Below are 100,601 nucleotides of genomic sequence, written 5' to 3' on the forward strand. Positions count from 1 at the left end.
GATGCCGGCCGAGTCGAGCCAGCGGACCTGTCCGTCGTCCTTCCAGTGGGCGGCGACGGCGTCGCGGCGGGTGAGGACGGCGGGGGCGTCCAGGGGGCCGCCGGCGGCGTCCTGGAGGCCGGGTACGCGGCGGGCCTCGGAGCGGGCGGTGACCGGGCGGAGCAGGGCCTTGCTGGGCATGCAGGCCCAGTACGAGCATTCGCCGCCGACCAGTTCGCTCTCGACGATGACGGCGCTCAGGCCGGCGGCGTGGGCGCGGTCGGCGAGGTTCTCGCCGGTGGGTCCGGCGCCGAGCACGATGACGTCGTAGGCCTCGTCGGCGGCTGGGGTCGCTGGGGTCGCTGCCATCGGCTCTCGCTCCCTGTGGTGGGCGGGGCGGCCCGGCGGGACCGCGGGAAGGGCCGCGGGGCCCGCGTCCCTTCTGGCCATCCTCTGCCCACGGGGGCTTCCCCGCATCCGCCCACGGGACGGCCCGTATGCGTCCGCGGAGAGGCGTCGCCCGCTCACGTGCTGCGGCGACGTGCCCGGGTACGCGCCCCGGGGAGCGCGCGCCCGGCCACGTCCGCCGGACGGTCACAGCCTCCCGCCCGCCCGCCCGCCGGCCGGCCGTCACCGCGCCCGGAGTTCGACCGCTTCCTTGGCCTCGGCGAGTCCGGAGCCGGTCAGCTCGCGGTGGAGCTTGATCGCCTGGATCTTCTTGCCCTGCGCCAGCAGCTCGTCGATCTCGGCCAGCCGGGGGTGCGGCGGCTCCTCGATGCCGGCGTGGGTGAGGAGCAGGTCCACCTTGTGTTCCAGCCGGGCGAGCCGCCGTTCCAGCGATTTGGAGCGGCGGTCGGTGGAGGAGGAGACGATGGCGAGAGCGAGGACGACGAGGGCGATGCCGGGGAGCAGGTTTTCCATGGCGGGAACTCTACGGGCGGGGGCGGCATGGGCACGACAGGGGTGCAACCCCCTTGCCGGTCAGAACAGTTTGCCGGGGTTGAGAATGCCCTGGGGGTCGAAGACCTGCTTGATGTCGCGGTGCAACTCCATTGCCACGGGGCCGAGTTCGCGGGCGAGCCAGTCCTTCTTCAGCAGGCCGACGCCGTGTTCGCCGGTGATGGTGCCGCCCAGGCGCAGGCCGAGCGCCATGATCTCGTCGAAGGAGGCGTGGGCGCGCCGTTCCTCGTCGGGGTCGGCCGGGTCGAAGCAGACCAGGGGGTGGGTGTTGCCGTCGCCGGCGTGTGCGCAGACGCCGATGGTCAGGCCGTAGGTGTCGGCGATGGCGGTGGTGCCCTCCAGCATGGCGGCGAGCTGGGAGCGGGGGACGCACACGTCGTCGATGAGCATGGCGGGCTTGAGGCGTTCCAGGGCGGTGAAGGCGAGCCGGCGGGCCTGCAGCAGCAGGTCGGACTCGGCGGCGTCCTCGGCGGGGACGACCTGGGTGGCGCCGGCCTCCTCGCACAGCGCGCCGACGGCGGCGAGGTCGGCGGACGGGTCGGGGGTGTCGAAGGCGGCCAGCAGCATCACCTCGGTGGACTCGGGCAGGCCCATCTGTGCCAGGTCGTTGACGGCGCGGATGCTGGTGCGGTCCATCAGTTCCAGCAGGGAGGGGGCGTGGCCGCGGGCCATGATCTCGCAGACGGCCCGTCCGGCGGCCGCCACGGAACCGAACTCGGCGACCAGGGCGAGCTGTTGGGGCGGGTTGGGCTTGAGGGCGAGGGTGGCGCGGACGACGACGCCGAGGCTGCCCTCGGAGCCGACGAAGAGCCGGGTGAGGTCGTAGCCGGCGACGCCCTTGGCGGTGCGGCGGCCGGTGGTCAGGAGGCGGCCGTCGGCGAGGACGACGTCGAGGCCGAGGACGTACTCGGCGGTGACGCCGTACTTGACGCAGCACAGGCCGCCGGCGGCGGTGCCGATGTTGCCGCCGATCGTGCACATCTCCCAACTGGAGGGGTCGGGCGGGTAGTAGAGGCCGTGTTCGTTCACGGCGCGGGAGAGGACGGCGTTGATGACGCCGGGTTCGACCACGGCGAGCCGGTCGGTGGGGTTGATCTCCAGGATGCGGTCCATCTTCACCAGGGACAGCACGATGCAGCCGTCGGTGGCGTTGGCGGCGCCGGACACCCCGGTGCGGGCGCCCTGGGGGACGACGGGGACGCCGAGGGCGGTGGCCGTCCGCAGGACGTGCTGGACCTGCTCGACGGTGCGCGGCAGGACGACGGCGGCGGGCTTGCCCGCCGCGCAGAAGTTGGCCATGTCGCGGGCGTAGGAGCCGGTGACATCGGGGTCGATGAGGAGGGCTTCGGCGGGGAGCCCGGCGCGCAGCTGTCCGATGAGGTCCATGCGGCAAGCCTCGCACCGGTGGGCCGTACACGGAAGATCGTGTACGGCCCGTGGGTCGGGTGGCGGGCGGGCCCGCCGCGCCGGTCAGAGGTTGCCGCGCTTGGCCTGTTCGCGCTCGATGGCCTCGAAGAGGGCCTTGAAGTTGCCCTTGCCGAAGCCGAGGGAGCCGTGCCGTTCGATCATCTCGAAGAAGACGGTCGGGCGGTCCTGGACGGGCTTGGTGAAGATCTGCAGCAGGTAGCCGTCCTCGTCGCGGTCGGCGAGGATCTTCAGTTCGCGCAGTTCGTCGAGGGGGACGCGGGTGTCGCCGACCCATTCGCCGAGGGTGTCGTAGTAGGAGTCGGGCACGTCGAGGAATTCGACGCCGGCGGCGCGCATCCGCCGGACGGTGTGGACGATGTCGTTCGTGGCCAGCGCGATGTGCTGGACGCCGGGGCCGCCGTAGAACTCCAGGTACTCGTCGATCTGGGACTTCTTCTTGGCGATGGCCGGTTCGTTGATCGGGAACTTGACCTTCTTGGTGCCGTCGGCGACGACCTTGGACATCAGGGCGGAGTATTCGGTGGCGATGTCGTCGCCGACGAACTCCTTCATGTTGGTGAAGCCCATGACCTTGTTGTAGAAGGCGACCCACTCGTTCATCCGGCCGAGTTCGACGTTGCCGACGCAGTGGTCGATCGCCTGGAAGAACCGTTTCTGCGGGGGCTCGACGACCGGGCCGGCGGCGACGTACCCGGGCAGGTAGGGACCGTCGTAGCCGGTGCGCTCGACGAGGGTGTGCCGGGTCTCGCCGTAGGTGGCGACGGCCGCGAGGACGACGATGCCGTGCTCGTCCTTGAGCTCGTAGGGCTCTTCGAGGCCCTTGGCGCCGTGCGCGACGGCGTACTCGTAGGCGGCGCGGGCGTCGGGGACCTCGATGGCGAGGTCGACGACGCCGTCGCCGTGCGCGGCGACGTGGTCGGCGAGGAAGCGGCCCCGTTCCGTGACGGGCCGGACGACGGAGGTGAACACGAACCGGGCGCCGCCGGATTCGAGCACGTAACTCGCGGTCTCGCGGCTGCCGTTCTCCGGTCCGGAGTAGGCGACGCGCTTCATGCCGAAGGCGGTGGAGTAGTAGTGCGCGGCCTGCTTGGCGTTCCCTACGGCGAAGACGACCGCGTCCATCCCCTTGACCGGGAAGGGGTCCGCCTGCCGAGCCGTGTCGGGGGTGATGGGCTGGGTGTGCATCGTGGTGTCTGCCATGGCCGCAGAGTCCCTCCGATCCACAAGATGCGCAATAGTTTGTGGAACCGCTGGGCAGTATGTACAGCAGCCGTCGAGTGACGCCGGGCTATCTGTACATGATGACCATAGAAATCGAGGGAGCGGACATTGGCGATCGATCATCTTGACGGGGCACTGCTGGAGCTGCTCGCCGAGGAGCCGCGGATCGGGGTGCTGGAGGCGTCCCGGCGGCTGGGGGTGGCGCGCGGGACGGTGCAGGCCCGGCTCGACCGGCTTCAGTCGAATGGAGTGATCCGCGGCTTCGGGCCGGAGGTGGACCCGGCGGCGCTCGGCTATCCGGTGACCGCGTTCGCCACCCTGGAGATCAAACAGGGCCAGGGAAATGACGTACGGGCCCACTTGACCACCGTTCCCGAGGTGCTGGAGCTGCATACAACGACGGGACACGGGGACATGCTCTGCAGGCTCGTCGCTCGCTCCAACGCCGATCTCCAGCGGGTGATCGACCTGGTTGTGGGCTTTGATGGCATTGTGCGGGCCTCGACGGCGATCGTGATGGAAAATCCGGTTCCGTTGCGGATCATCCCGCTGGTGAAACAGGCATCGGGAGACTGACCGAGCGAGGAGAGCGACGGTGAGCTTCTGGGAGTACGTCAGCACCCGGCACGCCCAGCTGCTGACGGATGCGTACCAACACGCCAGCGCGGTGTTCCAGTGCATGGTGATCGCCACCCTGGTGGGCGTGTTCCTCGGGGTGGTGACCTACCACAGCGACTGGGCGGGCTCGCTCGCCACGACCACCACCGCCACCGTCCTGACCATCCCCTCGCTGGCCCTGATCGGTCTGCTGATCCCGATCGTCGGCCTGGGCGTCGCCCCGACGGTGATCGCACTGACCCTGTACGGGCTGCTGCCGGTGGTCCGCAACGCCATCGTGGGGCTGCGCGGGGTGGATCCGGCGCTGGTGGACGCGGCCAAGGGCATCGGGATGTCGCGGGCCGCCCGGCTGTTCCGGGTCGAACTACCGCTGGCCTGGCCGCCGATCCTCACCGGCATCCGGGTCGCCACGCAGATGCTGATGGGCATCGCCGCGATCGCCGCGTTCGCCTCCGGGCCGGGCCTGGGCAACGAGATCTTCCGCGGGATCGCGTCACTGGGCAGCGCCAACTCGCTCAACCAGGTACTGGCCGGCACGGCCGGGATCGCCGTGCTCGCGCTCCTCTTCGACGCCGTGTACGTCCTGATCGGACGCCTGACCATCTCCAGGGGGATCCGTGCCTGAGACGACCGACCAGCCGGCGGCACCCGCCGCCGGCGCCAACATCCGGCTGGAGAACCTCACCAAGATCTACCCGGGCAACCCCACCCCGGCGGTGGAGGACGTCTCCATGGAGATCAAGGCCGGCGAGACGGTGATCTTCGTGGGGCCCTCCGGCTGCGGCAAGTCCACCACCCTGAAGATGATCAACCGGCTGATCGAGCCGACCTCCGGCCGGATCCGGATCGGCGACGAGGACGTCACCGACATCGACCCGGTCAGGCTGCGCCGCAAGGTCGGCTACGCCATCCAGGCGTCCGGGCTGTTCCCGCACATGACCGTCGCCCAGAACATCGCCCTGGTCCCGAAGATGATCGGCTGGTCGAAGAGCCGGACCAGGAACCGGGTCGAGGAGATGCTCGACCTGGTCGGGCTGGATCCCGGCGAGTTCCACCACCGCTATCCGCGCCAGCTCTCCGGCGGGCAGCAGCAGCGGGTCGGGGTGGCCCGGGCGCTGGCCGCCGACCCGCCCGTGCTGCTGATGGACGAGCCGTTCGGCGCGGTCGACCCGATCACCCGCGACCACCTCCAGGACGAGCTGATCCGGCTCCAGCACGAGCTGCACAAGACCATCTGCTTCGTCACCCACGACTTCGACGAGGCCATCAAGCTCGGCGACCGCATCGCGGTGCTCCGGGACCGCTCGCACATCGCGCAGTTCGACACCCCGGAGGCGATCCTCACCAACCCGGCGGACGACTTCGTGTCCGGATTCGTGGGCGCCGGGGCCGCCTTGAAACGCCTCAACCTCACCCGCGTACGGGACGTGGGCGTGGTCGACTTCCCCACCGCCGGGATCGACGACCCGCTGGAGTCGATCTTCGACCAGCTGCGGTCCGGGACGCACAACGAACTGCTGCTGCTGGACCGCAACCGCCGCCCGTACAAATGGCTGCGGCGCAGCGACCTCGCCCGCGCCAAGGAGACCCTGGCGCGGGCCGGCACCCTGGTCACCGACACCGTCACCCGGGACGCGACGCTGCGGGACGCCCTGGAGGCGGTGCTCACCGACAACGCGGGCCGGGTGGCGGTCACCGGGCGGCGCGGCGAGTACATCGGCGTGGTCGACATGGAGACGCTGATGAACAACGTCCACGAACTGCTGGAGGCCGACCGCCTGGACGCCGTCGAGCACCAGCACGAGCTCGAGGAGCAGCGCACCCGCCTCACCCGGCGCGAGCAGGAGGGACTGGAGGGCCCGGGCGGACCGGGTGGCCCGGAGGGCGGGGGGAGCGGGGCATGAGCACACCCGACGGCTCCGGCGGCCCTAGCGGCCCTAGCGGCCCCGGCGGCCCCGGAGGGTTCCGGGACGGCAGCCGGCCGCGGCGCGCGGGCAGCCGCCCGGGGCCCGGCGAGCTCGGGGCGAGCGACCACGAGGGCTTCGCGTTCCGCGACAACGTCGAGATGGAGCAGCGGGAGCTGGCGGCCGGTGAGGCGCCCACCCCGTCGGCGGCCCGGGGCGGGCGGCGGATCAGCTGGCAGAAGTGGACGTTCATGCCGGCGTTCCTGCTCTTCGCGCTGCTGGCCACCTGGCTGTGGTTCCGCGGCGCGCAGCTGGACTCGATCGCCCATCAGGCGCTGGACGGCGGCAAGGTGTGGCTGGCGCTGCGGCAGCACATCGTGCTCACCGCCGTCTCCACGTTCTTCGTGCTGATCATCGCGATCCCGCTGGGCATCGCGCTGACCCGGTCGCGGCTGCGCCGGGCCACCCCGTTCGCGATGGCGGTCGCCAACCTCGGGCAGGCCGTCCCGGCGCTGGGTCTGCTGATCCTGCTGGTCATCTGGCTGGGCATCGGCGCCCGTTCGGCGATCGTCGGCATGGTGCTCTACGCGGTGCTGCCGGTGCTGGCCAACACCATCGCCGGGCTGCGCGGTATCGACCCGACACTGACCGAGGCGGCCCGCGGGATCGGCATGTCCCCCGCCGGCGTGCTGACGAGGGTCGAACTGCCGCTGGCCGTACCGCTGATCCTGGCCGGGGTGCGGACCGCGCTGGTGCTGAACGTGGGCACCGCGACACTGGCCACGTTCGGCGGGGGCGGTGGCCTGGGCGACCTGATCTCGGCGGGCATCGTCACCCAGCGGATGCCGGTGCTGGTGCTCGGCTCGGTGCTGACGGTGGCGCTGGCGCTGCTCGTCGAATGGCTGGCGTCGCTCGCCGAACTCCTGCTGCGACCACGCGGCCTGGAGGTGGCCACATGAGGCACACACTCCTCCCCCACCGACCGGCACTCCGCCGCCGCCGATCGACACTCCTCCGTCCGGCGCTCGGCCGTCCGGCACTCCTCCGTCCGGTACACGGCCGTCCGGCACTTCGCTCCCGCCGTCCGGCACTCCTCCCTCTCCGACCGGCACTCCACCGCCCGGGGCTCGGCCGTCCGGCGCTCCGCCCCCGCCGACCGGTTCTCCGCCGGGCCGTCGCCGCCGCGGTGCTGGCCGGGCTGCTCGCCGGCGGCTGCGGTCTGGTCAGCGGCAGCGCGATGACCGACACCGTCCGCCCGGGCCCGAACGCCGGCTACCCCGACCGGCCGCTGACCGGGGCGCAACTGACGGTGACGTCGAAGGAGTTCACCGAGCAGATCGTGCTCGGCCAGATCATGGGCCTGGTCTTCGAGGCGGCCGGCGCCAAGGTCATCGACAAGACCAGCATCCAGGGGTCCATCGGTGCGCGGGAGGCCGTGAAGTCCGGCACCGCGGACGCCGCGTACGAGTACACCGGCACCGGCTGGATCACCTACCTCGGCCACACCAAGCCGATCGTCGACCCGCAGGAGCAGTGGCGGGTGGTCCGCGACGAGGACCGGAAGAACGGGCTGGTCTGGCTGCCGCCGTCGAAGCTGAACAACACCTACGCGCTGGCGCTGAACCCCGCCAACCAGAAGAAGCTGGGCGTGCACACCCTCTCGGACGTGGCCGCGCTGTCCCGCAAGAACCCCGGCGCGGTGACCCTGTGCGTGGAGAACGAGTTCGCCACCCGCAACGACGGCCTGCCGGGCATGGCACGCGCGTACGGCATGCAGGTGCCGTCCGGCAACATCCGCAAGATGACCGGCGGCGTCGTCTACACCGAGACGAAGAAGGGCACCTGTGCCCTGGGCGAGGTCTTCACCACCGACGGCCGGATCAAGGCGATGAACCTGCAGGTGCTCGCCGACGACAAGCACTTCTTCCCGAACTACAACGTCGCGCCGGAGATCAACGCGGCGTCCCTGAAGAAGTACCCGGCGATGGCCCAGGTCCTCGCCCCGGTCACCCGGGCCCTGAACAACACCGTCGCCCAGGAACTGAACCGCAAGGTCGACGTCGACGGCGAGGACCCCCACCAGGTCGCGAAGAACTGGCTGCTGAAGGAGGGGTTCATCAGGGAGGGCTAACCGTTCGGGACCCATCAGGGAGTCGATGCCACTCGGGACCCATCAGGGAGTCGATACCGCTCGGGACCCATCAGGGAGGCGATACCGCTCGGGACTCCCGCCCGGGAATCGAATCCCCTCCTCGCCCTATTCCCCTCCTTGCCCCCCCGGGAATACCCTTCCCCACCGTCCCGTTGTGGGCCCCGAGGGGGCGCTTCCATCCCCTACGGGATGTGTTCGGCTTCCCCCTAGGTGGCCGCCGTCACCCGCCGGTCGCCCTCGCCCTCCGCCCCAGGTCTCAACAGCTCCCCGGCCTCAGCAGCTCGGCACCCGGCCGCCGTTATCGAGGGCCTTGAGGGCCTTGACCGCGCTGTCGAGGGTGGTGACGGAGACCAGCCGCATGCCCCGGGGGAGCTCGGCGCGGGCGTCCGCGCACTCCTTGCGGGGCACCAGGAAGACCGTGGCCCCGTCGCGGCGCGCGGCCTGGGTCTTCAGTGCCACCCCGCCGACCGCCCCGACCTCGCCGTCCGCGCTGATCGTGCCGGTACCGGCGATGGTCCGGCCGCCGGTCAGGTCGCGGCCCGTGCCGTCGCCGGCCAGCTTGTCGACGATGCCGAGCGCGAACATCAGCCCGGCGCTGGGCCCGCCGACGTCCGCGAGGCTCAGTTTGACCTTGACGTCCTTCGGGGACCTGCCGAGTTGCCCGAGCGCCGCCTCGGTGGCGCTGTCCTGCGATTCCTTCATCTGCCGGGCGTTGTGCTCGGCGATCTCCTCGGTGTTGTTGCCCACCGGGTAGACCGCCTCCCGGGGCATCACCGCCTCGTCGGAGCGGAACCAGCCCTTGAGGATGTCCGCCAGATGGACGGAGGCCTCCGGGCCGGTGGCGACGATCGAGGTCATCCGCAACTGCCCGCTGGTCTTCCGGGTCCCCGCCCCGCTGATCGTGATCACCGGTTTGCCCTTGTCGTCGCCGAGGACGTTCGCCGTCATGCCCGGATACGCCACCGAGTACGGCAGCGGAGCGAGGGCCGCGGTGACGAGGAGGGCGAGGACGAGGGCGGTGCAGACCGCCAGGGCGCGGGCGCGGGAAGACACCCCGCCACCCTAATTGACCCCCGCCCCACCAGGCCCGTAAGCCGCTGCGGGCTCACCACACGACCACCGCCCCTTCACACTCGGAGCCGGGCGGCACCCACCAGCGGTACTGCGCTGGGCCGTGTACTGCGCAGTACACGGCACAGCGCGATACACGGCCCAGCGCGATACACGGCCCAGCACGGTGCACGGCTCAGCGCAGTGCCTCGGAGACCTCGCGGGCGGCGTCGATCACCCGTGGCCCGACCCGTTCGGAGACGGTGTCGGAGAGCATCACCACGCCCACGCTGCCCTCGATGCCGCTCACCCCGAGCAGCGGCGCCGCCGCACCGCTGGCGCCGGCCTCCAACTCCCCGTGCGTCAGGGCGAGTCCGGCGTCCTGGAGGCGTCCCTGGCGGGCCTTGAGGATCGCCCGGCCGGCGGCCCCGCGGTCCAGCGGATGCCGGAAGCCGGCCCGGTAGGCCACGTGGTAGTCGGTCCAGGTCGGCTCCACCACGGCGACGGCCAGCGCTTCGGTGCCGTCGACGAGGGTGAGGTGCGCGGTGGCGCCCACGTCCTCGGCCAGTGACCGGAGCGCGGGCAGCGCGGCCTCTCTGACCAGCGGATGGACCTGCCGGCCCAGGCGTAGGACGCCCAGGCCGACGCGGGCCCGGCCGCCGATGTCGCGGCGCACCAGGGCGTGCTGCTCCAGGGTGGCCAGCAGTCGGTAGACGACGGTGCGGTTGACGCCGAGCTTGTTGGACAGCTCGGTGACGGTCAGCCCGTGGTCGGTGTCGGCGAGGAGTTTGAGGACGCGCAGTCCTCGGTCGAGCGTCTGGGAGGTCTCTGCGGTCACGACGCCCTCCTGGTGTGAGTGGCGGCGCTCGACACGGCGTGCTGCGAGTCCCGGAGCAGCGCGCTCAAGAGGCCGCCGGCCGCATGGCACCGGCTGCGCTCCGCGGCGGCGCTGCCACGGGGCGTGTGCGTGACCGGGACAGTAGCGAGCCAGTCCGGTCAGCGGAAGGGTGCGTCCAGAATCCGGTCTTTCACGCCCGGAATATCCCGTTTGGTCCACCCCGAAGGGCTCCGGAAGGGTTTCAGCAGGGCTTCTGCGGGACGTCCGGTGTTTCAGCGAGGGCTACGAGATGACCCCGCCCGTAACCGCGGCGCACCACTACGGGACGGCCGCGGGCGAACAGGGAAGGACGACGAACGAGGAAGGACGACGAACGGGCCCCGGTACGGCACACGGCCGCACCGGGGCCCGGCCCGGGAGGCTCACCGCATCCGCGTGGCCCACTCCCGGACCTTCTTGATCCGCTCGTTCAGCTGCCCGGCGGTGGCCTCCGCGCTCGGCGGCCCGCCGCACACCCGCCGCAGCTCGGTGTGGATCACCCCGTGCGGTTTGCCGCTCTGGTGGACGTACGCGCCCACCAGCGTGTTCAGCTGCTTGCGGAGTTCCAGCAGTTCCTTGTGCGTGACCACCGGCCGCCGCTCGGCCGGGATCTCCAGCAGGTCCGCCTCCGCGTCCGGCTTCTTCCGGCTGTGCGCGATCTGCCGGGCCTGCCGCTTCTGCAGCAGCAGTTGCACCTGGTCGGGCTCCAGCAGCCCGGGGATGCCGAGGTAGTCCTGCTCCTCCTCGCTGCCCGCGTGCGCCTGCATGCCGAACTCGGCGCCGTCGTAGAGCACCCGGTCGAAGACCGCCTCCGACTCCAGCGCCTCGAACGAGAACTGCTCCTGCTCCCCGGTGTCCTCGTCCTGCTCCTTGTTCGCCTCCTCCATCTCCTTCTCGGATTCGGCGTACGGGTCCTCCTCGCCGTCCTTCTTCGGCTTGTCGAGCACGTGGTCGCGCTCGACCTCCATCTCGTTGGCGAAGCCGAGCAGCATCGGGACGGTCGGCAGGAACACCGAGGCGGTCTCGCCGCGCTTGCGGGACCGTACGAAGCGGCCCACGGCCTGTGCGAAGAACAGCGGTGTGGAGATCGTCGTGGCGTACACGCCCACCGCCAGCCGCGGCACGTCGACGCCCTCCGACACCATCCGCACCGCCACCATCCAGCGGTCCTGCGAAGCCGAGAAGTCGTCGATCCGCTGCGAGGCTCCGGAGTCGTCGGACAGCACCAGGGTGGCGCCGTGCCCGGTGATCTCCCGGATCAGCTTGGCGTACGCCCGGGCCTGTTCCTGGTCCGAGGCGATCACCAGCGCGCCGGCGTCCGGGATGGACTTGCGGACCTCGGTCAGCCGCTGGTCGGCGGCGCGCAGCACGTTCGGCATCCAGTCGCCGCGCGGGTCCAGCGCGGTCCGCCACGCCTGCGAGACCGCGTCCTTGGTCATCGGCTCCCCGAGCCGGGCCGCGATCTCGTCGCCCGCTTTGGTGCGCCAGCGCATGTTGCCGCTGTAGGAGAGGAAGATGACCGGCCGCACGACGCCGTCGGCGAGCGCGTTGCCGTAGCCGTACGTGTAGTCCGCGGACGACCGCCGGATCCCGTCGTTCCCCTCCTCGTACGTCACGAACGGGATCGGGTTGGTGTCGGACCGGAACGGCGTACCGGTCAGCGCGAGGCGCCGGGTGGCCGGCTCGAACGCCTCCAGGCATGCCTCGCCCCACGACTTCGAGTCGCCGGCGTGGTGGATCTCGTCGAGGATCACCAGGGTCTTGCGCTGCTCGATGCGGTTGCGGTGCAGCATGGGGCGGACACCGACGCCCGCGTAGGTCAGCGCGACGCCGTGGTACTCGCGGCCCAGCGGGCCGGCGCTGTACTCCGGGTCGAGCTTGATCCCTATCCGGGCCGCCGCCTCCGCCCACTGCTTCTTCAGGTGCTCGGTCGGCGCGACGACGGTCACCTGCTGCACGACGTGGTGGTGCAGCAGCCACGACGCGAGGGTGAGCGCGAAGGTCGTCTTACCGGCCCCCGGCGTCGCGACGGCGAGGAAGTCCCTCGGCTGCGTCTGGATGTACCGGTCCATGGCCGCCTGCTGCCAGGCACGCAGCTTGTTCGCGGTACCCCAGGGGGCCCGCCCCGGGAAGGCCGGGGACAGGTGATGGCTGTTGGTGGCGCTGGTGGTGGTAGTCACGGTCTCCGTCGGCTGAACTCGGCTCTCGGCAACCGCGCCAGCGTACCGGGGGCGGCGTTTGCGGTTCCTCCCACGTACCTGGCCGTCCCGCCGCGGGTGTTGCTCGCCGTTGCGCTGTGCGGCGCCTCCCACGTACCTGGCTGTCCCGCCGTTGGGCTTGCTCACCGTTACGCCTGGCGGCGGGCGTGGTGTTTTCAGGTGCGGTGACAGCCCTACAGACTTCGTCCTCCGGTCTGTCCCCTCCCGTTGGTGGGTGGAAAAGGTGAGTGGGGGCGGGCCTACTCTCTCCGGAGCCTGTGACCTTTCCCACACGCAGTCACCTCACCGCCGGCACCCACCCCCACCCAACGTTTTTTCACCCACTCACGGGAGGGGACGGGCCGGAGGGGCCTTGTTCGTGGGCTTCGCTTCCAGGGGCTCAATTAAGGAGCGAAGGCGGAGCGTAAAGCGAAGCAGTCCACGAACAAGGCCCCGGAGGACCGTCACCGCACCCAACAATCACCCAGCCCGCCGCCGGGGGTACCTCCCACGCCCTTTAGGCAGTGGGGGAGCAACGGCGAGAGGCCCCGCGGCGCCGCAGACAGGTACGTGGGAGGCGCCGCGCAGCGATTTGTTGCGCCGTGTTGCAGCCTCGTGGCAGCCCGCCCCGCACCCTTGCCGGGCCCCCTGCCGCACGGCCTAGAGTCGGCAGCACACCGCAACCCGGCCGTGTGCCCGAGTGGTTCAGGGGCTCGCCTGCAAAGCGAGTTACGTGGGTTCGAATCCCGCCACGGCCTCTGTCTGCCTGACCAGGCAAAACGAAAGGGCGGCACCTCCGCAGAGGTGCCGCCCTTTCGTCGTCCGTCTCAGTTCCCGTCTCAGTTACCCCGGCGACCCAGCGCATCATGCGCCTTACGGCACCTGTGACTGCGCAGCTGCGCTCGTGGCTCGCTTTGCGGCGTCCGCGACAGCCTTCATCGCTTCATTATCGTGGCGCCGCAAGATGATGATCGCGGCCATGGAGATCAAGCTCGGTCCGCAAAGCAGCGATGCGAGCCACCATGCGTCCTTGGCAACGTAGACGCCTGCTGCAAGCATCGCAATGCTCAGCACCGACCCGACGATCAAGCTGGCCATACGGAACCGGTGCTGCCGTATCTCGCGAGCCTCACGCGTCTGCCGTTCGGCTTTCTTTGTCTGCATATCCAGTTGCTTGATGCGAATCTGGTGCTCACGTTTCAGTTGCGGTTCCAGAGCTGCTAACGCTACTTGCAGTTGTTCCGGCCCGCCGAACGCCTGTCCCCACTTCATAGCAATCTCTAGCCCAGCAGATACCAGAGGGTCGTCGTCCCGTGGAGCTGGCGCGGTACTGCTGTTCTCGATGCTCACTGCTGCGCGCCTCCGCCACCACGGCCTGCTGGGGTGTAATCAACATCTGTCGACTCGGGCGGTGGACCAAGCCGCAGAAGAAGGCGCGCGAGGGTATGTTCGACAGTCTCCTCGGCTGCAAGAGCTGCTGCTTTCACGTCTTCCGGGTGGTGCGGTTGACGGGAGTCGGGCTCAACTGAAGAGGCCCAAGGCTGTCGCGAGAGAACCTCGCGGATCTGCTCGCTTAGTAGCTTAACCTCCCGACGTTGGTCAATATCGAGGGCCAGCAGGTTAAGTCTTTCGGTGAAAAGGACAGCGACATCAGCCACATCTCTGTCGCTGTCAGGCATGACGTCATCACGAATAATGTGAAGCTCGACAAGGAGGCGCCAAAGGCTATCTGGGTTGCAAATGCGGTGCGAACCAACCCTTACCAGGTGGTCTCGGAGCACTTCGGCAGCCACCAAAAGCCCCTGCAGGTGCGCCCGGTAGTCAGGATCATCCCACCACACGCGGGAGTTCAGAGCTGCGGCCTCAGAAAATACGCGCTTGGCCAGCCATGCGCGGCGAGTAGCACGCACTTTCGCATCTGAGGCGTACGGCGTAGGTCGCTCGTCGGTCTCTACTGCCTTGCGGAGATGCAGCCTTCTCGTCCTTCGCCACTGGCGTCCAGCTCCACCTAAGAACTCCATGCGCCCCCCAACCTAACCTCCCGATAGCGTAGCGAGCGCGCGCCTCGAAGGGGACAGTAGCGGCTTAAATGGTGGGAAGTATTTTTCGGGTCATCGGATGGTGGGGTGGCCACGAGGAACCGACCTGGTGCGCGCGGCCACCTCCACCCTCAGATCAGTGGCCGGTCAGTTTCTCGGCATCCACCACATCAAGGGACCTGTTCTTTTCCCAGATCAGTGTGTCAACTTGCGCGGCGATGCCACTCCGGACGCTGTCCACCATGTGCTGATACCGAGCAGCCATGGCGGTGGTCGACCACCCCATGAGGCCCATGACGGCGCGCTCGGGAACACCAAGGATCAGCAGCACCGTCGCGGCCGTGTGGCGGGCGTCGTGCAGCCGGCCGTCCCGCACCTTGGCCTCTGCCAGAAGTCCCTTCCACTCAGACCAGTCCCGGCGGTGGGAGGGGCTACGGCCGTGCTCGTCCGGGAACACCAGGCCGTTCTCCTCCCATCGCTTCCCGGCTGCCTGCCGCTCCGCTTCCTGCGCCTTGAGGTGGGCACGGAGTAGGTCAACGAGCTGTTCAGGGAGGCCGACCGCGCGGCGGCCAGCACACGACTTGGTGGCAGAGATCTCCGGGTTGGTGCGTCGCCTTTGCGGGCAGTACCCAGCCGCCTTGCGGCCGCAGGGCTCCACGCACCCGTGGGCGTACTGCGGCCGGTGGCGACTACGGCGGACCACGATGAACCCACCGCCAAGGTCCACGTCCTCCCACTTCAGCGCCAGTACTTCCCCTTGGCGCAACCCGAGGGCGAGGGCGACGGCCCAGCGTGCGGAGTTGCGGTGCCGGTCAGCGGCCTTCAGCAACCGTTGCACCTCTTGCACGCTGTAGGGCTCCACCTCGTGCTCCCCCGTCTTCGGCGCCTTGGCCAACTGAACGGGGTTCCTGCCGAGATGGCCGCGCCGTACGGCCTCATTGAGAGCAGTGCGGAAGGTTCGGTGCACCTGGTGAGCAGTCGCGGCCTTGCTGCCGTTGGCCTGCATCTTGGCGTAGAACGCCTCGATATGCTCGGGCTTGAGCCTGTCGAGACGGTGGGCGCCCAAGCCGGGGATGAGGTGCTTCCGCACGGCAACGCCGTACCCCACCATCGTGTTGTCGTTGACGGAGAGGGGAGCGACGTTCTCAATCCAGTGCGTCAGCCACGCCTGAACCGTCCAGGGCTTGCCCGGCTTGCGCACGGTCTTGGCATCGCGCTGCTTCTCCAGCTCCCGTACGGCTTCGGTGACCTCCGCGCGGGTCTTGCGTTCGACGTGGCGGCGATCCGGCTTGCCGTCGTCTCGCACGCCTACGGTCACCCGGCCGTGCCATTTTCCGTCCTTGCCGAGGTAGATGGACGATCGGCCATTCGGCTGGCGGGTGCGCTTCTTGTTCTCCTCTGCCATGTGCGACTCCTCAAACAGCGGGGGCGGTGGTCGAACGGCAGGACTGACGGAGCCGCGTGACGTACTCAGTCACGGCTTCCGGGGGGACGCGTCGCAGGCGCCCGACGGGAACGGATTCCAGCTCGCCGGAGCGGATGAGGTTGAAGCACGTCGTGCGACCGATACGGAGACGACGGGCCGCTTCTTCGACGGTCAGAAGTGCCAGCGTGGGGTCAAAGTCCGGCCTGCCCATCTCGGTCGCCTCGCTCACGGCGTCTTCCTTCCTCTGAGCTATGACATGTGACAGTGCGACAGGTGTGACACTCATGCCGCACCCCCGTAGTCCGGAGTGCGGTAGCCGCCATCGGCACGTACAAGCTGGGAATCCGCAACCATGCGCGAGCACGTCTGGCGTACGAGGCTGGACTCCAGGCCCGTGTCCGCAGCGATGTCCTTCGGCTTGGCGCCGGGGTTGCTCCGGACGTGCCGCAGGATCTCGGCGCGGGTGTCGCCGATGGTGTGGTCGGTGGCTGGCCCTTCGAGCAACTGCCAGGCGCCGGCGGCTGCGTGGAACTGAAGCGCGTATTCGGCTTCGTCCACATCGCGGCCCGTGACGTGTAGGACCCCGTCCGCCTTGCCGCGAGCCCGCTTGAGTACGAGCGTGGCGTCTGCGGCGCCCGCGAGCCCGTTGGTGCCGGAGACCTCGGCCAGGAAGTCGTCCGAGCCTGCCTTGCGGACGTGGTGTACCAGCACGATCGCCACGCCGTAGTGATCTGCGAGCCGCTTGGCGTGGCCGACGGCGGCATAGTCCGCGTCGTACGCGGACGCACCCGGCGACGAGGCACCGCGCATCTTGGCGAACACGTCGATGACGACCATGCGCGCGTCCGGGTTGCGGTCGAGCCAGTTCGCGATGGCCTCGTTGCCGCCCTGGGGAAGCGGCGGGCACTGGGTGGCCAGGGTGAGACCGGCCGGGGCCGAGCTGCCTTGCAGAATCTTGCCCATGCGGGTCTGGAGACGGCGCGGGGTGTCCTCAAGCGCGAGGTAGAGCACCGGCCCGCCCTCGACGGGGACGGTGTCGAATGCCTTGCCGCCGGAGGCGACGGCGAGCCCGAGCCCGAGGGACAGCCAAGACTTGCCCACTTTGGGCGGTCCGGCGAGCAGATTGACACCCTCGGAGAGCATGCCGGGCACGGCCCATTTGGGGTCGGGGAACTCGGTGGCCATGAGTTCCGCTGCGGTCCATGCGGTGCGCTGCCGTACCTGTGCTGCCTGCTCCCGTGGGGCGGGCGGCTCGGCAGGGACGGAATGCAGGTGCTGGGGGCTGAGCGGCTCCGGACCTGTCATGCCGCCACCGTCCGAGGGCGCCGGCCTCCGGCGCGGAGTCCGGACGCGATGGTGCGCCGTGCCTCGCGCTCGCCCTGGCCGACGCTGAGCGCTGCCGTGAGGAGCCAGTCGGTCACCTCGTGCTCGCCCAGCTCTCCCCCGGCGACAAGCTGCCCAAGTGCGACGGAGGCGATGTAGAGGCTGTTGTTGTGTTCGTTCGGGCCGGAGCCGGTGACGCGGGCCACCTCGCCGTTGACGGCGGAGCGCAGGAACGCGGAGCGCCGGTCCCGGGCAGCGAGGGCAACCGTGACGGGCCTCTGTGGAGGTAGCGGAGCCGGACGCAGTAGGTCGGCGAGCCAGTCCGGCAACGGGGCCACGGGGGCGTGGTGAACCACCGTGTACGGCTTCCGGGCGAACGTGCTGCCGGCGCCGACGACGAGTCCGCCGACGGCGCGGGTGTCGACCTTCCAGCCCAGCCCCCGGGTGCTGTCCCCGGCGGTGTTGCGCAGGGGCTCGCCCTCGGGTGCGGCGAAGTACAGGTGCGTGCCACCGCTCCAGGTACGAACGGTGTACGTGTCGGCGGGGAAGAGCCGGCCGTGGCGCTCGCAGAGCACGGCGAGGACATCGGCACCATCGGTGACCCCGTGGTCGGCCCAACGCGCCGGCGGGATGTCGCCGGGGTGCTTGGGTCGGTCCAGGTCGATGACGATCAGCCCGGAGGGGCCGGTGGCGATGCCGACGTTGAACGCGGCGACGGACCACGCCACGGCGAGCCGGTCTGGGTCGGTGGTAGCGCGCGGCTCCCAGTCGGACACGGCCGGACGCTTGCCGCCGGGGATGAGAGGAAAGACGCGCCAGCCACGCGACGCCGCGTCGAGCGCAGAGGCGAGCTGGTCGGAGGGGCACGGTTGCGTCATGCTGGAAGTTCTCCTGTTTCTTTGGAGGGACACGGAGAGCCGGGGTGGGCGCAGGCTTGTGGTGAGACGGCGCCCACCCCGGGCGTATCTAGAACGGCGGTTCGTCGCTGAACCCCGCCCCGGAGGCCGGGGCGGACCCAGCCGTGGGCGGGGCGGCGGTGTTCCACGCGTCGGTGGCCGGGCCGGTGGTGGCACCGTTGCGCTGGACGCGGTCGACCTTGACCGTGGCGAAGCGCAGCGAGGGGCCGATGTCGTCTACTTCCAGGGCGAGCATCGAGCGGTTCTCACCCTGGTCCGTCTGCCAGTTGTGCTGGCGCAGGCGGCCGGTGACGACCACGCGCATGCCCTTGGTCAGGCTCTCGGCGACGTGGTTGGCCAGGTCGCGCCAGGCGGTGCAGCGCAGGAACATCGCGGTACCGTCGCGCCACTGGCCGGTGGCCTTGTCGTAGCTGCGCGGGGTGGAGGCGACGGAGAACCTGGCAATGGCGTCGCCGGTGTTGGTGAAGCGCAGTTCCGGGTCTGATGCCAGGTTGCCGACGATGGTGATGGGGGTCTCGCCCACAGACATGGGGATCACTCGCTTTCGGTGGGGTGGGTGGAGGTGGGGAGTTCGGGCAGACCGGCCTTGGTCAGTGCGGCCGGGTCGAAGCCGGGCAAGATGGCGCGGGTGACCAAGGCCGTGGCGAGTTGATCGGCGTAGGCTGCGCCGACTCGGGCGGTTTCGATCTGGGCTCCGGCACGCAGGGCTTCGACACGTTCGATGTGGGCGCGCGTCTCGCGCTGCTCGCTGACGTGCCGCTCGTGGGCGACAGTTTCGCGGCGGTCGGTGCGCCAGTAGCGGGCCGCCAGCGCGTAGGCGATGACGGTCGCCAGAGCCCACAGCACCAGCGGCAGCGAGAGCCCGTCGGCGTACCCGGCGACACCTGCCAGCGCGAGCCCGCCGGACGCGGCGAACGCCGTTCCGGCGAGCACGCCATCACCGGCGTGTCCGACCGAGGCGCACGCGCCGGCCGCTGCCGCTGCGGCAGCCAGCACGGTCATCAAGGCGGCGTTGCCGACGGAGTGTTCGGCGCCGTTGGCGTTCCAGATGCGGGCGAGGATCAGCACGGTGGAGGTGGCGACGGCGGGTGCGGCTTTCGGGGTTGCTGCCGCTAGCCAGTGGCGGGCGGTGGGCCCGGCGGTCGTGGCGGTCATGGTGGTCTCCGTTGGGTCAGTTGCCGATGGCGTGGGCGAGGGAGGAGATGAGCTGGTTGATGGTGTGGCGGGCGCCGGTGTCGGCGAGGTAGAAGCCGAAGAGCACCGCGATGACGGCGGCTCCGGCGCCGAGGGCCTTGAAGCGGATGAGCAGGGCGAGGACGACGCCGAAGAGCAGGACGAGCGGGATCGTGAGGGCCACAGCGGGGTTCCTTCCGATGGTTAGTGGGTGCCGTCGCGGTAGATCCGCTGGGTGCGGTTGAACAGCCAGCGGCCGAGTCGGATGCGCTTGCCGGTGGTCTTGCAGCGGCGGCAGTCCTTGCCGCGCTTGAGGCGGCCCTTGCGGTCGGTCTTGGTCTGGAAGCCCAGTCCACGACACTTGCGGCAGTTGCCGAACGGGCTGATCACACACAGAGCTGCGTAACAGAACGTGACGACCATCAGGCAGGTGACAGCAGCAGCGATGGGGGTCATGAGGGCCCTCCCAGGGCGGTTTTCGAGGTTTCCGCTGGTGGGGTGCTATGCGCTAGATCGCTGGTGGAGTGGGATGTGGGGTGCTACCGGTAGCAGGTGACCCTGCTACCGGCAGCACCCCGCAGGGACTATGCGGCGCCCCGGTTTTCGTCACGCTCCGCGATTGCCTTGGTGAGGTCGGCACGGGTGATGCCGCGGCGGGTGGTGCGGGTGCCGTCGTCGGTCATGCCGGCGACATCGCGGGTCTTGATGCCGTAGGGCTTGAGGGCGCTGGTGACGTTCTCGCCCTTCCATCCGCCGTAGACCTCCGGGCGCAGCTCGGCGAGCCGGGCGGCGATCCGCTCGTTCCACACCCGTTCCTCGCTGAGCGGGACTACGGCGGCGATGTCGGCGAGCAGGTCGTAGGTCGGCCCGGCCGGGGTCTCGGTGTCCTCGCCGAGCGCGAAGCCGGACAGGGTGCCCTCGGCCTTGCGCAGTGCGAGGGCGCGTTGGGCGATGGTGTGGGTGGCGTTGTCGTCCAGGTAGGCGGTGCGCACGACGACCGGCAGTGCGGTGGCTCCGGCGAGGTAGCCGTTTCCGGCGTCAACCTCGGGGCGGAAGGCGGTGGCGCGGACGCCGTTCTTGTAGGCGCTGGTGCCCAGGATCATGTCGTTTTCGACCTGGCCGGCGACTCGGAGACAGAAGCGGATGGAGACGTTGCCGCTGATGCCGGTGGGCAGCGAGTCCTTGTCCGGGCGCTGGGTGGCCAGGACCAGGATCACGCCCAGGGCGCGGCCGAGCTTGATGATGAACTCGGCGTCCTCGCCTGCCTGCTTGCCGTACTTGGCGTGGGCGAAGAGGTTCTGGCACTCGTCGAAGATGGCGACGAGCGGCCAGAGCTTCAGCGAGCGCTTGTCGGCGATCTCGCGGGTGATGCGCTTGTCGGGGCACAGATCCCGCGGCAGTTTCTTAATGGCCGCGGCCCGGCGCATGACCTCCTCGCGCAGCAGCTTGAGGGAATCAGCCGCGTACTTGATGGACTCGTCGTCGATGCCGGAGACGAACCGGTGCGAGACGCAGGCGAGGGAGTCCAGGTCACCGGTGCCCTTGTTCTCGTGCAGCCACAATTCCACCGACGGGTCCAGGGCCGCACCGCAGGCGAGCACGCGCACCGAGGCGGTCTTGCCCTGACCGGGCTGCGACCCAGCGAGCACGTTGTGCTGGATGAGCGGAACCGACTGGGCCCGACCACGCGGGTCGATGCCGAAGGGAATGCGCTTGAAGATGTCGTGACGCCGGGCGCCTGCCAGCTGCCACTTGACGATGCCGGTCTTGGAAAGGTCCCGGTCCCCGACCCAGAGGATGAGTCGGCCCTCGTGCTCGTTGGGGTCGGCCTCGGGCCACACGCACCCCAGCGGGCGCCGCAGACCGGAGGCGAGTCGGGCGCGGCGGTCGGCGACGTCGGCGACCGTGACGCCCAGGGGAAGGTCGATGTCCGCCCGCCAGCCCGGCCCCTCACGGGTGATCGGGGAGACGAACTTGATGCCGTCCTGTCCCTTGGCGACCGCGGAGGCGATCTGGCCGATGCCGATGGAAGCCATGGCCTTGATGACGATGTCGCTGGTGAGCTTCTGTACCTCGCTCTTGATGACCGCCCGCGTTGCCAGCGGCGCATCGGCCGGCGCGCCCAGCCAGCCGAAGGTCAGCACTCCCACCAGGGTGGCGATGAACTGGGTGACCGGGTCGGCGCCGTAGACCAGGTAGAGGATCCCGGCGAGCGTGATGAGGGCTCCGAGGAGGGTCACGAGGACGCGGAGACGTACGCGGCGGTCGCGCTGGCGGGAGAGCTTGAGGTAGATCTCGGAGTTCTCGCGCCGGGCCTCGGCCTGCCGCAGCGGCTCACCCTCGGCGTCCACGGCCCAACGGCCGATCTTAGCCAGGGTGTTCAGGGCCCCGCGGGGAGAGCGCCAGACGAGCTTGGGGGCGTAGAGGAAGGGGACGCGCAGGCCGTGGAAAGCGGCGGTGTGACCGACGTGCCCGGCGATCCAGCCCGCTGCTTCCTTGAACTCCGCACGCGACTTCATCCACGGCGGGATGACGTCGAGTCGCTTGGCGCCCTTGATCCGGTCGAGGAGTCCCGGGCCCGACTCGGTCGGCACCGGACGGTCCACCAGAGTCGGGCGGGAGTCGTCCGACTCCCCCGCCTTCGGATCGGCCGACTCGGTCGCGCGGGAGTCGGGCGACCGGTCGGGGGTGGGGTCGGTCGACTCGGTGCGGGCGGCGCGCGCCTTGTTCAGGTCGACCACATCGCCCGACTCAGGGCCGGTCATTTCGGCTTCGAGCCGGTTGAACAGTTCGTTCTCGTCGTCGGGGTGCTTCACTGAAGCTTCCTTCCATCGGGAGGGTGACGGGGCCCGGCCGCTGTCTTGGTCGGTTGTGACCGGGCCCCGTCGACTACAGGTCGAACAGGCCGCACTGATCCGTGGTCGGGATAGAGATCTGCTGCTTCGCCATCCGCCGGGCGGCGGCGAGGCAGCCGGGGCACCAGGCCCGCAGCTCCCCAGCGAGGAGACCGGCAGCCTGGCGGTCGGTGATGGTCAGGTCAGTCGGGGCGGCCATCAGCCGTACGGGGCCGCCGTGCTTGCCGACATAGCCGTCGTGCTGACGCGGGCACCGCCCGTCGGACTGGGCGTGCGGCTGACCGCACGCTCCGGTGCACTGGCAGCGCCACCCCGCGGCCGCCATGACGGCGCGGAAGAGGCAGGCGCCGGCGATCGGTTTAGACCCCACGCCGCCACCCCCGCCACCGGCATGGCGGCGCGGGCTGCCCGGCGCCCGGCCCGACGTCCGGCCAAAGCAGCGAGCAGACCACCGAGCCCCGGCCGGCGGGCAGCGGCACGGGCTCGCTTGGCCGCATACATGCCCTCATCCGCCCGCCGCAGCAACCCCGACATCTCCTCGCCGGGGTGCTCCGCGGCCCTCACCCAGCCCAGCGAGACCGTGGTGTGCACGGCCGGATCCAGGCCGTCGACGGGGCGGGCGAGCACACGGTGCAGGACGGCGAGCAGTTCCCCGGCGGTACCGTCGCGGTCGATAAGTACCGCCGCGAACTCGTCCCCACCGAGCCGCCCAACAACGCCAGCAGTGCCGACGTAGTGGGCGAGCCGCTCCGCAGTCGCCTTCAGCAGCGCGTCACCCGCCGCGTGGCCGTGGTCGTCATTGATCTGCTTGAAGCGGTCCACGTCCGCCAGCACCACCACAGCCCGCCGGTCCTTCAGCAGAGCCTTGGCGCGGTGAGTGAAGCCTTCGCGGGTCCGCAGACCCGTGAGCGGATCACGGCGGGCGACGTTCAGGCGACGGCGCATCCACAGCGTGTGGAGACTCCACCCGAGAGCCAGCGGACCGGCGGCAGCCATGGCCGTTAACAGGGTGCTCATGCCGCTACCGCCTTCATGGTCAGCGCGTCGGTGACCGGCGGCGGGCCGTAGCCGTGGACCTCAACCCAGGTGCCGTCCCACTCCGTCTCGGCAGTCAGCGATTCCCCCGTAGGCAGCAGCCGATAGGTCACAGCCTCGGGCCGGATGCCCAGCGCTTCGCGCCACAGCTCGAAGTCAGACAACCCGTCGTGCACGCTGATCACCACGGCCGCGCGGTCGCGTCGAAGCTGCGGGTCGTACGCGGTGTGGACACTCATGTCGGTGGCCGGCAGGTGCCCGAAGGTGTCCGCCAGGCGGTCAAGGGTGCTGATCGCGGGCACCAGGCGGGTAAGGCTCTCGGCACTCATGCTGCTGCTCCCTCGCTGTGCTCGGTCTCGGCGGACTGGTAGGGGGCCTCGACGGGTCGGGCTTCGGGGCGGAAGCGGGCGGCTTCGGCGCGCTCGCTCAGCAGTGCGTCACGAAGGATGCGGGAGTTGGCTGCCGAGCAGTGCAGGGTGGTGCGAATCGCCTCGGCGTTGACCGCGTCATCGGCCCACTTAGCCGTGGCCTCACGCGCCTCGGCCAGCAGCTCCGCCGGGGTCCGCTGCGCTTTGGCCCCTTTGGCCTTGGACTTGGCTCGGGTGGTGCGGTTGCGCGGCGGCTTGGGTGCCTCCGGCTGTGTCTCCGGCGCCTCAGGACCGAGGGGTGGGGACAGTTCCTGACTGATCGGGGTCAGCTCACCCAGCTTCAGCAGCACCCGCTCCCGACGCGGGGTCTGCGATCGCCACCGCCAGCCGTGCCGCTCCCGCAGCTCGGCCCGGCGCAACTGCCGCTCCCGCTCACGCTCCAGAGCCTCGGAGTAGGACGTGATCTCCCACAGCGTCATCCGCCGCCACAGCGCGAACGTGGAAGGAAAGGCCAGCAGCCAACGGGAGCGGCGAATCTTCTCCATCCGTCGGCCGGTCACGGCGCCAATGCGGGAGGCGTAGATGTGGGCGGCTACCTCGGAGAGAACCACCCACAGCAGCGGCATCGTGCCGTGAGCGACCTTCGCCGACAGCGAGTGCCCGGCCGCGACGTTCAACCAGCACGTCACCGCGGTCAGTGCCCAGGGCACGAATCGCACCCAGGTCAGCGGCATGTCCATACGGATCAAGAACAGATTGACCGCCGTGAACACCGGGATGGCGATGTCGATGCCGATCGGCAGGATCTGCGGTGTGGCGAACCCCCACCGGGCGCCAGCCGCGGAAACCGCCTGGAAGGAGGACGCCAGACCGAGCCCGCCGACTCCCACTCCCAGCACTGTCACGGCCGCCAGCAGCGCGGTCTCCAAGCGGCTCAGACTTGGCGCGACGGGGCGGACGGTGTCGCCTGCGGTGCTCACAGCGCACCTCCCACCGCGATCAGCGCAGCGAGGACCAGCACCACACCGCCCGCTCGGGTCAGGTCCACCGCCCACCGCAAGCGGCGGAACTTGTCCACCGCAATCCGGGAGAGCACCGCGATGTGCTGCGCCTGGCGGCTCTCCGCCCCCTCCAGGTCGGCCAGGATCTCCCCCGGCGTGAGCGTCGCCCACAACGGGAAGCCCGCCGGCCGGGCACCACCAAGGTTCGGTCGCACCGCCCGCAGCAGTACGGCCACGGCGGTGATCAGCAGGGCCGCCCCGGCCCCGCCAACCACCAGGGCCGCAGGCGGGAGGTGGATGCCGGTCGCGACCGTCCACACACCGGCGAGCGACGCACCGTCGAAGGCCAGCAGCAGCGAAGTCTTCGTGTCGGTCCGGGCGATCTCCGCCTTTACCTCCGCATGAGCAGCGGAAAGGCTCGCTTCCGAGGCACTCATGCCGCTGCCCCCTTGCCGGTGACCGGCCGGCGGCGGCCCGCGGGCCGGGACAACGGAACGACGTTGAACAGCTCCGGGACGTACGCCTCAATCGCCTCGGCGGCGATCCGGCTGACGTCGTCGGGAAGGGTCGGGTCGTCGGCAAGGATGTCGCGAGCCGCATCCAGACGGGCGGCCCGCTCCAACTCGGTCTCGCCCTCTACCCCGAGCCACAGTTCAACCGGAGTGCCGAGAGCAAGTTCGACGAAGTCGAGGTGATTCACGGCCTGATGGCCGCCGATGAAGGTATGCATACGGGCTCCTGATCGGAGGGACGTGGAGCCGGAGCGACCGCAGGCATGTGGTGAGACGGCGATGGCTCCGGGCCCCGGCCGCAAATACGGCGGGGCGGCGCCCTGACCAGGAGTCGAACCCGGCCTACGACCATCAGGGCGATTCGCGCTGTACGGCACACGGGCCAGAACCCGCGTGCGCCGCCTACTTGGCCGAGGAGAGGCGGCATGATCCCCATTTAGTTGTCAAAGAGCTGGCGCTTCCTTCGAGCCCGTTTCACGGAGCCCTCCGGGCGTTCCCGCAGGTCAATCCGCTGCCACCCGGGGTCTGGGCGACGCTTACTGACTAGCTTGCACTAGTCTGCTGTGGTCCACAACCCCCGTGGGGTGATGCGCTCTAGTTCGCTGTGGTAGGTAGGCTCAGAGCATGACTGCCACAGGAGGGCCCAAGCCGAAAGCAGTGCAGGTCGCGGACGCGCTTCGCGAAGACATCAAGAGGATGAAGCCGGGGGACAAGCTCCCGTCACAGCGTGAGCTGATGGACCGGTTCGGATACGCGAGCCAGACCATCCAGAACGGGCTATCTGCACTCCGGACCGAGGGACTGATCGTGTCGGCCGGGAACCTCGGCAACTTCGTCAGCGACGGGTCTGCCCCCAACAGCGACGTGCGTGACGACATCAAGGAAATCCGCTCCCAGATTCAGGCGTTGGCTGAACGGCTCGAAGCGCTCGAAAGTCGCTCCGCGCCGGGTGGTGCGTGATCTGCAACCAGCATGCGGAGAACGGAGGGTGTGACGTAAGTGACAGCCCGGGGACGACCATGTGGACCAGGGGACATGTCCGGTGACACCCCTCTGTCCCCTTCCCTGTCCCCCTGGCTCACGCGAGAGACTCGGACTAGGCACTCAGAGGAGGGCGTATGACCGACGACAGGCCCGCGTGGGCACGGCGCATCGCTGCCGAGCGAGTGGCGCGCGACTGGTCGCAGCGGGACGCAGTCCGAGCCCTGCGGGCTCACGCTCCCACGGAGCTGCCCGCTGAAGACAGCATGATTCGCCAGTGGAAGCGCTGGGAGTCGGGCCAGACGCCGAACGACTTCTACCAGCCGATCATCGCAGCCGTCTTCGGCACCGTGACGCACGCGCTCTTCCCGGCGCCATCACGCCGTGACGGGGACAGGGAGATCCTGGCGGCGAGCGGCATGGAGACGCTGGAGATCGTCAGCCGCCTCAACCGATCCGATGTCGACGGCGCCACACTCGATGCACTGCGGATCACCACAGACCGGCTGTGCTCGGAGTATCCGTTCATGCCGAGCGAACAGCTCCTCATCGAAGGCCGGCAGTGGCTGCGCCGGGTCGTCGAACTGCACACGAAGAGCCTCACGCTTGCCCAGCACCGCGAGGTGCTCGCGCTGTCCGGCTGGCTCGCGCTCCTGGTCGGCTGCGTCGAGTACGACACCGGAGACCGGCACGCAGCGGAGTCGACGCGACGGGCCGCACTCTCGCTCGCGACTGAATCGGACCACGCAGAGGTAGCCGGGTGGGCCCATGAAATGCGGGCATGGTTCGCCCTCACCACTGGCGACTATCGCGGTGTCATCGCGGCGGCGCAGGCGGGAGCGGAAGCAGCGAAGCACCACGGAGTAGCGGTACAGCTTGCGGGCCAGGAAGCCAAGGCATGGGCGCGACTCGGAGACCGCCGGCAGGTTGAGGTTGCCCTGGACAAGGGGCGCCAGTTGCTCGAAGGCATGCCGCACCCCGAGAACCTCGACAACCACTTCGTGGTGGACCCCGCCAAGTTCGATTTCTACTCGATGGACTGCTACCGGCTGGTCGGCGAAGACAAACTCGCGCGCACGCTCGCAGAAGAAGTTCTGAGGGCCGGAACGGACTTCGACGGCACGGAGCGCAGCCCCATGCGCAATGCGGAAGCCCGCGTCACGCTCGGAGTTACGGCTGCCCGCGAGGGCGACCTAGAGCAAGCCCTCATCATGGGTGAACGCGCCCTCCAAGGCGACCGTCAGTCGGTGCCCTCACTCATCATGACCAGCCGCGAACTTGCTGCCGAGATGAAGCGTCGGTACAGCACCGAACAGGCGGCACAGGACTACCTCACGCGGCTGCGCATGCTCGGCCAAGAGAAGCCCGGATTCCTGCCGCAGTAGCCGAGTCGGCTTCCCTCGGGGACCCCATAGGCTGTAACACCTGTGGGGTGTCGCACCTGTCGCAGTGTCGCGCCAGGCCGTTGACCTGTATGGATAGGCACGACACGGTCCTCCTCTCTCGTCACCCCGAGTGTTACAGCCCTTCGTGACACAAGGCAGGTGGCGACGACAGGACAGGGGCTGCGCAAACTCTGTCTCATCCATCAGCGCACGAGCCCGTTCACCAGGGTTCGCTGCCTCCGCGGCGTTGGATCTAGGTTTACGCCCGCAGGCAGCCCGTGAACAGCATGAATAACTTTCCCTTTGAGGTCGTGTTTAAGGCCAGCGCACGGCTCGGCGTGCGCCGCCGCTGCGGCGCGGTCTGCCTCCTGCCTCGTCGTAACAAACGAATCTTGCGCACCCTTGCCTCACACCGGCAGGCATGCAGAAAGAATCGTCTAGTCCTCCGCCCCTACCCCTTCCGGAACATCGGCGAACTTCGGGCCGGCTTTATGATCACAGGATGGAGCTGCTTGCGTTTGACCGCCGAGCTCCCAAAGCACCCAACCCAACTTCAGAAAGTAGCCATTTTCAAACAGTGCGTCACAGCTACTTTCGCAGTGCGCACATAGATGGCAACTCCGGGTGATCGCGCTATCACGGGGGTAGAAGGAATGGCCGCCAACTCACTTAAGCCCGACGAGAGTTAAGCGCGGAGCCACTGTTAGCGAAATTTTTACGTAGGTACCCCTAGAGTGCGGGCATTGGGTTTGGCATCATAGCCGCTCAAAGCCGGACCCCCGGTTTAGACCTCCAGCTACCTTGGACTTGCCCCGCTATCGCAGAGTGGGAGACTCGGAGGTAGATCGGCAACCTCCTTCGGAGGCACCAATGCCTGACGACACCATTGATCTTGTCTCCGTACTGGACCAGCTGCGCGAGGATCTCGCCAAGGCAAGGCTGAACGCCGCAAAGGCGCCTGGCGGGCCGATGCTCGCACTCGGCAAGGCAGAAGTTGAGATGCAACTGGTCGTCGAGGGAAAGAAGGAAGGCGGAGGCGGAATCAAGTTCAGCGTCTTGGCGCTAGGTGCAAAAGCGAGCAAAACCCGGGGGCAGACTCACCGCCTCAAGCTTGAACTTGAACCTCTGAAAAAAGAGGGTATCGCTTCCCAAAATGAGGGCCAATACGAAGCCCCTCCCCCTACCTCCGATTGAGAACCTGAGGCCAGGAAACGCATGCTGACTCCGGATGAACAACAACGAGTTGTCGAGGCCATAGCGGTCTGGGCGGACTCTCACCCTGCCCCGAATAGCCCTGCGCTGCAATTGGGCAGCGGAAACGTTCTATCCCCTCAGGAAGCTGCTAGGGCCGTAACAAACGGCTTTGACGATGAGAATGGAACCCGGATTTTGCAATTGATCGAATACGGGAGAAATTTCGTCCCCCTTGACGAAATAATAAAGGATTTCACGTCACCTGACACAACACGCGGTGATAGTCATGGCGTCCATCATGCTGGTGGCTCCGGCAAATGATGACGATGCTCAGGTCCTGGCCTCGTGGGCTTCCTTGGTGGGAGACGAGGCGGGGGAAATGCATGTGATCCTGCCGGGAGCTACACCGCTAGCACCTAGCAATCGCCAGGAATTGGAGACTTATATTGAGACACAGAATCCCGACGCTCTCTTCTTCTTCGGTCACGGCACTTGGCACAGCCTTCGCGGGAACGATGAATCCTTGATCGACTCTGATAATGCCGATCTACTGACGGGAAAAATGGTAATCGCGATGGCATGCAAGTCAGCGCTGGCCCTCGGGCGTTCCGTCGTCAGACCGGTAATCGGCGTCAAGAGTTACATTGGATTCACGGATGATCTCCGGTGGACGTATCCGGAAGAAACGCTGTTTGGAAGCTCCATGGTGGAGGGTTTGCGATCCATGCTGGAAGGCCAACCAAGCGGCGTTACTGAGCAAGCACTCAAGGATGAGTTTCTTAAGTTGGCCCATCATCTAAAGTACGAGCGGCCTATTTTCCCAAACATGGCCCTAGCTTACCTGGACGCCTTTTGGGACGCTGGACATGTCAAGCTCCACGGCGACACAGTCGCCGGTTTGTCCTAAAGTGGGGAAATAGCATTCCTCGGCGCACGCGTTGACCAGTGCCGGGTGGCACAGAAGACGGCTCGTCCAACGCGGGGAACACCGCTCATCAAAGTCAACGGCCGGCTAGGCGACGACGCCAGCCCGCCGCATGTCAGCAGCCCAGCCTAGATCACCTGCCCCATGCGCGGCACGTCTGACGGTCTCGTCCACGGCCCGGATGCCCGCCGGCTCTGGCTGGCGGCCCAGCGCAATCTCAGCCCACGTCTGGTACGTGATGGACGACCACCGCGGGGACGCGGACTCCGTCTCAGTTTCCGTCTCGTTCAATGCCGTTCAGCGTCGTTCATCTTGGTGCCTCACTCCGTCGCAGCACGTGTCCAGTCCTGCCATGAACGACTACGGACGCCGGCACACAGCCCCCTGACCAGCCCCAACAAACCTGCAAAGCGAGTTACGTGGGTTCGAATCCCGCCACGGCCTCCAGGGGTACGAGAAGCGGCCCGCCACCTTTGTGGCGGGCCGCTTTCGTGTGGGTGGCTACTGCTGGATCACCTGGGCGACGGCCGCCTGGGGGCGGATCGGGAGGCGGCCGATGGGGCGGCCGGTGGCGGCGCGGACCGCGGAGGCCACGGCGGCCGGGGAGGTGACCACCGGGACGGCGCTGGCGGGCTTGGCGCCGAAGGGGGCGACCACGTCGCGTTCCTCGACGAGTTTGACGATGCGGATGTCGGGGGCGTCGAGCGCGGTCGGCAGGGCGTAGCCGGTCAGGTCGGGGTGGCGGACCTGGCCGCGCGTGGTGCGGAGGTTCTCCATCAGGGCGGCGCCCAGGCCCTGGGTGACGCCCGCCTCGATGCGGGCCCGCAGCTGGGTGGGGTTGAGGACCCGGCCGACGTCCTGGGCGACGGTCATCTCGACGACCCTGATGGTGCCCAGTTCGATGTCCACGTCGGCGACGCAGCGGATGGCGCAGAACGCCAGGCCCACGAACGCGTCGCCCTGGCCGCTGTCGTCGAGCGGCTCGGTGGGGTGCGGGCGGCACTGGGCGGTGGCCCAGAGTTCCTTGCCGTCCAGGGCCTCGGCGACGGTGGTGCTGAGCACCCCGTCGTACGAGGTGATCTTGCCGTCGTTGATCTGGAGGAGCTCGGTGGACATGCCGAACTTGTGGGCCAGCGGCTGGAGGAGCTGGGTGCGGACCATCTTGGCGGCGCGTTCCACGGCACCGCCGGAGACCCAGGTGTGGCGGCCGTGGCAGGCCGGGCCGGCCGGCGGCTGGTCGGTGTCGACGCCGGCGACGTGCACCTCGTCGACCCCGAGGGTCTCCTGGACGATCTGCCGGGCCAGGGTGGAGAAGCCCGAACCGGTCTCCACGGCGGCGCAGATGACGGTGGCGACCGAGCCGCTGACCTTGACGGTGGCGGTGGAGACCTCGTCGGTGCCCTCCGCGCCCAGCATGTGCACCATGCCCAGCGCGTAGCCGACGCCGCGGCGCACCGCGCCCGGTTCGCCCGCGCCCTCGGGACCGCCCGGCAGCAGCCATTCCGCTTCGGGGCTGTCCTTGGGCAGTTCGGGCAGCGGCGCCTCCTTCACGGCGCGCAGGAGCTCGGCCACCGGGGCGGGGCAGGTCACCGTCTGGCCGGTGGGGAGCAGATCGCCGGTGGCCATGACGTTGCGGAGGCGGATCTCGTGCGGCTCCAGGCCGAGCTGGGCGGCCAGCTTGTCCATCTGGCCCTCGTAGGCGGCGCAGACCTGCATCGCGCCCTCACCGCGGACGTGGCCGGACGGCGGGTTGTTGGTGCGCACCGCCCAGCCGTCGACGACCGCGTGCGGGACGACGTACGGGCCGCAGGCGAAGGAGACCGCGGCGGCCAGCGCGTCGGCGGAGGTGTCCGCGTACGCCCCGGCGTCCATCAGGATCTGCGCCTCGACCTTGACCAACTTGCCGTCGGCGTCCGCGTGGTGGCGGTAGCGCAGCAGCGTCGGGTGGCGGTGGGGGTGCGCGAGGAAGGACTCCTCGCGGGTGGCGGCCAGTTTGACGGGGCAGCCGGTGCGCAGCGCCAGCAGGCCGAGCGGGAGCTGGATGCCGGGGTCCTCGCGGTCGGCGGTGGCGCCGGGGACGCCGGTCACCACGACCTTGACCTGGTCGGGGGTCAGGCCGAAGGAGGCGGCGGCCAGATCGCGGTCGGTGTGCGGGTCCGTGGAGGCGGTGTAGATCTCCACGCCGCCGTCGGGGCGGGGCACCGCGAGGCCGGCCTCGGCACCGATGGGGGCAGGGTCCTGGCGGCCGATCCGGTAGAGGCCCTCGACCATCACCTCGCCCACGGCGTCGGCGTCACCGAAGCGGAGCGGGATGTGCCGGATGAGGTTGCCGTCGGGGTGCAGCGGTTCGGCCTCGAAGGCGAGCTGGGGGTCGGTGACCGGCTCCAGGACCTCGTACTCGACGGCGATGGCGGCGGCGGCCAGCCGCGCGGTGTCGGGGTGGTCGGCGGCCACCGCGGCGATCGGCTCGCCGTGGTGGCGGACCTCGTCCTTGGCGAACACCGGGCGGTCGGCGGTGCCCCGGCCGTGCCCGGCGTCCCCGGGCACGTCGTCGTGGGTGACGACGACGCGGACGCCGGGCATCTCGGCGGCGTGCTTGGTGTCGACGGACAGGATCCGGGCGCGTGGGTGCGGGGAGCGCAGCACCGCCGCCCACAGCAGGCCCTCGGCCCACAGGTCGGCCGCGTAGGGGAAGGTGCCCTCGGTCTTCGCGGCCGCGTCGGCGGACGGCAGGGAGACGCCCAGGCCGTGCGGCGGCGTGTCGGCGGCGGGCATCTCTACGCCCGCGGCGGGGGTTGCGGTGACGGCGCCGGCGCCCTCGGACGTTCCGGTCATGCCGAGCCTCCCGGGTGCGGATGCTGGTCGTGCGGGGCGTGGCCCATGGGGTCGGCGGGGCCCGCCTGGTGGGGGATGCGTGCGGTGTCCGCCGGGGGCGCCCCGGCCTCGTCGTCCGCCGTCCCGTAGGCGGCCGCGGCGGCCTCCGCACGGGACTTGACGACCTCTTCGACGGCGTCCAGCACGCCCCGGTAACCGGAGCAGCGGCACAGGTTGCCGCACAGCGCCTTACGGGTCTCCAGTTCGCTGGGGGCGTGGTTGCCCTCCAACAGGTCGTGCACGGTCATCGCCATGCCCGGTACGCAGAAGCCGCACTGCACGGCACCGGACGCGGCGAGCGCGCGCTGCACGTCGGAGGGCACGCCGTTCTGCGCGAGTCCCTCGACGGTGCGGACCTCGCTGCCGGCCGTGGTGGCCGCGGGCACCAGACAGGAGGCCACCAGCCGGCCGTCCACCTGGACCGAGCAGGCGCCGCACTCCCCCTGGGAGCAGCCGTCCTTGGCGCCGGCCAGGCCGAGCCGCTCGCGCAGCACGTAGAGCAGCGATTCGCCGATCCAGGCGTCGGTGACCGGCCGGTCGATGCCGTTGACGCGCAGCACGTAGGAGGCGGCGGGGTGTTCGTCGTGGGAGGCCGGGTCGTCCGGGTCGTCCACGGTGAGGGACGGGTCGGTGGACGGGTCGTCGTCACCCGGGGTGGCGGGGGCGGCGGTCGCGTCCTCCGGGGCGGGCCGGTCGTCGGGGACGGCCGGGGCCGCCGAACCCGTGGGGGCCGTTTCCTCGCCGGTGGGCCCCTCGGGCGCCTCCGGCGAAGGTGACGGAGCGGGCGCGGCGGACGGCTCCGGGGCGGGCCCGTCCGTGGCCGCGGCGAACTCCGCGGTGTGCTCCGGTTGTTGTGCGGTGTGCTCGGGCTCTCGTACGGCGTGGTCCGGCCGCTGCGCGTCGTGCCCGGGCCGGTGCGGCGGTGCCGGTTCGCCGGCCGCGGGGGTCCCCCAGGCGCCGGCGGCGGCCGGGGAGGCGGGCGGGTGCGTGGCGTCGTGGTGGTCCGCCGCCGCGTCGTCGTGCGACGGCCGGTCCGTTTCCGGGGCGGGCGGCCACTGGGCCAGTGCGTCGGCGGGCAGCGACCAGTGGCCGGTCGCGCCGGCGGCGGGGTCCGGTCCGGTGTCCTGGTCGTGGCCCGGCGCCCGGCCGTGGTCCGCGAGGCCGTTGCCGGGCGCGTAACCGCCGTTCAGGGGGCCGCCGTAGGGACCGTCCGCGGTCGGTGCCGGGGCGGCCTCCTGGGGCTCCTCGGCGGCCGCGGGGGCCCCGCTGGTGGCGCTCAGGCCGGCGGTGAAGTTCCAGTGGCCGGTGCGGGCGGTGCCGGCGGCGTCGGCCGTGGTCTCGTACGCGCCGGAGCCCGGGTAGCCGCCCTGGTAGCCGGCGCCACCGGTGCCGGTGGGGCCCTGGTGTCCGGGGTGGCCCGGCGTGCCCGGCTGGCCCGGGTGACCCGTCAGCCGGTCGTCGCCGACCAGGTACTCGCCGGACTCCTCCAGGCCGTCGTCGGCCGCCGGGATGCTCCAGGAGGCGGCGGCCTCGGCGCTGCCCGCCACCGGCCACTCCACGGTGTCCGGGCCCCACGGACGGGCGTCCGCGGGCGCGCCGCCCTGGTAGAGCGCGGGGCCGCCCTGCTGGGCGGGGTCGTGCGCGGGCGCGCCGTAGCCGGCGGAGGGGTCGGGGTAGCCGGCCGTCCGGTCGGAGAACGGCATGGTCCAGTGCCCGGTGGCCGCGGGGTCGGTGCCCGCTTCGGGGGCCTGCGGCGCGGGCGGGTGCGGGGTGAAGGACGCCGGCGGGGTGTAGCCGTGGCCGGGCGCGGCGAGCGGGTCGGCCCCCGGGGTGGGGTAGCCGGGCGTCCGGCCGCCGTAGACCCCGGTGGTGAAGCCCTCCGGGAGCTGGACGAAGGCCGTGGCCTCGGACTCGTACTCGCCGCCCTGCGGCAGCGGCTGCCAGCCCTGGTCGGTGTGCGGCTGCTGCGGATGACGGTGGTCTTCGCTCACGAGAGCGCCCTCCCAAGTGCGCGGCGGGCCAGGGCTGCCACCGTACGGCGCAGGTGAAGCGCGGCCGGCGGCAGGGTCACCGGTTCGGAACCGTCCTCCGGCGGGGCCGGGTCGGGGATGCAGGCGGCGGCGACGTAGTCCCCGAAGGCCGTCAGGGCCTCGGGCACCAGGCCGCGTTCGCCGTCCCAGTCGATGAGCGAGGCCACCCACTGCTCGGCCTCCAGGGGGCGCAGCGGCATCGCGGCGACCGCGCCGACCGCGCAGCGCACCCCGCGCCGGGCGGGGTCGAGGACCAGCGCCACCGACGCGGTGGCACGGCCGGGGCCGGTACGGCCGGTGGCCTTGAGGAAGGCCTGCGGGGCGTGCAGCAGCGGCACCCGTACGAAGCCGACGAGTTCGCCGGGGTGCAGCATCTCGCGGCCCGCCAGGAGGTGGCTGACCGGGATCTCGCGGCGGGCGCCCTCGGGGCCGGCGATGATCACCGTGGCCTCCAGGGCGGCGAGCACCGGGAGCGTGTCGCCCGTGGGGTCGGAGGTGACGATGTTGCCGCCGAGGGTGCCGGCGTTGCGGATCTGCGGCGGGCCGGCGGCGCGCGCGGCGGCGGCCAGGCCGGGGATGAGGGCGGCGAAGTCGGGGCGTCCCATACGGGCGAGGGTCAGGCCGGCGCCGAGCAGCGCATGGCCGTCCAGGTACTGCCAGCCGCGGATCTCGCTGATCCGGCCGAGGCCCACCAGGGCTGCGGGTCTGAGGAGTCCGGCGTTGACCGCCGCCATGAGGTCGGTGCCGCCCGCGACAGGCACGGCGGCAGGCATGGCGGTGAGTGCCGCCACCGCCTCGTCGAGCGAGGCCGGCAACGTCACCGTGTGCGACGCGTGCGGTGCGTGCGTGGTCAAGCCAGCTGCCCCTTCCCCGGTGGTGTCCCGGCAGTTCCGCTCCGCCGTACGGTACGTGCTCACAGCCCGGACGTGGCAACTCTGGCACATCTTCCCGGGCCCTCGGCGCGAGGGTCCGCGAAGGGACGATCCGTCCCCGGACAGGGCGCTGGTCCGGATTCGTCCGCCACCTCCGGTGAAGTCCGCGGTCGGGCCCGCCGGCGGGGCCTGGTGCGGGTGCGGGGGTGCGCCCGGGCGGGGCGCACCCCGTCGTACGGCGTGCTCGGTACGGCGGTGCGGGGAGGAACCGCCGTGTGTACCACCGTCCCAGGGTCCGGCCGTACGGGCGCCCTCCTTGCACCGGGGCTCACACGTTTGGGGGCGCCCCGTCGATCGGGCGTCCGAGCACTCCGGGGCGTTTCTGCCAGGGGCGGGGGCCGCCGGGCGGGCGGTAGTCGACACCGAGGGCGTCGAGGCGGCCGTAGTGGGCGGCCATCCGGCGGAGGAACCCCTGGTGGTCACGGTCGGCCGGGGCCGGCAGGTGCGACCAGGCGACCTCGGCGAACGCGGCGAGCCGGGGGAAGACCTGGTAGTCGAGGCGCTGCTGACTGTCCATGACCTCGGTCCAGGCGTTGGCCTGGGTGCCGAGGACGTGCGCGGCCTGCTCTGCCGTGAGCTCCGGCGGTACCGGCTCGAAGCGGTAGACGTCCTCCAGGGTCCGTACGTAGCCGATCGGCACCGGCTCGTCCGGGGAGGGGTCCTGACGGTGGTCCAGGTACACCTGCTGTTCGGGGCACATGACGACGTCATGGCCGGATTTGGCCGCCGCGATCCCGCCGGCGTAGCCCCGCCAGGAGGAGACGGCCGCGCCGTCGGCCAAGCCGAATTCTGTCGTCTCACCTCCGGACGCTCGGGTCCCCTGTCGACACTCCTCGTCGAGCGGTCGCTCGTTCCTCGCTCCCTCCTCCTCGTCGCTTTCGACAGGGGCGCGCCCTTCGGTTCGACTCCCGCCTTCGAGGATCTCGTCCCAGCCGATGAGCCGCCGGCCGCGGTCGGCGAGCCAGCGGTCGAAGTGCCGGATGAACCAGCTCTGCAGCTCGTCCTCGCCGGCCAGCGAGAGTTCGGCGATCCGGGCCTGCGCGGTGGCGGAGGCCCGCCACTGGTCCTTGGGGCACTCGTCGCCGCCGATGTGCACGAAACGGGACGGGAACAGGTCGAGGACCTCTTCGAGGACGTGCTCGTAGAACCGCAGGGTGCTGTCGGTGGGTGCCAGTACGTTGGGGTTGACGCCCCAGGTGTCCCAGACCTTCAGGGAGGTGGTGTCGATGACGTCGGTGTTGCCGAGTTCCGGATACGCGGCGATGGCGGCCTGTGAGTGTCCGGGGATGTCGATCTCGGGGACGACGGTGATATGCCGCCGGGCGGCGTGGGCGACGATCTCGCGGAGGTCGTCCTGGGTGTAGTAGCCGCCGTGCGGGCGCTCGTCCCAGAGCGGGGAGGCGCGGTGGCCGAGTTTGGTGCGGGCGCGCCAGGCACCGGTTTCGGTCAGTTTCGGATAGCGCCGGATCTCGATGCGCCAGCCCTGGTCGTCGGTCAGGTGCAGGTGCAGGACGTTGAGTTTGTGCGCGGCGAGCAGGTCGAGGTAGCGCAGCACGCCGTCCTTGGGCAGGAAGTGCCGGGCGACGTCGAGCAGCATGCCGCGCCAGCCGAAGCGGGGGGCGTCCTCGACGGTCAGTTGCGGAAGGACGGCCGGCTGCCCGGGGGCGAGCGGGGCGCGGCGGAAGGCGTGCGGGCCGAGGAGCTGACGGAGCGTCTGGGCGCCCCAGAAGACACCGGCCGGGCCGCCGCCGGTGATCCGTACGCCCCAGCGGGCGTCGGCCTCCAGGCGGTAGCCCTCCGCGGGGAGGGCCGGGTCGAGGTCCAGGGCGAGGGTGTCGGTGGCGTCGGCGGAGCCGGGCGGCAGCGGCAGGCCGAAGGCTTCACCGAGGGTGCCCCGCAGCCAGAGCGCGGTGTCCTCGGTGCCGGGTGCGGCGGCGAGCGCGGTCTCCGCACCGAGCCGGACGGCGTCGCCGGGGGCCGCGTCGATGCTCAGCGGCGCGGGGATCAGACCGGCACCGGGTACGGGAGCGGCGCCGGGACCGGCCGGGCTACCGGGGCCAGGTAAGGGAGTGGGGCCGGGCGGGCTTCCGGGGCCGCGGCCGGGAGCGGCGCCGGGCGCGGGAGGGGCGCCGGGGGCCGGTCGTGCCGCGGGGGTGTCCGGCTGTCGCGTGGGGCCGTCTGTGTCCGGCATGCCGTCAGTCCTCCACCGCGCCCCCGGGTCCGGGACCGGCCGGCGCTGTAGGCGTACGGAGAGCACCCGCCCGTGCCGCGGGCGGTGTCACGGGTGGTGTCACTGGCAGTGTCGGTGCCGATGCTGCCATCCGGCGGCCCGGCAGGCCCGTAATCCGGCCATTCCGACGTCCGGCGATCCCGTAATCCGGCCGTCCGTCACGACGCCGCCCGTCAATCCGCCGTCCGTCATACCGCTGCCCGTCATGCCGCCGCCCGTCACCCGTCCGTCAATCCGCCGAGCCGCGATTCCCCTTCGGAGCGGCCGGGTGGTACGGAGCGGCCGGGTGGTGTGCGGGCACGACAGCGGGCCCGGGCCTCGAGAGGTCCGGGCCCGTGCCCGCGGCGGGCCGGCCGGCGGCGGTTACTTCTTGCCGCCGTCCTTGCCGCCCTTGTCCTTGTCGCCACCGGCGCCCATGGACTCGTAGATCTCCTTGCACATGGGGCAGACCGGGTACTTCTTCGGGTCGCGACCCGGGACCCAGACCTTGCCGCACAGCGCCACGACGGGGGTACCGTCGAGCGCGCTTGCCATGATCTTGTCCTTCTGGACGTAGTGGGCGAAGCGCTCGTGGTCGCCGTCGCCGTGCGACACCTGGGGTGTCGGCTCTACGAGGGTCCCCGTACCTGCCCCGCGCTCGGGCTCAAGAGTGCTCATAGCTGCCAAGGGTACTCACGCCCGCGACGACCCGGGAGCGACGGCCCGCCGCCGGGTGGAGCGCGAGACCGGCCGCCACCACCACGGCCGCCGCCCACGGCAGCGCGTACGGGGACGGGCTCACGGCAACGCTCGGTCCGCCGAGCGGATCTTCGCGCTCGCGACGGCAGGACGGGGCACACGGGCGGCCGTGAGCGGGGCCGGCCGGCCGCCTCCCTACGAAGCCACCGCCACTCCGTCGCGGTCGCCGGACGTCAGGCCCAGCTTCTCGGCGAAGGCCAGCGCGGCCTCCGGCCGGACCTCGTACCAGGAGTCCTTGTCGCAGACCGCGTCCAGCAGCGCGGCGATCTCCGGCGCACCGACCGCACGGGCCTCGGCGGCGGCTATGAAGGCGCGGACCGCGTCCGCCGCGTCGACCTCGCTCTCCGTGCGGGCCACGAGGTCGTCGACGATCCGGCCGATCGACGCGTCACCGGGCGCGGCCCAGCTCATCGCCATCTCCAGGCCGTCGTCCGGCAGCTTCTCGGGATACGGTGCGCGCGCCCAGGCGCCGTCCTGCCACCAGTAGACGAACCCGAAGAGGTTCCCCTGGGCGTCGTCCTTCAGCTGTTCCCAGGGCAGCCATTCGGGGCCGCCGGCCAGGAAGTCGATCTGGCGGTCGCCGTTGTGGGTGTAGCTGCCGTCCGAGTCCTGGCCGCAGAGCAGCGCCCGGCCGCCGTCGTACAGCTTCAGGCGCCACCAGTAGCTGCCGCCGCCGTTCCAGCACTCCAGGCCGTGCCTGCCCCAGGAGAATTCGTCCCAGTCGTCCACCGCGGCGGCGACCACCGCGAGCGTCGCGGCCCGCGCCCACAGCCGCTCCGGATGGTCCAGGTCCCCGGGCACACTCGGCCTGTGCATGGCACTCTCCCCCGCTGTCCTGCACGACCCCGCCGACGCGGCCGCGCACCGTCCCCTGTCACTCGAACCTTAGCGACGAGCACTGACAATTCCTCATGACGAGGCCGCCACAATAATCCAACGCTCAACAAAAATCCGGCGTTCCGCGAGACGGCCCGGCACTCCCCCGGGCTCGCGCCGCGATCAGTTCAGCGACGGGTCGTCCGGGTACGTCGCCACCATCGCCAGTTCGTTGCGCTGCCGCCGCAGGACCGCGCGCCACAGCTGTTCCGGGTCGGGCGAGGAGACATCGCCCGGTTCGGACTCGACGACGTACCAGGCGCCCTCGACCAGCTCGTCCTCCAGCTGGCCCGGACCCCAGCCCGCGTAACCGGCGAAGATCCGCAGGCTGCCCAGTACGGCCGCGAGGAGCTCGGGCGGGGCCTCCAGATCGACCAGGCCGATCGCGCCGTGCACCCGGCGCCAGCCCAGCGGCTCCTCGGCCTGCGGTACCCCCGCGCGGTCGGCGACCTGCGCGCCGGCCGTCTCCCCCGCCTCGGCGCCGGGGCCGGCGCCCCTACCCACGGGGGGCGTGCCGCTCTCACCGGAGGCCCCGCCGGGCACCACGGCCACCCCGAGCGCCGAATCGAGCGAGACCGGGCCGCCCTGGAAGACCACGCCCGGCTCACCGGTCAGCGCGGCCCAGGGCGCGAGGATGTCCGCGACACCCACCGGGGTGGGACGGTTGAGGACCACGCCGAGGGAGCCCTCCTCGTCGTGGTCGAGGAGCAGCACCACCGCGCGGTCGAAGTTCGGGTCCGCAAGCGCGGGCGTCGCGACGAGCAGCCGGCCTGTGAGCGAGGACACCTCGGTCATGGCCACATGATCCCGCACTTCCGCCCCGAGCGGGGGGTCAAAGCCGGGGCCGGTGCGAGCGCAGGGCAGGGCGTACGGCGGCAGCACCGGCGCACGGGACCGCCAGCGGAAAAGTGCCGACTTCAACACGGCTTTCCCACAGCGCATTTAAGACAATCCGCAACTTTTCCGCCAAAAGGCGATTACAGATCAAAGGGTGACCGTAGCGGAGCGTGTTGTGACAAAGCCATTACATGGTCAGAGGCTGCACGGGCCTACGGACACCCCCTCCGCCGCCCTTACCATTTCTGCTTGGCCCTGCCCGTCTCCAGGAACGCGAGATCCATGACCGTCTCTACTGACGACGTACTGCTTGTCCACGGCGGCACCCCGCTGGAGGGCGAGATCCGGGTTCGCGGCGCGAAGAACCTTGTGCCCAAGGCCATGGTCGCCGCCCTGCTCGGCAGCGGGCCCAGCCGGCTGCGCAACGTGCCCGACATCCGCGACGTACGCGTGGTGCGCGGACTGCTGCAGCTGCACGGCGTCACGGTCCGTCCGGGCGACGAGCCCGGCGAGCTGGTCCTCGACCCGTCGCACGTGGAGAGCGCGAACGTCGCCGACATCGACGCGCACGCCGGCTCCTCGCGGATCCCGATCCTGTTCTGCGGCCCGCTGCTGCACCGCCTCGGCCACGCCTTCATCCCGGGCCTGGGCGGCTGTGACATCGGCGGCCGCCCGGTGGACTTCCACTTCGACGTGCTGCGCCAGTTCGGCGCGAAGATCGAGAAGCGCGCCGACGGGCAGTACCTGGAGGCACCCCACCGGCTGCGCGGCACCAAGATCCGCCTGCCGTACCCGTCGGTCGGCTCGACCGAGCAGGTGCTGCTGACCGCCGTACTGGCGGAGGGCGTCACCGAGCTGTCGAACGCCGCCGTGGAGCCGGAGATCGAGGACCTGATCTGCGTGCTGCAGAAGATGGGCGCGATCATCTCCATGGACACCGACCGGACCATCCGGATCACCGGTGTCGACAAGCTCAACGGCTACACCCACCGGGCCCTCCCGGACCGCCTGGAGGCCGCCTCCTGGGCGTCCGCGGCGCTCGCCACCGAGGGCAACATCTACGTCCGGGGCGCCCAGCAGCGCTCCATGATGACCTTCCTCAACACCTTCCGGAAGGTCGGCGGCGCCTTCGAGATCGACGACGAGGGCATCCGCTTCTGGCACCCGGGCGGCTCGCTCAACGCCATCGCCCTGGAGACCGACGTCCACCCCGGTTTCCAGACCGACTGGCAGCAGCCGCTGGTCGTCGCCCTCACCCAGGCCTCCGGCCTGTCCATCGTCCACGAGACGGTCTATGAGTCCCGGCTCGGCTTCACCGAGGCGCTGAACCAGATGGGTGCGCACATCCAGCTCTACCGGGAGTGCCTGGGCGGCTCGGCCTGCCGTTTCGGCCAGCGCAACTTCCTGCACTCCGCGGTGGTCTCCGGGCCGACCAAGCTGCAGGGCTCCGACCTGGTCATCCCCGACCTGCGCGGCGGTTTCTCGTACCTGATCGCGGCGCTGGCGGCGCAGGGCACCTCCCGGGTGCACGGCATCGACCTGATCAACCGCGGCTACGAGAACTTCATGGAGAAGCTCGTCGAACTGGGCGGCCATGTGGAGCTGCCCAACGGTGCCCTGAGCCACTGACGGACCCCGGGCACCACGGCGCGCCGCGCCCCCGCCCGTAGACCACGCCTGAGGGGCGGCCACCGGACCGGTGGCCGCCCCTCAGGGCTTTCTGGGGCCCGCCCGCGGCCCGGAGCGGCCCGGGAGATGGCGGGCGCCGTTTCCGGCCCCGTACGGCCGTGGAAGCGCCCCCGGACGGCCGTACCGGCGGGGTTGCGGCAGGGGCGTGCGGGGACGCGGGTACGACAAAGGCGGCCGCCCCCGTCGGGGCAGCCGCCTCGTCATGCCGGGTCAGGGCCTTACTTGCCCTTGGCGGCTTCCTTGAGCTTGGAGCCCGCGGAGACCTTCACGCTGTAGCCGGCCGGGATCTGGATCGGGTCGCCGGTCTGCGGGTTGCGCGCGGTGCGAGCGGCACGGTGGGTGCGCTCGAAGGTCAGGAAGCCGGGGATGGTGACCTTCTCGTCGCCCTTGGCGACAACCTCGCCGGTCACCTCGGCGAGGGCGGCCAGAACGGCGTCGGCGTCCTTGCGGGTCACCTCGGCGCGATCGGCCAGAGCGGCCACCAGCTCACTGCGGTTCATGTTTGTACTCCCGTGTTCTTCTTGCCAATGAGGCGTGCCACGCGGCTGGGCCGCATGTTGGGCACAGCGAAGCCGATGCTGCCAGGGTCCTCGGACAGTCCCCGGACCCGGGTCTGCCTGCCAGACCCTCGCGCCCGAATACGCATCCTGCCCCTACCTGCGGCAGTAAAGCCAATCCGGCGCCCTGGCGGGTCACACGAAAAGCGCCACTGCCACACGGTGGTGACGTTCCGCATCGTCCGCTCCGGACCGGATCCACAGGATGGCGGCCATTGCTGCCCGCCACCCTATGGGGACCGTTGTGACGGCGTGTCCCGCGACGCGCCGTGTCAGACCGCCGTGGCAGTCGTCACAGCCGGGTCACTGCCCTTGGCCGCCTCCCGCACCGCACCGGCCACCGCGCCCGCGACCTTCTCGTTGAAGACGCTGGGAATGATGTAGTTCGGGTTGACCTCGTCCTCCAGGACGACGTCCGCGAGGGCGCGGGCCGCGGCCAGCATCATCTCGGTGTTCACCGTACGGGAGTGGGCGTCCAGCAGCCCGCGGAATACGCCGGGGAACACCAGGACGTTGTTGATCTGGTTGGGGAAGTCGGAGCGGCCGGTGGCCACGACGGCGGCGGTCTGCCGGGCGATCGCCGGGTCGACCTCGGGGTCGGGGTTCGCGAGCGCGAAGACGATCGCGCCCTCGGCCATCCTCGCCACGTCGTCGCCGTCGAGGACGTTGGGCGCCGAGACGCCGATGAAGACGTCCGCGTCGACCACGGCCTCCTTGAGGGTGCCGGTGACGCCCTCGGGGTTGGTGTTGTCGGCGATCCAGCGCAGCGCCGAGTCCGGGTCGGCGTCGACCAGGTCCGGGCGGCCGGCGTGCACCACGCCGTGGATGTCGGCGACGACGGCGTGCCCGAGGCCGGCGGCCAGCAGCAGCTTGAGGATGGCGGTGCCGGCCGCGCCGGCGCCGGACATCACGACCCGGACGTCCTCGATCTTCTTGCCGACGACGCGCAGTGCGTTGGTGAGCGCGGCGAGCACCACGATGGCGGTGCCGTGCTGGTCGTCGTGGAAGACCGGGATGTCCAGCGCCTCGCGCAGCCGCGCCTCGATCTCGAAGCAGCGGGGCGCGGAGATGTCCTCCAGGTTGATGCCGGCGAAGCCGGGGGCGATGGCCTTGACGATCTCCACGATGGCGTCGGTGTCCTGGGTGTCCAGGCACAGCGGCCAGGCGTCGATGCCGGCGAAGCGCTTGAAGAGGGCCGCCTTGCCCTCCATGACGGGCAGTGCGGCCTTCGGGCCGATGTTGCCCAGACCCAGGACCGCGGAGCCGTCCGTGACGACCGCGACGCTGTTGCGCTTGATCGTCAGCCGGCGGGCGTCCTCGGGGTTGTCGGCGATGGCCTGGCAGACCCGGGCGACGCCGGGGGTGTAGACCATGGAGAGGTCGTCGCGGTTGCGGATCGGGTGCTTCGACGACATCTCGATCTTGCCGCCGAGGTGCATCAGGAACGTACGGTCGGACACCTTGCCGAGCGAGACGCCCTCGATGCCGCGCAGCTTCTCGACGATCTCGTTCGCGTGCGCGGTGGAGGTCGCGGCGATGGTGACGTCGATCCGGAGCTTCTCGTGGCCGGACGCGGTGACGTCGAGGCCGGTGACCGACCCGCCGGAGGACTCCACGGCCGTGGTGAGCTGGGAGACCGCGGTTCCGCTCGCGGGCACCTCCAGCCGGACCGTCATCGAGTAGGAGACGCTGGGCGCCGTTGCCATGGCCGACTTCCTCTGCTTTCACCGTTTCGCTGTGTATCGCTGCGTGTCACAGCGTTGTGCCGTCCGATCGTCGCACCTACCACGGAGTACGCGGTAGCCGCCCGGGATTGTGAACGTTGTGTTCACCAGCAGGCGGCGACTTCGGAAATCGTCTTCCACCATACGAGAAATGATCAGGCAAGCAAAGAGGCCCACGTCACGTCGTGACGTGGGCCCCGCAAGTAAGTGACACCGACCCGCCATGCTCGCCTCGCGGCAAGTGGTCGCTCGTAGCGACGATGGTTGGGCCCGGGGGCTTGGATCGGGCCGGTGCCGTCACCCAGGCTAACAAACCCGCTCCGGAAGCGAATCCCGTCGTGGGGGACGGATTTCAGGTCCCCCCGTACGGGCTCGTCCGGGCTCAGTCCCGCAGCAGGTCGGGCACCCCGGCCGCGTCCGGCTCGTCACGCCCGGCGGAGAGCACGGTCAGCTGCTGGGTGGCCCGGGTCAGCGCCACGTACAGCACCCGCAGTCCGGCCGGGGACTCGTCGGCGATCTCGGCCGGCGACACCACCAGAGTGGCGTCGTACTCCAGGCCCTTGGCCTCCAGGGAGCCCAGCGCCACCACCCGGTCACCGAGCGGGGCCAGCCAGCGGCGGGCCTGCTCGCGGCGGTGCATCGCCACCACGACACCGACCGTGCCGTCCACCTCGCCCAGCAGCCGCTCGGCCTCCGCCACCGTCGCGGCGGCCAGCGCGGCCCCGTCGGCGGGCCCGGCACCGTCCCCGACGACCGCGAAGCGCGGCGTGAGCCCCGTCGAGCGGACCGCCTTCGGGGACTGCATACCGGGCATCGCCAGCGCCAGCACCTTCGCGGCCAGCTCGGCGATCTCCGCCGGGTTGCGGTAGTTGACGGTGAGGGTGAAGCGGCGGCGCGGGCGGGTGCCGAGCGCCTCGTCGCGGGCGGCGGCCGCCTCGTCCGGGTCGGACCACGAGGACTGCGCCGGGTCGCCGACCACGGTCCAGGTGGCGTGCCGGCCGCGCCGGCCGACCATCCGCCACTGCATCGGCGTCAGGTCCTGCGCCTCGTCGACGATCACATGGGCGTAGTCGGTGCGCTCCTCCTCCAGGCGCTCGCGCCGGCCGCGGCCGCCGCCGTTGCGGTCCGCGTACGTCGTCAGCTCCTCCAGCCCGGTCAGATGCTCCAGCGGGTCGGCCTCGCGCGGCCGGGCCGGGCGCATCGGGGCGCCGAGGATCTGCTGCAGCTCGTCCAGCAGGGCGACGTCGTGCACCGAGAGCGGACCGTGGCCCGAGGCGTCCAACCGCCCCAGCGAACGGGCCAGTTGGCGTGCCTCGCGCGGGTTGAGGACGCGGCGCGCCCAGCGGCCCAGCAGCTTCTCGTCGGCCATCGCGGCGAGCACCCCGCGCGGGGTCAGCTCGGGCCACCAGGCGTCCAGGAACTCCTGGAAGGAGGTCTCGGTGGTGAGGTCCTCGTCGAAGCCCTCACGGGCCTCGGCGGCGAGCTCGGGGTCGGTGTACCGGCGGCCGGCGCCCGACTTGGCCCACAGGGCGTCCAGGATCAGCCGGCGGGCCCGCGGGCGCAGCAGGTTGACCGGCGCGGTACCGCCCAGCGCGGACTGCCGGACGGCGCGCAGCTCGTCGGCGTCCAGCTCGATGCGGGAGCCGAAGGCGACGACCCGGAGCCGGTCGGTGCGTACCGCCGGCACGGTCTCCTCGTCGTCACCGAACGCGAGCTGGCCCGCCGGCCCCCGCGCGGGCGCGGCGCCGCCCGGGGACAGCTCCAGGGCAGCCCGGGCGGCCTTGCGCAGCAGCTTCTGCATCCGCGACGAGCCCTTGACCCGGGCCACCGCCGGCGGGTCGTACGCGGTCGCCTCGGCGCCGTCGACGAGCGAGCCGAGCGCCCGGATGGCGACCTGGCCCTCCTCGCCGAGCGACGGCAGCACGCCCTCGGTGTAGGCGACCAGCAGGGGCGTCGGGGAGACGATCAGGATGCCGCCGGCGTAGCGGCGGCGGTCCTGGTAGAGGAGGTAGGCGGCGCGGTGCAGGGCGACCGCGGTCTTGCCGGTGCCCGGCCCGCCCTCGACCTCGGTGACGGAGGCGGCGGGCGCCCGGATCACCATGTCCTGCTCGGCCTGGATGGAGGCGACGATGTCCCGCATGGTGTGGCTGCGGGCCCGGCCGAGGGCGGCCATCAGCGCGCCGTCACCGATCGCCGGGAGCTCCTCGCCGTCCAGGGTGGCGGTGATCTCCGGGCGCATCAGGTCGTCCTCGACGCCGAGCACCTTGCGGCCCTTGGAGCGGATCACCCGGCGGCGGACGACCCGGCCGGGCGCCACCGGGGTGGCGCGGTAGAAGGGCGCGGCGGCCGGTGCCCGCCAGTCGATGACCAGCGGGGAGTAGTCCGCGTCGAGGACGCCGAGCCGGCCGATGTGCAGCGTCTCGGCGATCTCGGCACGGTTGTTGACGATCGCGCCCTCGGCGGGCTCGACGGAGGTGTAGGCGCCGTCCGGCCCCTTCTTGCCGTCCTTGCCGAGGAGCAGGTCGATCCGCCCGAAGAGGAAGTCCTCGTACTCGGAGTTGAGCCGGTGGAGGTGGACACCGGCCTGGAAGACCTGGGCGTCCCGCTCGGCGAGCGCGCCGGGCGTGCCGACCTGGCCGCGCTTGGCGGCGTCGTCCATGAGGAACTCCGCCTCGTGGATCTTCTCCTCGAGGCGCCGGTAGACGCGGTCCAGGTGCGTCTGCTCGGCCTCGAGCTCGCGGGCGCGAACCGATTCCGAGGCGTGGTCCGGTGCGTGCGTGGCGTTGTGCGCGGCCACCCAGGCCCCCTTCTGCTGTGCGTAGGGCAGCCGTCAACCGTACGCGAACCGGGCACCGTGCGCACCTGGTGAGAAGGACAAATCCGGGCGGATTTGGTCGGATGTTGATGCAGACCGTTACTTGGGGCGTCCTGGACGGTCACCGGAGGTGGCCCGGGGGCTCGCTGGCGGGGGGCGCCGGCCTTCACACCGGTCTCTCGGACGCCCGGTCCGTCGGCCCGGTGCGTCCGCTCCCCGCGGCTCACGCCTTCACCGTGGCCAGCTTTCTGCCCTCCAGGGTGCTGATCTCGAAGTGGTCGATCTCGTTCCGGTTGAGTGCGGCGCCGCCCGCCGCGTACAGGGGCTCGCGGTTCCACTTGGCCGCGCTCCCGGGGATGCCGTAGCCGCCCTCGGGGACCGCCCAGGTGGTGACGGTCTGCCGGCGGCCGTCCTTGCCGACCGCGACCAGGGAGCAGCTGAGCGGGCCCTTGACGTGGGCGAGCTGGAGGACGACCTGGGTGCCCCAGGGGCGGGCCGCCATGGAGACGCCCGCGGAGACCTTGGTGACCGGGTCGACGGAGTGCACCTGCTCACCGTCGGCGTACTGGGCGCGGACCGCGTTCGCCAGCGGGGGCGCCGCCGTCGGCGGCTGGTCCGTACCGCCCTTGACGACGGAGACGGCGGCCAGCGGCCCGCCGGCGATCAGCACGACGGCCGCGGCGACCAGGAACAGCCGGCGGCGGGCCCGGCCGCGGCGGGTGACGGCGACCTCGTCGAGCAGCCCGCCGAGGAGCCGGGGGCCGGGAACGGCGGTGAGCGTGTCCGGGGTGGGGGCGGACTCCTTGAACTCGGCCAGCACCGGAGTCAGGCCCATCAGTTCCTCGAGTTCGGCCGCGCACCGGTCACAGCCGACGAGATGCACCTCGAACCGTTCGGCGTCGGCGGCGTCCAGGACACCCAGCGCATAGGCGCCGACGTCGCTGTGCCGGTCCGGCTGCGTGGGCGGGATCACTCCGTCACTCCTCGTTCCTCGAGCGAGAGCTTCAGGGAGCGCAGCGCGTAGAAGACCCGGGACCGCACGGTCCCTGCGGGTACGCGCAGCACCTCCGCTGCCTCGTTGACCGTACGCTCCTTGAAGTACGTCTCCACGAGGGCCTCTCGGTGGGCCTGGCTCAGATCGCTCAGCGCCTCGGAGATGGTCATGGTGCGCAGCGCCCGGTCGATCACGTCGGCGGCCGGCATCGTCTCCAGGGGTGTCGCATCGACCTCTTGGGGTCTGGCCTTCCGGCTCCGGTACCCGTCGATCACTATCCGCCGGGCGACGGTCACCAGCCAGGGGCGGATCGAACCGGTGGCGCGCTGCAGTTGCTCGGCATTGCGCCAGGCGCGCACCAGCGTCTCCTGGACCACGTCCTCGGCACGGTGCCGGTCGCCCGCCACCAGCCGCAGGACGAAGGCGAGGAGCGGGCCCGCGTGCTCGTCATAGAGGGCTCGCATGAGCTCCTCGTCAGGTGTCGTCCTGTCTGCCACGACGGCATCCTTACGCACTCCAACTCCCGGGTCGAGAGCCCGGATCACCCAAGATCGCCGGGGACCTGGCCATGAATCGGACTTGCGGTGAGGAGTACGGACGGGACGGGCGGGGTGCTCAATGGGCGACGAGAAATTTTTTCGGCCACGTTGGCGGTAATGGCTCGCCGGCCTTGGCCGTGCGGCCGGCCGTGCAGCTGGCCGTGCAGCTGGCCCCTCACTCCGCCCCCGCTGCGGAGACGGTTGCGAGCGCCGTGGGCCCGCTGTGAGCCGCCGTGGAATCGGTGACGAGCCGCCGTGCACCCGGCTGGCCGCCGTGGAATCGGCTAGGAGTCGACGTGGGAACTGGCTAGGAGCCGACGTGGGAACCGGTTAGGAGCCGACGTGGGAACCGGCTAGGAGTCGACGTGGGAACCGGCTGCGCGCCGCGGTCAACCCCGGTACGTGCCGCGGTCACAGCGCGGCTGCCCGCCGCCGTCAGCCCGGGTACGCGCCGCGGTCAGCCCGGGTACGCGCCGCGGTCAGCCCGGGTACGCGTCGCCGTCAACACCGTTACGTGCCGCCGTACTTGTCCGTGTCCGCATGCGGGTCCAAGGCCAGCCGGTAGCCGCGCTTGACGACCGTCTGGATCAGCTTCGGCGCGCCCAGCGCCACCCGCAGCCGGGCCATCGCGGTCTCCACGGCGTGCTCGTCCCGCCCCGCGCCCGGCAGCACCCGCAGCAGGTCAGCGCGGGAGACGACCCAGCCGGGGCGGCGGGCCAGTGCCCGCAGCAACGCCATCCCGGCCGGCGGCACCGGCCGCAGCACACCGTCCACCACGACCGCGTGCCCGCGGATCTCCAGCCGCCGCCCAGCCACCGGCAACGGCCGTGTCCGGCCCGGCAGTTCGCGGCAGAGCAGCTGCACCAGCGGCCCCAGCCGGAAACGTTCCGGCTGGAGCGTGGCCACATCCTCCGCCTCCAGGGGCAGCGCGGTCACCGGCCCCACACACACGGGCAGCACCCCCTGCCGCAGCGCCGTCAGCACCTCCTCGCGGATGCCGCGCTCCTCGGCCCGGCGCAGCAGCGACGCGGCGGCGGGTGCGCTGGTGAACGTCACCGCGTCCAGGCCGCCGCCGGTCAGCGCGTCCAGCAGCCGGTCGACCGGACCGAGGTCCTCCGGTGGCATCCAGCGGTACACCGGCACGCCGATCACCTCCGCGCCGCCGGCCCGCAGCGCCTCCACGAACCCGGGCAGCGGCTCGCCGTGCAGCTGTACGGCCACCCTCCGCCCGGACACCCCCTCCGCCAGCAGCCGGTCCAGCACCTCGGCCATCGACTCCGAGGCCGGTGACCACTTCTCGGTGAGCCCGGCGGCCCGGATGGCGCCGCGCACCTTCGGGCCGCGCGCGAGCAGTTCGACGCCGGTCAGCCGGTCCAGCAGCGCCTCGCCCAGCCCCCAGCCCTCCGCGGCCTCGATCCAGCCGCGGAACCCGATGGCCGTAGTGGCCACGACGATGTCCGGGGCATGACCGATCAACGCGCGGGTCACGGCGAGCAGTTCGGTGTCGTCCGGCAGCGGCACGATGCGCAGCGCGGGCGCGTGCAGCACCTGGGCGCCGCGCCGCTCCAGCAGAGCCCCCAGCTCCTCGGCCCGCCGGGCCGCGGTCACACCGACGGTGAACCCGTCCAGCGGGCGCACGGCGGGAGTACCAGGAGCCGGCTCGGGGCCTGATCCGTCTGTCGAACCGGGGCCCGGCGCCGTTGCCGGCCCGGATCCGGGGGCGGATCCCGGGGCGGGTGCCGGGGCGGATCCCGGGACGGATCCCGGGGTGGTTACTCGCCCGGTGGCCGGGGCTTCCGGGGCTTCAGGGGTTTCCGGGGACGCTGAGGCTCGCGTGAGCGCCGGTGCTCCCGGGGATCCCGCTGCCGGCCCAGGGCCGGGCACCGTCCGCGGCTCCCGCTCGCCGTGCTCCTGTTGCTGCTGATCGTGCATGGTCGTCCCGCTCCGCCCAGAGTGGTTGTACTGCCTCACGCTCCCCCGCCGCCGCGGCCCGCGCGACGGGGAAGCTCCGGGATCCGGGGGTCCCGGGTCCCAGGGTCCGGGGTGCCGGGGTGCCGGGGTCACCGGATCTCAGGCCCCGGCCCCTGGGACCCGGTAACCGGGCCCCGAGGAGCCATGGTCCCGAGGGGCCATGTTTCCCGAGGCGCCATGGTCCCGAGGGGCCGATATATCGAGATGCCGAGATATCAAGATGTCGAGGTCCGGAAGTCCCTTGGTGTCCAGACTGCCGACAGCACATGACAGGCCCGGTCCTCCAGTATTTCCCCCGGGTTACGCCGCTGCGCGGCCACCACGGGCAACCGGCCCCACAGCTGCCCCACAGCTGCCTCGCACCGGCCTCACGTCGGCCTGACGCCGGCCTCACACCTCGGCGTAGATCGGCCGCCGCTCCGCGTCCCCGGCCACCGCCTCCGCGCCCGCCCGTGCCGTACGCCGTGCGCGCGCCGCCGGCCGCAGGTATACGGCCCAGGTGACCACGGTGCACACCGCATAGCAGACCAGGAACGACACGAAGGCCGGCGTGCCCGACCCGGTGGCCAGGAACGACTGCCGGAAGGCGAGGTTGATGGCCAGCCCGCCGAGCGCGCCGACCGCGCCGATCAGCCCCATCGCCGCCCCCGACAGCCGCCGCCCGCTGGCCTCGGCCGCCTCCCCGGTCAGTCCGCGCCGGACCGCCAGCGCCTGGAAGATCCCCGGGATCATCTTGTACGTGGAGCCGTTGCCGAGCCCGGTCAGCACGAACAGCGAGATGAAACCGCAGAGGAACACCGGCAGCGACCGCGCCACCGACGCGTAGATGACCACCCCGGTGGCCAGGGCCATCGCCAGGAAGTTCCCCAGGGTGATCCGGGCGCCGCCGAACCGGTCCGCCAGCCGGCCGCCGACCGGCCGCACCAGCGACCCCAGCAGCGGCCCGATGAACGTCAGCGACGCCGCCTGGAGGGGCGTACGCGCGAACTGGTTCTGCAGCACCAGCCCGAACGCGAAGCTGTAGCCGATGAACGACCCGAACGTGCCGATGTAGAGCAGCGACATCACCCAGGTGTGCGGCTCCCGGGCGGCGTCCAGGGCCGCTCCGGTGTCGTTCCGCACCGGCGCCAGATTGTCCATGAACAGCGCCGCGAGCACCGCCGCGACCACGATCAGCGGCAGGTAGACGGCGAGCACCAGCCGCGGCTGCGCGGCCCCGGCCGTACCGATCACCAGCAGCCCCAGCAGCTGGATCACCGGTACACCGATGTTGCCGCCGCCGGCGTTCAGGCCCAGCGCCCAGCCCTTCTTCCGTAGGGGGTAGAAGGAGTTGATGTTCGTCATCGAGGAGGCGAAGTTGCCGCCGCCGACGCCCGCGAGCGCCGCGACCACCAGGAACGTGCTGTAGGAGGTGCCCGGCTCCATCACCAGCGCGGCCACCGTCGCCGGCACCAGCAGCATCGTCGCGCTGATCACCGTCCAGTTGCGTCCGCCGAACCGCGCCACCGCGAAGGTGTACGGCACCCGCAGCACCCCGCCCACCATGGTCGGCATCGCCACCAGGAAGAACTTCCCGGCCGGATCGATCCCGTACTCCGGCCCCATGAACAGCACCATCACCGACCACAGGCTCCAGATGGAGAAGCCGATGTGCTCGGAGAGTACGGAGAAGACCAGGTTCCGCCGGGCCACCCGCGCCCCGGTCTCCGTCCAGAACGTCTCGTCCTCGGGCTCCCACCGCTCGATCCACCGCCCACCCCGGCGCGCCCGGCCGACGGGGGTGGGGCCGCCCGTCCGGTTGCCGTCAGGGCTGTCGCTGCCGATGTCGCTGCTGATTTCGCTACTGCCGTCACTGATGTCGCTGCTGTCACTGCTGTCACTACGGGTGCCTGCCGCGGCCTCGGCCGTCATCGCGCCTCCCAGGGGTTGGGTCCTCCCTTCGAAGCTAGGGACGGCGGGTTTCCGGACCGTGGCAGCAGGTGACCGCGGCGAAACCTTGCGCTCACGCGCCACCGGGCCCGTGCGTGAGCGACCACGGACGCCGGGGAGCGTGCGCCGGACAGCGCCACATCCGAGTGCCTCGCGCGCCCCCTGACATCACTCGTTCGAGGCAATGGCAGGGGATCTGGACACTGCCAGCATTTTCGCCGAACGCAGTGAGTAATCGTTTAGGCACATTCTGTTGCAAACGAATAGCGATGCGAGTGCGCCGGCAAAAGAAGAGCGAAGGGAGCGAACCATGCAGGACGTGCCGGACATGCAGCACGTGCAGGACGTGCGGGAGATGCAGCCGGTGCCGGCCGTCGCCGACGCCCTCACCACCGACTACGAGGCGCCGCAGCTCGTCGAGGTCGGCGACTTCACCAAGCTGACGCTCGGGTACTCGGGCCTCTACCGGGACGGCTGGGGTGCCTTCTTCGGGCTCCCGTAACGGCAGCCTTCGGGTTCCCGTAACGGCAGCCCGGCCGGATGCGGGTTCCCTGGCTCAGGGGACTGGGGGCCGGGCAGTGGGCTGACGGCCGGCCCGACGGGGCTGGGGGGCGTCCTGGCAGAGCTGGGGGTCGCCCTGGCAGAGCTGAGGGCCAGGCCGGCGGAGCTGGGAACCAGACCGGCAGCGCTGGGGGCCGGCCCGACAAGGCTGAGGCCCGGTCCGGGAAGAGCTGAGGCCCGGTCCGGGAGAGCTGAGGCCCTGTCCGGCAGGGCTGACGGCCAGCCCGGCAGCGTTATGAGCCGGCCCGACAGAGCTGTGAGCCGGTCAGAGCTGCAAGCCGGTCCGACAGAGCTGGCACAGCTACGAGCCGGTCAGAGCTGCGGGCACCGGTCCGGCAGGGCTGTGAGCCGGTCCAGCAGGACTGCCAGCCGGCCGTCGCCCGGAAACGCTCCTCCCCCTACATGGCGTGAACGGTCCCCCGCCCGCCCCCGCCCCCGGAATGGGAGGTATCCCCGTGGACTTCCTCGTCTTCCCCGACCACCCCGCAACCGACGTCCTCTGCCGGCAACTGCCCGCCGGACCGCCCGCACAGATCCTCCGCCACCCTTCGGGCCGCCCCTGGATCGCGGGGCGATGGTCCGCAGACCAGATCCTGACGGCGGAGACCGGCCCGCGCCGCGCCGTGCTGCTCGGCACCACGTCCGCCCGCCCGGACACCCTGGCCCGCCTGCTGCCCGGCCCCGACGGCCTGGACGGCATCGCCCGGCGCACTCGCCAACTCCCGGGCAGCTACGCCCTTCTGGCCGCCATCGGCCCCGACCTGCGCTGCCAGGGCGACCTCGCCACGGTCCACCAGCTCCATCACGCCCGGATCGGCGGCATCACCGTCAGCGGCAACCGGCCCCAGGACCTGGCGACGCTCGCCCGCACCGCGGCCACCGGCGGACTGCCGCCCGGCGCCCCCGGCGCCGGCCTGCTCGACGAGGAATCCCTGGCGCTGCGCCTGCTGTTCCCGTTCGCCCCGCTCCCGCTCGCCCTGCGCCCACTGTGGCGCGCGGTGCCGGCCGTCCCCCCGGGCCACCACCTCACCGTGGACGCCAACGGGCAGGCCACCGTCGCCCGTTGGTGGCAGCCACCGGAGCCGGACGTCCCCCTGGAACGCGCCGCGGAGACCGTACGCCAGGCCCTCGGCGACGCCGTGGCGGCCCGTACACAGCGAGCCCGATTGCAGACCGAACGGACGGAGCCGGCCGGTCGAGCCGGGCAGTCCGAGCGGATCGAGCAGGCCGATACGGGCAAGCTCACGTGCCGCCCCACCCTCAGCGCCGACCTCTCGGGCGGCACCGACTCCACCGGCCTGTGCTTCCTCGCCGCCCAGGAGAACGTCCGGCTGATCACCACCTCCTGGGTGTGCCGCGACCCCGGCAACGACGACACCGTCTGGAGCGCCCGCGGCGCCGCCTACCTGAGCGCCGCCGAACGCCAACGCGAACAGTCAGCCGCTCCAGGTCCCGGTCCCGGTCCGGGTCGGGGTCCAGGCTCAGGGCGCGGCCCAGGGCCGGGCCTCGGTCACAGCAGGGGCCGAAGCGCCGACGGGGATTCGAACCGCGGCACCGCCAAGGAAAAGGGCAAGAGCAACGACCAGAACAACAAGGACCAGAACAAGACCGAACGCAGCTGGGCGGGCATCCCCAGGACCAACGGAGCCGGCACGGGCACGGGCAGGATCGGCGGCACGGGCACAGGCACGAGCCGGATCAGGGGCGCGGGCAGGGGCAGGGGCAGCGGCAGGGGCACAGGCAGCGGCTCGGCGCCGCGCTCACAGCCCCAGGCCGCCGGCGAACACCTCTCCCTCCCCTACGCCGACGCCCCCACCTGGTACACCCCGCCGCACGACCCCCAGCACCCCACCGCCACCGACCCGGCCGCTCCGCTCGCCCTCTTCCGGGAGGCCGCCCGGATCGCCCACCAGGCCGGGCTCGTCGCCGCCCGCGGCTCCCGGCTGCACCTCGTCGGCGTCGGCGGCGACGAACTGTTCTCCCACCGCCCGGCCGCCCTCAACTCCCTTGCCCGCGGCGACCTGCGCACCGCCGCCCAGCGCGCCTGGACGGCCCACCACCTCTGCCGCTGGAAGACCTCCGAGACCCTGCGCACACTGCTGGGCGGCCGCCCGTATCCGCGCTGGCTGGCCGGCCGCGCCTCCCGGGTGACCGCCGGGGGCGATCCCCGGACCTGCGGCGCCGACTGGGAGGTCCTGCCCAGCCTGCCGCCGTGGGCGCATCCGGACGCCGTCGCCACCGTCCGCCGGCTGCTGCGCGAGGCCGCCGCCGACGGCCCGGAACCGTACGCACCGCTGCGCTGCCAGCACGACATCGTGCGGGCCGCCGTCCGCGCGGGGGAGATCGTCCGCGGCGCCGTCACGCTCACCGCCCCGCACGGCGTCGGCTACGAGGCGCCGTTCCTCGACAACGCCGTCATCGACGCGGCGCTCACCCTCCGCCTCGCCGACCGCGCCCGGCCCGGCGTGTACAAGCCGCTGCTGACCCGTGCGCTGCGCGGCATCGTGCCCGACGCGGTGCTCGGCCGGGGTACGAAGGGCGAGCACAGCGCCGAGGTCTACGCCGGTCTGCGCACCCACCGCGGGGCCCTGTCCGCGCTCTGCGACGACTCCCTCCTCGCCGAACGCGGCCTGATCCGCCCCACCGTCCTCCGCCACCACCTGACGTCGCTCCAGCCGCACACCGACGCCCTGCGCGCCCTCGACCCCACCCTCGCCACCGAGTACTGGCTCCGCGGGCTCACCCCGGCAGACATCCCCGCGCCCTCCCGACCCGCACCGCCGTACCCCACACCGCCGCTGCCGATCCCGGCCCGAGAAACCCCATGACCCTCCAAGGAACCCGTGCCCCTTCAAGGAACCCCACCCCATGACCGTCCAAGGAAGCCCGTGACCGTCCAAGGAACCCCATGTCCCTCGCCCGCGCCCCGCACGTCCGCAGCACCCGCACGGCCGACGGCACGGTCCTGCTCAACACCCGCACCGGCCGCTACCGGCAGATGAACGCGACCGCCACCCTCGTCCTCGACCACCTCCTCGCCGGCGGAACGTGCCGGACCGCCGCCGAAGCACTGCGCGCCCGCCACCCGTCCGCCGGCCACCGCGCCGAGTCCGAACCCGGGCCCTCCTGGACTCCGCACACCTAGCGCGACCGCACGCCAGCCCTACCGCTGCTCCCGCACACCCTCACCCTCACCCACGCCCGCGTTCGCGCCTACACCCGCAGCCCCGCCCACACCCGCACCCACACCCGTCGCATCGGCATCCTCCCGAGGGAGCCAGGCGCCCTTCGGTACGGTCAACCAGCCGTTGCCCCTGGTGAGTTCGCTTGCTGCCGTGCGCAGAGCGGTCAGGCCGGGGTGGTGCAGGTCGCGGCGCCACACCATCGAGACCGGCGACAGGGGTACGGGGTCCACGACCGGGCGCAGCGCCATGCCCGGTACGTCGATGAACTCCACGCTCGCCAGCACCGACCACCCCCGCTTCCGTACCACTCGTATGAACTCCTGCGAACCCTCGATCTCCGGGAACGGCTCGGCCATCGCGATGCCCCGCCCGGCGAACAGCTGAGCCGCCAGGTCCGTCCATTCCGCGGTCTGCGGATTCCCCGCGGCCGCGTAGAGCGTCTCGCCGGCCAGCTCCGCGAGCGGAACCTCGGGCCGCGACGCCAGGGGATGGTCCTCCCGCAGCAGCACCGCCATCGGCTCCAGACGGACCGGCTGGTGTGCCAGGCCGGACCGGACGGTGGGCGGCAGGGCCGCATAGCGCCCGAAGGAGACATCGAGCCGCCCGGCGGCCAGCTCGGCCGCCGCCCCCGTCAGCCCGCTGTGGAAGCGGGCCACCAGTTCGCAGCTGTCCGGCACCCGCCCCCTGGCGTCCTCCAGCACCCGGTGCGCGGTACCGATCGGCGCCCGGACATCGACCAGTAGCGGCCGCTCGGGCACCGGCCGGAAGGCCGCCGCCAGGTCCTCGTACGCGCTCAACACCCGGCGGGCGTACGGCAGTAGCCGCTCGCCGTCGGCCGTGAGGGCGACCTGGCGGGTCGTCCGTACGAAGAGGGACGTGCCCACCTCGCGCTCCAGGCGCCGGATGTCGCGGCTCAGGGCCTGCTGAGCCACGTAGAGCCGGGCCGCGGCACGGGTGAAGTGCAGTTCCTCGGCCACGGCGAGGAAAGCCCGGAGCAGTCGCGGATCGATATCGAACGGCATCGGGCCATCCTTGCAGCGCCCCCGGCCCCGTAGCCCGGAATATCGAGGAGGCCCGAAGCCTCGAATCCCCGAACTTCCGGAGTCCCGAAGTCCCGAAGCACCGGAGTCCCAAAGAGCGCCGGAGTCCCAAAGCACCGGCTTCCCGGCGTCCCCGCGTCCCGGCGTCGGGTCGGCTCCTCGGCTCGTCGGCCCTCTGCTCGTCGACTCCTCTGCTCCTCGGCCCCTCGGCCCCTCGGCTGGTGGGCTCGTCGTTCGGCGTCGCCCTGCTCGTTCCACCTCCGCGCAGACCCGCGTCTCTGCCTCGTGAGCCATCCAGCGATCTACATCGTGAGCGCGTGAATGGGCTCTGATCAGGTGTTGGACGGGGAGCAGACGGGCCCGGGATCGTAAGAGCGTGATCCTTTTCCTTGCTGCCCGTCCGGTGACCGCTCCGCCCGTACGGCCGGTTGCGCGCCGGCGTCCTCGCCGTTATCGGCTCTTCGCGCCCTACCGGCGGATCTTTGCCGTCCCCGGCGCGCGGGCGTTCACCGCCGCCAATCTGCTGGCGCGCCTGCCCATGGGCATGCTCAGCGTCAGCGCCGTCCTGATGATCAGCGGCTCGCGTGGCTCCTATGCGTTGGCCGGGGCCGTCACCGCGACCGGGCTGGCGGCGACCGCGCTGGTCGGGCCGTGGACCGCCCGGATGGTCGACCGTTACGGCCAGGCACGGATCGCCGTGCCGGCCACCGTACTGGCGGCGCTCGGGTCGCTGTCGCTGCTGCTCTGTGTCCGCTTCGGTGCGCCCGACTGGGCGCTGTTCGTCTCCTACGCGGCGACCGCCACCACCCCCAACACCGGAGGGATGTCGCGTGCGCGCTGGGCGCACCTCTTCCGCGAGGACCCGGCTGCCCGGCACACCGCCAATTCCTTCGAACAGGCCGCGGACGAACTGTGCTTCATGCTCGGTCCGGTGCTCGCGACGCTGCTCTGCACCACAGTCACGCCCGAGGCGGGCACGGCGGTGGGCGCGGCGCTGCTGCTGAGCGGGGTGCTGCTCTTCGCTGCCCAGCGCCGTACGGAACCGCCGGCGGCCGGGCGGGCGGGCGGCCGCGCCGGCCGGGTCCGTTCCCCGCTGCGGCGGCGGGGCATTCCCCCGCTGCTCGGCGCCTTCCTGTGCACCGGCGCGGTCTTCGGGTCGATGGAGGTCGTGACCTTGGCCTTCGCCGACGGTCTCGGCATGCGGTCCGCGGCGGGCGGGCTGCTGGCCCTCCAGGCTGCCGGGTCGTGCGGAGCGGGGCTGCTGTACGGCCTGCTGCGGCCGACGGGCCGGAGCGGGCGGCGCTTCCTGGTATGTGTCGGGGCGATGGCCGTGCTGATGCTGCTGCCCCTCCTCGCGGCGTCGACCGGGCGCCCGGGGGCGCTGGCCGCCGCACTGCTGGTCGCCGGGATGGCCACCGCGCCGACCATGGTCACGGGGATGGGACTGGTCCAATCCCGCACTCCCGAGGCTCAGTTGAATGAGGGGATGACGCTCGCCGTGACGGCTCTGCTGGGGGGTATCGCCGCCGGCTCGGCGGTGGGGGGCTGGGTCGTGGACCATGTGACGGGCGCCGGGGTCGCGTACGGGGTTCCGGCCGCGGCGGCCGGGCTGGCCGTCGTCCTTGCGCTGTCGACCGCCGCCGCGCGCACCCGGCCCGTCGCCCCGTCCCTGACTCCTTCCGTCACCCCGTCCCCGACTCATTCCGTCACCCAGTCCGTCACGCCGGCCGTCACTTCTTCCGTTGCCGGAGGTCAGGAGCTGGACTGAGGTTGCATGCTGTGCTGTGTTCGTGTTCATGCACTCAGCGTGACGGAGTCGGGGCGGATGCACATCAACCCCGGGGTCCATGCGCATCGACCCGAGGGTTGTCATACCGAGGGTTGAGGGCGACAGGGAGACCCGAAGGAAAGCCGAAGTCCAAGAGAGGTGCGAGGAGCGCGGACAAAAAGCAGCTGCCCCGGCGGGAAACCCGCCGGGGCAGCTGCTTTACATGGGATGAGTGGAGATGGCGGGAATCGAACCCGCGTCCAACGGTGCGGAATCAGGGCTTCTCCGAGTGCAGTTCGCTGCGATTTTCTCAGCCCCGGAGATCACGCGAACAAGTCTCCGACGGGCTCAGTCACTGTTTGATTTCCTCCTGCACCCCGTGACCGGGTTCAGGAGTTTAGTCCCCTAGCTGATGCCAGGATCCGGGTCGGGAACAGCCCCGGGCTGACACTTCGCAAGTCGCTACTTAGGCAGCGAGGGCGAAGGAATCGCGCTTGGTGTTGGCGATTATTGGTTTCGGCCTGTGGTTTACGAGATCATGGCCGCTTCCTCGACTCGCTTCCCCTGCTTCGACATCCGCTGTCGAAACCGATCATCCCCATGTTGATTTATCAAGATGGATCCTCGGGCGCCTACACCATGAGCGCCCGTGGTTCCCGCACCCTCCGTGGGATGCGAGCCCATCGTACGTGAACAACGCCTGAGGTGGCCAGCGTATTCCGCGGGCCGCCGCCCGCCCGGGACCGCCCCCGCATCGCCCCGCATCGCCCCGTACCGGCCCGCCGGCCGGAAGCCGGGCCCGCTCCCGCCCGCCGGCCCGGCCGGCTCGCGGTGTGGCGCCCGTCGGCCGGCCGTGATCAGGCGCGCTGACGGCGGCGGGCCGCCGAGATCGCGCGGTCCGCCTCGCGGCGGTCCTGCTGCTCGCGGAGGGTCTGCCGCTTGTCGTACTCCTTCTTGCCCTTGGCCAGCGCGATCTCGACCTTGGCCCGGCCGTCCTTGAAATACAGGGACAGCGGCACGATCGTGTGCCCGGTCTCCTGGCTCTTGGACTCCAGCTTGTCGATCTCGAAGCGGTGCATGAGCAGCTTCCGCTTGCGCCGGGCGGAGTGATTCGTCCAGGTTCCCTGGGCGTATTCCGGGATGTGTACGTTGTGCAGCCAGGCCTCGTTGCCGTCGATCTGGACGAATCCGTCGACCAATGACGCCCGGCCCTGGCGCAGTGACTTCACCTCGGTGCCGGTCAAAACCAGCCCGCACTCGTAGGTGTCCAGAATGTGGTAGTCGTGCCGCGCCTTCTTGTGCTGCGCCACGAGCTTGCGCCCGGGTTCCTTGTCCTTGCCCTTTTGCTTAGCCATAGTGCGGCCATTTTCGCACTACGTGCCGGTCCCGAGGCCACTCAATACCGTGCGGGCCCGCCGCTCGGCATGGTCCTCGACGACCAGGTCGGGGGTGAGGCCGGCGTCGTCGACGGTCCGCCCGGAGGGGGTGCGGTAGTGGCCGACGGTGAGCTCGGCCACCGAGCCGTCGGGCAGCCGGCTGGGCATCTGCACCGAGCCCTTGCCGAAGGTCGGGGAGCCCACGACGATGGCCCGGCCGCGGTCCTGGAGGGCGCCGGCCAGCAGTTCGGCGGCGCTCATCGTGCCGCCGTCGACGAGAACGACCAGCGGCAGGCGGGTGTTCCCGCCGCGCCCGGCGTACAGGGCGCGCTGGCTGCCCCGTACGTCGTAGGTGGCGACCAGGCCGCCGTCGAGGAAGGCGGAGGCGGTGCCGACGGATTCGGTGACCAGGCCGCCCGTATTGCCGCGCAGGTCGAGCAGCAGGCCACCGTGCGGGGAGGCGCCGCGGACCGCGCGGCGGACCGCGGCGCCGGTGCCCCTGGCGAACGAGGTGATCTTGACGCGGGTGGGGCCGTGCGGGCCGGCCGGCCGGTCGACGGTGACGTTCCGGGTGCGCAGCCGGGTGCGGTGCAGGGTGAGGCTCCACCGCCGGGCGCCGCGCTGGAGGTCGAGGCGTACGGGCGTGCCGGCGCCGGCGGCGGCCGCCCGGGAGCCGTTGGGTGCGTCGCCGCGGAGCCGGGCGACTGTCTCGGTGACCGGCTGCCCGTGGGTGGTCCGACCGTCGATGGCGCGCAGCAGGTCGTGGACGGCGATGCCGGCGCGGGCGGCGGGGCTGCCGGGCTGCACCCGGGAGACCTCGGTGCGGCCGCCGGCCAGCTGGCGCACCCACAGGCCGACGCCGACGTAGGCGCCGCCCAACTGCTGCTGGAAGTCCTCGAACTGGCCCTCGGTGTAGATCGTCGACCAGCGGTCGCCACTACGGCTGACGACCTCGGCGGCGGCCTGCGAACCGGACTTGCCGTCCTCGATGGCTTCGGTGGCGGCCCGCTCGACGGCGGCGCGGTCGGCGGTGGCGGACTCCGGGGGGCGCGCGCCGGACGCCGAGCGCTGGGGGATGCCGTGACCCGCCGCGCCTTCGGCCTCGTCGCTCCAGGTGCCGGTCACCGTGCCGGTGGCGAGTACCCCGGCGAGGAACAACGTCAGGGCCGCCCCGCGGCGGTAGCGGCGGGGCCGGTCGTACGAACTCGGGCCCGACATGCCGGTGAGTCTAGGGGACGAAGGAGCGCCGTACGGCGAGTTGACCGTACGGCGCTCCTTGGCGAAGCTCACACCTTGAGGTACTTGCGCAGCGCGAAGAACGCGGCGAGCGCGGGCATCAGCAGCCCGATCAGGAGGACCAGCGGGAGCACCGCGACCACCGAGTCCCAGCCGATGAAGTTGATCACCTGGATCTTCTTCGCCAGCCAGTTGTTGACGAGGAGGTACTTGCCGCCGACGATCAGCACACAGGCGAATCCGGCGCCCAGCAGGCCCGCGATGGCGGCCTCCAGGATGAACGGCATCTGGATGTAGAAGCTGGACGCCCCCACCAGCCGCATGATGCCGGTCTCCCGCCGGCGGCTGAACGCCGACACCCGCACGGTGTTGACGATCAGCATCAGCGCAACGACGAGCATCAGGCCCATCACGCACAGCGCGGCGATGTTCATGCCGTTGAGGAGGTTGAACAGCGGCTCGACGGTGTCGCGTTGGTCCTGTACCTCCTGGACACCGGGCCGCTCGGAGAACGCCGACTTGATGACCTTGAACTTCGTGGGGTCCTTCAGCTTGACGCGGAACGACTCGGGAAGCTGGTCGGGCGTCACCAGACCGGCGACGGGGGTGTCGCCGAACTGCTCCTTGTAGTGCTTGTAGGCCTGGTCGCTGGACTCGTACTGCACGTTCTGCACGATCGGCAGCCGGTCCAGCTCGGCCTTGATGTCGTCCTTCTGCTGCTGGGTGGCCGCGCCCTTGGCGCAGTTGGCGCCGGTCTCGGCGTCGTTCTTGTTGCAGAAGAAGATGGAGACGTTGACCTTGTCGTACCAGTAGCCCTTCATGGTGCTGACCTGGTCGCGCATCAGCAGCGAGGCGCCGAACAGACCGAGCGAGAGGGCTACGGAGACGATGACGGCGAAGGTCATCGTGAGGTTTCGGCGGAGACCGACGCCGATCTCCGACAGGACGAACTGGGCGCGCATGGCGTCCTTTCAGTACTGGGGGCCGTACACGCTTAGTGCTGGTAGCCGTACACGCCGCGCGACTGGTCGCGTACGAGCCGGCCCTTCTCTAGTTCCATGACCCGCTTGCGCATCTGGTCGACGATCTGCTGGTCGTGGGTGGCCATGACCACCGTCGTTCCGGTCCGGTTGATCCGGTCCAGCAGCTTCATGATGCCGACCGAGGTCTGCGGGTCGAGGTTGCCGGTGGGTTCGTCCGCGATGAGCAGCAGCGGACGGTTGACGAAGGCCCGTGCGATGGCGACGCGCTGCTGCTCACCACCGGAGAGCTCGCCCGGCATGCGGTCCTCCTTGCCACCGAGGCCGACGAGTTCGAGGACCTCGGGGACCGTCTTGCGGATCTGGCCGCGGGGCTTGCCGATGACCTCCAGGGCGAAGGCGACGTTCTCCCCGACGGTCTTGTTGGGGAGCAGCCGGAAGTCCTGGAAGACCGTCCCCACCTGGCGCCGCATCTGCGGGACCTTCCAGTTGGAGAGCTTGCCGAGGTCCTTGCCCAGTACGTGCACATGGCCATGGCTGGCCCGCTCCTCGCGCAGCAGCAGCCGCAGGAAGGTGGACTTGCCGGAGCCCGAGGAGCCCACCAGGAAGACGAACTCGCCGCGCTCGATCTCGAGCGAGACGTCCCTGAGTGCAGGACGGTTCTGCTTCGGGTAGGTCTTGGAGACGTTGTCGAATCGGATCACTGATGCACCACGGTCGACCTGGATAGGGGCACGGGCTGCCGAGTTGCGGCTCCCGTCGGTGTGCGTGACCATACGCGAACCTCGCGCGGCGGTGCAGTCGGCGTTGGGGTTGGTGCGGTTATTCACGGCACCTACGGGGACAAAAGGGCGCACAATCCCGGGGCGCGCGCCGTTCCGCCGGGGAGCTGGCACAGTGGAAGAGGGAACCAATGCACCCTCCGGGGCGTTGGTGCAGTGGAGAAGGAGGTCGCATGACGTACGACCGACTGGTGTGCGCCAACTGCGCGGCCCCTGTGAGTGAGGGCCGCTGCCCCGTGTGCCGGGCGAGCAGAGAACGACTCCAGCAGCAGGCAGGCGGCGTGTTCGCCCAGCTCAGCCCGGCGATGCTGGTGGCTTTGACGGTCCTGCTGCTCGCGGTGGGGCTGCTGCTGCACCAGACCACCTGACGACGACGCCCAGCCGGCGGAGCGGTCCGGGTGGCCCCTGGGCAGGGACCGGCCTGTTACGGCTTGCTCACGACCGCGTTCGCACGGTGACGGAACGACCCCGATGACGCGCACATCCCGATCACGCGCACGGGAAATGTAGCGGGCGGGAAAACGCCGAGGGCCCGGGGCGCATATGCGCCCCGGGCCCTTGTGGTGCCGCGTCAGCGTCAGGCCGCTGCCGCGCCGCCGCCGTTCTTGTTGATCAGACGGGGCAGCATACGGAAGCCGACACCGCCCGCGATCATCGTGGCCGCACCGATCAGCAGGAAGGTGGTGCCGGTGGAACCGGTCTCGGCCAGCTCCCCGCCCTTCGCCTGCTGCTTGGCCTGACCGGGCGTGTCAGCGATCTGCTCCTTGCCCTTGCCGGGCTGCTCGATCGGCTTGGAGCCCTCGTTGTCGGTGCCGGTGCCGGTGGAGTCGCCGCCGGTGTTGCCACCGCCGTTGTTCCCACCGCCGTTGTTGCCGCCACCGTTCTGGCCGCCGTTGTGGCCGCCGCCGTTGTTGCCGCCGTCCTGGCCGCCGTTCTGGCCACCATTCTGACCGCCGGCCTGGCCACCGTTCTGACCGCCGTCCTGGCCGCCGTTCTGGCCACCGTTCTGACCGCCGTTCTGACCGCCGTCCTGGCCGCCGTTCTGGCCACCGTCCTGGCCGCCGGCCTGACCGCCGTCGTCGGTGCCGCCGACCTGACCGCCGTCGTCCGAGCCGCCGATCTCGCCGCCGGTCTGACCGCCGTCGTCCGAACCGCCGATCTCGCCGCCGATCTGGCCGCCGTCGTCGCTGCCGCCGACCTGACCACCGTTGTCGCCACCGGAGTCACCGCCGGTGTCGCCACCGGAGTCGCCGCCACCGATGATCCCGCCGATGATGCCGCCGATGATCCCGCCGTCGGAGCCGCCCGTGTCACCCGGGCTGGCCGCGGAAGCGGCGCCGGCGGCGGTGAGCGACGCACCGGCCGCGATCACCGCACCAGCTGCAATGCGCGCCACGCGCAGCCGCGTCTTCTTCGTCATGTACTGCTACCCCCAGTAGCTGAACTCGTCATGGGTGCACCGCTGCACGGGGCGACCAGCGCTGGGGGTAGGCGAGTTCCGGCCACGAAATGCCGACTGGCCACTCATCTCCCCGTTACTGCACGCGCCCCGGAACATACGCATGCCGCGCCCAGCCTTCCCAGTACGGCCGATAACGTCAAGGTCGAATAAAGTCCCGTTGCCCGAATTGCTGAGAGTTGGGCGGTACATGGACATACGACTGTGACCAAACCGCCACAGCAAAAACAACTGCCTCCACGCTGGAGGCAGTTGTTCCGGTGTCAGAAGGCCCGTATCCGGGGCCGTCGGGCTACTTCTCCTGCTGCTTGCGCCAGCGGATTCCGGCCTCCAGGAAGCCGTCGATGTCACCGTCCAGCACGGCCTGCGGGTTGCCGACCTCGAACTCCGTCCGCAGGTCCTTGACCATCTGGTACGGGTGCAGGACGTACGAACGCATCTGGTTGCCCCAGGAGTTGCCGCCGTCGCCCTTGAGCGCGTCCATCTTCGCCTGCTCCTCCTGGCGGCGGCGCTCTAGGAGCTTGGCCTGGAGGACGTTCATCGCGGTCGCCTTGTTCTGGATCTGCGAGCGCTCGTTCTGGCAGGAGACGACGATGCCGGTGGGGATGTGCGTCAGCCGGACCGCGGAGTCGGTGGTGTTCACGCCCTGGCCGCCGGGGCCGGAGGAGCGGTACACGTCCACCCGCAGGTCGGACTCGTCGATCTCGATGTGGTCGGTCTGCTCGACGACGGGCAGCACCTCGACGCCGGCGAACGACGTCTGGCGGCGGCCCTGGTTGTCGAACGGCGAGATGCGCACCAGGCGGTGGGTGCCCTGCTCCACGGAGAGCGTGCCGTAGGCGTACGGGACGTTGACGGCGAAGGTGGTCGACTTGATGCCGGCCTCTTCGGCATACGAGGTCTCGTAGAGCTCGGTCTTGTAGCCGTGCCGCTCGGCCCAGCGCAGGTACATCCGCTGCAGCTTCTCGGCGAAGTCGGCGGCGTCCACGCCACCGGCCTCGGCGCGGATGTTGACGAGCGCCTCACGGGCGTCGTACTCGCCGGAGAGGAGGGTGCGGACCTCCAGCTCCTCGACGGCCTTGCGGACGTCGGCCAGCTCGGCCTCGGCCTCGACGCGGGTGTCCTCGTCGCCCTCGGCCTCGGCCAGCTCGAAGAGCACTTCGAGGTCGTCGACCCGGCCCCGCAGCTCCTCGGCCCGGCGCAGCTGGCCCTGGAGGTAGGACAGCTGGCTGGTGACCTTCTGGGCACTCTCGGGGTCGTCCCACAGGGACGGCGCCGCCGCTTGTTCCTCAAGCACGGCGATGTCGGCCCTCATCTTGTCGAGGTCCAGGACGGCCTCGATCGACCCCATGGTCGAGGAGAGGGACTTCAGCTCTTCGGATACATCGACGACTGCCACGCACCCAGCCTAACGGCTACCACGGCGAACCTGACCCGGCCCCGGCGGGAGAGGGCCTGCCGGGGCCGGGCCGGGAGCCGCCCCAGGTGTTCGTCAGGGGGTCTCCTGCTCCGACTGGTGCACGCCCGGCGGGGCCTCGCCGCCGTCGTCGTCCCCGGAGGCCAGCCAGCCGCCCAGGCCGGCCGCGACCACCACCACGGCGGCGGCCGCCCCCAGCTTGATCCGGCGGCGGCGCACCGCCTCCGGGGAGGACCGGTGCCGCGCCGAGCCGGCCCGGCGCTCCCCGGCCGCCCTCGGGGCCCGGGCGGTGCCGTGGGCGCCGCCGGCCAGCTCGTCCGGGCCCGGCACCCGCATGCTGGTGTGCGTCTCCCGGTTGGAGTCGGGCACGGAGCCCTGCACCAGGGGGACGGCCCCGCGCTGCGGGACGGTCTCGCCGGCCGACGGGTAGGACGGCTCCTCGCGGGTCCCCGGGGCCGCGCCGTCCGGCTCGTCGTCCGGGCGGTCGCTCTCCGGCTCGTCGATGTCCAGCGGCGGCATCCCGGCCAGCCCCGGCAGCAGTTCCCGAAGACGGGCGGCCAGCTCGGCGGCGCGCAGCCGGGACGCCGGGGCCTTCGCCAGGCACTGCAGCAGCAGCTGCCACAGCTCGTCGGGGATGCCGGGCAGCGGGGCCACGCTCTCGGTGACATGGCGGCGCAGGACGGCCCCGGGGTGGCCGCCCCCGAAGGGCGTGAACCCGGCGAGCAGCTCGTACAGGACGGTCGCCAGGGCGTAGATGTCCACCGAGGCGCGCGGCGGCAGGCCCTCGATGATCTCCGGGGCGAGGTAGTCGGGGGTGCCGATGACCCTGGCGGCATGGCCCCTCCCCTGGGCCGAAGATCCTTGGGAAAGGGTCCGGCGGGGCGAGTCGACGAGCCGGGCGATGCCGAAGTCGGTGAGCAGCGCGGGGTGCGCGCCACCGGGGCCGAGCGGCCCCTGCATGTCCAGCAGGACGTTCTCGGGCTTGACGTCGCGGTGCACGATGCGCGCGGCGTGCGCGGCGGCGAGCCCGTCGGCGACGTCCGCGACGATCGCGACCGCGGCCTCCGGGGCCAGCCGGCGCTCGCGTTCCAGACGGGTGCGCAGGTCGGTGCCGCGCACCAGGTCCATCACCAGCGCCAGGTCGTTGCCGTCGACGACCAGGTCGCGGACGCCGACGACATGCGGGTCCGCCAGGCCCAGCAGCGCCGCCCGCTCCTGCACGAAGCGGCCGACGAGCTCCTGGTCGGAAGCGAGGTCCTCACGCAACAGCTTGATGGCCACGGCCCCTTCGGGACCCTCGCCCAGCCATACCGTGCCGGCACTGCCGCGCCCCAGGATCTGGTGGGCGGTGTACCGGCTGCCGATCTTCCGTGCCAAAACTGCTCCGACGTGTCGGGCCCCCGAGCGTCCTACGGGGGCTGAGGTTGGCGTCAAAGCTACGCGGATGCCACCGGGTTCCGTGCCCCGGAAGGTGGCAACCTTCACTTCTGAGAGCGAAATTGCCCGCGGGAAGTCGACAAATCAACTGAGCCGCCCCGGGACCGGCGGTCCGGGGCGGCTCGTCAACCGCTGAGGGCGGCCCGTGTCAGCCGCTGAGCTTGTTCACGAAGTGCTCGACCTGGTTGTACATGTGGCCGATCTGCGCGAAGAAGCCGCGAGTGGTGCCGATCCACTCCTGGAGCGGGGTGAGCTCCCAGATCATCCACCCGGCCACGAACAGCAGTATCAGCGTGACCAGGCAGCCCTTGAGGCAGCCCAGGCCGGGGATCCGCATCGGGTTGGCGCTGCGCGGACGGGGCTCGCGCCGCGGCCGCGGCTCCGGGGCGGGCGGCCGCTGCGGCTCGTACCGCTGCGGCGGCGGCTCCTGGCGGCGCTGCGGGGCCTGCGCGTACGGCGCCGGGGCCGGCTGGCGGTACGGGGGCTGCTGCGGCGGCTGCTGGGGCGCGGCCGGGCGGCGCTGCGGGCGGCGGCGCAGCGGGTCCTGGCTCGGGTCCAGGTACTGCACCTGCGTCTGCTCGTTGCGGTCCCGGGCGGCACGCATCTGGGACTCCCACGGATGGGGGCCCTCAGGCTGCTGCGCACCCGCACCGGGCGCGCCGGCCGGCATGGGCGGCACCGGCGGCATCGCCCGGGTCGGATCGGCACCCTGGCCGCCCGGTGCCCCCGGGGCGCCCGTGGAGGGCAGCACACTGGTCGCCGCGGCCGGGTCGTAGGAACCGGCGCCGGACGGCAGGACCTGGGTGGGGTCGGCGTCGCCGCTCCCCTGGCCCCCGTCGGTGCCGGTACCGGGCACGGTCGCGGGCGCGGGGTCCGGGGCGAGCAGCGCGGCGACGCCCAGTGCGGCCTCGGCCTGCGCCGGGGTGGCGTGCACCCCGATGCCGGCGGCGACGGTGCGCAGCGCACGGGCGAGGTTCTCGGCACCGGGCCGCTCCTCGGGGCGCTTGCGCAGACAGCGCTCTATGACGGTCCACAGCGGCTCGGGGAGCGTGGAGGGGCGGCGCGGCTCCTCGCTCAGGTGCCGGTGCAGCACCTCCAGGGCCGTCGAGCCGGCGAACGGCGGGCGGCCGGTCACCAGCTCGTACAGGAGGATGCCGGCGCCGTAGATGTCCACCGCGGAGGTCTGCGGGCGGCCCTCGGCGGACTCCGGCGCCACGTAGGCGGGGGTGCCGACGAATTCGTGGGTGCGGGTCAGGCCCGGGGAGTCGGCGAGCCGGGCGATGCCGAAGTCGGTCAGCATCGGGTGCATCTCGCCGCCGCCGTCGGACCCGGCGAGCAGGACGTTCGCCGGCTTCAGGTCGCGGTGGACCACACCGTCCGCGTGGCTGGCGGCCAGCGCGTCGGCGATCTGGGCGGTGAGCAGGGCGGCCGCCACCGGGCTGAAGGGGCCGTTGTCGCGCAGGTAACGGTGCAGGTCCGGGCCGTCGACCAGGTCCATGACCAGCGCCAGCAGATCGCCTTCCACGACGAGATCGCGGGTGCGGACGATGTTCGGGTGGGTGAGCCGCAGCAGGACGGAGCGCTCCCGCAGGAAGCGCATCACCACGTCCGCGTCGTGCGCCAGCTCCTCCTTGAGGACCTTGATCGCGACCGTCTCACCGGGCTCTCCTGCCACGGCGGCCTCGGCGCCCGCCGCCTCCCGCTGGCGGGCACGCCAGACGGTGCCCGTGGCGCCGCGCCCCAGCGGCTCCTCAAGCAGGTACTTGCTGCCTACCGGCCGCACGTCATGCGCTCCCTGGTCGTGGTGGATCTCCTGCCGGCCCACCGGACCGGCCGTTCGGCTCCGCGCCGTCCGGTCATGGTCACCGTCGCGCGGTCCGTCCGATCCACTGTAGGGCCTGCCGCCCGCCGCGCCGTCGCACAAGCTTTTCGGTCCGGCGGGCCGGGCTCGTGGGAAGACGCACGTTCCGGGCGGATGGTTGCGCGCCGTCGGCGGCCGGAAGCGGACCGGTGCGGCTCCCGGACGAGGACGTTTCGGAGCTGATCACGACGTTCCGAAACCGCCCGGCCACCGCGCGCAACCAGGCACTTTTTCGTCCGGACGCGACAAAACAAGATCACGGAGTGGCGGGCGGCGGGCGTGTTGTCAGTCGCAGGTGCGAGGATGCACCCAGCACGATGCGGTGGGGGCGGGCGGTCTTTGTCGCGACGTGCACCTGGGACTTGTCCGTGCCGACGTGCCCGGGCGGGCGGGGGGAGCGAACGGCCCCTGCCGGCCCCCGGCAGAAGGGACCGTTGACGGCGATGCAGATCCGGCTGACCGTCCTCGGGCCGCGCAGCGGCCCCACCACACGGGCCTGCGACGTGCTCGTGACGGCCCCCGCCGGGACCGCGCTGGCAGCGGTGGCCGGCTCCCTGGCGGCCTCCGTCGCGGGCGCGGACACCGGCACGGGCGGCGGCAGCGGCCCGGTCGTGCTCTACGCCGGCACCGAACGCCTCGACCCGCAGCGCGCCGCGATCGGCGAGCCACCCCTGATCGACGGCGCGGTGCTCTCCCTCCAGGGCCCCGGCCCCGCCCCGGCCCACGGCCTGCCGCACGGCACCGCCCGGCTCCGCGTCATCTCCGGACCCGACGCCGGCGGCGTCCACCTGCTGCACGGCGGCCAGATCCGCATCGGCCGCTCCGCCGACGCCGACGTCCCCCTCGACGACCCGGACGTCTCCCGGCTGCACTGCGCCGTGACCGTCGAACCGGACGGCTCGGTCCACGTCGCCGACCTCCGCTCCACGAACGGCACCGCCGTCGACGGCACCGCCCTCGGCGACCTGCCCGCCCCCCTGCCACCCGGCGCCCTGCTCCGCATCGGCGAATCCACCCTGCGACTGCAGTCCGCCCCCACCACCCCGGACCCCGCCCTGGAGACCACCCCGGACGGAGAGGGACAACTGCGCATCTCCGCGGGAGTGGTGGGCGGGTACGGGAGGGCCGGCGGCGGTGACGGGAGTGATGGGGGTCCCGGGACTGATGGGGCTGATGGGAGTGAGGGAGGTGGCGGGACTGGTGGGTTCGGCGGAGCTGATGTGAGTGGGGCGCCCGGCGCGCTCGGTTCACCGGCATCGGGGCACACACCCGCATCGGCATCGGCATCGGCATCGGGCCAGGCTTCCGGATACGCCCCGGCGAGGGCTATGGGAGCCGCAGCCCCCGTACCGACTCCCCGTACGGCCTGGTCACCGGACCCGGACGGCCGGCGCGACACCCCCTTGCGCGGCACCTCGGCCGGCCCGGCCCGACCCGCTGCCGCCACGGCGCATGGGCTGGGGCAGGGCACGGGCCTAGGAGCCGTTGCTGGAGCCGGAGTTGGGGCCGGGGCCGGTGCTGGAGCCGGTACCGGTGCCGGAGCGAGGGCGCACGAGCATCCGGACCGTGAGCATCCGGTCCCCCGCTACCCGGACCATGTCCCGGCCGGCGAGGACGGCCACGCGCACGGTGGAGACCACACCCACGGCAACGACGGCCGTACGTACGGTGAGGACCGTACGCACGGTGGGCAGCAGACCCTGGTGCCCTCCGAGGACGCCGCCGCGGAGGAAGCAGCGCGTTACGGTGCCGCGGCGCGCAAAGGCGGTCGCCGCGGCGGGATCGGCGCCTGGGCCCGTCGCCTGACCGGTGGCCGGCCCACCGCGGACCGGCCCTACAACGACGTCCCGGCACCCGGACTCCCGGCATCCGGATTCCCGGCGTCCGGCCTGCCGACGTCCGGCCTCCCGGCATCGGGGCTCTCGTCACCCGGCGCACCGCAGAGCTCCCCCACCGCATCCCCCGGTGACGGGGCGACGGCCCCCGCCGCCTCCGGAACCGCCCCGGACGACCGGTGGCCGGACGCCGCCGCCGTCCTGCTCACCGCGCTGGGTCCGGGCCCCCGGCTCTGGGAGCGCGGTCCGGACCACCCGGACACCCTCACCGTCCGCCTGGGCACGACCTGCCGCGACGGCGGCCGTACCGCCCTGCCCGTCACCGTCGGCCTGCGCCGGGCCGGTTCCCTCGGCCTGGCCGGGCCGCGCGCCCGCCTCGCCGGACTCGCCCGTTCCGCGATCGCCCAGCTCGCCGCCCTGCACTCCCCCGCCACCCTGGACGTCGTGCTGATCAGCACCGACCGGGCGCGCACGGCCGAGGAACGGGTCGCGGACTGGTCCTGGCTCGGCTGGCTGCCGCACCTCCGCCCTGGCCACGGCCAGGACTGCCGGCTGCTGCTCGCCTACGACAAGGAACAGGCCACGGCCCGCACCGCCGAACTCGTGCGACGGCTCGACGACTGCCCGCTCGGCCCCGGCTGGGCCAGCGCCGAACGCGCCGAGATCGCCCTCGCCGCCGCCCGCCACCAGGGGCCGTTCACCCTGCTGATCGTCGACGGCGACCCCGGCTCGTCCGCTCTGCGCGAGACCACCGCGCGGCTGGCCACAGCCGGCGCGGCGGCCGGCGTCCATCTCCTCTGCCTGGCCGAAACCCCGGCCGCCTCCCCCGCCTTCCCGCTGGCCGCCACGTACGAGGCGGCCCGGGCCGCGTCCCCCGCCTTCGGGGAGTGCGGCGCGGTGGCCGTCCTCAGCGGCGACGTCGCCACCGCGGTGCGCGTCGTCCAGCCGGGCTCCGCACCGAACGGCACGATCGCCACGGTCGACGCGGTGTCCGCCGCCTGGGCCGAACGCTTCGCCCGGGCCCTGGCGCCCCTCCGCGAGGCCGAGTCCACGGCCGGCGGCGGCCGTACGACTCCCCGCACGGCCGTCCCCCTCCCCACAACGGCCCGACTCCTGGACGAACTCGGGCTGGCCCGCGCCACCCCCGCCTCCCTGATGGCCCGCTGGGCCGCCAACCTGGACACCGACCGGCCCGGCGCCACCGCCGTACTGGGCGCCGGACCGCACGGACCGGTCTGCGCCGACCTGGCCGCCGAGGGCGCACCCCTCCTCGTCCAGGGCCCGGCCGCCGGCGGCAAGACCGAACTGCTCCGGTCCCTGGCGGCCTCCCTCGCCGCCGCCGACCGCCCCGACCTGCTGTCCCTGGTGCTGGTGGACGGCGGCGGCACCGACCGCGGTGAGGGCCTGCGGGTGTGTACCGACCTGCCGCACGTCACGACGTACCTCGCCGCCTCCGACCCGGTCCGCATGCGCGAGTTCGCCCAGGCCCTCTCCTACGAACTCAAACGCCGCGCCGAGATACTGTCCGGCACCCCCTTCACCGAATGGCGCGCCAAACACCTCCCGGCCCCCCGAGTCATCAGCCCCCGCCGCGCCCCCGAAGGCCGCATGGGGGAAGGCCGCGTGCCGGACAGCCGCACACCAGAAGGCCGCATGAGCGAGGCCGGCCCCACACCCGGCACCTACGACACCTCCACCACCCCGTCCGCCCCGCCCATCCCGCCCGAGGCCGGCGACTACACACCGTACGGAAATAATCACGGAGAGCAGGAACTAATCACGCTCCGTAATCGTTGCCGTAACGAAGGAGGCGGCACAGCGGCGGCGGACCCGTCCGACACTGGCACTCTCTCGAGCACGGGCACCCTCCGCCTCCGCTCCCACCACACCCCGCCGACCACCACCCCAGCCACCCCCGAAGCCCACCCGCACTCCCACGCCGACACCGCCTCCACCCCCACCGCCCCGCCCGACCCCTCCGCCCCGATGCCGCGCCTCTTCGTCCTGGTCGACGACTTCGACGCGCTGGTCGCCCCGGCGCTCGGCAGCCCCGGCCGCCCGGCCGCTGGCTCCGTGGTGCGCGCACTGGAAGCGGTGGCCCGGGACGGGGCCGCGCTCGGCGTCCACCTCATAGCCGCGACCGGCCACCCGGACCGTACGGCCGACACCGCGACCAGCGAACTCGCCGCACTGCGCGTCGAGTTGGGTGCGCCCGACGACGCGTCCGAGCCCGCCCCGGTCGGCCGCGGGTGGCTCCATCGCGCGGCGGACGGCACCGCCACGCCGTTCCAGGCCGGCCGGGTGACCGGCCGGATACCCCGTACGTCCACGCTCCGGCCGACGGTCGTCCCGCTGGAGTGGCAGCGGATGGGCGACCCGCCGGCCCGCCGCCCGCTGCGCGAACTCGGCAACGGCCCGACGGACCTCGCCCTGCTCGCCAGCGCACTGCAACGCGCCGCCCAGTCCTCAGGAGCTCATCCCGCGACACCACTGGTGTGAGCGTTGCGCGACACCGCTGGCGTGAGGGTTGCCGGCGTGAGGGTTGCTGGCTCACCTTCGTGAGCGTTCCTTGGGCCTGGGGGCTGCCGGGCTGGCCTGGGCGTTTGGCGGAGCCGCCTCAAAGCCTTGCGGAGCTGGGTGGGGCCTGATGGGGGCGGGTGAGGGCCCGGAGGGACTGGCCCCGTGGGTTTGGGGTGGCCGTAACAGCACCATCACGAAAGGTGAGTTGGTGCTGGACGCGGTATTGCGGAGCCTCGGGGTGGGGCGTAGACCAGATGTGTCGCACAGCGTGCATGGCTGGGCACGGGCTGAGGCGGTGGCGATGGCGGGGCGGCCGGTAGCCGTGTGACGGCGGCGCACCGCCGCGTCGGGTGCCGCATCGGGCCGAGCCGCGCGGCACACCGGGAGCGGCACGGGCACGGCTTTTTGTACCGCCACTTTTCGCACCGCTCGCACCGCAACTGTTCGCACCAGGTTTTTCGCACCACGGCACTCGCGGCACGGCACTCGCGGCACGGAACGGCGTAACACGTATCACTGCGTGCCACCGCACGCCGTAACCGCCGCACCACCGCACGTCCTGGGCACCGCACCAGCGCAGGCCACAGCAACTCCTCAGCAGCGCAACAGTGCACCGCAGCGCAACCACGACAGCGAACCGCGACCACGACAGCGACCACGACAGCGATCCGCGCGAACCACGTTCGGCGCAGCTCAGCTCGGCACGGCCGGCACGGCACGGAAATCGGTTGAGGGAATTGGGGGTTTGGGATGAGGGGCAGAGGGATGGGTTGGCCGCGGCGGCGGGGGGCGGCCGGGGTTGTGGTGGGGGTGGTGCTGGCGGTGGGGGTGGCCGGCTGTGGGAGTGGGGACGGCGGGGGGAAGAAGAGCCAGAAGGATCACGGTGAGCGGAATGCCGTTACGGTGCGGTTGCCCAAGTTGGAGGGGCAGCGGCTGCAGGTGACCGCGGTGTGGACGGGGGCGGAGCGGGAGAACTTCGTCAAGGTGCTGGACGAGTTCGCCAAGCGCACCGGGGCGAAGGTGGATTTCGTGCCCAGTGGCGATGACATGGCCGGTTTCATCGGGTCGAAGATTGCCGGGGGCGGGCCGCCGGATGTGGCGATGCTGCAGCAGGTCGGGGTGCTCAACGAGTTCGCGGGGAAGGGCTGGTTGAAGCCGCTGGGGCCGGAGGCCAAGGCGCAGTTGGCGAAGAATTACAGCAAGGGGTGGCGGGATCTCGGGGCGCACAAGGGCACCGAGTACGGGGTGTATTTCAAGGCGAGTAACAAGTCGCTGGTGTGGTACAACGCGGCGGTGTTCAGGAATGCCGGGGTGAAGGAGCCGAAGACCTGGGCGGAGTTCCTGAAGGCGGCGCGGACGATTTCCGAGTCGGGCGTGGAGCCGGTCTCGGTGGGCGGGTCGGACGGCTGGACGCTGACCGACTGGTTCGAGAACATCTATCTTTCGCAGGCGGGTCCGGAGAAGTACGACCAGCTGGCGCAGCACCGGATCGCCTGGACGGATGCCTCGGTGAAGCAGGCGCTGTCCACGCTCGGCCAGCTTTTCGGGCGTAAGGATCTGTTGGCGGGCGGTAATGCGGGGGCGTTGCAAACGGATTTCCCGACGTCGGTGACGCAGACGTTCAGTGGTGGTGATGCGCCGAAGGCGGCGATGGTGTCGTCGGCGGATTTCGCGGCGGCGAACATCGCGCAGACGAAGGCGAAGATCGGTACGGACGCCAAGGTTTTCCCGTTCCCGGCGGTGGGTGCGAAGTCGCCGGTGGTGACGGGTGGCGATGTGGCGGTGGCGCTGAAGGGCGGTAAGGCGGCGCAGGCGCTGCTGACGTTCCTGGCGTCGACGGATGCGGCGCGGATCTGGGCGCAGGCGGGTGGGTTCATTTCGCCGAACAAGGGGCTCGACCGGGCGGCGTACGGGGATGCGGTGATGCGCAGGATCGCGGAGGCGCTGGTCGCGGCGGGTGATGATTTCCGGTTCGACATGTCGGATCAGGCGCCGGCTTCGTTCGGTGGGAAGCCGGGTCAGGGTGAGTGGAAGGACTTGCAGGACTTCCTGAAGAGCCCGAAGGACGTGGCGGGGACGCAGGCGCGGTTGGAGCGGGACGCGGTCAAGTCGTTCGGCGGTAAGTGAGGCCCTCCTGCCGCTCCGCTCCCTTTCTTCTCCGCTCTCCTGCCCCTCCGCTCCCTCTCCGCTCCCTCACCCTCTTTTCCTGTGCCGCTTCGTTTTTGCCGTCCGTTTTTGCCGTTCGTTTTGTGCCGGGGGTTCTCACGATGGGCAGTAGCAGGACCGCGGAAGTCGGCGACGGGACCGTGGAGATCAGCGGCGGTACCGCGAGCGTCGGCGGCGGGGGGCGGGTGACGGGGGCGCGGCGGTGGGTGGCTGCGGTGTTTTTGTTGCCGGCGTTGGTGTTGTTGGGTGCGCTGGTGGTGTATCCCATCGGGTTCTCCGTGTACCGGAGTCTGTTCGATGCGTCCGGTGACGGGTTCGTGGGGCTGGGGAATTACGGTGAGTTGTTCGCGGACGACGGGATTCGTACCGCGTTGCGGAACAACGTGGTGTGGGTGGTGGTGGCGCCGACGGTGTCGACGGCGCTGGGATTGATCTTCGCGGTGCTGACCGAGCGGGTGCGGTGGGGTACGGCGTTCAAGCTGGTCGTTTTCATGCCGATGGCGATTTCGATGCTGGCGGCCGGGATCATTTTCCGGCTGGTGTACGACCAGAATCCGGAGCGTGGGGTGGCCAATGCGGTGTGGGTGGGGGTGCATGACACGTTCGCGGATCCGGCGCCGTTCCCGGGGGCGCGGCCGCGGCCGAACGGGGTGTTGCGGCCGTCGGGGGGCGGGGCGTTCGGTACGCGGTCGGTGGTGCGGGCGGGGTCGCCGGTGATGCTGCCGTTGGTGGCGGTGCGGCAGGACGATGTGCGGGGTGCGCGGCCGGCGGCGGGTGCGGTGGCGCGGCCGGGGAGTGTGACGGGGACGGTGTGGCTGGATTTCACGCGGGGTGGTGGGGGCCGGCCGAATGTGGTGGACGGGTCGGAGCGGGGTCTGGCCGGGGTGACCGTGGAGGCGGTGCGGGGCGGCCGGGTGGTGGCGTCGGCGCGGACGGCGGCGGACGGGACGTTCGTGTTCCCGGGTGGGCGGGCGGACGGGGCGCGGTTGCGGTTGCCGGCGGGGAATTTCGCGGCGGCGTACGGCGGGGTGGAGTGGTTGGGGCCGGCGTTGGTGACTCCGGCGATCATCGGGGCGTATGTGTGGATGTGGGCGGGTTTCGCGATGGTGTTGATCGCGGCGGGGCTGGCGGGGGTGCCGCGGGAGCTGTTGGAGGCGGCGCGGGTGGACGGGGCGGGTGAGTGGCAGGTGTTCCGCCGGATCACGGTGCCGTTGCTGGCGCCGGTGCTGGTGGTGGTGCTGGTCACGTTGATGATCAATGTGCTGAAGATCTTCGACCTGGTGTACATCATCGCGCCGGGGTCGAGTCTGCGGTCGGCGAATGTGCTGGCGTTGCAGTTGTTCCAGTCGTCGTTCGGGACGGATGTCGATGAGGGGCTGGGCAGTGCGATCGCGGTGTTTCTGCTGCTGCTCGTGCTGCCGGTGATGTGGGTGAATCTCCGGCGGATACGGAAGGAGCGTCGCCGATGACGGCGGTGGAGGGGGTCGCCCGGGCCGGTGGCGGGGGTGGGGCGGGTTCGGGGGGTGCGGTGGTGCGGGCGCGGCCGTCCGTGGCGGCGCGGCTGGTGGCGCGGGCCGGTCGTGGTGCGGTGCGGGTGTTTCTGGTGCTGGTGGCGTTGTTCTGGTTGATGCCGTCGGTGGGGTTGTTGTTGTCGTCGTTGCGCAGTCCGCAGCGGATCGGTGAGTCGGGCTGGTGGCGGGTGTTCGCGGAGCCGGCACAGATCACGTTCGACAACTACGGGCGGTTGTTGTCGAACGGCAAGGTGATGGGTTCGCTGTGGACGACGGCGGAGATCACGGTGCCGGCGACGGTGCTGGTGGTGGTGATCGGGGCGCTGGCGGGTTATGCGTTCGCCTGGATGGATTTTCCGGGGCGGGACGGCTGGTTCCTGGTGGTGGTGGGGCTGCTGGTGGTGCCGGTGCAGGTGGCGCTGATTCCGGTGGCGAAGTTGTTCGGTGCGGTGGGGCTGTTCGAGACGACGGTGGGGGTGATCCTGTTCCACACGGCGTTCGGGTTGCCGTTCGCGGTGTTCCTGTTGCGGAATTTCTTCGCGGAGATCCCGCGGGAGCTGCTGGAGGCGGCGCGGCTGGACGGGGCGGGTGAGTTGCGGTTGTTCACGCGGGTGGTGTTGCCGTTGGGGGGTCCGGCGATCGCGTCGTTGGGGATCTTCCAGTTCCTGTGGGTGTGGAACGACATGCTGGTGGCGTTGATCTTCGCGGACAGCGGGAGTCCGCCGATCACGGTGGCGTTGCAGCAGGAGGTGCGGCAGTTCGGCAACAACATCGATGTGCTGGCGCCGGGGGCGTTCCTGTCGATGGTGGTGCCGTTGATCGTTTTCTTCGCGTTCCAGCGGCAGTTCGTGTCCGGGGTGATGGCGGGCGCGGTGAAGTGAGGGAGGCCGGGCAGGGTCGTGGGCGGTGGCCCGGGTGCCGTACGGCGTACGGGGTGGGCTCCGGGGCGGTCCGTTGTTATCCCGCGTTCATGTCCGTCCCCCTACGATGTCGGTCACTGCCGTGAAACGCATGGTGCGACGGGGCTCCGTCGTGGAGACTGCGTAGCGGCGCCGGCACGTTGTCAGTGCCGGACGAGGGTGTGCCCGTCCCTGCGTGGGGCGGGGCCCGTGCGCCGCCCCACACAGGGGCCCGGGCGTGTTCATAACTGCACACTCCGTACAACTGCACACTTCGTATGCGTCCGTATGTGTCCCCCCACATCGCTTTGCCTGTTGCATTCCGCCTACGTTCCCGACCGTCTGGAGACGGACCGCACATGACTGCCCCCACCGCAGACCAGAGTGCCGAGCAACTCCCGCGCCCTGCCCGGTTGTCCGAGGTGAAAGGCTGGTTCTTCACTGCCGATCAGTTGCTGTTCGACTGGTTCCTGGCGTATCAGAAGGAGCGTTCCGAGGCGGGTGATCTGCTGGAACTGGGCGCGTACATGGGGAAGAGCGCGATTTTCCTCGGTGCGCGGCTGGGCGCCGGGGAGCGCTTCACGGTCTGCGATCTCTTCGATTCGCCGGCCGAGGACGCGTCGAACTCCAAGGAGATGCGGAAGTCGTACGCGTCGCTGACGCGGCGGGCCTTCGAGGCCAACTACCTGTCGTTCCACGATGAGTTGCCGACGATCGTGCAGGGCTTGAGTTCGCTGGTCAGCGAGCATGTGGAGAAGGGGTCGGTGCGGTTCGCGCACATCGACGCCTCGCATCTGTACGAGCATGTGCACGGGGACATCCTGGCGGTGCGGGAGTTGCTGACCGGCAGTGGTGTGGTGGTGCTGGACGACTACCGCGCGGAGCACTGTCCGGGGGTGGCGGCGGCGACGTGGCAGGCGGTCGCCAATGAGGGGCTGCGGCCGGTCTGCATCACGGGCACGAAGTTCTACGGCACGTGGGGTGATCCGGAGCCGTACCAGAAGGCGCTGCTGGGGTGGATCGAGGAGCGCGGTGATGTCTGGCACGAGGTGCAGTACGTGAACGGGGCGCCGCTGATCCGGTTGAGCGCGAAGGGTGCGAAGGAGCCGGCGCAGCCGGTCTCGCGGCACCGTCCGGCGCCGGCGGCGGCCAAGGGTGCGGCGGGTTCTGCGGCGGCGGCGCCGTCCGGGCCGGTGGTGCGGCCGGTGCGGCGGACGCCGGGTGTTCCGACGCGGGCGACGGTGCGGAAGGTGGCGCGGGAGGTGCTGCCGCCGATCGTGGCCCGGGCGCTGGTGAAGGCCCGTAAGCGGGTGGGCGGGCGTTAGACGACCGGGACGAGGGCCGGGGCGGGCTGCCGTAGGGCGGCCCGCCCCGGTTTTGGTGTGCGGTGGCGGGTGGTGCGTCTGGCCTCGCCGGGGTGGCGGCGGGTGCGTCTGTCCTCGGCGGGGCGGCCCGCCCGGCACCGGCCGCCCGACGGCCTATCGGGGTACCTGCCCCACCAGGACGAAGACGTTGGTGCGCAGCAGCATTCCGGCGCAGCGGGGCAGGGGGTGGGAGTAGGTGCGGCGGACGGTGAGGCCGGCGGTGGCGGCGAAGGCGCGGAGCAGGGTGAAGTCGGTGAAGCGGACGGGTGGGGGGCCGGTGCGGTGGCCGGCTTCCTGGGGGGTGATGAGGAGGACGCCGCCGCCGGGCCGTACGTAGGGGACGTAGGCGCGGAGGAGTTCTTCGGCCTGTTCGTCGTCGAGGTGGTGCAGGACGTCGGCGATGAGGAGGGCGTCGAAGGCGCCGGGGCGGGCGTGGGGGCCGGCGAGGAAGGCGTCGGGGGTGTAGGCGGTCAGGCCGCGGGTGCGGCAGCGGGCGACGGCGTCGGGGTCGTGGTCGATGCCGACGCTGCCGGGGGTGCAGCCGGCGAGGGTGTCGCCGTCGCCGCAGCCGATTTCCAGGACGCGGCCGGCGCCGATGCGCCGTAGTTGCCGGCGGTAGGGGGTGCGGGTGGGCAGCAGGCGGGTGAGGCCGGGGCGGGTGGGGTCGGCGGGGAGGCGGGCGGTGGAGGCGGTGGGGGCGGTGCTGGTGGGGCGGGGGGTGCGGGTGGTGCGAAGGTCGCCGGTGGGCGGCTGGGCATCCGGGCTGTCGGTGGGGGCGGGGCTGTCGGTTCGGCCGGGCATCGGGATGCGGTCACCTTCCCTGGGACGCGGCGCGGGGGCGCCGTAACGCTGCGCGACGGGTGTACGGATTCGGGTCTACGGCATGGGCCGGTGCGGGGTGGCGGCGGCGCGCCGACCCGGTGGGCGGAAGGTCTGCGGGCGGGCGGTGGGGTGCGGGTGGGTGGTGCTGCCACCACCGGGGGCTCAGCCGGGGGCTCACCCTTTCAGCGCAGATCCGGTGACCGTGCCGCCGGTGGTGAGTTGAACGCCCACAAGAGACAGGAAGGGCGTGGTCCGTCTATGAAGCCCCGGCTCACCGTCGTCGTCCCGGTTCCTCGTGGTGCGGGGGCGGAGGGGAATCTGGAGGAGTGCCTGGCGTCGGTGGCGGCGCAGACGCTGGCGGAACTGGATGTGGTGCTGGTGGAGGGCGGGCCCGTGGGTGAGGGCCCGCCCTCTGCTGTGGCGCACGGGTTCGTGGAGCGGGATCCGCGGTTCCGGATCGTGCACCTGACGGGTGGTGCGGGGCCGGGGTGTGGTGCGGCGCGGAACGCCGGTGCCCGGCACGCCTTTCCGCACACCGGTTATCTGGCGTTCCTGGACGCGGAGGACGTGCTGCTGCCGCGGGCGTACGAGGATCTGGTGGGGGTGCTGGACCGGTCGGGGGCGGATCTGGCGACGGGCAATGTGTACCGGCTGGGTGCGGCGGGGCGGAGCCAGTCGGCGCATCATCCGGCGGGCCGGCAGACGGTGCTGGGGACGCATGTGACGGAGGATCTGACGCTGCTGGCGGACACCTTCGCCCGGAACAAGGTGTTCCGCCGGGAGTTCTGGGACCGGCACGGATTCGCTTTCCCCGAGGGGGAGTTGTGCCTGGACGAGGCGGTGACGGTGCCGGCGCATTTCCTGGCCGGTGCGGTGGATGTGCTGCGGGAGCATGTGTGTTACTGGCGGCTGCCGGAGGGTGCGGCGCGGCACCGGCGGCCGGATCCGCGGGCGGTGCGGGACCGGTTCGCGGCGGTGGCGGGGATCCGGCGGTTCCTGGGTGAGGCGTCGCGGCCGCATCTGCGGGCGTACCGGAGGGATTACGACCGGTTCCAGCTGACGGACGGGCTGCTGGATCTGGTGGCGGCGCTGCCGGGGGCGGCGCCGGAGACCCGGACGGCGTTCCTGGACTGTGCGCGGGATTTCCTGGCGGGGGTGGATCCGCGGGTGTTCCCGGAGCTGCCGGTGGAGTTGCGGATGCGGTGGTATCTGGTGCGGGCGGGGCGGGCGGGGGATCTGCTGACGCTGCTGCGGCACGAGGCGCGGAATCCGGCGGGGTTCGCGGTGGCGGGGCCGCCGTTGCGGCGGCGGGCGGTGGTGCCGGTGAGTCCGCCGCTGGAGCTGCCGCCGGGGGTCACGCGGCTGGGCCGGGAGGACTTCCCGGTGTGTGCGCGGGTGCGGGAGGCGGTGTGGCGGGACGGGGTGCTGGTGCTGCGGGGGCATGCGTATGTGCGGAACGTGGATGCGGCGCACCGGCACACGGTGGGGTTGCGGACGGCGGTGCTGTCGTGCGGGCGGCGGCGGATCGTGCTGCCGCTGCGGACCGTGGCGATGCCGGAGGCGACCGCGGAGTCGGGGCAGGAGCTGCACTGTTACGACTGGTCGGGGTTCGAGCTGCGGGTGGATCCGGCGCGGCTGCGGCGGGGCGGGCGGTGGGAGGAGGGGGACTGGTCGGTGGGGCTGGTGCTGGCGTCGGCGAACGTGGTGCGGACGGCGTCGCCGGGGCCGCCGGAGTCGGGTTCGGGGGCGGCGCCGGCGGTGTGCGAGGTGGCGGACGAGGGTTCGCGGGGGGTGGTGCGGGTGACGCCGTGGTACGAGGACGGGCGGCTGCGGCTGTCGGTGGCACGGCGGACGCGGTGGCTGGCGGGGCACCGGGCGGTGGCGGCCGGGGCGCTGGAGGTGTCGGTGCGGGCGCCCGGGCCGGTGCCGTCGGGGCTGCGGCTGACGCATCGGGGGACGGGCACGGTGGTGTCGTTCCCGGCGGCGGAGCCGGACGGGGCGGGTGAGGTGACGTTCCGGGTGCTGGCGGAGGCGGTGGCGGCGGCGCGTCCGCCGCGGGACGGGGCGCCGGCGCTGATTCCGCCGGCGCACACGGAGAGCTGGCTGGCGGAGCTGGTGCTGCCGGACGGCGGGACGGACCGGGTGGCGTGTGATCCGGCGCTGGAGCCGGTGGCGTATCCGCTGCCGCACGGCCGGGAGCTGGTGGTGGCGGCGACCGCGGCGGGGGATCTGGTGGTGCACGACCGGTTGCCGCAGCCGTACGCGGACCGGGTGCTGTGGCGGTCGGACGGGACGCTGCTGGTGGCGGGCGGGTTGCCGGCGGCGGCGCCGCACGCGACGGAGCTGGTGCTGAAGCACGGGGAGCATGCGGCGGAGCTGACGTTCCCGGTGACGCATGACGAGGGCCGGTTCCACGGGCGGCTGCCGTTGGGGGCGCTGCCGTCGCTGGCCGGGCCGGTGCCGCTGCGGGAGGGCGGTTGGTCGCTGCATCTGCGGGAGCGGGGGGCGGCGGGCTCGCCGTTGGACGCGCCGGTGCGGCTGGCGCCGCGGGTGCTGGAGGGGCTGCCCGCGTCGTGCACGGTGCGCGGGAAGCCGCTGGTGGTGGACCGGCAGCGGGGGGACGAGGTGCTGGTGGTGGCGGGTCCGGCGGTGCCGGCCGCGGACCGGGGCCCGTACCGGCGGCGGCTGCTGCGGGAGCAGCACTATGTGCTGCACCGTTCGCGTCCGCTGCGGGACACGGTGCTGTACAGCAGTTTCGGTGGCCGGTCGTACGGGGATTCGCCGCGGGCGGTGCACGAGGAGCTGGTGCGCCGGGGGATGGACGTGGAGCATCTGTGGGCGGTGCGGGATGCGCAGACGGCGGTGCCGGCGACGGCGCGGGCGGTGGTGGTGGGCAGCGCGGAGTGGCACGGGGCGCTGGCGCACAGCCGCTGGGTGGTGACGAACACGCATCTGCCGTGGTGGTTCACGCGGCGGGGTGGTCAGCGGATCGTGCAGACGTGGCACGGGACGCCGCTGAAGCGGATCGGTGCGGATCTGGCGGGGACGCTGTGTGCGGGGCTGGCGCATCTGGCGCCGCGGCCGCGGGTGAGCCGGCAGTGGAGTGTGCTGCTGTCGCCGAACGGGCACAGCACTCCGGTGCTGCGGTCGGCGCTGGGGTTCGCGGGGCGGCTGCTGGAGACGGGGCTGCCGCGGACGGATGTGCTGTTCGCGGCGGACCGGGAGCTGCGGGCGGCGGCGGTGCGGGAGCGGCTGGGGCTGGAGCCGGGCCGGCGGGTGGTGCTGTATGCGCCGACGCCGCGGGACGATGTGGCGTACGACGCGCGGCACCACCGGTTGCATCTGCCGTTGGACGTCGGTCTGGCGCGGCGGGAGCTGGGGGACGGGCATGTGCTGCTGGTGCGGGGGCATCCGCTGGTCGCTGACCGGTTGCCGGGGCATCATGCGCCGTTCGCGGTGGATGTGTCGGCGTATCCGGATGCGATGGAGTTGCTGCTGGTGGCGGATGTGCTGGTGACGGACTATTCGTCGCTGGCGGTGGATTTCGCGAACACCGGCCGGCCGATGCTGTTCCTGACGCCGGACCTGCCGCATTACCGGGATGCGCTGCGGGGGTTCACGCTGGATTTCGAGGCGCGGGTGCCGGGGCCGTTGTTGTCGTCGACGGGTGAGCTGGTGGAGGCGCTGGGGGATCTGGACGCGGTGGCGGCGGCGAGTGCGGAGGCGTACGCGGATTTCCGTGCGGTGTTCTGTCACCGTGACGACGGCGGTGCGGCGGGGCGGGTCGCGGACGTGATGGAGCGGTGAGGATTGCCGGTCCGCGGCAAGGTGGTGGTGCGCGGATCGGCATCGCACGCCATTCGCGTCGTTACAGCATGTGCAGGGGTCCGCGGCGGGCTGTCGGGGCCTTGCGCACCCGAGCCCGGTGCTCTGCCCGGTCACGAGACGGCAATACGGCGGAAAAGCGGGGCGAGGAGTGCAACCGCTCGGCGGGTTTCGCCCTCTGACCCATCGGATATGGGTTCGGATCCCGCTCGCGCCAAGAGATGCTGTCGACACGAAATGTAGATGTAGTGACTGTGAAAGAAGCCCCTGAGCCGCTGCCGGGGCCCACCATCACGCCCTCCCCGCAGGTCAGCATCGTCGTGATCGCCTTCAACGATGCCGGCCATGTCGGTGATGCGGTGCGTTCCGCGCTGGCTCAGGACGCTTTCGGTGACACGGTCACCGAGGTGATCGCGGTGAACGACGCCTCCACCGACGGCACGGGTGCCGCCCTGGATGATCTGGCCCGTACCGAGCCGCGGCTGCGGGTGATCCACCGCAGTGAGAACAGCGGTGGCTGCGGCACGCCCCGTAATGCGGGGCTGCGGGCCGCGACCGGCCGGTTCGTGATGTTCCTGGACAGTGATGACGTGCTGCCGCCGGGTGCGGTGCGGGCGCTGCTGTCGGCGGCGCTGCGGCATGACGCGCCGGTGGTGTCGGGGGCGTGCGTGCGGCGGGAGTTGCCGGCGCGGCGGGACGTGCCGTGGCAGCCGGGGCTGTACCGGGAGGCGGCGGTGCACGAGTCGGCGGAGGCCAGTCCGCAGCTGGTGCGGGACACGCTGTGTGTGAACAAGCTGTACGACCGGGAGTTCCTGGCGAAGCACGCGATCGTGTTTCCCGAGGGCCGGTTCACGTACGAGGATTTCGTGTTCACCGCGCGGGTGCTGGCGGCGGCGCCGCGGATCGCGACGGTGCCGGACAGTGTCTATGTGTGGCATGTGCGCCGGTCGGCGGCGCGGCAGTCGATCTCGTTGAACCGTAAGGACGTCGCCAACTGGGAGGCGCGGATCGCGGCGCACCGGGCGAGTGTGGAGATCTTCCGGGAGGCGGGGCTGCCGGTGCTGGCGCAGGCGGCGGCCACCAAGTTCCTCGATCATGATCTGCGGATGTATGTGCGGGAGCTGCACACCCGCGGTGCGGATTACCGGGCGGAGTGGTGGCGGCTGACCCGGGAGTACCTGGGGGGCTTCGACGAGGCGGCGCTGCGGGCGGCGCGGGCGCCGTCGCGGTGGCTGGCGCGGGTGGTGCTGGCGTCGCCGGCGCCGCGGGACCTGGACCGGATCACGCAGCTGGCGAGCCGTCCGGGGCGGCTGCTGCCGCCGTACGCGGAGGCCGGCGGGCGGGCGGTGTGGTCGCCGGACCTGCCGGAGGTGGAGCTGGACGCGCTGGGGACGAAGCCGATAGGCCGGCTGCCGGTGACGATCGACGCGGAGCCGTCGGTGGGCAGCCGCAGTGTGCTGCGGCTGCGGGTGCACGACATGTACGGGCGGCTGGCGGTGGCGGGGCCGGAGAGTATCGATGTGGAGCTGCGGCGGCGTCGGGACGACCGGCGGGGCCCGGTGCACACCGCGGCGCTGACCCGCGCGGGCGTGCCGGGCGGTGCGGCGGCGGTGTGCTGGACGGCGGAGGTCGTGCTGGATCTGGAGGCGCTGACCGAGCGGGCCGGCCGGGCGGCGGCCGATCCGGAGCCGTGGGATCTGATGGCGTGGGTCAGCTGTGCCGACGGGGCGGGTTTCCGGGCCGCGCTGCGGGCGACCGGGCCGGGTCTGCGGCGGCGGGTGCTGCCGAGCCGGCGGCACGCGGTGCTGCTGGTGCAGCCGTATGCGACGACGGGCGGTGCGCTGTCGCTGCGGGTGGCGTCGGGGTTGCGGAGCGTCTGGCGGATCGCGGCGCGCCGGCTGCGCCGCTGACCTTCCCGTTGTTCGTTCTCTCCCCCTCCTAGGATTGGCGTCATGTCTTACTTGATCACGGGTGGTGCCGGTTACATCGGCGCCCATGTCGTACGGGCCCTGCGGCAGGCGGGCGAGCGGGTCGTCGTGCTGGACGACCTGACGACGGGCGTGGCCGCCCGGATCCCCGAGGACGTGCCGCTGGTCGTCGGTTCCACGCTCAACCGTGCGTTGCTGGACGCGACGCTCGCGGAGCACCAGGTGACCGATGTGGTGCATCTGGCGGCGAAGAAGCAGGTCGGCGAGTCCGTCGAGATGCCGCTGCTGTACTACCGGGAGAATGTGCACGGGCTGCAGACGCTGCTGGAGGCGATGGCGGCGGGCGGGGTGGGCCGGCTGGTGTTCTCGTCGTCGGCGGCGGTGTACGGCATGCCGGACGTGGAGCTGGTGACGGAGGACACGCCGTGCGTGCCGATCAACCCGTACGGCGAGACGAAGCTGGTCGGGGAGTGGATGGCGCGGGCGGTGGGGAAGGCGCACGGTATCTCCACGGCCTGTCTGCGGTACTTCAACGTGGCCGGTGCGGCCGCCCCGGAGCTGGCCGACACGGGGGTCTTCAACATCGTGCCGATGGTGTTCGAGCGGCTGACGGCGGGTGCCGCGCCGCGGATCTTCGGTGACGACTACGACACGCCGGACGGCACCTGCATCCGCGACTACATCCATGTGGCCGATCTCGCCGATGCGCATGTGGCGACGGCCCGGAAGCTGGCCGGGCCGGGCCCGGTGCGGGACCTGACCCTGAACATCGGGCGGGGTGCGGGCGTTTCGGTGCGCGAGATGATCCGTCTGATCGCGGAGGTCACCGGGTACGAGGGCGTGACGCCCGAGGTGACGCCGCGCCGGCCGGGTGACCCGGCGCGGGTGGTGGCGGCCGCCGACCGGATCGCCGCGGAGCTGGGCTGGAAGGCCCGGCACGACGTGCGTGACATGGTCACGTCGGCGTGGGCGGGCTGGCGGCACCACCACCCGGAGGCCTGACCCGCGGCCTGACCCGCGGCCGACCGGCGCGGCGCCGGGGCCGGCGGGCCGCCGGGGGTCGTCAGCGGGTGGTCAGCGGGTAGGACGTCCGGCCGGACGCCTCGTCGATCTCGTCGTGGGCCTTGGTCAGCAGTTTCATCGCCAGGTCGTTGAGCGCCCTGGCCCCGGCGACCTCCTCGCCGACCCGTGGCTGGTTGGAGTCGGCGGGGTGGCGGCTGGCGTACCCGTGGGACCGGACTTCGGTGCCGTCCGGGAGCCGCACGAGGGCGGCCGCGCGCGTGCGGTGGGTGTCCTCCTCGAATTCCAGCTCGACGTGCCATCCGACAGCTGTCTGCAGCATCACCATCACCTCCGGAACCGCTCTTACCAGGGTGCTCCCGCCGGGCGGCCGGTGCACGGTGTGGCGGCTCATTCCGGGGCGGTCAGCCGTAGGTGGAGGTGGCCGTGCGGGTCGGAGAGGAACAGTGCGGCGGTGGCGGTGCCGGGCGGGAGGGGGCGCGGGGCGAGGTCGGCGGCGGACGGCGCGGTGTGGGGGACGAGCCAGGCCGTGCGGTGGGCGGCGGGGCCCGGGGCGCCGTCCGTGGTGGTGCCGTGCCCGGTGACGGTGATCTTGAGGCCCCAGACGCCGTCGGTGAGGGGGGCGCCGGCGGCGGCGGTCGCGGGGTCGAGGTCCGCGTGCCAGTGCCCGTCGGCGTAGTGGGCCCGGAGGCGGTGGGTGGCGCCGGCGCGGTGCAGGACGAGGGTGACCGCGGTGGTGTGGAGGTGCGGCAGGGCGGCGGTGCCGGCCAGGCGGAGGACGGTGCCGGTCCAGTGGCAGCGGGTCAGCCGCTGGCGGAGGACGACGCGGTCGGTGAGGTCGTAGGCGGCGTCGGGCAGCGGGTGGTGCGGGTCGCGGAAGTACGGGTAGCGGGCGTGGATCCGGCCGTCGGGGTCGACCTGGGTGGGGACCGGTCGGGTGTCGGCGCGGACGACGGCGGTCAGGGCGTCGTCGAGGCCGGCGGCGAGGCAGTGGGCGCGCAGCCGGAGGCGGGGCGGCAGGGCGGTGCGTATGCGGTCGGTGAGGTAGCGGCGGACGAGGGGGCGGGCGGCGGCCGTCATCCGGCGGCGGCCGGCGGGGGTGCGGGCGAGGTAGGCGGGGCCGAAGGGCATGAGGATCTCGCCGTGGAAGTGGCGGGTCATCAGTTTGTCGCGGTCGGGGCCGGGCGGGACCTCGGCGGCGACGGTGTCGAGGACGCCGCCGATGTAGTGCAGGTAGTCGGGCCAGTCGACGTCCTGGCGGCTGGCGTTGCTGTCGTCGGCGCGGCCGTGGAGGTAGTAGCAGTCGTAGTCGGCGAGGACGGAGACGGTGCGGGCGCGCAGCAGTGCGGCGATGCCGAAGGGGAGGTCCTCGCCGAGCAGGCGGCCCTCGACGAAGCGCAGGTGGTGGGTTTCGAGGAAGGCGCGGCGGAAGAGTTTGTAGGCGGCGAGGGACCAGTAGACGGGCGAGTCGAAGACGGACACGGCGGGGCTGGTGGTGCGCAGGTCGATGGGGGCGGCGCGGCCGTCGGCGCCGACGATGCGGCCGTAGACGACGTCGGAGCCGTGTGTCTGGGCCATGCGGGTGAGGCGTTCGAGGGCTTCGGGGCCGAGGTGGTCGTCGGAGTCGAGGAAGAAGACGTAGTCGCCGGTGGCGCGGGCGAGGCCGGTGTTGCGGGGTTTGCCGGCGCCGCCGGAGGCGTCCTGGCGGACGACGGTGAGGCGGGGGTGGCGGCGGGCGGTGTCGGTGAGCCGCTCGGCGCTGCCGTCGGTGGAGCCGTCGTCGACGGCGATGATCTCGATGCGGTGCGGGTCGAGGGTCTGGGCGAAGACGGAGCCGAGGCAGCGGTCGAGGTAGGGCAGGGTGTTGTGGACGGGCACGATCACCGAGACGGCCGGGGTGGTGCGGGTCATCGGTGTGGTGCGGGGGTCGTCCTCGGTGTCCCTCGGCATACGCAGCACTCCAGCGAGGCAAAACGGACTATTAAGACATATAACGTTGACTGAACGTTCGCCGACCGTGGAGGAGTGCCGGTGGCTGCGACGCCCGTCACCCCCCAAGAGGCGGTCCGGCCCCGGGAGGTTGCCCGGCCGCTGCCCGGACCGGACCACCCGGCGGCGGACCGGCCGCCCCCGCGGTGGACCGCCCCCCTCACCGCGGCGGCGCTCTCCATGGCGGCGTACTGCCTGGGGCTTGCCCTGTACGGCAGTTACCCGTTCGGACCGCGCTCGCGCGCCGTGAACGACCTCGGCAATCAGTTCGTGCCCTTCCACGCCCGGCTGTGGGACCTGTTGCACGGTCAGGCCACCGGCGATCTGTTCTTCAACTGGAGCAGCGGATACGGGGTGCCGTTCCTCGCGGACTTCGTCACGTATCTGATGAACCCGTTCTCGCTGCTCGTCGGCCTCTTCCCGCGGGCCCTGGCCGACCTCCCGGTCTTCCTGGTCACGCTGCTGTCCATCGGTCTGGCCGGCGCCCTGATGACCGTCCTCCTCGGCCGGCTGCACCCGGGACCGGGGACGCTGCGGGCGCTTCTTTCGGTGGGCTACGCGCTGTGCGCCTGGGTGCTGAACGACGGCGCCGCGGACCCGATGTGGATGTGGGGGCCGGTGGCGCTGCCGCTGCTGGGGATCGCCGCGGACTGGTGCCTGCGGCGCACCCGCTGGGTGGCCGGCACGCTGCTGGTCGCCCTGGCCTGGGCGGGCAACTTCTACACGGCGGCGATGGCCACCCTCGCGACCGGGCTGGTGCTGGCGGTGCGGCTGGTGACGGCGGCCGGGATGCCGCCGGGCGCGCGGCTGCGGGCGGCCGGCCGGGCGGTCGCGACGGCACTGACCGGGATCGGGCTGGCGGCGCCCGTGCTGACCGTCACCCTCCGGGCCAGCCGGGCGGCCCAGCCCGCTCCCCCGGTCTCCTACGAGGAGCCGCCCACCGTGCTGTACCAGCTGGCGCAGTTGCTGCCCGGCGGCCACGGCGGGGTGTCCACGCCCAACATCTTCGTCGGCATGCCGGCACTGCTGCTGGTGGCCGCCTTCCCGTTCGTCCGTGCGGTGCCGGCGCGGGTCCGCATCGCCTGGTGCGCGCTGGCGCTGGGGGTGGCCGCGTCGTTCGTCTGGGAGCCGACGATCCTGCTGTGGCACGGGCTGGCGCTGCCCAACGGCAGTCCGTACCGCGCCGCGTTCGTGCTCAGCGGGATCCTGGTGATGATGTCCTGGCTGGCGCTGGCGCACCGGCCCCGGGCCGGTGAACTGGCCGCCGGCGGGGCGCTGGTGGCGCTGCTGGCGTGGGCCTGCCGGGACCAGGGCGGGGTCGGCCCGGCCACCTGGATCCTGGTGGCCGGCGGCGGCACCGCGGCCCTGGCGGCGCTGGCCGCACCGGCGGTGCTGCCGGCCGCCGGCTCCCCTGGCCGGCCGCGGACCGCGCTCACCGCGGCCCTGGCCGGCACGGTGCTGCTCGGCTCGGCGTACACGGTGTTCTCGGTGACGGCCGTACGGGGGAAGGTCACCTGGTTCCGGCCCAAGATCACCATGACCCGGACGTCCCTGGCGGCCCGCGCCGGACTCGCCGCCCGCGACGACTGGCCGCGTTCGCGCACCGACCCGGGGCCGCACGAGTTCGCCAACAACGACCCGCTGCTGCTCGGCGGCGAGGGCGGCTCCTACTACAGCAGCTATGTGCCCGCGGCCACCGCCCGCACCCTGCGGGACCTGGGCGCCGGCTGGTACATGAGGGGCCGTCACACCCTCAGCTTCGAGGACCCGGTCGGCCGGGCCCTGATGGGCGTCAGCAGCTCGCTGTTCCCCGCGGCGCAGCACCCCCGCAGCGGCTTCGTCCTGCACCGCGCCCGCCCGGCGCCGGCCCCGCTGCTGACCGTGCGCCGCCACCTGCCGGCCCGGCCGCGCGGCGCGCAGAGCGTGTTCGCGCGCCAGGAACGGATGCTGGGCGCCGCGGTCTACGAGGTGCCGGAGCTGACGCCCACCGCGGGCACGGCACCGGTGCGCGGCCGCGGCGGCTGGCTTCTGCCGCCGTCCGCGCTGCCCGCCGCGGCCGCCCCCCTGGCCGGCCCGAACGGCGCGGGCACCACGTTCACCGCCCGCTGCACCCCCGGCGGCACCGTCGTCTGGTACGCGCCCTGGTTCTGGGGCCAGGTCAGCGGGCTGGGCACCCGTACCAAGGGCATCGGCCGGGCGGACACCACGGCCAATCCGGTGCGGGTGCTGGGGCGGGTGCCGGACGACGGGACGGTCACGGTGCGGTTCATCGGCCGGGGCAGCCAGTGGCTGCCCGCGCGCCCGCTGGGCTGTCTACCGCCGGGCGCACTGGACCGGGCGGTGCGCGCGCTGCGCGGGCCGGTGGCGCTGTCCGCCGGCGGGCACCGGCTCGCGGCCCGGCTGCCGCGCGGCAGCCGGGGGCACGCGGTGCTGGCGCTGCCGGCCGTCGCGGGCTGGGGCTGCGCGGTGGACGGCGGGCCGCGGCGCGCCCCGGCGTCGTTCGGCGGGCTGCTGACGGTCCCGCTGCCGCCCGGGGCCACCAGGCTGACCTGCACGTATCTGCCGCCGGGCCTGCGTGCGGGGCTGGCGGTGAGCGGGGCGGCCGGGCTGGCGGCCGGCGCGGTGGCGGTGGGGGGTCAGCTACGGGGCCGCGGCCGGTCCCGGCGTCGCACCACCAAGGAGACCCGCGGATGAAGCTCTCCATCGTCGTCCCCTGCTACAACGAGGAGGCCGTCCTGGCCCGCTTCGACGAGGCGGTCCGGGCGGTCCTCGTCCGCCTCGGCGTCGACCACGAACTGTGCTACGTCGACGACGGCAGTACCGACGGCACCCTGGCCCGGCTGCGCGGCCTGGCCCAGCAGCACCGCGGCACCACCCGCTACCTGTCGTTCAGCCGCAACTTCGGCAAGGAGCCCGCCATACTGGCGGGCCTGCGGGCGGCCACCGGCGACGCGGTGATCCTCATGGACGCCGACCTGCAGCATCCGCCGGACCTCATCGAGAAGATGCTCGACCTCTACCAGCTGGGCCACGACCAGGTCGTCGCACGGCGCAGCCGGGACGGCGAGCGGCGGCTGCGGTCCGCGCTGAGCCGCTGCTACTACCGGGCCGTCAACACCTGGGTCGATGTCGAACTCGCCGACGGCGTCGGGGACTTCCGGCTGCTGTCGCGCACGGCGGTGGACGCGCTGCTGGCGCTGCCGGAGTACAACCGCTTCTCCAAGGGCCTGTTCTCCTGGATCGGCTTCGACACCGTCACCTTCGACTACCGCAACGCCGTCCGGGAGGCCGGCGAGACCAAATGGCGGCTCGGCGCGCTGGTCAACTACGGCATCGACGGGATGCTGTCCTTCAACAGCCGGCCGCTGCGGCTGGCCATCTACGCCGGCCTCGGCCTGGCCGCGCTCGCCGGCCTCTACGCCCTGTGGATCGTCGCGGCGGCCGTCGTCGGCGGGGTCACCGCACCGGGCTATGTGACGCTGGTGGCCATCATCGTGGGCCTGGGCGGGCTGCAGATGGTGATGCTCGGTCTGATCGGCGAGTACATCGGCCGGATCTACTACGAGACCAAGCAGCGCCCGCACTACCTGGTCAAGGAGGGCAACGCCGCCGAGGCCGCGCTGAGTGCCGCCGCCGGGCCCGCGGACGCCGCCACCGCCGGGTCGCAGGCCGGCTGATGGCCGGCCGGTCCGCGGGCGGGCGCCGGGCCGGCGGCGCCGGTCAGCTGGTGCGCTTCGCCGCCGTCGGCGCGGTCAACACCGCGACGTTCTACGCCTGTTACCTGCCGCTGCACCGGCTGCTGCCGTACTTCGCCGCCTACAGCCTCGCGTTCGCGCTGAGCACGGCCGGCTCGTTCCTGCTCAACACCTACTTCACCTACCGCACCCGCCCGACCTGGAAGAAGTTCCTGCTGTTCCCGCTGACCCAGGTCACCAACTACGCCATGCAGAGCGCCGGGCTGGTGGCGCTGGTCGGCTGGTACGGGGTGAACAGCGCGCTGGCGCCACTGGTCGCCGCCGCCTTCGCGCTGCCGGTCGGCCACCTGGTCGCGCGGCGGATCCTGCGGCCGCCCGCCCGGGCCGGCGCCGATGCCGGGCCCGTACCCGGCACCGCCGGTCAGGCCGGGGCGTCGCCGGTCCGCTCCGGCGACCCCGTCTGAGGCCGCCAGGCGCCGAACAGCGCGGTCTGCCCCACCGACGTCTGCCGGGCCGCGTACAGCCGGCCGTCGGTGCCCAGGGCGACCACCACCGCCCGCCCCGCGGCGTCCTGGGCGACCCCGGCCGCCGCGGAGTGCGACACCCGGCCCGGCTGCCACGGCTTGGGGGCGTCCTGCGCCATCGCCGTCCGCACCTCACCGGACGCGTCCCGGGCCGCGACGACCATCCGGTCCCCGCTGCCCACCGGGGCCGCCGCCACCCGCCCGTAGCCGCCGACCGGCGCGCACTGCGCGGTCACCCGCCAGCCGCCGATCCGCCGGTGCCGCTCGGCGATCAGCACCTGTGCGGTGACCGAACGGCGGTAGACGGCCCGGACCACGCCGTCGGCCAGCGGGACGAGACTGACCGGGCCGCCCGGCTGCGGCAGCCCGGTGGCCGCGGCCGGCCGCGGCAGGTGCCCGGGCTCCTTCGACACCCAGTGCGCCACCGTCCCGAGGCCCGGCGCGACCACGTGGAGCAGCCCGTCGGAGTCCACGCAGGCGTCGAGCCCGTCGACGACCTGCGGGGACGCCTTCAGGGTGCTGACCGTGCCCTCCAGCCGCTCCCACGGCGTGAAGCCGGTGCCGCCCGGTCCTGCGCGGTGCGCGATGTTGCCGTCCCAGGTGCGGACGAAGACGTGCACCGTGCCGTCCGGGGCGGCCACCGCCGCGGGGAAGCCGATCTCCAGCGAGCGTTCCGGGTCCGGGTCCGGCGAGCCCAGCGACTCCCAGCGGCCGAACAGCGGCGTGCCGTCCGGGGCGGTGCCGCGCTGGGCCGCGGTCACCAGCTCGCGGCGGTGCACGGCGGTGCGGCCCGGCAGCACCGTGCGCGAGGCGAACAGTTGCAGCGACCCGCCGGGGCGGCGCACCGCGTGGATCTGCCCCTGCAGCATCGTGCCGCCGGCCGGCACCGGCGGCCCGAACCGGCCGCTGCCGGGGCGGGTCTCGGTCCAGCAGTACGCGGTGCCGCCGAGCACCGCGAAGGCCACCAGCCGGCCGTCCTGCGCGGGCCGCAGCCAGGCGTTGGAGCCGGGGGCACGCAGCCGGGTGGAGCGGGTCCAGTTGCGGGAGCCGCCGTCCAGCGCCGAGCCGCCGACCTTGCGGTCGCCGCAGCCGGCCGGGTCGGCGCAGCGGCGGTGGTCGGCCCAGCCGTACACCGACAGCAGCCGGGCCTTGCGCCGGGCGGCCTTCAGGTCGACGTCGTTGGGCAGCGCGCCCGCCTCGTAGCCGAGGTAGTTCTCCACGATGGGCGGACGGCCGGCGCGGGGCCGGTAGGCGGCGAGGGCGGCCTGCGCGAAGTAGGCGGAGGCGGTGTGGTCCTGGTGGTCGTAGTAGCGCAGCCCGGCCAGGCGGGGGTCGCGGTCCGGGCCGGCCGGCGGCCGCTTCCGGGAGTGCACCGCGTTGGGGTCCAGGGTGCGCACCACCGTGGGGCGGACCCGGTCGAGCACCGCCACCAGGGCCGCGACGACCTGTTCGCGGCTGTAGAGGAAGTGGTGCCGTACGGGTGAGCCGGCCGGGCGGAGGGTGGGGAGGAGGGGGACGACGCCGAGCCACAGGCCGCGCAGGCTGGTGGCGCGGGCCTGCCACACGGCCCGGGCCTCCACCAGTCCCAGGAAGAGCAGTTGCTGGTGCGGGGCGGCTTGCAGGGTGTGGAGTTCGGCCTGGAAGCCGGGGAGCAGGGATATCGCGGTCAGGTGCCAGGGGGCCGTCGGGTCGCCGAGGGCCATCTCGGCGTGCGCGGCGCGCAGCCCGTTGGTGCGGGCCCGGGCGAAGGCGGGCCGGTTCCTGGGGACCCGATCGGCGTAGACGGCGTGCCTGCTGACGTTGTGTCCGTCGGACTCGCCGCCGGTGAGGCAGACGGTGACCGAGCGCGCCCCGGCGCGGACGGCCTGCTCCAGGTCGGGGTTCATGAAGTACAGGCCGTCGTCCGGGTGGGCGATGACGTGCAGGAAGGACTGGTCCGCCGGGTCGACCAGGGGCGGGCCGGAGCCGGCCGGTTCACCCGTGCGGGGGCCCTCGTCGGCGACGTGGGCCCAGACGCCGGTGCCGGCCGCCACGGCGAGCAGCCCGCCGCCGGTGAGCTGGAGCAGCCGGCGGCGGGTGACGCGGGGCGGGCGCGGCGGTGACACCTCCTCAGTATTCGGCGCCCCGGGGCCTTCCGCCCGTCCCGCTCGTCCGGAAGCGGGGCGGAAGGAGGCATTCCGCCCGTCCGAAAATTCGCCACTTACGCACATCCGTGATGAGCGCCACAGAACTTTCAGGTTACGAACAACAACCTTTTCGGGTGAACAGCGGTCAGGAGGGCTGACAATGCAAGGACCCCTTTGGGGCTTTTTTGCGTTCTGTACTCAGCTCGTCACGAGGAGTAAGCACCGCATGTCCGAGACAGTCCTCGACCCCGTCGTACCCCGCTTCAGCATCATCGTGCCCGTGTTCAGAGTGCAGGGCTTCCTGCGCGAGTGCATGGATTCGGTGCTGGCGCAGGACTTCACGGACTTCGAGGTGATCGCCGTCGACGACTGCTCACCCGACCGCAGCGGCGCCATCCTCGACGAGTACGCCGCTCGCGACGACCGCGTCCAGGTCCTGCACCTGCCGGAGAACGTCGGCCTGGGCCTGGCCCGCAACGCGGGGCTGGAAAAGGTCCGCGGGGAGTACATCCTCTTCCTCGACAGCGACGACACCCTCACGCCCGGCGCGCTCGACGCACTGGCGGAGCGGCTGGACGCCAGCGGCAGCCCGGAGATCCTGATCTTCGACTACGCCCGGACCTACTGGGACGGCTCGGTCCGCCGCAACCTCCTCGCCGACCGGCTCGACGAGTCCGGCGCGCCCAGCTTCACCCTCGCCGAGCGCCCCGAGATCCTCGACCTGCTGCAGATCGTCTGGAACAAGGCCTACCGCCGCGACTTCGTCGAGGAGCACGGCTTCACCTTCCCGGTCGGCTACTACGAGGACGCCCCCTGGACGTTCTGCACGCTGATCACCGCGAAGTCCATCGCGGTCCTCGACCGGGTCTGTCTGCACTACCGCCAGCGCCGGCAGGGCGGCAACATCCTGCGCACCACCAGCCGCAAGCACTTCGACGTCTTCGACCAGTACGAGCGGGTCTTCGGCTACCTCGACGCCCACCCGGAGCTGTCGCGCTGGCGCCCGCACATGTTCCGCAAGATGATCGACCACTACCTGACGGTGCTGGACAAGCCGGGCCGGCTGCCGCAGAACGCCACCGCCGAGTTCTTCCACCGCGCCGCCCGCGACTACCGCCGGCGGCTGCCGGCCGGCTTCGTCCGCCCCGCCGGGGTGGCCGGCGGCAAGTACGCGCTGCTCGCCAAGGACGCCTACCCGGCGCTGGCCGGCCTCAAGGTCGCCGGCAAGGTGCAGCGCACGGTCCGCAAGCACGCCGGCAAGAAGGTCCGCCAGGCCAAGAAGAAGGCCATGGACCTGCGCTACCAGGCCCTGCTGCGGCAGCCGCTGGACGAGAACCTCGCGGTCTACTCCGCGTACTGGAACCGGCTGCCGGCCTGCAACCCGCTGGCGATCTACGAGAAGGCCAAGGAACTCGCCCCCCACGTGCACGGCGTGTGGGTCGTCAAGCAGCAGGTGGCCGACTCCGGCGAGATACCGGCCGGCGTCGACCACGTCGTGCTGAACTCGCCGCGCTACTGGGAGGTCATGGCCCGCGCCAAGTACCTCGTCAACAACGTCAACTTCGCGGACGGCGTGGTCAAGCGCGAGGGGCAGGTCCACCTCCAGACCCACCACGGCACCCCGCTGAAGTCGATGGGCGTCGACCAGAAGCGCTACCCGGCCGCCGCCAAGGGCATGAGCTTCCGCAAGCTGCTGGCCCGCGCCGACCGCTGGGACTACTCGCTCTCCTCCAACCAGCACACCACCGAGCAGTGGGAGCGGGTCTACCCCTGCAACTTCGAGTCGCTGGACGCCGGTTACCCCCGCAACGACGTCTACTACCGGGCGAGCGCCCAGGACGTCCTGGACATCCGCGAGCGCCTGGGCGTCGCCCCCGGCAAGACCGCGGTCCTGTACGCCCCGACCATGCGCGACTACCAGGTCGGCTACGTACCGCGGCTGGACCTGGAGAAGATCTCCCGCGAACTGGGCGAGGACTTCGTCCTGTTGGTGCGCACCCACTACTTCTACGACCAGGACGCCCGCCTCCAGGAGCTCCAGGAGCGCGGCGCGATCATCGACGTGTCCGGCCACCCGGTCGTCGAGGAGCTGTGCCTGGCCGCCGACGCCCTGGTCACCGACTACTCGTCGATCATGTTCGACTACGCCAACCTCGACCGGCCGATCATCAACTACACCGACGACTGGGACACCTACGTCCGCTCCCGCGGTGTCACCTTCGACCTGCTGTCGGGCAAGCCGGGCGACACCCCCGGCGTCCTCGCCACCACCGAGGACGAGCTGATCGACGCCTTCCGCAGCGGCCGCTGGGACGACGAGCGGGCCACCGAGCTGCGCGCCGCGTTCCGCGCGCGGTTCTGCCAGTGGGACGACGGTCACGCCGCCGAGCGCGTGGTCCGCCGGGTCTTCCTCGGCCAGGGAACCACCCCCGACCCGCTCCCCCAGCACGACCGCACCGTGGCCCCCACCCCGCGCGCCGCAGCCGCCGCAGCGGGCCTGATCAAGCTCCCGTCCCCGCGTACCGCGGCGGACGACGAGGCGACCGGCGCCACCGCCCCGGCCACGCCGGGCACCTCCGGCTCTTCGCGCTCTTCGGGCGACTCGGACGACTCGGACGTGGAAATGGCCGGCTGAGCCCCCGGCTGACGCCGAACCTCTGAGCCCACACGTCACTGCCCCCGGCCGGAACCCCGGCCGGGGGCAGTGGTGCATCGGGGTGCGGTGGGGGTGCGGGGGCACTGGGGGGCGAGGGGGGGTCCGATGGGGGTCGCGCCGGTGGTGGGCTGGTGGTCCGCCGGAGGTGGACAGGTGGCGCGCTGCAGGTGCACCGCTGGTGCGCTGGTGGTGCAGGCGCGGTGCGCTGGTGGGAGCGCGCGTGCTCGGGCGCGACTGCGGCTCTCCCGGTCGCCACTGCGGCTCCCTCGGGCGCGACTACGGCTCTCCCAGGCGCCACTGCGGCTCACTCGATAGGTCTGCGGCTCCCCCCGTCGCGACTGCGGCTCCCTCGGCAGCGACTGCGACTTCTCCCACGAGCCCGCCCCGTCGCTTCCTGCGGGAATACCGCCCCCCTCCCCCGGGTTGTGGCCCCGCAGGGGCCCGCGTGTCCCCTACGGGATCCGTTCGCCCCCTCCCTAGGTGACTTCCCCCACCCCCACCCCGCCCCGCCACCCCCGCCCGGCTTCGTTCAGTCCGCCCCGAGGGCCGCCGCCACCGAGTCGGCCAGGGCGTCGAGGTAGCCCTTGGGCAGCTCGTCGCGTACGACCAGCAGCCGCCAGTACAGCGGGCCGGTCAGCAGGTCCAGCGCGAGGCGGGTGTCCACGTCCTGCGGCAGCTCGCCGCGCGCCACCGCGCTGGCCACCACCGCGGCCGCGACGCCCTCCTGGCTGTCGTGCAGCGCCGCCTGCAGCGCGGTCGCCAGCTCCGGGCTGCGCGCCGCCTCCGCCAGCAGGTCCGGGATGATCTGCGAAGCCATGGGGTGGCGCAGCGCCCGGGCCGCGACCTCCAGCAGCATCCGTACGTCCCCGCGCAGCGACCCGGTGTCCGGGGTCGGCAGGCCCGCGGCGGCCACCGCGGAGACCACGTCCAGGACGAGGTGCAGTTTGGAGCGCCACCGCCGGTAGACGGCGGTCTTGCCGACCCCCGCCCGGCGGGCGATGCCCTCGATCGACATCCGGGCGAAGCCCACCGCCGCCAGCTCCTCGAAGACCGCCGCGCGGATCGCCTCGGTCTTGTCCTCGCGCAGTACCGCGGCGCCCGCCGGGACGCGCCGGCCCGCCGCGGGGTCGTTCCCGTTGCCGTTCTTTGCCATGGCTTGAGCCTAGCGTCACGACGCTACGGTTGCGTTTCGACGCGAGCTCCCTTTAGTGTCGGCGTCGCGACGATACGGACCCGTTCCGTCGTCGGACCCGTTCCGTCGTCGCACTCCGTTCTGCGGCCCCCGTACGCAAGCGAAAGCGGCCCCCATGCCCCAGACCCTCACTCCCCCGGCCCCGGCTCCGGCCCCGGCACGGGAGCCCGGCCCCGGTACCGCCCCCGACCCCGAGCTGCGCGCGCTGGCCGAACGCCACGGCCTCACGGTGAGCGGTGCCCGCCCCTCGCTGCCGGAGTACACCCGCCAGCTGTGGCAGCGGCGCCACTTCATCACCTCGTTCGCCACCGCCCGGCTCACCGCGATGTACACCACCGCCAAGCTCGGGCAGCTCTGGCAGGTGATCACCCCGCTGCTCAACGCCGCCGTCTACTACTTGATCTTCGGCGTACTGCTCGACACGAGGAAGCACGTCCCGGACTTCATCCCGTTCCTGGTGACCGGCGTCTTCATCTTCACGTTCCTGCAGAACTCGGTGATGGCCGGTACGCGGGCGATCTCCGGCAACCTCGGCCTGGTGCGGGCGCTGCACTTCCCGCGGGCCTGTCTGCCGATCTCCTTCTGCCTGGCGCAACTCCAGCAACTGCTGTTCTCGATGGGCGTGTTGGGGGTCATCCTGCTCTGCTTCGGGCAGCTGCCGACGTGGTCCTGGCTGCTGGTCGTGCCGGCACTGACCCTGCAGTTCGTCTTCAACACCGGCCTGGCGATGGTCATGGCCCGCCTCGGCGCCCGGACCCCGGACCTGGCGCAGCTGATGCCGTTCGTGATGCGGACGTGGATGTACGCGTCCGGCGTGATGTTCAGCATCAGCGTGATCCTCCAGGGCAAGCACCTCCCGAAGATCGTGGAGCTGCTGCTCAACGCCAACCCGGCCGCGGTCTACATCGATCTGATGCGCTTCGCGCTGATCGACAGCTTCACGGCGGGCCAACTGCCGCCGCACGTCTGGGCGTTCGCGGCCGGCTGGGCGCTGGTGGTCGGCATCGGCGGCTATGTGTACTTCTGGAAGGCCGAGGAGCGGTACGGACGTGGCTGAGCTCATGACGGAAGAGAAGAACGGCGTGCGGCCGACGGCGGCCGCCCAGGAGCGGATCCCGACCGTGATCGCGGACGATCTGCACATCGTCTACCGCGTCTACGGCACCGGCGC

79 protein-coding genes, 1 tRNA gene, 1 other RNA gene and 1 pseudogene (1 of these 82 only partly in view) are annotated in these 100,601 nt (G+C 71.8%); 30 read left to right on the forward strand and 52 right to left on the reverse strand.

Features of this window, described 5'->3' with window-relative positions; all coding sequences use genetic code 11:
• The 4 genes from ACFV1J_RS18475 to hppD all read right to left on the reverse strand — a co-directional run.
• Positions 1 to 348: the 5' portion of a dihydrolipoyl dehydrogenase family protein gene (locus ACFV1J_RS18475; RefSeq protein WP_385859317.1), read on the reverse strand. Its footprint begins 1,098 nt before the window's first position; only the first 348 of its 1,446 coding nucleotides appear in the window; the start codon lies at positions 346 to 348; its stop codon lies off the left edge, out of view.
• A 261-nt stretch (positions 349 to 609) separates the two neighbouring features.
• Positions 610 to 900: a ribosomal protein L7/L12 gene (locus ACFV1J_RS18480; RefSeq protein ID WP_385859319.1), complete on the reverse strand. Its 291-nt coding sequence runs from the start codon at positions 898 to 900 to the stop codon at positions 610 to 612.
• 60 nt (positions 901 to 960) lie between these two features.
• The gene (locus ACFV1J_RS18485; RefSeq protein WP_385859321.1) at positions 961 to 2,325 is read right to left on the reverse strand and encodes an FAD-binding oxidoreductase; all 1,365 of its coding nucleotides are present in this window, start codon (positions 2,323 to 2,325) and stop codon (positions 961 to 963) included.
• 84 nt (positions 2,326 to 2,409) lie between these two features.
• On the reverse strand, positions 2,410 to 3,567 hold the full coding sequence (hppD, locus tag ACFV1J_RS18490; RefSeq protein WP_385859323.1) for a 4-hydroxyphenylpyruvate dioxygenase: 1,158 nt from the start codon (positions 3,565 to 3,567) through the stop codon (positions 2,410 to 2,412).
• A 129-nt stretch (positions 3,568 to 3,696) separates the two neighbouring features.
• Between hppD and ACFV1J_RS18495 the strand changes: the two genes are divergently transcribed.
• The 5 genes from ACFV1J_RS18495 (at position 3,697) to ACFV1J_RS18515 (ending at position 8,241) form a co-directional block, all read left to right on the forward strand.
• Positions 3,697 to 4,164 carry an Lrp/AsnC family transcriptional regulator gene (locus ACFV1J_RS18495; protein WP_385859325.1) on the forward strand — a complete coding sequence of 156 codons (468 nt, stop codon included), beginning with the start codon at positions 3,697 to 3,699 and terminating at the stop codon, positions 4,162 to 4,164.
• 19 nt (positions 4,165 to 4,183) lie between these two features.
• Positions 4,184 to 4,831 (forward strand): ABC transporter permease, encoded by a 648-nt coding sequence (locus ACFV1J_RS18500; protein ID WP_385859327.1) that lies wholly within the window; start codon positions 4,184 to 4,186, stop codon positions 4,829 to 4,831.
• Positions 4,824 to 6,110, forward strand: coding sequence for a betaine/proline/choline family ABC transporter ATP-binding protein (locus tag ACFV1J_RS18505; protein WP_385859329.1), 1,287 nt, complete (start codon positions 4,824 to 4,826; stop codon positions 6,108 to 6,110). The genes ACFV1J_RS18500 and ACFV1J_RS18505 overlap by 8 nt, the downstream gene beginning before the upstream one ends.
• A complete protein-coding gene (locus tag ACFV1J_RS18510; protein ID WP_385859332.1) occupies positions 6,107 to 7,069 on the forward strand; it encodes an ABC transporter permease in 963 nt (320 codons plus the stop codon). Before ACFV1J_RS18505 ends, ACFV1J_RS18510 begins: the two co-directional genes overlap by 4 nt.
• A 278-nt stretch (positions 7,070 to 7,347) precedes the next feature.
• Complete coding sequence (locus tag ACFV1J_RS18515) at positions 7,348 to 8,241, forward strand: glycine betaine ABC transporter substrate-binding protein (protein ID WP_385859474.1); 894 nt, start codon at positions 7,348 to 7,350, stop codon at positions 8,239 to 8,241.
• A gap of 294 nt (positions 8,242 to 8,535) precedes the next feature.
• Here the strand turns inward: ACFV1J_RS18515 and ACFV1J_RS18520 are convergent, their stop codons facing one another.
• The 3 genes from ACFV1J_RS18520 to ACFV1J_RS18530 form a co-directional block, all read right to left on the reverse strand.
• Positions 8,536 to 9,315 (reverse strand): S16 family serine protease, encoded by a 780-nt coding sequence (locus ACFV1J_RS18520; protein WP_385859334.1) that lies wholly within the window; start codon positions 9,313 to 9,315, stop codon positions 8,536 to 8,538.
• A gap of 193 nt (positions 9,316 to 9,508) precedes the next feature.
• Positions 9,509 to 10,150 carry an IclR family transcriptional regulator gene (locus tag ACFV1J_RS18525; protein WP_261951189.1) on the reverse strand — a complete coding sequence of 214 codons (642 nt, stop codon included), beginning with the start codon at positions 10,148 to 10,150 and terminating at the stop codon, positions 9,509 to 9,511.
• 422 nt (positions 10,151 to 10,572) lie between these two features.
• Positions 10,573 to 12,369, reverse strand: a complete 1,797-nt coding sequence (locus tag ACFV1J_RS18530) for a DEAD/DEAH box helicase (protein WP_385859338.1) — start codon at positions 12,367 to 12,369, stop codon at positions 10,573 to 10,575.
• A 704-nt stretch (positions 12,370 to 13,073) separates the two neighbouring features.
• Here ACFV1J_RS18530 and ACFV1J_RS18535 point away from each other — a divergent pair.
• A tRNA-Cys gene (locus ACFV1J_RS18535) sits at positions 13,074 to 13,145 on the forward strand.
• Between the two features lie 115 nt (positions 13,146 to 13,260).
• Here ACFV1J_RS18535 and ACFV1J_RS18540 read toward each other — a convergent pair.
• The gene (locus ACFV1J_RS18540; RefSeq protein ID WP_385859342.1) at positions 13,261 to 13,737 is read right to left on the reverse strand and encodes a hypothetical protein; all 477 of its coding nucleotides are present in this window, start codon (positions 13,735 to 13,737) and stop codon (positions 13,261 to 13,263) included.
• Positions 13,738 to 13,982: 245 nt separating this feature from the next.
• Between ACFV1J_RS18540 and ACFV1J_RS18545 the strand changes: the two genes are divergently transcribed.
• Positions 13,983 to 14,309 carry a hypothetical protein gene (locus tag ACFV1J_RS18545; protein ID WP_385859344.1) on the forward strand — a complete coding sequence of 109 codons (327 nt, stop codon included), beginning with the start codon at positions 13,983 to 13,985 and terminating at the stop codon, positions 14,307 to 14,309.
• Between the two features lie 253 nt (positions 14,310 to 14,562).
• On the opposite strand, the gene ACFV1J_RS18550 is transcribed toward ACFV1J_RS18545, so the two are convergent.
• From ACFV1J_RS18550 to ACFV1J_RS18620, 15 genes and pseudogenes are all read right to left on the reverse strand, one after another.
• Positions 14,563 to 15,831, reverse strand: coding sequence for a tyrosine-type recombinase/integrase (locus tag ACFV1J_RS18550; protein WP_385859347.1), 1,269 nt, complete (start codon positions 15,829 to 15,831; stop codon positions 14,563 to 14,565).
• A 10-nt stretch (positions 15,832 to 15,841) separates the two neighbouring features.
• Positions 15,842 to 16,063, reverse strand: coding sequence for an excisionase family DNA-binding protein (locus ACFV1J_RS18555; protein ID WP_385859476.1), 222 nt, complete (start codon positions 16,061 to 16,063; stop codon positions 15,842 to 15,844).
• A gap of 71 nt (positions 16,064 to 16,134) precedes the next feature.
• Positions 16,135 to 17,157, reverse strand: coding sequence for an AAA family ATPase (locus ACFV1J_RS18560; protein WP_385859349.1), 1,023 nt, complete (start codon positions 17,155 to 17,157; stop codon positions 16,135 to 16,137).
• Entirely contained in the window at positions 17,154 to 18,053 is a 900-nt protein-coding gene (locus ACFV1J_RS18565) for a bifunctional DNA primase/polymerase (protein WP_385859351.1), read from the reverse strand. Before ACFV1J_RS18565 ends, ACFV1J_RS18560 begins: the two co-directional genes overlap by 4 nt.
• 88 nt (positions 18,054 to 18,141) lie before the next feature.
• On the reverse strand, positions 18,142 to 18,621 hold the full coding sequence (gene ssb / locus ACFV1J_RS18570; RefSeq protein ID WP_385859354.1) for a single-stranded DNA-binding protein: 480 nt from the start codon (positions 18,619 to 18,621) through the stop codon (positions 18,142 to 18,144).
• A gap of 5 nt (positions 18,622 to 18,626) precedes the next feature.
• On the reverse strand, positions 18,627 to 19,247 hold the full coding sequence (locus ACFV1J_RS18575) for a hypothetical protein (RefSeq protein WP_385859357.1): 621 nt from the start codon (positions 19,245 to 19,247) through the stop codon (positions 18,627 to 18,629).
• A 16-nt stretch (positions 19,248 to 19,263) separates the two neighbouring features.
• On the reverse strand, positions 19,264 to 19,449 hold the full coding sequence (locus ACFV1J_RS18580; RefSeq protein ID WP_385859359.1) for a hypothetical protein: 186 nt from the start codon (positions 19,447 to 19,449) through the stop codon (positions 19,264 to 19,266).
• Positions 19,450 to 19,469: 20 nt separating this feature from the next.
• Positions 19,470 to 19,721 (reverse strand): hypothetical protein, encoded by a 252-nt coding sequence (locus ACFV1J_RS18585; protein WP_385859361.1) that lies wholly within the window; start codon positions 19,719 to 19,721, stop codon positions 19,470 to 19,472.
• 128 nt (positions 19,722 to 19,849) lie between these two features.
• On the reverse strand, positions 19,850 to 22,081 hold the full coding sequence (locus ACFV1J_RS18590) for an FtsK/SpoIIIE domain-containing protein (protein WP_385859363.1): 2,232 nt from the start codon (positions 22,079 to 22,081) through the stop codon (positions 19,850 to 19,852).
• A 73-nt stretch (positions 22,082 to 22,154) separates the two neighbouring features.
• A complete protein-coding gene (locus tag ACFV1J_RS18595) occupies positions 22,155 to 22,319 on the reverse strand; it encodes a hypothetical protein (RefSeq protein ID WP_385859365.1) in 165 nt (54 codons plus the stop codon).
• Positions 22,320 to 22,522: 203 nt separating this feature from the next.
• Positions 22,523 to 23,137, reverse strand: a pseudogene (locus ACFV1J_RS18600) (GGDEF domain-containing protein); the annotation flags it as partial.
• Complete coding sequence (locus ACFV1J_RS18605) at positions 23,134 to 23,484, reverse strand: hypothetical protein (protein WP_385859367.1); 351 nt, start codon at positions 23,482 to 23,484, stop codon at positions 23,134 to 23,136. The gene ACFV1J_RS18605 and the pseudogene ACFV1J_RS18600, both read right to left, overlap by 4 nt.
• On the reverse strand, positions 23,481 to 24,503 hold the full coding sequence (locus ACFV1J_RS18610; RefSeq protein ID WP_385859369.1) for a DUF2637 domain-containing protein: 1,023 nt from the start codon (positions 24,501 to 24,503) through the stop codon (positions 23,481 to 23,483). The genes ACFV1J_RS18605 and ACFV1J_RS18610 overlap by 4 nt, the downstream gene beginning before the upstream one ends.
• Positions 24,500 to 24,961 carry a Pycsar system effector family protein gene (locus tag ACFV1J_RS18615; RefSeq protein WP_385859371.1) on the reverse strand — a complete coding sequence of 154 codons (462 nt, stop codon included), beginning with the start codon at positions 24,959 to 24,961 and terminating at the stop codon, positions 24,500 to 24,502. The genes ACFV1J_RS18610 and ACFV1J_RS18615 overlap by 4 nt, the downstream gene beginning before the upstream one ends.
• Entirely contained in the window at positions 24,958 to 25,254 is a 297-nt protein-coding gene (locus tag ACFV1J_RS18620; protein WP_385859373.1) for a hypothetical protein, read from the reverse strand. The genes ACFV1J_RS18615 and ACFV1J_RS18620 overlap by 4 nt, the downstream gene beginning before the upstream one ends.
• Before the next feature lie 406 nt (positions 25,255 to 25,660).
• Between ACFV1J_RS18620 and ACFV1J_RS18625 the strand changes: the two genes are divergently transcribed.
• The 4 genes from ACFV1J_RS18625 to ACFV1J_RS18640 all read left to right on the forward strand — a co-directional run bounded on the left by ACFV1J_RS18625 (position 25,661) and on the right by ACFV1J_RS18640 (position 29,503).
• Positions 25,661 to 25,996, forward strand: a complete 336-nt coding sequence (locus tag ACFV1J_RS18625; protein ID WP_385859375.1) for a winged helix-turn-helix domain-containing protein — start codon at positions 25,661 to 25,663, stop codon at positions 25,994 to 25,996.
• A gap of 158 nt (positions 25,997 to 26,154) precedes the next feature.
• Positions 26,155 to 27,402, forward strand: a complete 1,248-nt coding sequence (locus ACFV1J_RS18630) for an XRE family transcriptional regulator (protein WP_385859377.1) — start codon at positions 26,155 to 26,157, stop codon at positions 27,400 to 27,402.
• 870 nt (positions 27,403 to 28,272) lie between these two features.
• A complete protein-coding gene (locus ACFV1J_RS18635; protein WP_385859379.1) occupies positions 28,273 to 28,596 on the forward strand; it encodes a trypco2 family protein in 324 nt (107 codons plus the stop codon).
• 286 nt (positions 28,597 to 28,882) lie between these two features.
• Positions 28,883 to 29,503, forward strand: a complete 621-nt coding sequence (locus ACFV1J_RS18640) for a hypothetical protein (RefSeq protein ID WP_385859381.1) — start codon at positions 28,883 to 28,885, stop codon at positions 29,501 to 29,503.
• Positions 29,504 to 30,022: 519 nt separating this feature from the next.
• Here the strand turns inward: ACFV1J_RS18640 and ACFV1J_RS18645 are convergent.
• From ACFV1J_RS18645 to ACFV1J_RS18675, 7 genes are all read right to left on the reverse strand, one after another.
• Positions 30,023 to 32,356: a xanthine dehydrogenase family protein molybdopterin-binding subunit gene (locus ACFV1J_RS18645; RefSeq protein WP_385859383.1), complete on the reverse strand. Its 2,334-nt coding sequence runs from the start codon at positions 32,354 to 32,356 to the stop codon at positions 30,023 to 30,025.
• On the reverse strand, positions 32,353 to 34,386 hold the full coding sequence (locus tag ACFV1J_RS18650; RefSeq protein ID WP_385859385.1) for a 2Fe-2S iron-sulfur cluster-binding protein: 2,034 nt from the start codon (positions 34,384 to 34,386) through the stop codon (positions 32,353 to 32,355). The genes ACFV1J_RS18645 and ACFV1J_RS18650 overlap by 4 nt, the downstream gene beginning before the upstream one ends.
• Positions 34,383 to 35,279: an FAD binding domain-containing protein gene (locus tag ACFV1J_RS18655; RefSeq protein WP_385859387.1), complete on the reverse strand. Its 897-nt coding sequence runs from the start codon at positions 35,277 to 35,279 to the stop codon at positions 34,383 to 34,385. The genes ACFV1J_RS18650 and ACFV1J_RS18655 overlap by 4 nt, the downstream gene beginning before the upstream one ends.
• Positions 35,280 to 35,625: 346 nt before the next feature.
• Positions 35,626 to 37,548 carry a beta-N-acetylhexosaminidase gene (locus ACFV1J_RS18660; RefSeq protein ID WP_385859389.1) on the reverse strand — a complete coding sequence of 641 codons (1,923 nt, stop codon included), beginning with the start codon at positions 37,546 to 37,548 and terminating at the stop codon, positions 35,626 to 35,628.
• A gap of 402 nt (positions 37,549 to 37,950) precedes the next feature.
• Complete coding sequence (locus ACFV1J_RS18665; RefSeq protein WP_037809130.1) at positions 37,951 to 38,244, reverse strand: DUF3039 domain-containing protein; 294 nt, start codon at positions 38,242 to 38,244, stop codon at positions 37,951 to 37,953.
• A gap of 216 nt (positions 38,245 to 38,460) precedes the next feature.
• Positions 38,461 to 39,141 (reverse strand): hypothetical protein, encoded by a 681-nt coding sequence (locus tag ACFV1J_RS18670; protein ID WP_385859391.1) that lies wholly within the window; start codon positions 39,139 to 39,141, stop codon positions 38,461 to 38,463.
• A 183-nt stretch (positions 39,142 to 39,324) separates the two neighbouring features.
• Positions 39,325 to 39,996 (reverse strand): YqgE/AlgH family protein, encoded by a 672-nt coding sequence (locus ACFV1J_RS18675; protein ID WP_385859393.1) that lies wholly within the window; start codon positions 39,994 to 39,996, stop codon positions 39,325 to 39,327.
• Between the two features lie 324 nt (positions 39,997 to 40,320).
• Between ACFV1J_RS18675 and murA the strand changes: the two genes are divergently transcribed.
• The gene (gene murA / locus ACFV1J_RS18680; protein WP_385859395.1) at positions 40,321 to 41,667 is read left to right on the forward strand and encodes a UDP-N-acetylglucosamine 1-carboxyvinyltransferase; all 1,347 of its coding nucleotides are present in this window, start codon (positions 40,321 to 40,323) and stop codon (positions 41,665 to 41,667) included.
• A 278-nt stretch (positions 41,668 to 41,945) separates the two neighbouring features.
• Here the strand turns inward: murA and ACFV1J_RS18685 are convergent, their stop codons facing one another.
• From ACFV1J_RS18685 to ACFV1J_RS18715, 7 genes are all read right to left on the reverse strand, one after another.
• Complete coding sequence (locus ACFV1J_RS18685; RefSeq protein ID WP_006605312.1) at positions 41,946 to 42,227, reverse strand: HU family DNA-binding protein; 282 nt, start codon at positions 42,225 to 42,227, stop codon at positions 41,946 to 41,948.
• Positions 42,228 to 42,556: 329 nt separating this feature from the next.
• A complete protein-coding gene (locus ACFV1J_RS18690; RefSeq protein ID WP_385859399.1) occupies positions 42,557 to 43,990 on the reverse strand; it encodes an NAD-dependent malic enzyme in 1,434 nt (477 codons plus the stop codon).
• 400 nt (positions 43,991 to 44,390) lie between these two features.
• Positions 44,391 to 46,805 carry a HelD family protein gene (locus ACFV1J_RS18695; protein WP_385859401.1) on the reverse strand — a complete coding sequence of 805 codons (2,415 nt, stop codon included), beginning with the start codon at positions 46,803 to 46,805 and terminating at the stop codon, positions 44,391 to 44,393.
• Positions 46,806 to 47,046: 241 nt separating this feature from the next.
• Entirely contained in the window at positions 47,047 to 47,796 is a 750-nt protein-coding gene (locus tag ACFV1J_RS18700) for an anti-sigma factor family protein (RefSeq protein WP_385859403.1), read from the reverse strand.
• Positions 47,793 to 48,332 carry a sigma-70 family RNA polymerase sigma factor gene (locus ACFV1J_RS18705; RefSeq protein WP_385859405.1) on the reverse strand — a complete coding sequence of 180 codons (540 nt, stop codon included), beginning with the start codon at positions 48,330 to 48,332 and terminating at the stop codon, positions 47,793 to 47,795. Before ACFV1J_RS18705 ends, ACFV1J_RS18700 begins: the two co-directional genes overlap by 4 nt.
• Before the next feature lie 534 nt (positions 48,333 to 48,866).
• Positions 48,867 to 49,994, reverse strand: coding sequence for a uroporphyrinogen-III synthase (locus tag ACFV1J_RS18710; RefSeq protein ID WP_385859407.1), 1,128 nt, complete (start codon positions 49,992 to 49,994; stop codon positions 48,867 to 48,869).
• Positions 49,995 to 50,717: 723 nt separating this feature from the next.
• A complete protein-coding gene (locus ACFV1J_RS18715) occupies positions 50,718 to 52,238 on the reverse strand; it encodes a nitrate/nitrite transporter (protein WP_385859409.1) in 1,521 nt (506 codons plus the stop codon).
• A 328-nt stretch (positions 52,239 to 52,566) separates the two neighbouring features.
• Here ACFV1J_RS18715 and ACFV1J_RS18720 point away from each other — a divergent pair, with 328 nt between their 5' ends.
• The 3 genes from ACFV1J_RS18720 (at position 52,567) to ACFV1J_RS18730 (ending at position 55,962) form a co-directional block, all read left to right on the forward strand.
• Positions 52,567 to 52,758, forward strand: coding sequence for a lasso RiPP family leader peptide-containing protein (locus ACFV1J_RS18720; protein ID WP_385859412.1), 192 nt, complete (start codon positions 52,567 to 52,569; stop codon positions 52,756 to 52,758).
• Between the two features lie 514 nt (positions 52,759 to 53,272).
• On the forward strand, positions 53,273 to 55,645 hold the full coding sequence (locus ACFV1J_RS18725; protein WP_385859414.1) for an asparagine synthase-related protein: 2,373 nt from the start codon (positions 53,273 to 53,275) through the stop codon (positions 55,643 to 55,645).
• 80 nt (positions 55,646 to 55,725) lie between these two features.
• The gene (locus tag ACFV1J_RS18730; protein ID WP_385859415.1) at positions 55,726 to 55,962 is read left to right on the forward strand and encodes a PqqD family peptide modification chaperone; all 237 of its coding nucleotides are present in this window, start codon (positions 55,726 to 55,728) and stop codon (positions 55,960 to 55,962) included.
• A gap of 18 nt (positions 55,963 to 55,980) precedes the next feature.
• On the opposite strand, the gene ACFV1J_RS18735 is transcribed toward ACFV1J_RS18730, so the two are convergent.
• Positions 55,981 to 57,024 (reverse strand): LysR family transcriptional regulator, encoded by a 1,044-nt coding sequence (locus tag ACFV1J_RS18735; protein ID WP_385859417.1) that lies wholly within the window; start codon positions 57,022 to 57,024, stop codon positions 55,981 to 55,983.
• A 394-nt stretch (positions 57,025 to 57,418) separates the two neighbouring features.
• Between ACFV1J_RS18735 and ACFV1J_RS18740 the strand changes: the two genes are divergently transcribed.
• A complete protein-coding gene (locus ACFV1J_RS18740) occupies positions 57,419 to 58,810 on the forward strand; it encodes an MFS transporter (protein ID WP_385859418.1) in 1,392 nt (463 codons plus the stop codon).
• 230 nt (positions 58,811 to 59,040) lie between these two features.
• Here ACFV1J_RS18740 and ssrA read toward each other — a convergent pair.
• The 5 genes from ssrA to ftsE all read right to left on the reverse strand — a co-directional run bounded on the left by ssrA (position 59,041) and on the right by ftsE (position 63,106).
• Positions 59,041 to 59,410: a transfer-messenger RNA gene (ssrA, locus tag ACFV1J_RS18745) on the reverse strand.
• A 257-nt stretch (positions 59,411 to 59,667) separates the two neighbouring features.
• Positions 59,668 to 60,165, reverse strand: coding sequence for an SsrA-binding protein SmpB (smpB, locus tag ACFV1J_RS18750; protein WP_385859420.1), 498 nt, complete (start codon positions 60,163 to 60,165; stop codon positions 59,668 to 59,670).
• An 18-nt stretch (positions 60,166 to 60,183) separates the two neighbouring features.
• The gene (locus ACFV1J_RS18755) at positions 60,184 to 61,404 is read right to left on the reverse strand and encodes a S41 family peptidase (RefSeq protein WP_385859422.1); all 1,221 of its coding nucleotides are present in this window, start codon (positions 61,402 to 61,404) and stop codon (positions 60,184 to 60,186) included.
• Positions 61,405 to 61,472: 68 nt separating this feature from the next.
• Positions 61,473 to 62,384, reverse strand: coding sequence for a permease-like cell division protein FtsX (gene ftsX, locus ACFV1J_RS18760; RefSeq protein WP_385859424.1), 912 nt, complete (start codon positions 62,382 to 62,384; stop codon positions 61,473 to 61,475).
• A gap of 32 nt (positions 62,385 to 62,416) precedes the next feature.
• Positions 62,417 to 63,106 carry a cell division ATP-binding protein FtsE gene (gene ftsE, locus ACFV1J_RS18765; RefSeq protein ID WP_030414554.1) on the reverse strand — a complete coding sequence of 230 codons (690 nt, stop codon included), beginning with the start codon at positions 63,104 to 63,106 and terminating at the stop codon, positions 62,417 to 62,419.
• A gap of 251 nt (positions 63,107 to 63,357) precedes the next feature.
• Here ftsE and ACFV1J_RS18770 point away from each other — a divergent pair, with 251 nt between their 5' ends.
• The gene (locus tag ACFV1J_RS18770) at positions 63,358 to 63,552 is read left to right on the forward strand and encodes a hypothetical protein (protein ID WP_385859427.1); all 195 of its coding nucleotides are present in this window, start codon (positions 63,358 to 63,360) and stop codon (positions 63,550 to 63,552) included.
• Between the two features lie 209 nt (positions 63,553 to 63,761).
• Here ACFV1J_RS18770 and ACFV1J_RS18775 read toward each other — a convergent pair whose 3' ends face one another.
• The 4 genes from ACFV1J_RS18775 to ACFV1J_RS18790 form a co-directional block, all read right to left on the reverse strand.
• Entirely contained in the window at positions 63,762 to 64,604 is an 843-nt protein-coding gene (locus tag ACFV1J_RS18775) for a hypothetical protein (protein ID WP_385859429.1), read from the reverse strand.
• A 331-nt stretch (positions 64,605 to 64,935) separates the two neighbouring features.
• Positions 64,936 to 66,042, reverse strand: a complete 1,107-nt coding sequence (prfB, locus tag ACFV1J_RS18780; protein WP_385859431.1) for a peptide chain release factor 2 — start codon at positions 66,040 to 66,042, stop codon at positions 64,936 to 64,938.
• A gap of 93 nt (positions 66,043 to 66,135) precedes the next feature.
• A complete protein-coding gene (locus tag ACFV1J_RS18785) occupies positions 66,136 to 67,437 on the reverse strand; it encodes a serine/threonine-protein kinase (RefSeq protein ID WP_385859433.1) in 1,302 nt (433 codons plus the stop codon).
• 208 nt (positions 67,438 to 67,645) lie between these two features.
• Positions 67,646 to 69,280, reverse strand: a complete 1,635-nt coding sequence (locus ACFV1J_RS18790) for a serine/threonine-protein kinase (protein ID WP_385859435.1) — start codon at positions 69,278 to 69,280, stop codon at positions 67,646 to 67,648.
• A 521-nt stretch (positions 69,281 to 69,801) separates the two neighbouring features.
• Here ACFV1J_RS18790 and ACFV1J_RS18795 point away from each other — a divergent pair.
• From ACFV1J_RS18795 to ACFV1J_RS18815, 5 genes are all read left to right on the forward strand, one after another.
• A complete protein-coding gene (locus ACFV1J_RS18795) occupies positions 69,802 to 73,692 on the forward strand; it encodes an FHA domain-containing protein (RefSeq protein ID WP_385859478.1) in 3,891 nt (1,296 codons plus the stop codon).
• 786 nt (positions 73,693 to 74,478) lie between these two features.
• Complete coding sequence (locus tag ACFV1J_RS18800) at positions 74,479 to 75,840, forward strand: ABC transporter substrate-binding protein (RefSeq protein ID WP_385859438.1); 1,362 nt, start codon at positions 74,479 to 74,481, stop codon at positions 75,838 to 75,840.
• Between the two features lie 140 nt (positions 75,841 to 75,980).
• A complete protein-coding gene (locus ACFV1J_RS18805) occupies positions 75,981 to 77,348 on the forward strand; it encodes a carbohydrate ABC transporter permease (RefSeq protein WP_385859480.1) in 1,368 nt (455 codons plus the stop codon).
• The gene (locus tag ACFV1J_RS18810) at positions 77,345 to 78,271 is read left to right on the forward strand and encodes a carbohydrate ABC transporter permease (protein ID WP_385859440.1); all 927 of its coding nucleotides are present in this window, start codon (positions 77,345 to 77,347) and stop codon (positions 78,269 to 78,271) included. The genes ACFV1J_RS18805 and ACFV1J_RS18810 overlap by 4 nt, the downstream gene beginning before the upstream one ends.
• Positions 78,272 to 78,648: 377 nt before the next feature.
• Positions 78,649 to 79,614 carry a class I SAM-dependent methyltransferase gene (locus ACFV1J_RS18815; RefSeq protein WP_385859442.1) on the forward strand — a complete coding sequence of 322 codons (966 nt, stop codon included), beginning with the start codon at positions 78,649 to 78,651 and terminating at the stop codon, positions 79,612 to 79,614.
• Positions 79,615 to 79,767: 153 nt separating this feature from the next.
• Here ACFV1J_RS18815 and ACFV1J_RS18820 read toward each other — a convergent pair whose 3' ends face one another.
• Positions 79,768 to 80,454, reverse strand: a complete 687-nt coding sequence (locus tag ACFV1J_RS18820) for a class I SAM-dependent methyltransferase (protein ID WP_385859444.1) — start codon at positions 80,452 to 80,454, stop codon at positions 79,768 to 79,770.
• A gap of 279 nt (positions 80,455 to 80,733) precedes the next feature.
• Between ACFV1J_RS18820 and ACFV1J_RS18825 the strand changes: the two genes are divergently transcribed.
• The 3 genes from ACFV1J_RS18825 (at position 80,734) to galE (ending at position 87,230) form a co-directional block, all read left to right on the forward strand.
• Positions 80,734 to 84,282 (forward strand): CDP-glycerol glycerophosphotransferase family protein, encoded by a 3,549-nt coding sequence (locus ACFV1J_RS18825; protein WP_385859446.1) that lies wholly within the window; start codon positions 80,734 to 80,736, stop codon positions 84,280 to 84,282.
• A gap of 272 nt (positions 84,283 to 84,554) precedes the next feature.
• Positions 84,555 to 86,210: a glycosyltransferase family 2 protein gene (locus tag ACFV1J_RS18830; RefSeq protein ID WP_385859482.1), complete on the forward strand. Its 1,656-nt coding sequence runs from the start codon at positions 84,555 to 84,557 to the stop codon at positions 86,208 to 86,210.
• Positions 86,211 to 86,252: 42 nt separating this feature from the next.
• Positions 86,253 to 87,230 (forward strand): UDP-glucose 4-epimerase GalE, encoded by a 978-nt coding sequence (galE, locus tag ACFV1J_RS18835; protein ID WP_385859448.1) that lies wholly within the window; start codon positions 86,253 to 86,255, stop codon positions 87,228 to 87,230.
• Positions 87,231 to 87,291: 61 nt separating this feature from the next.
• Here galE and ACFV1J_RS18840 read toward each other — a convergent pair whose 3' ends face one another.
• A complete protein-coding gene (locus tag ACFV1J_RS18840; protein ID WP_385859450.1) occupies positions 87,292 to 87,570 on the reverse strand; it encodes a DUF1876 domain-containing protein in 279 nt (92 codons plus the stop codon).
• A gap of 68 nt (positions 87,571 to 87,638) precedes the next feature.
• Positions 87,639 to 89,198 carry a glycosyltransferase family 2 protein gene (locus tag ACFV1J_RS18845; RefSeq protein ID WP_385859452.1) on the reverse strand — a complete coding sequence of 520 codons (1,560 nt, stop codon included), beginning with the start codon at positions 89,196 to 89,198 and terminating at the stop codon, positions 87,639 to 87,641.
• Positions 89,199 to 89,279: 81 nt separating this feature from the next.
• Between ACFV1J_RS18845 and ACFV1J_RS18850 the strand changes: the two genes are divergently transcribed.
• Genes ACFV1J_RS18850 through ACFV1J_RS18860 form a run of 3 tightly spaced genes read left to right on the forward strand, consistent with a single transcriptional unit; the run spans position 89,280 to position 93,396 of the window.
• On the forward strand, positions 89,280 to 91,931 hold the full coding sequence (locus ACFV1J_RS18850) for a YfhO family protein (protein ID WP_385859454.1): 2,652 nt from the start codon (positions 89,280 to 89,282) through the stop codon (positions 91,929 to 91,931).
• Positions 91,928 to 92,914, forward strand: a complete 987-nt coding sequence (locus ACFV1J_RS18855) for a glycosyltransferase family 2 protein (protein ID WP_385859456.1) — start codon at positions 91,928 to 91,930, stop codon at positions 92,912 to 92,914. Before ACFV1J_RS18850 ends, ACFV1J_RS18855 begins: the two co-directional genes overlap by 4 nt.
• Positions 92,914 to 93,396, forward strand: coding sequence for a GtrA family protein (locus tag ACFV1J_RS18860; RefSeq protein WP_385859457.1), 483 nt, complete (start codon positions 92,914 to 92,916; stop codon positions 93,394 to 93,396). Before ACFV1J_RS18855 ends, ACFV1J_RS18860 begins: the two co-directional genes overlap by 1 nt.
• Here ACFV1J_RS18860 and ACFV1J_RS18865 read toward each other — a convergent pair.
• The gene (locus tag ACFV1J_RS18865; protein ID WP_385859459.1) at positions 93,354 to 95,561 is read right to left on the reverse strand and encodes a PIG-L family deacetylase; all 2,208 of its coding nucleotides are present in this window, start codon (positions 95,559 to 95,561) and stop codon (positions 93,354 to 93,356) included. The two genes, ACFV1J_RS18860 and ACFV1J_RS18865, sit on opposite strands and share 43 nt — an antisense overlap.
• A 247-nt stretch (positions 95,562 to 95,808) precedes the next feature.
• Here ACFV1J_RS18865 and ACFV1J_RS18870 point away from each other — a divergent pair, with 247 nt between their 5' ends.
• Positions 95,809 to 98,217, forward strand: a complete 2,409-nt coding sequence (locus ACFV1J_RS18870; RefSeq protein WP_385859461.1) for a CDP-glycerol glycerophosphotransferase family protein — start codon at positions 95,809 to 95,811, stop codon at positions 98,215 to 98,217.
• A 550-nt stretch (positions 98,218 to 98,767) separates the two neighbouring features.
• Here ACFV1J_RS18870 and ACFV1J_RS18875 read toward each other — a convergent pair.
• Positions 98,768 to 99,391: a TetR/AcrR family transcriptional regulator gene (locus tag ACFV1J_RS18875; protein ID WP_385859463.1), complete on the reverse strand. Its 624-nt coding sequence runs from the start codon at positions 99,389 to 99,391 to the stop codon at positions 98,768 to 98,770.
• Positions 99,392 to 99,545: 154 nt separating this feature from the next.
• Here ACFV1J_RS18875 and ACFV1J_RS18880 point away from each other — a divergent pair, with 154 nt between their 5' ends.
• Entirely contained in the window at positions 99,546 to 100,487 is a 942-nt protein-coding gene (locus ACFV1J_RS18880) for an ABC transporter permease (protein WP_385859465.1), read from the forward strand.
• Positions 100,488 to 100,601 lie beyond the last annotated feature (114 nt).

It is taken from the genome of Streptomyces sp. NPDC059649, from assembly GCF_042734445.1.
Classification (GTDB): Bacteria; Actinomycetota; Actinomycetes; order Streptomycetales; family Streptomycetaceae; genus Streptomyces.

Bases quoted from the DNA above. Each gene is read 5' to 3' on its own strand.
- ACFV1J_RS18480 (WP_385859319.1), bottom strand. From the start codon at position 900: ATGGAAAACCTGCTCCCCGGCATCGCCCTCGTCGTCCTCGCTCTCGCC.
- ACFV1J_RS18485 (WP_385859321.1), bottom strand. From the start codon at position 2,325: ATGGACCTCATCGGACAGCTGCGCGCCGGGCTCCCCGCCGAAGCCCTC.
- hppD (WP_385859323.1), bottom strand. From the start codon at position 3,567: ATGGCAGACACCACGATGCACACCCAGCCCATCACCCCCGACACGGCT.
- ACFV1J_RS18510 (WP_385859332.1), top strand. From the start codon at position 6,107: ATGAGCACACCCGACGGCTCCGGCGGCCCTAGCGGCCCTAGCGGCCCC.
- ACFV1J_RS18515 (WP_385859474.1), top strand. From the start codon at position 7,348: ATGACCGACACCGTCCGCCCGGGCCCGAACGCCGGCTACCCCGACCGG.
- ACFV1J_RS18550 (WP_385859347.1), bottom strand. From the start codon at position 15,831: ATGGCAGAGGAGAACAAGAAGCGCACCCGCCAGCCGAATGGCCGATCG.
- ACFV1J_RS18555 (WP_385859476.1), bottom strand. From the start codon at position 16,063: ATGGGCAGGCCGGACTTTGACCCCACGCTGGCACTTCTGACCGTCGAA.
- ACFV1J_RS18560 (WP_385859349.1), bottom strand. From the start codon at position 17,157: ATGACAGGTCCGGAGCCGCTCAGCCCCCAGCACCTGCATTCCGTCCCT.
- ACFV1J_RS18565 (WP_385859351.1), bottom strand. From the start codon at position 18,053: ATGACGCAACCGTGCCCCTCCGACCAGCTCGCCTCTGCGCTCGACGCG.
- ssb (WP_385859354.1), bottom strand. From the start codon at position 18,621: ATGTCTGTGGGCGAGACCCCCATCACCATCGTCGGCAACCTGGCATCA.
- ACFV1J_RS18575 (WP_385859357.1), bottom strand. From the start codon at position 19,247: ATGACCGCCACGACCGCCGGGCCCACCGCCCGCCACTGGCTAGCGGCA.
- ACFV1J_RS18585 (WP_385859361.1), bottom strand. From the start codon at position 19,721: ATGACCCCCATCGCTGCTGCTGTCACCTGCCTGATGGTCGTCACGTTC.
- ACFV1J_RS18595 (WP_385859365.1), bottom strand. From the start codon at position 22,319: ATGGCCGCCCCGACTGACCTGACCATCACCGACCGCCAGGCTGCCGGT.
- ACFV1J_RS18605 (WP_385859367.1), bottom strand. From the start codon at position 23,484: ATGAGTGCCGAGAGCCTTACCCGCCTGGTGCCCGCGATCAGCACCCTT.
- ACFV1J_RS18615 (WP_385859371.1), bottom strand. From the start codon at position 24,961: ATGAGTGCCTCGGAAGCGAGCCTTTCCGCTGCTCATGCGGAGGTAAAG.
- ACFV1J_RS18620 (WP_385859373.1), bottom strand. From the start codon at position 25,254: ATGCATACCTTCATCGGCGGCCATCAGGCCGTGAATCACCTCGACTTC.
- ACFV1J_RS18625 (WP_385859375.1), top strand. From the start codon at position 25,661: ATGACTGCCACAGGAGGGCCCAAGCCGAAAGCAGTGCAGGTCGCGGAC.
- ACFV1J_RS18630 (WP_385859377.1), top strand. From the start codon at position 26,155: ATGACCGACGACAGGCCCGCGTGGGCACGGCGCATCGCTGCCGAGCGA.
- ACFV1J_RS18635 (WP_385859379.1), top strand. From the start codon at position 28,273: ATGCCTGACGACACCATTGATCTTGTCTCCGTACTGGACCAGCTGCGC.
- ACFV1J_RS18640 (WP_385859381.1), top strand. From the start codon at position 28,883: ATGGCGTCCATCATGCTGGTGGCTCCGGCAAATGATGACGATGCTCAG.
- ACFV1J_RS18645 (WP_385859383.1), bottom strand. From the start codon at position 32,356: ATGACCGGAACGTCCGAGGGCGCCGGCGCCGTCACCGCAACCCCCGCC.
- ACFV1J_RS18660 (WP_385859389.1), bottom strand. From the start codon at position 37,548: ATGCCGGACACAGACGGCCCCACGCGACAGCCGGACACCCCCGCGGCA.
- ACFV1J_RS18665 (WP_037809130.1), bottom strand. From the start codon at position 38,244: ATGAGCACTCTTGAGCCCGAGCGCGGGGCAGGTACGGGGACCCTCGTA.
- ACFV1J_RS18670 (WP_385859391.1), bottom strand. From the start codon at position 39,141: ATGCACAGGCCGAGTGTGCCCGGGGACCTGGACCATCCGGAGCGGCTG.
- ACFV1J_RS18675 (WP_385859393.1), bottom strand. From the start codon at position 39,996: ATGACCGAGGTGTCCTCGCTCACAGGCCGGCTGCTCGTCGCGACGCCC.
- murA (WP_385859395.1), top strand. From the start codon at position 40,321: ATGACCGTCTCTACTGACGACGTACTGCTTGTCCACGGCGGCACCCCG.
- ACFV1J_RS18685 (WP_006605312.1), bottom strand. From the start codon at position 42,227: ATGAACCGCAGTGAGCTGGTGGCCGCTCTGGCCGATCGCGCCGAGGTG.
- ACFV1J_RS18690 (WP_385859399.1), bottom strand. From the start codon at position 43,990: ATGGCAACGGCGCCCAGCGTCTCCTACTCGATGACGGTCCGGCTGGAG.
- ACFV1J_RS18715 (WP_385859409.1), bottom strand. From the start codon at position 52,238: ATGACGGCCGAGGCCGCGGCAGGCACCCGTAGTGACAGCAGTGACAGC.
- ACFV1J_RS18720 (WP_385859412.1), top strand. From the start codon at position 52,567: ATGCAGGACGTGCCGGACATGCAGCACGTGCAGGACGTGCGGGAGATG.
- ACFV1J_RS18730 (WP_385859415.1), top strand. From the start codon at position 55,726: ATGTCCCTCGCCCGCGCCCCGCACGTCCGCAGCACCCGCACGGCCGAC.
- ACFV1J_RS18735 (WP_385859417.1), bottom strand. From the start codon at position 57,024: ATGCCGTTCGATATCGATCCGCGACTGCTCCGGGCTTTCCTCGCCGTG.
- smpB (WP_385859420.1), bottom strand. From the start codon at position 60,165: ATGGCTAAGCAAAAGGGCAAGGACAAGGAACCCGGGCGCAAGCTCGTG.
- ACFV1J_RS18755 (WP_385859422.1), bottom strand. From the start codon at position 61,404: ATGTCGGGCCCGAGTTCGTACGACCGGCCCCGCCGCTACCGCCGCGGG.
- ftsX (WP_385859424.1), bottom strand. From the start codon at position 62,384: ATGCGCGCCCAGTTCGTCCTGTCGGAGATCGGCGTCGGTCTCCGCCGA.
- ACFV1J_RS18770 (WP_385859427.1), top strand. From the start codon at position 63,358: ATGACGTACGACCGACTGGTGTGCGCCAACTGCGCGGCCCCTGTGAGT.
- ACFV1J_RS18775 (WP_385859429.1), bottom strand. From the start codon at position 64,604: ATGACGAAGAAGACGCGGCTGCGCGTGGCGCGCATTGCAGCTGGTGCG.
- ACFV1J_RS18795 (WP_385859478.1), top strand. From the start codon at position 69,802: ATGCAGATCCGGCTGACCGTCCTCGGGCCGCGCAGCGGCCCCACCACA.
- ACFV1J_RS18800 (WP_385859438.1), top strand. From the start codon at position 74,479: ATGGGTTGGCCGCGGCGGCGGGGGGCGGCCGGGGTTGTGGTGGGGGTG.
- ACFV1J_RS18805 (WP_385859480.1), top strand. From the start codon at position 75,981: ATGGGCAGTAGCAGGACCGCGGAAGTCGGCGACGGGACCGTGGAGATC.
- ACFV1J_RS18810 (WP_385859440.1), top strand. From the start codon at position 77,345: ATGACGGCGGTGGAGGGGGTCGCCCGGGCCGGTGGCGGGGGTGGGGCG.
- ACFV1J_RS18815 (WP_385859442.1), top strand. From the start codon at position 78,649: ATGACTGCCCCCACCGCAGACCAGAGTGCCGAGCAACTCCCGCGCCCT.
- ACFV1J_RS18820 (WP_385859444.1), bottom strand. From the start codon at position 80,454: ATGCCCGGCCGAACCGACAGCCCCGCCCCCACCGACAGCCCGGATGCC.
- ACFV1J_RS18825 (WP_385859446.1), top strand. From the start codon at position 80,734: ATGAAGCCCCGGCTCACCGTCGTCGTCCCGGTTCCTCGTGGTGCGGGG.
- galE (WP_385859448.1), top strand. From the start codon at position 86,253: ATGTCTTACTTGATCACGGGTGGTGCCGGTTACATCGGCGCCCATGTC.
- ACFV1J_RS18840 (WP_385859450.1), bottom strand. From the start codon at position 87,570: ATGCTGCAGACAGCTGTCGGATGGCACGTCGAGCTGGAATTCGAGGAG.
- ACFV1J_RS18845 (WP_385859452.1), bottom strand. From the start codon at position 89,198: ATGCCGAGGGACACCGAGGACGACCCCCGCACCACACCGATGACCCGC.
- ACFV1J_RS18855 (WP_385859456.1), top strand. From the start codon at position 91,928: ATGAAGCTCTCCATCGTCGTCCCCTGCTACAACGAGGAGGCCGTCCTG.
- ACFV1J_RS18860 (WP_385859457.1), top strand. From the start codon at position 92,914: ATGGCCGGCCGGTCCGCGGGCGGGCGCCGGGCCGGCGGCGCCGGTCAG.
- ACFV1J_RS18870 (WP_385859461.1), top strand. From the start codon at position 95,809: ATGTCCGAGACAGTCCTCGACCCCGTCGTACCCCGCTTCAGCATCATC.
- ACFV1J_RS18875 (WP_385859463.1), bottom strand. From the start codon at position 99,391: ATGGCAAAGAACGGCAACGGGAACGACCCCGCGGCGGGCCGGCGCGTC.
- ACFV1J_RS18880 (WP_385859465.1), top strand. From the start codon at position 99,546: ATGCCCCAGACCCTCACTCCCCCGGCCCCGGCTCCGGCCCCGGCACGG.